Annotated in this window: 105 protein-coding genes, 4 tRNA genes and 2 pseudogenes (1 of these 111 cut by a window edge); 74 read left to right on the top strand and 37 right to left on the bottom strand. The window is 58.8% G+C overall.

The genetic code is table 11. The annotated features are described in order from the left end of the window. Positions 1-22: 22 nt before the first annotated feature. Positions 23-544 carry a ferredoxin-type protein NapF gene (locus ACTG2W_RS12110; RefSeq protein WP_005339657.1) on the bottom strand — a complete coding sequence of 174 codons (522 nt, stop codon included), beginning with the start codon at positions 542-544 and terminating at the stop codon, positions 23-25. A gap of 140 nt (positions 545-684) precedes the next feature. On the opposite strand from ACTG2W_RS12110, the gene ACTG2W_RS12105 reads away from it, so the two are divergent. Further along, a complete protein-coding gene (locus tag ACTG2W_RS12105; RefSeq protein WP_005339659.1) occupies positions 685-900 on the top strand; it encodes a hypothetical protein in 216 nt (71 codons plus the stop codon). Beyond that, entirely contained in the window at positions 897-2,237 is a 1,341-nt protein-coding gene (rmuC, locus tag ACTG2W_RS12100; RefSeq protein WP_106844309.1) for a DNA recombination protein RmuC, read from the top strand. The genes ACTG2W_RS12105 and rmuC overlap by 4 nt, the downstream gene beginning before the upstream one ends. A gap of 150 nt (positions 2,238-2,387) precedes the next feature. Here the strand turns inward: rmuC and add are convergent, their stop codons facing one another. The 5 genes from add to glnA form a co-directional block, all read right to left on the bottom strand. Beyond that, positions 2,388-3,389 carry an adenosine deaminase gene (gene add / locus ACTG2W_RS12095; protein WP_128834720.1) on the bottom strand — a complete coding sequence of 334 codons (1,002 nt, stop codon included), beginning with the start codon at positions 3,387-3,389 and terminating at the stop codon, positions 2,388-2,390. Between the two features lie 141 nt (positions 3,390-3,530). Continuing rightward, positions 3,531-4,949, bottom strand: coding sequence for a nitrogen regulation protein NR(I) (glnG, locus tag ACTG2W_RS12090; protein ID WP_128834722.1), 1,419 nt, complete (start codon positions 4,947-4,949; stop codon positions 3,531-3,533). 9 nt (positions 4,950-4,958) lie between these two features. Further along, complete coding sequence (glnL, locus tag ACTG2W_RS12085; protein WP_005356202.1) at positions 4,959-6,014, bottom strand: nitrogen regulation protein NR(II); 1,056 nt, start codon at positions 6,012-6,014, stop codon at positions 4,959-4,961. Between the two features lie 86 nt (positions 6,015-6,100). Beyond that, complete coding sequence (locus tag ACTG2W_RS12080) at positions 6,101-6,679, bottom strand: DUF4124 domain-containing protein (protein ID WP_128834725.1); 579 nt, start codon at positions 6,677-6,679, stop codon at positions 6,101-6,103. 115 nt (positions 6,680-6,794) lie between these two features. Beyond that, complete coding sequence (gene glnA / locus ACTG2W_RS12075) at positions 6,795-8,204, bottom strand: glutamate--ammonia ligase (protein ID WP_005339672.1); 1,410 nt, start codon at positions 8,202-8,204, stop codon at positions 6,795-6,797. Between the two features lie 351 nt (positions 8,205-8,555). Here glnA and typA point away from each other — a divergent pair, with 351 nt between their 5' ends. Continuing rightward, on the top strand, positions 8,556-10,367 hold the full coding sequence (gene typA, locus ACTG2W_RS12070; RefSeq protein ID WP_005339679.1) for a translational GTPase TypA: 1,812 nt from the start codon (positions 8,556-8,558) through the stop codon (positions 10,365-10,367). 241 nt (positions 10,368-10,608) lie between these two features. Here the strand turns inward: typA and ACTG2W_RS12065 are convergent, their stop codons facing one another. The 5 genes from ACTG2W_RS12065 to def all read right to left on the bottom strand — a co-directional run bounded on the left by ACTG2W_RS12065 (position 10,609) and on the right by def (position 16,434). Beyond that, positions 10,609-12,051, bottom strand: a complete 1,443-nt coding sequence (locus tag ACTG2W_RS12065; protein WP_005341967.1) for a TrkH family potassium uptake protein — start codon at positions 12,049-12,051, stop codon at positions 10,609-10,611. Between the two features lie 96 nt (positions 12,052-12,147). Continuing rightward, positions 12,148-13,524 carry a Trk system potassium transporter TrkA gene (gene trkA, locus ACTG2W_RS12060; RefSeq protein ID WP_346197682.1) on the bottom strand — a complete coding sequence of 459 codons (1,377 nt, stop codon included), beginning with the start codon at positions 13,522-13,524 and terminating at the stop codon, positions 12,148-12,150. Positions 13,525-13,611: 87 nt separating this feature from the next. Then, positions 13,612-14,904, bottom strand: coding sequence for a 16S rRNA (cytosine(967)-C(5))-methyltransferase RsmB (gene rsmB, locus ACTG2W_RS12055; RefSeq protein WP_440016232.1), 1,293 nt, complete (start codon positions 14,902-14,904; stop codon positions 13,612-13,614). Positions 14,905-14,964: 60 nt separating this feature from the next. Beyond that, positions 14,965-15,909 carry a methionyl-tRNA formyltransferase gene (fmt, locus tag ACTG2W_RS12050; RefSeq protein WP_106844303.1) on the bottom strand — a complete coding sequence of 315 codons (945 nt, stop codon included), beginning with the start codon at positions 15,907-15,909 and terminating at the stop codon, positions 14,965-14,967. A 12-nt stretch (positions 15,910-15,921) separates the two neighbouring features. Then, complete coding sequence (gene def, locus ACTG2W_RS12045; RefSeq protein ID WP_005339694.1) at positions 15,922-16,434, bottom strand: peptide deformylase; 513 nt, start codon at positions 16,432-16,434, stop codon at positions 15,922-15,924. A gap of 108 nt (positions 16,435-16,542) precedes the next feature. On the opposite strand from def, the gene ACTG2W_RS12040 reads away from it, so the two are divergent. From ACTG2W_RS12040 to ACTG2W_RS12000, 9 genes are all read left to right on the top strand, one after another. Then, positions 16,543-17,634, top strand: a complete 1,092-nt coding sequence (locus ACTG2W_RS12040; RefSeq protein WP_005339696.1) for a LysM peptidoglycan-binding domain-containing protein — start codon at positions 16,543-16,545, stop codon at positions 17,632-17,634. A 1-nt stretch (position 17,635) separates the two neighbouring features. After that, the gene (gene dprA / locus ACTG2W_RS12035; protein ID WP_106844302.1) at positions 17,636-18,751 is read left to right on the top strand and encodes a DNA-processing protein DprA; all 1,116 of its coding nucleotides are present in this window, start codon (positions 17,636-17,638) and stop codon (positions 18,749-18,751) included. Beyond that, entirely contained in the window at positions 18,744-19,217 is a 474-nt protein-coding gene (locus ACTG2W_RS12030; RefSeq protein ID WP_106844301.1) for a DUF494 family protein, read from the top strand. The genes dprA and ACTG2W_RS12030 overlap by 8 nt, the downstream gene beginning before the upstream one ends. A gap of 55 nt (positions 19,218-19,272) precedes the next feature. Then, entirely contained in the window at positions 19,273-19,830 is a 558-nt protein-coding gene (locus ACTG2W_RS12025; protein WP_005339702.1) for a DNA topoisomerase family protein, read from the top strand. 74 nt (positions 19,831-19,904) lie between these two features. After that, complete coding sequence (gene purE, locus ACTG2W_RS12020; RefSeq protein ID WP_005339704.1) at positions 19,905-20,408, top strand: 5-(carboxyamino)imidazole ribonucleotide mutase; 504 nt, start codon at positions 19,905-19,907, stop codon at positions 20,406-20,408. Between the two features lie 135 nt (positions 20,409-20,543). Next, positions 20,544-21,104, top strand: coding sequence for a Sua5/YciO/YrdC/YwlC family protein (locus ACTG2W_RS12015; protein WP_106844300.1), 561 nt, complete (start codon positions 20,544-20,546; stop codon positions 21,102-21,104). Between the two features lie 112 nt (positions 21,105-21,216). Continuing rightward, positions 21,217-22,125 (top strand): oxygen-dependent coproporphyrinogen oxidase, encoded by a 909-nt coding sequence (gene hemF, locus ACTG2W_RS12010; protein ID WP_106844299.1) that lies wholly within the window; start codon positions 21,217-21,219, stop codon positions 22,123-22,125. A 103-nt stretch (positions 22,126-22,228) separates the two neighbouring features. Further along, complete coding sequence (aroE, locus tag ACTG2W_RS12005) at positions 22,229-23,050, top strand: shikimate dehydrogenase (RefSeq protein WP_106844298.1); 822 nt, start codon at positions 22,229-22,231, stop codon at positions 23,048-23,050. Continuing rightward, positions 23,047-23,307, top strand: a complete 261-nt coding sequence (locus tag ACTG2W_RS12000) for a DUF1488 domain-containing protein (RefSeq protein ID WP_106844297.1) — start codon at positions 23,047-23,049, stop codon at positions 23,305-23,307. Before aroE ends, ACTG2W_RS12000 begins: the two co-directional genes overlap by 4 nt. Before the next feature lie 776 nt (positions 23,308-24,083). Here the strand turns inward: ACTG2W_RS12000 and yihA are convergent. Beyond that, on the bottom strand, positions 24,084-24,740 hold the full coding sequence (gene yihA, locus ACTG2W_RS11995) for a ribosome biogenesis GTP-binding protein YihA/YsxC (protein ID WP_042063756.1): 657 nt from the start codon (positions 24,738-24,740) through the stop codon (positions 24,084-24,086). Between the two features lie 142 nt (positions 24,741-24,882). On the opposite strand from yihA, the gene ACTG2W_RS11990 reads away from it, so the two are divergent. The 4 genes from ACTG2W_RS11990 to hemN all read left to right on the top strand — a co-directional run bounded on the left by ACTG2W_RS11990 (position 24,883) and on the right by hemN (position 28,782). Beyond that, a complete protein-coding gene (locus ACTG2W_RS11990; RefSeq protein WP_005339710.1) occupies positions 24,883-25,500 on the top strand; it encodes a c-type cytochrome in 618 nt (205 codons plus the stop codon). 837 nt (positions 25,501-26,337) lie between these two features. Beyond that, positions 26,338-26,925, top strand: a complete 588-nt coding sequence (yihI, locus tag ACTG2W_RS11985; RefSeq protein WP_106844296.1) for a Der GTPase-activating protein YihI — start codon at positions 26,338-26,340, stop codon at positions 26,923-26,925. Positions 26,926-26,936: 11 nt separating this feature from the next. Continuing rightward, positions 26,937-27,377, top strand: coding sequence for a DUF2489 domain-containing protein (locus ACTG2W_RS11980; protein ID WP_106844295.1), 441 nt, complete (start codon positions 26,937-26,939; stop codon positions 27,375-27,377). 31 nt (positions 27,378-27,408) lie between these two features. Continuing rightward, positions 27,409-28,782: an oxygen-independent coproporphyrinogen III oxidase gene (hemN, locus tag ACTG2W_RS11975; RefSeq protein WP_064338956.1), complete on the top strand. Its 1,374-nt coding sequence runs from the start codon at positions 27,409-27,411 to the stop codon at positions 28,780-28,782. Positions 28,783-29,519: 737 nt separating this feature from the next. Here hemN and ACTG2W_RS11970 read toward each other — a convergent pair. The 3 genes from ACTG2W_RS11970 to ACTG2W_RS11960 form a co-directional block, all read right to left on the bottom strand. Continuing rightward, positions 29,520-29,888: a hypothetical protein gene (locus ACTG2W_RS11970; protein WP_005339715.1), complete on the bottom strand. Its 369-nt coding sequence runs from the start codon at positions 29,886-29,888 to the stop codon at positions 29,520-29,522. A 1-nt stretch (position 29,889) separates the two neighbouring features. Then, positions 29,890-30,537: an AAA family ATPase gene (locus tag ACTG2W_RS11965; protein WP_005339716.1), complete on the bottom strand. Its 648-nt coding sequence runs from the start codon at positions 30,535-30,537 to the stop codon at positions 29,890-29,892. A 97-nt stretch (positions 30,538-30,634) separates the two neighbouring features. Beyond that, positions 30,635-30,811, bottom strand: a complete 177-nt coding sequence (locus ACTG2W_RS11960; protein ID WP_181281680.1) for a hypothetical protein — start codon at positions 30,809-30,811, stop codon at positions 30,635-30,637. Positions 30,812-31,558: 747 nt separating this feature from the next. On the opposite strand from ACTG2W_RS11960, the gene arcA reads away from it, so the two are divergent. The 4 genes from arcA (at position 31,559) to ACTG2W_RS11940 (ending at position 36,382) form a co-directional block, all read left to right on the top strand. Beyond that, positions 31,559-32,779, top strand: a complete 1,221-nt coding sequence (gene arcA / locus ACTG2W_RS11955; RefSeq protein ID WP_005339718.1) for an arginine deiminase — start codon at positions 31,559-31,561, stop codon at positions 32,777-32,779. Positions 32,780-32,841: 62 nt separating this feature from the next. Next, positions 32,842-33,768, top strand: a complete 927-nt coding sequence (gene arcC / locus ACTG2W_RS11950; RefSeq protein WP_005339719.1) for a carbamate kinase — start codon at positions 32,842-32,844, stop codon at positions 33,766-33,768. 79 nt (positions 33,769-33,847) lie between these two features. Beyond that, the gene (gene argF / locus ACTG2W_RS11945; protein ID WP_005339721.1) at positions 33,848-34,852 is read left to right on the top strand and encodes an ornithine carbamoyltransferase; all 1,005 of its coding nucleotides are present in this window, start codon (positions 33,848-33,850) and stop codon (positions 34,850-34,852) included. A gap of 123 nt (positions 34,853-34,975) precedes the next feature. Continuing rightward, positions 34,976-36,382 (top strand): YfcC family protein, encoded by a 1,407-nt coding sequence (locus ACTG2W_RS11940; RefSeq protein WP_005339725.1) that lies wholly within the window; start codon positions 34,976-34,978, stop codon positions 36,380-36,382. Positions 36,383-36,514: 132 nt separating this feature from the next. Here the strand turns inward: ACTG2W_RS11940 and ACTG2W_RS11935 are convergent, their stop codons facing one another. The 5 genes from ACTG2W_RS11935 to ACTG2W_RS11915 form a co-directional block, all read right to left on the bottom strand. After that, a complete protein-coding gene (locus tag ACTG2W_RS11935) occupies positions 36,515-37,006 on the bottom strand; it encodes an arginine repressor (protein ID WP_005339728.1) in 492 nt (163 codons plus the stop codon). A 200-nt stretch (positions 37,007-37,206) separates the two neighbouring features. Beyond that, on the bottom strand, positions 37,207-37,671 hold the full coding sequence (gene pyrI, locus ACTG2W_RS11930) for an aspartate carbamoyltransferase regulatory subunit (RefSeq protein WP_005339730.1): 465 nt from the start codon (positions 37,669-37,671) through the stop codon (positions 37,207-37,209). A 15-nt stretch (positions 37,672-37,686) separates the two neighbouring features. Beyond that, a complete protein-coding gene (pyrB, locus tag ACTG2W_RS11925) occupies positions 37,687-38,607 on the bottom strand; it encodes an aspartate carbamoyltransferase (RefSeq protein WP_005339735.1) in 921 nt (306 codons plus the stop codon). Beyond that, a complete protein-coding gene (locus ACTG2W_RS11920; RefSeq protein WP_013724188.1) occupies positions 38,588-38,782 on the bottom strand; it encodes a hypothetical protein in 195 nt (64 codons plus the stop codon). The genes pyrB and ACTG2W_RS11920 overlap by 20 nt, the downstream gene beginning before the upstream one ends. Positions 38,783-38,881: 99 nt before the next feature. Further along, positions 38,882-39,424 (bottom strand): hypothetical protein, encoded by a 543-nt coding sequence (locus ACTG2W_RS11915; RefSeq protein WP_106844294.1) that lies wholly within the window; start codon positions 39,422-39,424, stop codon positions 38,882-38,884. A 201-nt stretch (positions 39,425-39,625) separates the two neighbouring features. Between ACTG2W_RS11915 and ACTG2W_RS11910 the strand changes: the two genes are divergently transcribed. Beyond that, positions 39,626-39,702: transfer RNA gene (locus ACTG2W_RS11910), tRNA-Trp, on the top strand. A 144-nt stretch (positions 39,703-39,846) separates the two neighbouring features. On the opposite strand, the gene ACTG2W_RS11905 is transcribed toward ACTG2W_RS11910, so the two are convergent. Continuing rightward, complete coding sequence (locus tag ACTG2W_RS11905) at positions 39,847-40,719, bottom strand: LysR family transcriptional regulator (RefSeq protein WP_106844293.1); 873 nt, start codon at positions 40,717-40,719, stop codon at positions 39,847-39,849. Between the two features lie 100 nt (positions 40,720-40,819). Here ACTG2W_RS11905 and ACTG2W_RS11900 point away from each other — a divergent pair, with 100 nt between their 5' ends. Beyond that, on the top strand, positions 40,820-41,317 hold the full coding sequence (locus ACTG2W_RS11900) for a lactoylglutathione lyase family protein (RefSeq protein ID WP_106844292.1): 498 nt from the start codon (positions 40,820-40,822) through the stop codon (positions 41,315-41,317). A gap of 207 nt (positions 41,318-41,524) precedes the next feature. Then, positions 41,525-43,417, top strand: a complete 1,893-nt coding sequence (locus ACTG2W_RS11895) for a methyl-accepting chemotaxis protein (RefSeq protein WP_106844291.1) — start codon at positions 41,525-41,527, stop codon at positions 43,415-43,417. A gap of 65 nt (positions 43,418-43,482) precedes the next feature. Here ACTG2W_RS11895 and ACTG2W_RS11890 read toward each other — a convergent pair whose 3' ends face one another. Then, positions 43,483-43,995, bottom strand: coding sequence for a lipocalin family protein (locus ACTG2W_RS11890; protein ID WP_005356301.1), 513 nt, complete (start codon positions 43,993-43,995; stop codon positions 43,483-43,485). Positions 43,996-44,012: 17 nt separating this feature from the next. After that, complete coding sequence (locus tag ACTG2W_RS11885) at positions 44,013-44,915, bottom strand: AraC family transcriptional regulator (RefSeq protein ID WP_106844290.1); 903 nt, start codon at positions 44,913-44,915, stop codon at positions 44,013-44,015. Positions 44,916-45,072: 157 nt separating this feature from the next. Between ACTG2W_RS11885 and yqhD the strand changes: the two genes are divergently transcribed. The 8 genes from yqhD (at position 45,073) to ACTG2W_RS11845 (ending at position 55,744) form a co-directional block, all read left to right on the top strand. Beyond that, entirely contained in the window at positions 45,073-46,236 is a 1,164-nt protein-coding gene (yqhD, locus tag ACTG2W_RS11880) for an alcohol dehydrogenase (protein ID WP_005356302.1), read from the top strand. A gap of 507 nt (positions 46,237-46,743) precedes the next feature. Further along, complete coding sequence (pntA, locus tag ACTG2W_RS11875) at positions 46,744-48,270, top strand: Re/Si-specific NAD(P)(+) transhydrogenase subunit alpha (protein ID WP_040070064.1); 1,527 nt, start codon at positions 46,744-46,746, stop codon at positions 48,268-48,270. 11 nt (positions 48,271-48,281) lie between these two features. Next, the gene (gene pntB / locus ACTG2W_RS11870; protein ID WP_005339759.1) at positions 48,282-49,766 is read left to right on the top strand and encodes a Re/Si-specific NAD(P)(+) transhydrogenase subunit beta; all 1,485 of its coding nucleotides are present in this window, start codon (positions 48,282-48,284) and stop codon (positions 49,764-49,766) included. Between the two features lie 98 nt (positions 49,767-49,864). Then, entirely contained in the window at positions 49,865-50,644 is a 780-nt protein-coding gene (locus tag ACTG2W_RS11865) for a substrate-binding periplasmic protein (protein WP_106844289.1), read from the top strand. Between the two features lie 147 nt (positions 50,645-50,791). Then, positions 50,792-51,460 (top strand): helix-turn-helix transcriptional regulator, encoded by a 669-nt coding sequence (locus tag ACTG2W_RS11860; RefSeq protein ID WP_106844288.1) that lies wholly within the window; start codon positions 50,792-50,794, stop codon positions 51,458-51,460. 21 nt (positions 51,461-51,481) lie between these two features. Then, a complete protein-coding gene (locus tag ACTG2W_RS11855) occupies positions 51,482-52,783 on the top strand; it encodes an L-cysteine desulfidase family protein (protein WP_181281678.1) in 1,302 nt (433 codons plus the stop codon). 133 nt (positions 52,784-52,916) lie between these two features. Continuing rightward, the gene (locus ACTG2W_RS11850) at positions 52,917-54,317 is read left to right on the top strand and encodes an L-cystine transporter (RefSeq protein WP_005341918.1); all 1,401 of its coding nucleotides are present in this window, start codon (positions 52,917-52,919) and stop codon (positions 54,315-54,317) included. Positions 54,318-54,415: 98 nt separating this feature from the next. After that, positions 54,416-55,744 (top strand): CoA-disulfide reductase, encoded by a 1,329-nt coding sequence (locus ACTG2W_RS11845; RefSeq protein ID WP_106844286.1) that lies wholly within the window; start codon positions 54,416-54,418, stop codon positions 55,742-55,744. A gap of 147 nt (positions 55,745-55,891) precedes the next feature. Here the strand turns inward: ACTG2W_RS11845 and ACTG2W_RS11840 are convergent, their stop codons facing one another. Beyond that, complete coding sequence (locus ACTG2W_RS11840; protein ID WP_019446583.1) at positions 55,892-56,647, bottom strand: outer membrane protein assembly factor BamD; 756 nt, start codon at positions 56,645-56,647, stop codon at positions 55,892-55,894. A gap of 117 nt (positions 56,648-56,764) precedes the next feature. Here ACTG2W_RS11840 and rluD point away from each other — a divergent pair, with 117 nt between their 5' ends. The 3 genes from rluD (at position 56,765) to clpB (ending at position 61,371) form a co-directional block, all read left to right on the top strand. Continuing rightward, a complete protein-coding gene (gene rluD / locus ACTG2W_RS11835; protein WP_106844285.1) occupies positions 56,765-57,745 on the top strand; it encodes a 23S rRNA pseudouridine(1911/1915/1917) synthase RluD in 981 nt (326 codons plus the stop codon). A 112-nt stretch (positions 57,746-57,857) separates the two neighbouring features. After that, positions 57,858-58,595 (top strand): peptidoglycan editing factor PgeF, encoded by a 738-nt coding sequence (gene pgeF / locus ACTG2W_RS11830; RefSeq protein WP_106844284.1) that lies wholly within the window; start codon positions 57,858-57,860, stop codon positions 58,593-58,595. Between the two features lie 202 nt (positions 58,596-58,797). Continuing rightward, positions 58,798-61,371 (top strand): ATP-dependent chaperone ClpB, encoded by a 2,574-nt coding sequence (gene clpB, locus ACTG2W_RS11825; protein WP_106844283.1) that lies wholly within the window; start codon positions 58,798-58,800, stop codon positions 61,369-61,371. A 299-nt stretch (positions 61,372-61,670) separates the two neighbouring features. Here clpB and asnA read toward each other — a convergent pair whose 3' ends face one another. After that, positions 61,671-62,663, bottom strand: coding sequence for an aspartate--ammonia ligase (asnA, locus tag ACTG2W_RS11820; protein ID WP_101530914.1), 993 nt, complete (start codon positions 62,661-62,663; stop codon positions 61,671-61,673). Positions 62,664-62,817: 154 nt separating this feature from the next. On the opposite strand from asnA, the gene asnC reads away from it, so the two are divergent. Next, entirely contained in the window at positions 62,818-63,279 is a 462-nt protein-coding gene (gene asnC, locus ACTG2W_RS11815) for a transcriptional regulator AsnC (RefSeq protein WP_005339783.1), read from the top strand. 7 nt (positions 63,280-63,286) lie between these two features. Here asnC and ACTG2W_RS11810 read toward each other — a convergent pair whose 3' ends face one another. Further along, entirely contained in the window at positions 63,287-64,051 is a 765-nt protein-coding gene (locus ACTG2W_RS11810) for a substrate-binding periplasmic protein (RefSeq protein ID WP_106844282.1), read from the bottom strand. A gap of 87 nt (positions 64,052-64,138) precedes the next feature. Between ACTG2W_RS11810 and ACTG2W_RS11805 the strand changes: the two genes are divergently transcribed. Next, the gene (locus ACTG2W_RS11805; protein WP_106844281.1) at positions 64,139-64,675 is read left to right on the top strand and encodes a DUF2301 domain-containing membrane protein; all 537 of its coding nucleotides are present in this window, start codon (positions 64,139-64,141) and stop codon (positions 64,673-64,675) included. Here the strand turns inward: ACTG2W_RS11805 and ACTG2W_RS11800 are convergent. Continuing rightward, on the bottom strand, positions 64,672-65,076 hold the full coding sequence (locus ACTG2W_RS11800) for a CBS domain-containing protein (protein WP_106844280.1): 405 nt from the start codon (positions 65,074-65,076) through the stop codon (positions 64,672-64,674). The genes ACTG2W_RS11805 and ACTG2W_RS11800 overlap by 4 nt on opposite strands. A 162-nt stretch (positions 65,077-65,238) precedes the next feature. Between ACTG2W_RS11800 and ACTG2W_RS11795 the strand changes: the two genes are divergently transcribed. Beyond that, positions 65,239-65,943: an SDR family oxidoreductase gene (locus ACTG2W_RS11795; protein WP_088870349.1), complete on the top strand. Its 705-nt coding sequence runs from the start codon at positions 65,239-65,241 to the stop codon at positions 65,941-65,943. On the opposite strand, the gene ACTG2W_RS11790 is transcribed toward ACTG2W_RS11795, so the two are convergent. Then, positions 65,869-66,444: a 2-amino-4-hydroxy-6-hydroxymethyldihydropteridine diphosphokinase gene (locus tag ACTG2W_RS11790; RefSeq protein ID WP_106844279.1), complete on the bottom strand. Its 576-nt coding sequence runs from the start codon at positions 66,442-66,444 to the stop codon at positions 65,869-65,871. The two genes, ACTG2W_RS11795 and ACTG2W_RS11790, sit on opposite strands and share 75 nt — an antisense overlap. A gap of 124 nt (positions 66,445-66,568) precedes the next feature. Here ACTG2W_RS11790 and cydH point away from each other — a divergent pair, with 124 nt between their 5' ends. The 4 genes and pseudogenes from cydH (at position 66,569) to ACTG2W_RS11770 (ending at position 69,967) form a co-directional block, all read left to right on the top strand. Next, the gene (gene cydH / locus ACTG2W_RS11785) at positions 66,569-66,661 is read left to right on the top strand and encodes a cytochrome bd-I oxidase subunit CydH (RefSeq protein WP_005339800.1); all 93 of its coding nucleotides are present in this window, start codon (positions 66,569-66,571) and stop codon (positions 66,659-66,661) included. Positions 66,662-66,764: 103 nt separating this feature from the next. Continuing rightward, a complete protein-coding gene (locus ACTG2W_RS11780) occupies positions 66,765-68,165 on the top strand; it encodes a sensor histidine kinase (protein WP_106844337.1) in 1,401 nt (466 codons plus the stop codon). Next, entirely contained in the window at positions 68,162-68,689 is a 528-nt protein-coding gene (locus tag ACTG2W_RS11775; protein WP_374884394.1) for a hypothetical protein, read from the top strand. Before ACTG2W_RS11780 ends, ACTG2W_RS11775 begins: the two co-directional genes overlap by 4 nt. Next, positions 68,686-69,967 (top strand): annotated as a pseudogene (locus ACTG2W_RS11770) (sigma 54-interacting transcriptional regulator). Before ACTG2W_RS11775 ends, ACTG2W_RS11770 begins: the two are co-directional and overlap by 4 nt. A gap of 1 nt (position 69,968) precedes the next feature. Here ACTG2W_RS11770 and ACTG2W_RS11765 read toward each other — a convergent pair. After that, complete coding sequence (locus ACTG2W_RS11765; RefSeq protein WP_106844277.1) at positions 69,969-70,451, bottom strand: DUF1097 domain-containing protein; 483 nt, start codon at positions 70,449-70,451, stop codon at positions 69,969-69,971. A 368-nt stretch (positions 70,452-70,819) separates the two neighbouring features. Between ACTG2W_RS11765 and msrP the strand changes: the two genes are divergently transcribed. Together msrP and msrQ are read left to right on the top strand one after the other, a co-directional pair. Then, a complete protein-coding gene (msrP, locus tag ACTG2W_RS11760) occupies positions 70,820-71,821 on the top strand; it encodes a protein-methionine-sulfoxide reductase catalytic subunit MsrP (RefSeq protein WP_106844276.1) in 1,002 nt (333 codons plus the stop codon). Beyond that, positions 71,812-72,438: a protein-methionine-sulfoxide reductase heme-binding subunit MsrQ gene (msrQ, locus tag ACTG2W_RS11755; protein ID WP_106844275.1), complete on the top strand. Its 627-nt coding sequence runs from the start codon at positions 71,812-71,814 to the stop codon at positions 72,436-72,438. Before msrP ends, msrQ begins: the two co-directional genes overlap by 10 nt. Here msrQ and ACTG2W_RS11750 read toward each other — a convergent pair. After that, positions 72,435-72,683 (bottom strand): PepSY domain-containing protein, encoded by a 249-nt coding sequence (locus tag ACTG2W_RS11750; RefSeq protein ID WP_106844274.1) that lies wholly within the window; start codon positions 72,681-72,683, stop codon positions 72,435-72,437. The two genes, msrQ and ACTG2W_RS11750, sit on opposite strands and share 4 nt — an antisense overlap. Positions 72,684-72,746: 63 nt before the next feature. On the opposite strand from ACTG2W_RS11750, the gene ACTG2W_RS11745 reads away from it, so the two are divergent. Genes ACTG2W_RS11745 through ACTG2W_RS11730 form a run of 4 tightly spaced genes read left to right on the top strand, consistent with a single transcriptional unit; the run spans position 72,747 to position 75,612 of the window. Next, positions 72,747-73,085 (top strand): PepSY domain-containing protein, encoded by a 339-nt coding sequence (locus ACTG2W_RS11745; protein WP_005341875.1) that lies wholly within the window; start codon positions 72,747-72,749, stop codon positions 73,083-73,085. Between the two features lie 21 nt (positions 73,086-73,106). Beyond that, positions 73,107-73,763 (top strand): response regulator transcription factor, encoded by a 657-nt coding sequence (locus ACTG2W_RS11740; RefSeq protein ID WP_005339826.1) that lies wholly within the window; start codon positions 73,107-73,109, stop codon positions 73,761-73,763. Then, a complete protein-coding gene (locus tag ACTG2W_RS11735) occupies positions 73,760-75,109 on the top strand; it encodes a sensor histidine kinase (RefSeq protein WP_106844273.1) in 1,350 nt (449 codons plus the stop codon). The genes ACTG2W_RS11740 and ACTG2W_RS11735 overlap by 4 nt, the downstream gene beginning before the upstream one ends. Before the next feature lie 41 nt (positions 75,110-75,150). Continuing rightward, entirely contained in the window at positions 75,151-75,612 is a 462-nt protein-coding gene (locus ACTG2W_RS11730) for a hypothetical protein (protein WP_005339830.1), read from the top strand. Between the two features lie 85 nt (positions 75,613-75,697). On the opposite strand, the gene torA is transcribed toward ACTG2W_RS11730, so the two are convergent. Then, on the bottom strand, positions 75,698-78,178 hold the full coding sequence (torA, locus tag ACTG2W_RS11725) for a trimethylamine-N-oxide reductase TorA (RefSeq protein ID WP_106844272.1): 2,481 nt from the start codon (positions 78,176-78,178) through the stop codon (positions 75,698-75,700). A 23-nt stretch (positions 78,179-78,201) separates the two neighbouring features. Continuing rightward, positions 78,202-79,329, bottom strand: a pseudogene (locus ACTG2W_RS11720) (NapC/NirT family cytochrome c). 276 nt (positions 79,330-79,605) lie between these two features. Here ACTG2W_RS11720 and ACTG2W_RS11715 point away from each other — a divergent pair. The 3 genes from ACTG2W_RS11715 to ACTG2W_RS11705 all read left to right on the top strand — a co-directional run bounded on the left by ACTG2W_RS11715 (position 79,606) and on the right by ACTG2W_RS11705 (position 84,167). Continuing rightward, positions 79,606-81,573, top strand: a complete 1,968-nt coding sequence (locus ACTG2W_RS11715) for an ATP-binding protein (RefSeq protein ID WP_106844270.1) — start codon at positions 79,606-79,608, stop codon at positions 81,571-81,573. Positions 81,574-81,628: 55 nt separating this feature from the next. Beyond that, positions 81,629-82,126 carry a response regulator gene (locus tag ACTG2W_RS11710; RefSeq protein ID WP_005341867.1) on the top strand — a complete coding sequence of 166 codons (498 nt, stop codon included), beginning with the start codon at positions 81,629-81,631 and terminating at the stop codon, positions 82,124-82,126. Between the two features lie 67 nt (positions 82,127-82,193). Next, a complete protein-coding gene (locus ACTG2W_RS11705; RefSeq protein WP_021231452.1) occupies positions 82,194-84,167 on the top strand; it encodes a DNA topoisomerase III in 1,974 nt (657 codons plus the stop codon). Positions 84,168-84,207: 40 nt separating this feature from the next. On the opposite strand, the gene ACTG2W_RS11700 is transcribed toward ACTG2W_RS11705, so the two are convergent. Together ACTG2W_RS11700 and ACTG2W_RS11695 are read right to left on the bottom strand one after the other, a co-directional pair. Beyond that, on the bottom strand, positions 84,208-84,648 hold the full coding sequence (locus ACTG2W_RS11700) for a DUF417 family protein (protein ID WP_005341854.1): 441 nt from the start codon (positions 84,646-84,648) through the stop codon (positions 84,208-84,210). Between the two features lie 15 nt (positions 84,649-84,663). After that, the gene (locus tag ACTG2W_RS11695) at positions 84,664-85,197 is read right to left on the bottom strand and encodes a carboxymuconolactone decarboxylase family protein (RefSeq protein ID WP_201958778.1); all 534 of its coding nucleotides are present in this window, start codon (positions 85,195-85,197) and stop codon (positions 84,664-84,666) included. A gap of 101 nt (positions 85,198-85,298) precedes the next feature. On the opposite strand from ACTG2W_RS11695, the gene ACTG2W_RS11690 reads away from it, so the two are divergent. Further along, entirely contained in the window at positions 85,299-86,129 is an 831-nt protein-coding gene (locus ACTG2W_RS11690) for an AraC family transcriptional regulator (protein ID WP_201958780.1), read from the top strand. A 40-nt stretch (positions 86,130-86,169) separates the two neighbouring features. Here the strand turns inward: ACTG2W_RS11690 and ACTG2W_RS11685 are convergent, their stop codons facing one another. After that, positions 86,170-87,525, bottom strand: coding sequence for a TrkH family potassium uptake protein (locus ACTG2W_RS11685; protein ID WP_429186379.1), 1,356 nt, complete (start codon positions 87,523-87,525; stop codon positions 86,170-86,172). Next, positions 87,522-88,175 carry a potassium channel family protein gene (locus ACTG2W_RS11680; protein ID WP_005339863.1) on the bottom strand — a complete coding sequence of 218 codons (654 nt, stop codon included), beginning with the start codon at positions 88,173-88,175 and terminating at the stop codon, positions 87,522-87,524. The genes ACTG2W_RS11685 and ACTG2W_RS11680 overlap by 4 nt, the downstream gene beginning before the upstream one ends. Positions 88,176-88,302: 127 nt before the next feature. Between ACTG2W_RS11680 and murB the strand changes: the two genes are divergently transcribed. Together murB and birA are read left to right on the top strand one after the other, a co-directional pair. Further along, entirely contained in the window at positions 88,303-89,340 is a 1,038-nt protein-coding gene (murB, locus tag ACTG2W_RS11675; RefSeq protein WP_106844266.1) for a UDP-N-acetylmuramate dehydrogenase, read from the top strand. After that, positions 89,337-90,302 (top strand): bifunctional biotin--[acetyl-CoA-carboxylase] ligase/biotin operon repressor BirA, encoded by a 966-nt coding sequence (gene birA, locus ACTG2W_RS11670; protein ID WP_021231448.1) that lies wholly within the window; start codon positions 89,337-89,339, stop codon positions 90,300-90,302. Before murB ends, birA begins: the two co-directional genes overlap by 4 nt. A gap of 80 nt (positions 90,303-90,382) precedes the next feature. On the opposite strand, the gene coaA is transcribed toward birA, so the two are convergent. Next, a complete protein-coding gene (gene coaA, locus ACTG2W_RS11665; protein WP_005339877.1) occupies positions 90,383-91,321 on the bottom strand; it encodes a type I pantothenate kinase in 939 nt (312 codons plus the stop codon). 263 nt (positions 91,322-91,584) lie between these two features. On the opposite strand from coaA, the gene ACTG2W_RS11660 reads away from it, so the two are divergent. The 21 genes from ACTG2W_RS11660 to tuf (ACTG2W_RS11560) form a co-directional block, all read left to right on the top strand. Next, a tRNA-Tyr gene (locus ACTG2W_RS11660) sits at positions 91,585-91,669 on the top strand. Positions 91,670-91,707: 38 nt separating this feature from the next. Further along, positions 91,708-91,782, top strand: a tRNA-Gly gene (locus tag ACTG2W_RS11655). 168 nt (positions 91,783-91,950) lie between these two features. Beyond that, positions 91,951-93,135, top strand: coding sequence for an elongation factor Tu (gene tuf / locus ACTG2W_RS11650; protein ID WP_005339879.1), 1,185 nt, complete (start codon positions 91,951-91,953; stop codon positions 93,133-93,135). 53 nt (positions 93,136-93,188) lie between these two features. Continuing rightward, a tRNA-Trp gene (locus ACTG2W_RS11645) sits at positions 93,189-93,265 on the top strand. 60 nt (positions 93,266-93,325) lie between these two features. After that, positions 93,326-93,697, top strand: a complete 372-nt coding sequence (gene secE / locus ACTG2W_RS11640; protein WP_005306322.1) for a preprotein translocase subunit SecE — start codon at positions 93,326-93,328, stop codon at positions 93,695-93,697. Positions 93,698-93,706: 9 nt separating this feature from the next. Then, positions 93,707-94,258: a transcription termination/antitermination protein NusG gene (nusG, locus tag ACTG2W_RS11635; RefSeq protein ID WP_005306318.1), complete on the top strand. Its 552-nt coding sequence runs from the start codon at positions 93,707-93,709 to the stop codon at positions 94,256-94,258. A gap of 134 nt (positions 94,259-94,392) precedes the next feature. After that, complete coding sequence (gene rplK / locus ACTG2W_RS11630) at positions 94,393-94,821, top strand: 50S ribosomal protein L11 (RefSeq protein WP_005339887.1); 429 nt, start codon at positions 94,393-94,395, stop codon at positions 94,819-94,821. 4 nt (positions 94,822-94,825) lie between these two features. Further along, the gene (gene rplA, locus ACTG2W_RS11625) at positions 94,826-95,527 is read left to right on the top strand and encodes a 50S ribosomal protein L1 (RefSeq protein WP_005339888.1); all 702 of its coding nucleotides are present in this window, start codon (positions 94,826-94,828) and stop codon (positions 95,525-95,527) included. A gap of 256 nt (positions 95,528-95,783) precedes the next feature. Then, positions 95,784-96,284 (top strand): 50S ribosomal protein L10, encoded by a 501-nt coding sequence (rplJ, locus tag ACTG2W_RS11620; protein WP_005339895.1) that lies wholly within the window; start codon positions 95,784-95,786, stop codon positions 96,282-96,284. Between the two features lie 51 nt (positions 96,285-96,335). Beyond that, complete coding sequence (rplL, locus tag ACTG2W_RS11615) at positions 96,336-96,701, top strand: 50S ribosomal protein L7/L12 (RefSeq protein WP_005306304.1); 366 nt, start codon at positions 96,336-96,338, stop codon at positions 96,699-96,701. Between the two features lie 224 nt (positions 96,702-96,925). Beyond that, complete coding sequence (gene rpoB / locus ACTG2W_RS11610) at positions 96,926-100,954, top strand: DNA-directed RNA polymerase subunit beta (protein ID WP_005339897.1); 4,029 nt, start codon at positions 96,926-96,928, stop codon at positions 100,952-100,954. A gap of 91 nt (positions 100,955-101,045) precedes the next feature. After that, positions 101,046-105,350: a DNA-directed RNA polymerase subunit beta' gene (rpoC, locus tag ACTG2W_RS11605; RefSeq protein ID WP_005339899.1), complete on the top strand. Its 4,305-nt coding sequence runs from the start codon at positions 101,046-101,048 to the stop codon at positions 105,348-105,350. Positions 105,351-105,544: 194 nt separating this feature from the next. Continuing rightward, entirely contained in the window at positions 105,545-106,261 is a 717-nt protein-coding gene (locus tag ACTG2W_RS11600; protein WP_005339902.1) for a helix-turn-helix transcriptional regulator, read from the top strand. 24 nt (positions 106,262-106,285) lie between these two features. Then, positions 106,286-106,666 carry a RidA family protein gene (locus ACTG2W_RS11595; protein ID WP_005339904.1) on the top strand — a complete coding sequence of 127 codons (381 nt, stop codon included), beginning with the start codon at positions 106,286-106,288 and terminating at the stop codon, positions 106,664-106,666. 84 nt (positions 106,667-106,750) lie between these two features. Beyond that, the gene (gene tusD / locus ACTG2W_RS11590; RefSeq protein ID WP_106844609.1) at positions 106,751-107,143 is read left to right on the top strand and encodes a sulfurtransferase complex subunit TusD; all 393 of its coding nucleotides are present in this window, start codon (positions 106,751-106,753) and stop codon (positions 107,141-107,143) included. Positions 107,144-107,151: 8 nt separating this feature from the next. Then, positions 107,152-107,511, top strand: a complete 360-nt coding sequence (gene tusC, locus ACTG2W_RS11585) for a sulfurtransferase complex subunit TusC (RefSeq protein WP_005341830.1) — start codon at positions 107,152-107,154, stop codon at positions 107,509-107,511. 7 nt (positions 107,512-107,518) lie between these two features. Continuing rightward, positions 107,519-107,797: a sulfurtransferase complex subunit TusB gene (gene tusB / locus ACTG2W_RS11580; protein WP_005339909.1), complete on the top strand. Its 279-nt coding sequence runs from the start codon at positions 107,519-107,521 to the stop codon at positions 107,795-107,797. A 182-nt stretch (positions 107,798-107,979) separates the two neighbouring features. After that, positions 107,980-108,354: a 30S ribosomal protein S12 gene (gene rpsL / locus ACTG2W_RS11575; RefSeq protein WP_005306278.1), complete on the top strand. Its 375-nt coding sequence runs from the start codon at positions 107,980-107,982 to the stop codon at positions 108,352-108,354. A 93-nt stretch (positions 108,355-108,447) separates the two neighbouring features. Continuing rightward, positions 108,448-108,918 (top strand): 30S ribosomal protein S7, encoded by a 471-nt coding sequence (gene rpsG / locus ACTG2W_RS11570; RefSeq protein ID WP_005339911.1) that lies wholly within the window; start codon positions 108,448-108,450, stop codon positions 108,916-108,918. Between the two features lie 75 nt (positions 108,919-108,993). Then, a complete protein-coding gene (fusA, locus tag ACTG2W_RS11565) occupies positions 108,994-111,099 on the top strand; it encodes an elongation factor G (RefSeq protein ID WP_021229318.1) in 2,106 nt (701 codons plus the stop codon). 54 nt (positions 111,100-111,153) lie between these two features. Further along, on the top strand, positions 111,154-112,309 hold the 5' portion of the coding sequence (tuf, locus tag ACTG2W_RS11560) for an elongation factor Tu (RefSeq protein WP_005339879.1). It continues 29 nt past the right edge of the window; only the first 1,156 of its 1,185 coding nucleotides appear in the window; the start codon lies at positions 111,154-111,156; the stop codon falls past the right edge of the window.

Raw genomic sequence — 112,309 nt, 5'->3', positions numbered from 1 at the left:
TTGCTTTTGTACGCGGGTGGTTTTAGCGACTGCCCGGCTGGCGGATCAGGGTGATGGCGCCGTGCAGGCAGGCGAGGCCGCAGGCACCGCAGCCATTGCAGGCATCCATATTGACGTTGATGCCGTCGGCTGTGGCCTTGATCGCCTGTTGCGGGCAGGCATCTTCACAGAGCAGGCAGTAGAAGCCCTGCCGTGCTTGGCAGCTCTCTTCAATCTGCACCCGGGTCTGCACCTGACGGCCCAGTTGCAGGTCGAGGGCGCCGGTGGGACAGGCTCTGGCGCAGCTGCCGCAGTAGCTGCACTGGCCGCAGGCGAGATCGAGTACCGGGGTACCGGCGATGGGGCTCCCCTCGTACTCCTCCTGGGTGGCCGGTTTGAGCAGACCGCGCGGGCAGGCCTTGAAACACTCGCCACAGCGGGTGCAGAGGGAGAGGTACTGGGACTCCTCAATGGCCCATGGCGGGCGCGCTTCATGGCAAACCACGGCGGGCTTGCGGGAAGCTTGCCAACCTTGTGTCAGCCAACGGAGGAAATAGTGAGTCATGCTCGCCCCTGATACCTATTAGGGGTTAATTTTATCGAAGTTTCGGGAAGCAGGCCAGAGAATAGCGGCCGTCAGGATCGCAAGCGCAGTTGCCCTTGTGTAAGCTAGGCGGGTCTTTTTACGTGGTTGAATGAAAACATATGTGGCTATTTCTCTGGCGTGCGTCCCTGCTCTATGTCTTTCCCCTGCTGATGTGGGCCTACTGCCGCATCAAGGATATCGAGTTCGCCGAGCTCGATACCGGCGTCAACACCCACAAGTGGGTGGTGCTGGCCGCCTACCTTATCTACGTGGTGCTCTGGATCCTGGTTAACCGCTATCTCGAACTCTTCCTGCGTCAGCGGAGCCGCAAATGATCGACCCCGGGCTCTGGGGGATCTTGCTGCCTGCCGCCGTGCTGGCCCTCGGACTGGGCTGGCTGATCGGGCGGCGGGCCGCCACGGCGCAGGCTCAGGAGCTGATGCTGGCGCAGGAGCGTTATCAGGTGCTGCAGGATCGCTTCGACGAGTTGCAGGATGAGCGGATGCAGGGCCAGCAGAAGCTGGATCAGCAGCAGACCCTGCTGATCAAGCTCACCGCCCGCCTCAAGGATGCGGAAGCGACCCTGCGCAGCGAACGGTTGGCCGCCGCCGAGAAGCTGCAACTGCAACAGGAGGCGGAGCAGCGCCTCAGTCAGCAGTTCGAGAATCTCGCCAACCGGATCTTCGAGCAAAACTCCGGCAACTTCCGCGAACTGAACCAGAACAGTCTCGATCTGCTGTTGAGTCCGCTCAAAGAGCAGCTGGAGGGTTTTCGTCGTCAGGTAGGCGAGACCCACGCCCAGGAGACGGCCCAGCGCCACAGCCTCAAGTTCGAGCTGGAGCGCCTCGCCGAGCTCAATGCCCGCATGACCGAGGAGGCGGCAGCGCTAACCCGCGCCCTCAAGGGCGACAGCAAGCAGCAGGGCAACTGGGGGGAAGTGGTGCTGGCACGGATCCTCAGCGAGTGCGGTCTGCGCGAAGGTCACGAGTACCACACCCAGGTCAATATCGAGGTGGAGAAGGGCAAGCGCTACCAGCCCGACGTGATCGTCCACCTGCCGCAGGAGAAGGACATCATCATCGATGCCAAGGTGTCGCTGACCGCCTACGAACGCTGGTACAACGCCGATGACGAGCTGGAGAAGGCGGTGGCGCTCAAGGAGCATGTCGCCTCGGTGCGCAACCATATCCGCGAGCTGGGCCGCAAGGATTACCAGCAACTGCCCGGGGTGCGCACCCTCGACTATGTGCTGATGTTCGTGGCGGTGGAGCCCGCCTTCCTCACTGCCATGGAAGCCGATCCCTCGCTGGTGCGTTACGGTCTCGACAACAACATCCTGTTGGTGAGCCCCACCAACCTGATGGTAGCGCTGCGCACCATCGAGAACCTGTGGCGCTACGAGCGGCAGAACCAGAATGCCCGCCAGATTGCCGAGCGGGCCGGTCGCCTCTACGAAAAGCTGCGGCTGTTTGTCGAGGAGATGCAGCAAATGGGCGGCAGCCTGCACAAGGCGCAGGAGAGCTACGACAAGGCGATGGGACGGCTGGTCAACGGCCGTGGCAACCTGATTGCCCAGGTCGAGCATTTCCGCGAGCTGGGGGTGGAGGTGACCAAGAGCCTGCCAGAGCCGCTGGTGGAGCGGGCGCTGGAACGCGACAAGGAGCAGGAGTAGTTTTTACCTGCACCGTCATCAGCCAAGGCCCAAACCCGGTTTGGGCCTTTTGCTATCTGTCAGCTGGCCAAGTGCTTACCCATCATCAGAAATCCGCAAAGCAAACGGCCCACCGAAGTGGGCCGTTTTTATTTGCAGTGCCGGTGTGTATCAGCGGCTGGCTGCGCGGGCGCTCAGTTCGGCTTTCTCGCTATCGCTCAGGAAGGCCAGGGTCAGGCCGTTCTGCTGGGCGGTGCGGATTTCGCTGGCGGTCATGCCAGCGGCCGGAGCAGCCACCTCATATTCGTGGGGCAGGTCGATGCCTTCCACCGCCGGGTCATCGGTGTTGAGGCAGGCCAGCACGCCGGCAGCCAGGAACTGGCGGATCGGGTGCTCGGTCAGGCTCGCTACCGTGGTGGTCTGGACGTTGGAGGTGAGGCAGGATTCGATGCCGATGCGGTGTTCGGCCAGATAGGCCATCAGGGCCGGATCCTGAATCGCTTTGACGCCGTGGCCGATACGCTCGGCGCCCAGCTCGCGAATGGCTTGCCACATGCTCTCGGGGCCAGCGGCTTCACCGGCGTGTACGGTGACGCGCATGCCTGCATCGCGCACCTTGCGGAAGTGGTCGACAAAGAGTTCGCCCGGGAAGCCCAGCTCGTCACCGGCCAGATCGATGGCGACCAGCTTGTCGCGGTGAGCCAAGCAGGCGGCCAGCTCCTGATTGCACTGCTCGGTGCCGAAGGTGCGGCTCATGATGCCGATCAGGTTGGTCTTGATACCGAAATCGCGGCTGCCCGCGACCACGCCGTCGATAATGGCTTCCACCACGCCCTGCGGGTGCAGCTTGTGGGCCATGGCCATATAGGCCGGGCTGAAGCGCAGTTCGGCATAGTCGATACCTGCGCGCAGCAGATCTTCCACGTTCTCGTAGGCGACCCGGCGGCAGGCGTCATAGTCAGCCAGCACGGCCACACCCCAGTCCAGTTTCTTCAGGAAGGCAACCAGACTCGGCTCGTTTTCGACGATCTGTACATGGGGGCGCAGCGCCTCCAGCTCGAAGGCGGGCAGCTGGATATTGTGTTGGCGACCCAGCTCGAGGATGGTTTGCGGGCGGATGTTGCCGTCCAGATGGCGGTGCAGGTCGGTCAGGGGGAGAGATCTGTCAATCATGGGGGCGCCCTCGTCGAGTCAGGTTTGAAAGCCTGCCATTCTAGGCGGGGCTTTCAAAAAAGATACCCCGTTTATGGTTAAACGGGGTTCTGGCGGGCGGTGATTTGTCAGGGCGTGATGGGAATCGTTTTTCCCCGGGACTCAGAAGAGATCGAGTTCCTTCAGCTTGCGGGTCAGGGTGTTGCGACCCCAGCCAAGCAGGCGCGCCGCCTCCTGCTTGTGGCCGTGGGTGTGTTCCAGCGCGGTTTCCAGCATGATCCGCTCGAACTGGGGCATGGCATCGGCCAGGATGTCTGTCTCTCCCAGCGCCAACTTGCTGGCCACCCACTCCTGCAACTGTTGCTGCCAGCAACCGGGCAATGCCGGTTGGCCCGGTTCGGCGTTGTGGGTGATGGGGGTGAGCAGCTCGGCAGGCAGATCGCCCACCAGAACTTCCTGCCCCGAGGCCATCACGGTAAGCCAGCGGCAGACGTTCTCCAGCTGGCGCACGTTGCCCGGCCAGGGCAGTCGGCTGATATAGGCCTGGGTATCCGGGTGCAGGCTCTTGGCCTCGACATTCAGCTCTTTGGCGGCGCGCAGCAGGAAGTGGCGGGCCAGCTGGGGGATATCCTCACGGCGCTCCTTGAGAGCGGGAATATGAATGCGGATGACGTTGAGGCGATGGAACAGATCCTCGCGAAACTCGCCATCGGCGACCCGCTTCTCCAGATTCTGGTGGGTGGCAGCGATGATCCGTACATCCACCTGCACCGGCTGATGGCCGCCGACCCGGTAGAACTGGCCATCGGCCAGCACCCGCAGCAGTCGGGTCTGCACATCCAGCGGCATATCGCCGATCTCGTCGAGAAACAGGGTGCCGCCGTCGGCCTGCTCGAAGCGGCCGTGGCGGATGTTGTTGGCGCCGGTAAAGGCCCCCTTCTCGTGACCGAACAGCTCGGATTCGATGAGATCTTTGGGGATGGCCGCCATGTTGAGGGCGATAAAGTTCTTGTGAGCACGCGGGCTGTGCTTGTGCAGGGCGTGGGCGACCAGCTCCTTGCCGGTACCGCTCTGACCGTTGATCAGCACCGAGATGCTGGAGCGTGACAGGCGACCGATGGCGCGGAACACCTCCTGCATCGCCGGTGCCTCACCGATGATTTCGGGAGTGGCGGTGGCTTCTTGCTGGCGAGACTTCCGCTTGGTCCGCTGCTCCTTGAGATGATTCTCGGCGCGGCGTACCAAGGTCACGGCTTCGTCGATGTCGAACGGTTTGGGCAGGTATTCGAAGGCGCCGCGCTGGTAGGCGTTGACCGCGCTGTCGAGATCCGAGTGGGCGGTCATGATGATGATGGGCAGATCGGCCTGACGGCGGTGGATCTGCTCCAGCAGGCTCAAACCATCGATGCCGGGCATCCGGATATCGGAGAGGATCACATCGGGCGAGCGCAGCTCAAGGGCGTGCAGCAGGGCTTCGCCATCGGCAAAGCTCTCGCAGTTGAAGCCTTCGCTGCCGAGAGTGCGCTCCAGCACCCAGCGGATAGAACTGTCGTCATCGACGATCCACACTTTGGCGGTCATGGGGTTCCCTTACTTGCGAAGCGGTAGAAAAATGGTGAATTCGGTGTGGCCCGGCCAGCTGATGCAGTCAATCCGCCCCTTGTGCTGGTCGATCAGGTTCTGGGCGATGGAGAGGCCGAGCCCGGTGCCCCCCTCCTTGCCGGTGATCATCGGGTAGAACAGGGTGTCGCGAATGGCATCGGGAATGCCGGGGCCGTTGTCGATGATCTTGATCTCCGCTGCCAGCCGGTAACGCTGGCCGTGGATGGTGATCTGGAACGCGGTGCGGGTCTTGATGCGGATAAGCCCGGTCTGATCCCCCAGCGCTTCGGCGGCGTTGCGCACTATGTTGAGAAACGCCTGCTGCAGCTGATCCGGCTCCATCTCGAATTCGGGGATGCTGGGGTCGTAATCCCGCTCGATGCGAACAGAGGGAGGGAGTTCGAGCTCCACCAGTCGGCGTACCTGCTCCAGCACCGAATGGACATTGTGCATCTGGTGACGGCCGGGGCGCTGGGGGCCGAGCAGCCGATCGACCAGTACCCGCAGCCTGTCAGCCTGTTCGATGATGATGCCGGTATATTCGCGCAGCGCCGGGTCCGGCAGCTCCTTTTGCAGCAGCTGGGCCGCGCCGCGCAGGCCGCCGAGGGGATTCTTGATTTCGTGGGCCAGCCCGCGCACCAGCTCCTTGGCCGCCAGCTGCTGGGCATGTTGCTGCTGCTCCTGACTGATCTTCTTCTGCTGGTCGATCTTGCGCAGCTCCACCACCAGTAGACGCTGTTCGTGGTCGGCCATCGGGGTCGCGCTCAGCTCCACCAGTCGCGGTTCTCCTTCCACCACCAGAGTCACTTCGCTGTCGGTAAAGCCCTGCCCTGAAACGAGGCACTGCTTGAGTCGCTGCAAATCGAGGGAGATATGTTCCAGCAGATGGGGCAGTTCGATGCCGATCAGCCGGCGTTCACTGAGGGAGAGCAGCTGTTCAGCCGCCGGGTTGACGAATTGGATGCAGAGCCGCTCATCCATCAGGATCACGGCGGTCAGCAAATTATCCAAGAGTGTTTTGGCGTTGTCCGAGCGGGTTGGCACAGGTTTCTCCCTAAAACGGTGCTACACACCTGTTATGCACCGATATGGTGCATAGAGTTTACCCGCATCGGTGCGCTATATCACCCCTAGTCGGCTTTGGGGGTGGGTTTGGGAGCTGGCGTCACGCTCGCTCTATGCAGGTAAAAGGTGACTGCACTGGATTTAGCAAGGATCGTACCGTCTTTGGCGAGCAGCTCGAGCTGAGCCTCGTGGGCGCCGCGATCGACGTTTTCGACCCGGACAGAGAGGCTGTTGCTGACGATGGGGGCGGCTTTGCCATCCAGGGTCAGGCGCACATCATACTGGGTCGGAGGTTTGGGGCTGATGGTGCCCTGAAAGACAATGTTGCCTGTGTTGTCGCGCAGGGTGCTGCCCTGTTCCGGGGAGAGCAGTTCGATGGTCAGCTTGGCTGCCTCTTTTTCTTTCTTGGCATCGGCGCCGGTCAGGCTGTTGAAGTTATCCACCTGCACCGATCTGGGCGCGTTGCTGCCCAGCAGCGGGGCGACCCGCAGATCGACCTCTTTGGCGTTTTTGCCGGGTGGTGGCGCATCCGAGTAGTGGGTGATGCCATTGCCATCGACCCAGGAGTAGACCTTGGCCGCATCCGCAGCGAACGAGGTCAGCAACAGGAGGCCGAGCACCCCTATGCCATGCTTGTTGTTCATCCATCTCTCCTTGACGGTATTTTGCTTAATCCTATCAGAGAAAAAACCCGCCAGATGGCGGGTTTTGTCACGATTAAGCAAGCTGACCAGATTTAAACGGCCAGTCTGCTGAGCCTTAGACGGAGTAGTACAGTTCGAACTCCAGCGGGTGCGGAGTCATGCGCACACGGTCAACATCCTGCTGTTTCAGTTCCAGATAGGAGTTGATGAAGTCATCGCTGAACACGCCGCCACGGGTCAGGAACTCGCGGTCAGCATCCAGAGCAGCCAGGGCTTCGTCCAGAGAGCCGGCAACGGTCGGTACTTCTGCGGCTTCTTCCGGCGGCAGGTCATACAAGTTCTTGTCCATGGCATCGCCCGGATGGATCTTGTTGATGATACCGTCCAGACCGGCCATCAGCTGGGCTGCGAAGGCCAGGTACGGGTTGGCAGCCGGATCCGGGAAGCGCACTTCGATACGACGGGCTTTCGGGCTCGGTACCACCGGGATACGGATGGAGGCAGAGCGGTTGCGGGCAGAGTAGGCCAGCATGACCGGTGCTTCATAACCCGGAACCAGACGCTTGTAGGAGTTGGTGGTCGGGTTGGCGAAGGCGTTGATGGCCTTGGCGTGCTTGATGATACCGCCGATGTAGTGCAGAGCCATCTCGGACAGACCGCCGTACAGGTCACCAGCGAACAGGTTGACGCCGTTCTTGGCCAGAGACTGGTGGCAGTGCATGCCGGAGCCGTTGTCACCGAACATGGGTTTCGGCATGAAGGTGACGGTCTTGTTGTAGGCGTGAGCCACGTTGTGGATCACGTACTTCAGTACCTGTACTTCGTCAGCTTTCAGCGTAAGAGTGTTGAAGCGGGTAGCGATCTCGTTCTGACCGGCAGTGGCCACTTCGTGGTGGTGAGCTTCAACGACCTGGCCCATCTCTTCCAGCACCAGACACATGGCGGCGCGGATATCCTGGGAAGAGTCGACCGGTGCAACCGGGAAGTAACCGCCTTTCACGAACGGACGGTGACCCTTGTTGCCATGCTCATAGGCAGTGCCGGAGTTCCATGCGGCTTCTTCAGATTCGATTTTCACGAAGCTGTGGCCCATGGTGTTGGAGAAAGTAATGTTGTCGAACATGAAGAATTCCGGCTCCGGCCCGAACAGCACGGTGTCAGCGATGCCGCTGGACTTCAGGAAATCTTCTGCACGTTTGGCGATGGAGCGCGGATCGCGATCGTAGCCCTGCATGGTGGCAGGCTCCAGCACGTCACAAACGATGTTCAGGGTGGTCTCTTCGGTGAACGGGTCCAGCTTGGCGGAGGCTGCGTCCGGCATCAGTACCATGTCGGATTCGTTGATGCCCTTCCAGCCGCCGATGGAGGAACCATCGAACATCTTGCCGTCTTCGAAGAAATCTTCATCAACCTGGTGAGCAGGGATGGATACATGCTGCTCTTTACCCTTGGTGTCGGTAAAGCGCAGATCAACAAACTTGACTTCGTGTTCCTGGATCAGGGCCAAAACGTTCTGGGCTGACATGCTAAGTAACCTCCGGTGTTAAAACTCTCTGGGTGAATGCGTCGTCGTATTCACATAAGCCAGTATCGTGCCAAGTTTGTGACAGCTTGATTTCAGGGCAATCTCGCTGAAGAGGCTCCCCAAAATCAGGCGATCTCGACTCGCGTTGCATCAATTTAGTGCGATGGTGGATCGTTTTGGTGCACTGTAATGGTGCGCGAAATACGGTCACTGCCCATCTAAGCAGGGTTTGTCAGAGAGGTCTATGATCCAGATCTGTTGTTATGCGCGAATGTACTGCAATTCTGCTAGGCAGATCACAAAGGCAAGAGTACAATTAGCGCCCAATTTTACCCGGTGATTGAGGCGAGAATGTTAGAGAATTTACGCAATATTGCGATTATTGCGCACGTTGACCACGGCAAAACGACTCTGGTTGATAAGCTGCTGCAGCAGTCCGGCACCCTGGACCGCTCCACGGAAGGCCAGGAACGGATCATGGACTCCAATGATCTGGAACGGGAACGTGGCATCACCATTCTCGCCAAGAACACTGCGATCCGCTGGAATGACTACCGCATCAACATCGTTGATACCCCGGGTCACGCCGACTTCGGTGGTGAAGTAGAGCGCGTACTGTCCATGGTTGACTCCGTGCTGCTGCTGGTTGACGCCGTAGACGGCCCGATGCCGCAAACCCGTTTCGTGACCCAGAAAGCTTTCGCTCAGGGTCTGAAGCCGATCGTGGTCATCAACAAGGTTGACCGTCCGGGTGCTCGTCCTGACTGGGTAATGGATCAGGTATTCGACCTGTTCGACAACCTGGGCGCGACTGACGAACAGCTGGATTTCAAAGTTGTTTACGCCTCTGCACTGAACGGTTGGGCCACCATGGATCAGGACGTCGAGTCCGAGAACATGGAGCCGCTGTTCCAGGCTATCGTTGACAACGTTGAAGCGCCGAAGGCTGATGCCGAAGGTGGTTTCCAGATGCAGATCTCCCAGCTGGACTACAACTCCTACGTGGGCGTTATCGGTATCGGCCGTATCACTCGTGGTCGCGTCAAGACCAACCAGCAAGTCACTATCGTTGGTGCCGACGGCAAGACCCGTAACGGTAAAGTCGGTCAGGTGCTGGGTTACCTGGGTCTGTCCCGTACTGAAGTTACCGACGCGCAAGCGGGTGACATCATCGCTATTACCGGTCTGGGCGAGCTGAAAATCTCCGACACCATCTGTGATAACGGTGCCGTTGAAGCCCTGCCGCCGCTCTCCGTTGACGAGCCGACCGTGAACATGACCTTCCAGGTCAACACCTCACCGTTCGCCGGTAAAGAGGGCAAGTTCGTGACCTCCCGTAACATTCTGGAGCGTCTGAACCAGGAGCTGGTCCACAACGTGGCCCTGCGCGTGGAAGAGACCGATGATCCGGACAAGTTCCGTGTATCCGGTCGTGGTGAGCTGCACCTCTCCATCCTGATCGAAAACATGCGTCGCGAAGGTTACGAACTGGCTGTGTCCCGTCCGGAAGTAATCCTGCGTACCGTTGATGGCGTTCTGCAAGAACCGTTCGAAACCGTAACTGTGGACGTTGAAGAAGCGCACCAGGGTTCCGTGATGGAGCAACTGGGTCTGCGTAAAGGCGAAATGACCAACATGACCCCGGATGGCAAGGGTCGTGTCCGTCTGGACTTCATGATCCCGAGCCGTGGCCTGATCGGTTTCCAGACCGAGTTCATGACCATGACCTCAGGTACCGGTCTGCTGTACCACACCTTCGACCACTACGGTCCGCACAAGGGTGGCAGCATCGGCGAGCGTCAGAATGGCGTGCTGATCTCCAACGCTACCGGTAAAGCACTGACTTACGCCCTGTTCGGTCTGCAAGACCGCGGTCGTCTGTTCATCGGTCACGCGACCGAAGTGTACGAAGGCCAGGTGATCGGTATCCACTCCCGTTCCAACGACCTGACTGTTAACTGCCTGAAAGGCAAACAGCTGACCAACATGCGTGCCTCCGGTACCGACGAAGCTCAAGTGCTGACTCCGCCGATCCGCATGACTCTGGAACAGGCTCTCGAGTTCATCGATAACGACGAACTGGTAGAAGTGACTCCGAAGAACATCCGTATCCGCAAGAAATTGCTGACCGAGCTGGATCGCAAGCGCTCTGGCCGTGGTTAATGCCATGTGCTGAGTCTCGGCAGCCCTTGCGGCCGCTGACGGTTCACTGATAAACGGACCCAAACTTCTGGTTTGGGTCCGTTTTTTTATGCTTGTGATCCGCTCTGGCCATCCTGATGAGCTCGTTCAGGCTATCCGGTAATGGGGCTGATGAGCGTTGAGCGAAGGTCGTGGGGATGGGTGAGATAAAAAAGCCGCAGCGGATGAACGCTGCGGCTTTTTGCTGGCTTGCAGTGAGGGATTACTGGCGCCAGAAGGAGGGGAAGAAGAGCACGGCGACCGTCAGGATCTCCAGCCGTCCCAGCAGCATGCCGAATGACAGCAGCCATTTGGCCGATTCCGGCAGGCTGGCAAAGTTGGTGCTGGGGCCGACCACCGGGCCCATGCCCGGGCCGACGTTGGCAACGGCGGTGATGGAGCTGGATATGGCCGTCAGAGGGTCAAGCCCGATGGCGCCCAACAGTGCAGCTATCACCAGAATGATGGCGAAGTAGGCCAGCACGAATGAGATCATCGAGCGGATGATGGCGTCATTGACCGTCCGGCCGTTGTACTTCTGGGGGAATACGGCAGAGGGGTGCATCAGCTGGCGCATCTGCTTTCTGAACAGGGCGAATGCCACCTGTACCCGGAAGATCTTGAGGCCGCCCGCAGTGGAGCCTGAACAGGCCCCAAGAGCCAGCAGCACGATGAAGACGATGCTGGCGAGCGGCCCCCAGGTGCCGAAGTCACCAAGGCCGTAGCCGGTGGTGGTGAGCACCGAGACGATGTTGAAGCAGCTGATGCGCAGGGCATCCCAGAAGCCGAACAGGTCTCTCTCCCACAGATAGAAGGTCATGATGACGGTGACCCAGACCACCAGCCAGAAGAAGCCGCGCACCTGGGCATCCTTGAACAGGCTGTTGTCCCTGTGGTTGAGGCTCTGCACATAGAGCAGGAAGGGCAGGCCGCCGAGGAACATGAATAGAGTGCCAATCCAGTGTGCCGAGTTGGAGAAGTGGGACATGGATTGATCGGAGGTGGAGTAGCCGCCGGTACTGAGAGTGGTCATGGCGTGGTTGATCGCCTCGAACATGTTCATGCCGCTGGCCCAGTAGGCCATGAAGCAGAGCATGGAGAGCACCAGATAGACCACGACGATGTTGTTGGCGACCGTCTTGGCACGCGGGGCGCTTTTGTCCGACCAGTCCGAGCTCTCGGTCTGGAACAGCTTCATACCGCCGACGTTGAGGTAGGGCAGCACGGCTACCGCCATCACGATAAAGCCGACCCCGCCCAGCCACTGCAGGATGGAACGCCACAACAGGATGCTGTGGGCCATGTTGTCGAGGCCGGAGAGCACGGTAGAGCCCGTGGTGGTCACCCCCGACATGGTCTCGAAGTAGGCGTCGGTGAAGTTGATGTGGGTGATGAAGACAAAGGGCAGGGCGCCGAAGGCGCAGGCCACCACCCAGACTGAGGTGGTGAGCAGGAACATCTCCCGCACCCCCAGATGAAACTCCGCCTTGCGACCATAGTGGAGGCAGAGCAGGGCGGCGCCGTGGGTGATCAGCACGGACTTGAGAAACTCGACAAATCCCTCTGACCCGGTGAGCAGTGCCAGCAAGGTGGGCAGCCACATGAAGAGCGCCAGCTTGGAGAGCACCAGTCCGAGGGTAAAGATAATGGGACGCAGCTTGATCATGTTCGATAACCTGGTCGTTGATTAACAAAAGACCCGGACCATCCCCTTGGGGGAGCTGAGCCGGGTCTGGTTTGACAGCCTGTGCGCATGAAGACGTTACAGGAAGAAGGGGCTTGGCTGGAACAGCCGCTCCACTTCCGGGATGTACTTCTTGTCCACCAGGAACATGACCACGTGGTCATCCTGCTGGATCTTGGTGCGATCGTGAGCGATCAGCACCTCATCTCCTCGCACTACGGCACCGATGGTGGTACCCGGCGGCAGCTTGAGCTCGCCTACCGTCTTGCCGACCACCTTGGAGGTGTTCTCATCACCGTGGGCAATCGCCTCGATCGCCTCGGCCGCGCCGCGGCGCAGGCTGTAGACGTTGGCGATATCGGCCCGACGCACGTGGGTCAGCAGGGCCGAGATGGTGGCCTGCTGGGGCGAGATGGCGATATCGATAGAGCCACCCTGCACCAGATCGACGTAGGCGCCGCGCTGGATCAGCACCATGGTCTTCTTGGCGCCCATCTTCTTGGCGAGCAGCGCCGACATGATGTTGGCCTCATCCTCGTTGGTCACGGCGATGAAGACGTCGATCTGGTCGATGTGCTCCTCGGCCAGCAGCTCCTGATCCGCCGCATCGCCACAGAAGACGATGGTGTTCTCCAGCAGTTCGGAGAGCTGCTCCGCCCGCTTCTGGTTGCGCTCGATAAGCTTGACGCTGTAGCGCTTCTCCAGCTGGCGGGCGAGACCGGCGCCGATGTTGCCACCGCCGACGATCATGATGCGGCGGTAGGGGCTCTCGAGGCGCTGCAGCTCCGACATCACGGCGCGGATATGGCCCGCCGCCGCCACAAAGAACACCTCGTCATCTGCTTCGATGATGGTGGTCCCTTGCGGACGGATCGGGCGGCCCTGACGGAAGATGGCTGCTACGCGAGTTTCGATGTTGGGCATGTGCTCGCGCAGGGTGGAGAGGGCATTGCCGACCAGCGGGCCGCCGTAGTAGGCCTTGACCGCCACCAGACCGACGCGGCCACCTGCGAAATCAACCACTTGCAGGGCACCCGGATACTCGATCAGGCGACGCACATAGTCGGTCACCAGCTGCTCAGGCGCGATCAGGTGATCCACCGGCACCGATTCCGGCAGGAACAGGCGATCCCGTTCGGTCAGATAGGCTGGTGAGCGGATCCGCGCCACTTTGTTCGGGGTGTTGAACAGGGAGTAGGCAACCTGACAGGCGATCATGTTGGTCTCGTCACTGTTGGTGACGGCGACCAGCATGTCGGCATCCTGAGCCCCCGCTTCGCGCAGCACTTTGGGGTGGGCGCCGTGCCCGTTGACTACCCGCAGGTCAAACTTGTCCTGCAGTTCGCGCAGGCGATCGCTGTCGGTGTCGACGATGGTGATGTCGTTGTTCTCCCCGGCCAGGTTCTCGGCCAGGGTGCCGCCGACTTGGCCGGCTCCCAAAATGATGATCTTCATAGGGAACGTCTACTCACGTTGAGGCTGTAAAGGGGAGCTCCAGAGCGGAGCTGGTGGCTCTCCCGAATGAGGTTTGTCATGCCAGGCTCAGAGCTTGACCAGTTTGGCGTAGTAGAAGCCATCCATCTCGGCTTCACCCGGCAGGAACTGGCGACCCGGGCAATCCGGGGTGTCCTGTTCGTGCAACGGTACCAATTTGGCATCTTTGGTCGCGGCAAGGAAGGTGCGGATCTGTTCGCGGTTCTCTTCCGGCAGGACAGAGCAGGTGGCGTAGAGCAGGGTGCCGCCGCTCTTCAGCTTGCCCCAGAGGGCATTGAGAATACGGCGTTGCAGCTCGGCCAGCTCGCGAATGTCCTGATCGCGGCGCAGCCACTTGATGTCGGGATGGCGGCGGATCACGCCGGTGGCAGAGCAGGGGGCATCCAGCAGAATGCGGTCGAACTGGCCCTCCGGCCACCACTGTTCCGGCGCCGCCGCATCGCCATGGATCACCTTGGCGGTGAGGCCGATACGGTTCAGGTTCTCCTGCACCCGCTTGAGGCGGTTTTCGTCGGCATCGACTGCAACCACGCCAGCCAGCTTGGGCTGACGCTCCAGCAGGTGGGCAGTCTTGCCTCCGGGGGCGGCGCAGGCATCCAGCACCCACTCGCCCGGTTGCGGGTCGAGCAGTGCCGCGGCCTGTTGTGCTGCACCATCCTGTACCGAGCAGTCACCGACCTCGAAGCCGGGCAGCTTGGTCACATCACAAGGACGTTCCAGCAGGATGCAATCCTCACCCTCTTCACCGGCCACGGCATTGATGCCGACTTCAGCCATGCGAGCCAGCATGGCATCGCGGCTCTGGCGCTGGCTGTTGTTGCGGATCCACATGGGGGGACGCTGGTTGTTCGCCTCCATGATGAATTCCCACTCATCGTGATAGGCCTGACGCAGGCGCTTGGTGAGCCACTCCGGATGACCGAGGCGAATGCTGGGAACACGGTCGATACGCAGCAGAATGACTTCGGCGCTGCGCTGGAAGTTGCGCAGCACGCCGTTGATGAGGCCACGCAGGGAGGTGCCCTTGAGCAGTTTGACGGCGTTGACGGTCTCGGCCACCGCGGCGTGAGCCGGAATGCGGGTGTAGATGAGCTGATAGAGACCGACCAAGATGAGGTAGTGGAAAATGCGGCTCTTGTTCTTGAGCGGCTTGTCCATCATCTCGTTAACTGCCGCATCGAGGCGGGGCAGCCAGCGCAGGGTGCCGTAGCAGAGTTCTTGCAGGAGAGCGCGATCGCGAGGTGCAACCTTCTCCTGGGCAGCAGGCAGAACAGCGGAGAGGGATTGACCCTGATCCAGCACCTGTTGAATAACGAGAGCGGCCTGTGCACGTGTTTTCATAGAGTTACCTTAGATGCGCAAGTCGGGGCCTGGGCCCCGCTTGTGTCAATTCAATCCAGTTCAATTCAATTGCGTGCCGGGTTCAAACCAGTCGCGGCGAGAGTTGAGCAGATCCGAAACGGACATCGCCTTCTTGCCGGGCGGTTGCAGGGTCAGCAGGCGCAGCACCCCTTTGCCGGTAGCGATATCGATCCCCTGCTTGTCGGCCTTGAGCAGGGTGCCGGCGGGTTGGCCGTGGTCGCTGTCAATGACTGAGGCTTGCCATACCTTGACGGTCTGATCAGCCACTTCAAACCAGCTGATGGGCCAGGGGTTGAACGAGCGGATGCAGCGTTCGATGGCAACAGCCTCCATCGACCAGTCGATGCGGGCCTCTTCCTTGGAGAGCTTTTCGGCATAGTTTGCCTGCGCATCATCTTGTGCCTCGGCAGCGGTTTCACCGGCGGCCATGGCATTGATGGTGTCGACCAGTGCCTGCGGGCCCAGCTCGGCCAGCTTGTCATAGAGGCTGGCGGAGGTCTCGTCGGCGGCGATGGGGCAGCTAACCTTGCGGATCATGGCGCCGGTATCCAGTCCCACATCCATCTGCATGATGGTGACGCCGGTTTCGGCATCGCCCGCCCAGATGGAGCGCTGGATCGGTGCCGCGCCGCGCCAGCGGGGCAGCAGGGAGCCATGGACGTTGATGCAGCCCAGACGCGGGGTATCGAGCACCACCTTGGGCAGGATCAGGCCATAGGCCACCACCACCATCAGGTCGGCGCCAAGGGCGGCCAGTTCGGCTTGCGCCTCTTCCTTGCGCAGAGAGGCAGGTTGGTAAACCGGCAGGTTATGGGCCAGTGCCAGCTCTTTGACCGGGCTGGCGGTGAGCTTCTGGCCACGGCCAGCAGGCTTGTCAGGCTGGGTATAAACGGCAACGACCTCGTGGTCGGAAGACAACAACGCCGCCAGGTGACGGGCGGCGAAGTCGGGAGTACCGGCAAAAATCAGTTTCAGCTTATTCAATGGGGCAGATCCTCAGAGGACTTTGCGATCTTCACGGGCCATCTTTTCCAGCTTCTGGCGAATGCGCTGGCGCTTGAGCGGGGACAAGTAATCCACAAACAGCTTGCCGACCAGATGATCCATCTCATGCTGGATGCAGATGGCGAGCAGATCATCGGCTTCCAGCTCGAACGGCTTGCCGTGGCGATCCAGGGCGCGGATTTTGATCTGTTCGGCGCGAGGCACCAGAGCACGGCTGCCGGGCACGGAGAGGCAACCCTCTTCAATGCCGGTGCTGCCGCACTGCTCGATGACCTCCGGATTGATCAATACCAGAGGATCTTCACGGTTTTCAGAGACATCGATCACTATGATGCGCTGGTGAATGTCGACCTGAGTCGCGGCCAGGCCAATGCCTTCCTCCGCGTACATGGTTTCGAACATATCATCTACAATCTGTTGTAACTCGGGTGTAAAGGTCTCGACAGGGGCTGCAACGGTGCGCAGGCGCTCATCGGGAAAACGCAATACATCTAGAATGGCCATAGTTTTTTCTTTAGTTTCGTATAAATGCAGTCAATATTGGCGTAATTCTAGTCATTTACGCCGACAAAAAACAGCAACACTTTGCGTACAGAAGTAACAGGGAGTGTTATGTATCTGAAGCAAACCATCCTCGCCTGCCTGCTGGTGACCGTGAGTCAGGCAGCACTGGCCGATCAGCTGAGGCTGAAAGCGGGTTACCCCGAAAGCTATGTAGTGCAAAAAGGCGACACCCTGTGGGATATCTCCGGCAAGTATCTTTCCGAACCCTGGCTCTGGCCCCGTCTCTGGAACATCAATCCGCAGATAGCCAATCCTCACTGGATCTACCCCGGTGATGTACTGCATCTGAGCTGGGTCAATGGTGAACCCCGGCTTGGCAAGGCGATGCAGGGTGGCAAGCAAGTTATCCGTCTCGGCCCGAAAACCCGTTACGAGAACAAAGCCAACCCCATTCCGACCCTGCCTATCAGCGAGATCGGCCCCTTCCTGCAAACTGACCATATTCTGGCAGACAGCCAGCAGCAGAAAACCTTGCCCTATCTGCTGGGGTCGGATCAGAAACATATCGGCATGCTGGAGGGGGACACCCTCTATGTACAGGGCTCCCTGACGCCGGGGCAGGTTTATGGCATTTATCACCCCGGAGTGGTCTACAAGGATCGCGAAACCGGTGAACTGCTGGGACAGGAGGCGATCTTTGCCGGTGTGGTGCGGGCCGTGGCGCGTCTTGATGGCGATCGGACTGAGGTGACTCTGACTCATAACCAGCGCGAAGTGCTGCAGGGCGACAAGGTGATGCCGCTGCCGGCTCAGGAAAACATGCCCGCCGTCTTCACACCGAAAGCGGCACCTGCCATCACGCCGGGCTATATCATCGATTTGCCGAACAAGACCCGGGGCGGTGGCAAGTTTGATGTGGTGCTGATCAATCGGGGTGGCCGTGATCAACTGGTCGCCGGGGATGTGTTGGATGTCAGACGGCCCGGTGCTGCTCTGGTCACCAAGAATGGCGATGTACAGTACAAGGAGCTCTCGTCGGTTTTTAACCGGGTGTTTTACAGCAGCAACAAGAAGGCACCATTGCCCTCTGAAGCGATTGCCCGTGTCATGTTGTTCAAGGTGTATGACAAGCTGAGTTACGGTCTCATCATGCAGAGTAACGACATGGTGAGTGCGGGCTATCAGGTCACTCACTTCTGACGTGAACTACCCCGACGCGCGTCTAGCGCTCTGGCTAACTCTCGATGCGGTCACCGGTATCGGTCCGGTGACCGCTGCACGTCTGTTGGAACGGGCTGGGGGAAGTATTGAGGCCCTGTTTCAGAGCGATGAAGCGCAACTGCATGGTATGGGGTTGTCGTCAGAGCAGATCAAACAACTGCGCTGGCCCTCGCCTGTGGTTGAGCAGAGCCTGGCTTGGACCGCTTTGCCTGACAATCTCCTTATTCCCCAAGATCACCCGATTTATCCACCCTTGTTGCGGGAGATTCCCGCGGCCCCCCTGTTGCTCTACTGTCGTGGCGATCTTGCTGCGCTGTCGTTACCCCAGCTGGCAATGGTGGGGACACGCCATCCTACCTATGCAGGTAAAGATAATGCGTCCCGCCTCTGTAGCGAGCTGGTTGGATGCGGGTTAGCCATCACCTCGGGCCTTGCGCTCGGTATCGATGGTGTTTGCCATCAGCAGGCGCTGGCTTGTGGCGGTATCACCCTTGCCGTGTTGGGTTCCGGGTTGGATTGCCTCTACCCCAAACGCCATCAGGGGCTGGCAGGCCAGATTCTGGAGAGCGGCGGCTTGCTTATCTCCGAGCTGGCGCCGGATAAAGGGCCGCTGGCTGAACATTTTCCTCGTCGCAACCGTATTATCAGTGGTCTGTCGTTGGGAACCCTGGTGGTGGAGGCGACCGAGCAGAGCGGTTCGCTGATCACCGCTCGCTATGCACTGGAGCAGGGGCGCGAAGTCTTTGCGGTACCCGGCGCCCCGCAAAACGCCCAGGCGATAGGGTGTAACAGATTAATTCAGCAGGGGGCCAAACTTGTGCTGAGTGCGGCCGATATAGTGGAAGAGCTGCCAGAGTGGGTCGCACGGCCAGATCCATCGGTCACACCATCTGAGCAACCGCATAATAGCGAATTGCCTTATGCCGATTTGTTGGATAACGTAGATTATGAGACCACGAGCGTGGATACCGTTGCCGAGCGGGCCCAGCTTCCTGTCGAAGTGGTATTGGGCAGGTTGGTAGAGCTGGAGCTGGCCGGTGCAGTGATGGCGGTAGCCGGTGGATACGTCAGAGCGAGGAGGGCGAATCATGTTTGATGTATTGATGTACCTTTTCGAGACCTACATCCACAGCGATGCAGATGTGATGGTCGAGCAGGATGAGCTCACCGACGAGTTGAGCCGGGCCGGTTTCGATAAAGAAGAGATCGACAAGGCACTCGACTGGCTGGAGCGATTGGCCAATCTGCACGATAGCGAGCGGGAGGTCTATGTCACCGCCAGTGCGCAAGGCTCGATGCGTATCTATGCTCCGCAAGAGCTGGCACGCCTGGGCACCGAGTGCCGCGGCTTCCTGCTCTTTCTGGAACAGGCCCAGGTGCTGAATGCCGAAACCCGCGAGATCTGTATCGAGCGCCTGCTCGAGCTGGACAAGCCGGATATCGAGCTGGGTGACCTGAAGTGGGTCGTCATGATGGTGCTGTTCAACGTACCGGGCAGTGAAAATGCCTACCAGCAGATGGAAGAGCTGGTGTTTGATGAGTCAGACGGCGTCATTCACTGACAGTCCGGTGCCGCGCTGGTAGAATTCAGGCCATCTGGATTTCAAGGCGCGGCCCATGTCAAAAATCGATCATCACCTCTTTTCAGCCCACGAACATGCCTTCGAGCGCGAGCCGTGCCCGCAGTGCGGGGCCGAGCTGGTGATCCGCCAGGGCAAACATGGCCCCTTTCTTGGCTGTTCTGCCTATCCTGCCTGTGATTACATACGCTCCCTGACGCCATCCGGCCGCGACATCGAAAAGGTGCTCGAAGGCTCTGCTTGTCCCGATTGCGGAGAGCCGCTGGCGATCAAGAAGGGGCGTTACGGTCTGTTTGTCGGTTGTACCCAGTATCCGGCCTGTCAGCACATCGAATCCCTGCAGGAGAGCGATGATACCCAGATCCTCTGCCCCGAGTGCGGCAAGGGTCATCTGGTGAGCCGCACCTCCCGCTACGGCAAGCAGTTTTACTCCTGTGATGGTTATCCACACTGCAAATATGTGGTGAACGACAAACCGATCCCTATGCCTTGTCCCGCGTGTGGTTGGGGCATCATGGTAGAGAAAAAAGTGAGAGGAACTCTGCGTTGGGTCTGTCCGCAAAAGAAATGCGGCCACCAAAGTGAGCAGGTATAATCCCGCCGCCGCAACCGGATTGAAACGTTTTCGGTGAACTTCAACCCCCCACTTGGAGTAAGGAAATTCCCACCATGAATAAACCCTTTGTTGCCGTATTGATGGGCTCTGATTCTGATTTCCCCGTGATGCAGACTACCCTCGAGGTGCTCAAGTCATTTGATATCGCAGTGGAAGTCAAAGTCACCTCCGCGCACCGCACGCCGGCTGCGACCCATCAGTATGTGACCGATGCCGAGGCCCGTGGCTGCAAGGTCTTTATCTGTGCTGCCGGTCTGGCGGCGCATCTGGCGGGTGCCGTAGCCGGCATCACGACTCGTCCCGTGATCGGGGTGCCCATCGATGGCGGCCCACTCAAAGGGCTGGATGCGTTGCTTTCCACCGTGCAGATGCCGGGTGGTGTACCGGTGGCGACCGTGGCGATCGGCAAAGCCGGTGCCAAGAATGCAGGTTATCTGGCAGCCCAGATGCTGGCAGTAGCCGATGATGAACTGGCGGCCAAGGTTCGGGCCGAACGCCAGAAGAATGCCGAAGAGGTGATGGCCAAGGATGCCGCCCTGCAGGCTCAACTCAAGTAAGTGAACGGGTGGCGATCCGGATGTGTCGTATTTTTCCTGTGCTACAGCAAAACGTCACTTTGTTGTGGTCGCCGCCGTATGGATTCAACTTGCTACTAAGTGACGAGGCGGCAGCCAGGCTGCCGCATTTTTCCTATGCCAAATGAATTTGAACAGGCAGTTGCCGCCCTCCAGCAGGAAGGGGTGATTGCTTATGCAACCGAGGCCGTGTTTGGTCTGGGTTGTGATCCCGACTCCGAAGTGGCGGTGCAGCGACTGCTGGCCATCAAACAGCGTCCGGTAGAGAAGGGGTTGATCCTGATTGCTGCCGATTTGGCGCAATTGCAGGACTACATCGATCTGAGCCAACTTAGCGGTGAGCAAATGGCTCGGGTTGAAGCCAGCTGGCCCGGCCCCTTTACCTGGATCATGCCTGCCCGTGCAACGACGCCGGCCTGGCTGACCGGGCAGTTCGAGACCCTCGCGGTGCGCGTGACGGCTCATCCTCAGGTGCAGGCGTTGTGTCGCGCCTTTGGCAAGCCGCTGGTTTCTACCAGCGCCAACCTGACCGGTGAGGAGCCTGCCCGTCGGGTGGCCGATATTGGTGAGCTGCTGGCAAGCAAGCTGGCTTATATCCTGCCCGGTGAAGTGGGTGGCCAAGCTAACCCCTCCGAGATCAAGGACGCCCGAACCGGCGCCATTATTCGCCCCTCCTGAGCTGGCGGATACGTCATGATTTGCTATCAATCCGCTGAGTGGTGAGTTCACCGGATTGATTTAACTATAAAAATGGACAGGGCGTTCACGATCCTGCCTGACTGGAGACAAGATGAGCAAACCGGATGTGGCCCAGGTCAAGGCCTTCCTGTTGCAGTTGCAGGACGAGATCTGCCGTGGTCTGGAAATGGCCGACGGTGCCGGACACTTTGTGGAAGATGCCTGGAGCCGTGAAGGCGGTGGCGGTGGTCGCACCCGTGTGCTGCGCCACGGCGCGGTGATCGAGCAGGGGGGCGTCAACTTCTCCCATGTCTATGGCGATGCCATGCCGGCCTCTGCTACAGCACATCGGCCAGAGTTGGCCGGTCGCAAGTTCGAGGCGATGGGCGTGTCGCTGGTGATCCATCCGCACAACCCCTATGTGCCGACCAGCCACGCCAATGTCCGTTTCTTCATTGCCGAGAAGGAAGGCGAAGATCCCATTTGGTGGTTTGGCGGTGGCTTCGATTTGACGCCCTTCTACCCGTTTGCCGAGGATGTCCAGCATTGGCATCAGGTCTCCCGTGATCTCTGCCAGCCCTTTGGTGATGAGGTCTACCCCGAGTTCAAATCCTGGTGCGATCGCTACTTCTTCCTCAAGCACCGCAACGAGACGCGAGGGGTGGGCGGTCTCTTCTTCGACGATCTTAATCGTTGGCCTTTTGCCGACTGCTTTGCCTTTATGCAAGCGGTAGGTCGGGGATATCTCGATGCTTACCTGCCGATCATTGAACGACGCAAGGTTCTACCCTATGGCGAGCGGGAGCGGGAGTTCCAGCTCTATCGTCGCGGCCGTTATGTGGAGTTCAATCTGGTGTATGACCGTGGCACCCTGTTCGGGTTGCAGACAGGCGGACGTACCGAGTCGATCCTGATGTCGATGCCACCGCTGGCACGTTGGGAGTATGACTGGCAGCCGGAGGCGGGCACTCCTGAAGCCTTGCTCTACACCGACTATCTCGCGCCGCGAGAATGGCTGTGACCCGAGGGACCATGATGGTCCCTTTTTACTGGCCGTTATTCGGCTTGTTCCCGAGAGTGAAAACCCGTTAAATCGGAATATTGCCCTCTGATGGAACTCTTTGATGGATCGTTATCTGGTTTTTGGCCACCCGGTGCGCCACAGCAAGTCCCCCTTCATTCACACCCTGTTTGCCAGACAAACCCAGCAAGAGCTGGAGTATGGGCTGGCTGAACCCGCCGTCGACGAGTTTGCCCAAGCCCTGCGCACCTTCTTTGACCAAGGGGGCAAGGGATGCAATGTCACCGTTCCCTTCAAGGAGCAGGCATTTACTCTGGTCGAACGCTTGAGCCCAAGGGCCAAGCGGGCGGGTGCGGTCAATACCATCAAGCTGACTGATGATGGCGTGTTGTTGGGGGATAATACCGATGGCGCCGGTCTGGTCGCCGATCTCAAGTCCCATGGTGTGACGCTGGCGGATAGCCGGATCTTGCTGCTGGGGGCCGGTGGCGCGGCTCGTGGTGCATTGGCGCCGCTGCTGGCAGAGCTGCCGAGCGAGCTGGTGATCGCCAACCGCACGCACACCAAAGCGCAGCAGCTGGCTGCTGAATTCCACGATCTGGGGCCCGTGACCGCCCAGACCTATGAGCAGCTGGCAGGGCCGTTCGATCTCGTCATCAATTCGACTTCTGCCAGCCTGCAAGGAGAGCTACCGCCGTTGGCTCCCGCCCTGATCCACACTGATATTGCCATCTACGACATGATGTATGGCGCCTCGGATACGGCCTTTATCAGTTGGGCCAAACAGCATGGGGCCCGTCAAACCATGGATGGACTCGGCATGCTGGTGGAACAGGCCGCCGAAGCGTTTACCGTGTGGCGCGGAATTCGTCCCGGGACTAAACAGGTATTGAGAGAGTTGAAGCGTAACTTGGGGGTGATATGAACCAGGGTATTCTGTTTCCCGACCTGATGGAGTGGCAGGCTGACCAACAGCGGGTGCATTTTCCTGCCCAGCAGATGGGGGCGCTGATAGATTGTTACATTAGCCAGCGGCGACTGGAGAGAATGACAGGTCTGGCGCTGACGAGAGAGGATGACATCGTCAGAGCCTTCGAAAGTGTACGTTTTGATATTGAAGACATGGCTGAAAAACTCATTGAAGAACAAGAGTTTGCTGAGGATGGCGCTATCTACCTCTGATTTTTCAAAGTTTTTTTGTTTTGTAGCGGAACTACTTTGAAATGGCGCTGACTAACTAGATAGTTGAGGAAGTGCTAGCTAGTCACCTTTATAACTCCCCGGTATTCGTACTGGGGATTTTTTTATCTGCATGAAAATAAAAGATTTTTTCTTAATCTGTAAGTTGTGAAACTAAATTACATAAATTACTTTCACTTTCTGCTGCTTTGCTGTACAGTTGTCTGCGTAGGGTACAGAGGTAAGATGTTCTATCTTTCAGACCTTTTATTTCACGTAATTGAATGTGGCTGAATAGCTGCCCCGATGAGGTTCTCGTCGGGGTGTTTTTTTATGCGTGCCATTTAGAGTAAATGCTTTAAATTGGTGATGCATTTGATAGAATGAGGCTGCTTCTTGAGGAATACCTGTCGTCTGGTACTCAAGATTCAGCTTCTTCCCAATTTTTTGAATTTATTATTTCAGGCTGGATGGCATCACTGTCGTCCGGCCTCATTTTTATCCCTTTCGGTTAGATCTTGTAATTAAATTTCATTTTTGTCTCTTTTGGTAATTATTGTTCGTTTTGAAAGAACGAATTTGAAAACGCTATCAACGCCTACTTAAGTTAATTATTTTTGTGAATTAACTACCTATCTATATGAACTGTAAGCAGTATTGGATATAGCAGGGGAGGCGAATGCGGGGCGTTTGTCGTGAGGCAGGTGAAAGCAGTAATCTGAAACCCTTTCAATCAGCGGAGGAGTGCTCCGCCAATTGCAAGGAGAGCGAGGAGTCGATTACTCCTCGGCAGGTTGCTGTTCATCAGCGTTCAGCAGGTCGGTATCGTCACCACTGACGTACCATTCGGTCAGGGTTTGCGCCAGCTTCTCCACACCGATATGGGTGAGGGAGGAGAATGCTTCGACCTGGATCTGGGAACCGAGGTTGGCAACGGCCTGGCGCACCTTGATCACCTGGTTGTTGCGCGGGCCGGGGCTCAGTTTGTCAGCCTTGGTCAGCAGCAGCATGACGGGCAGCTGACGGTGTGAGCTCCATTCCAGCATGTTCATGTCGGTATCTTTGAGCGGGTGGCGGATGTCCATCAGGATCACCAGACCTTTCAATGACTCACGGCGCTGCAGATACTCTGCCAGTGACTTTTGCCACTTGAGCTTCATTTCCAGCGGAACTTGCGCATAACCATAACCCGGCAAGTCGACCAGACGCTTGCCCGGTTCCAGCTCAAACAGGTTGATCAGCTGGGTGCGACCGGGTGTCTTACTGGTGCGCGCCAGGTTCTTGTGTTTGGTTAAGGTGTTCAATGCAGATGACTTACCGGCGTTGGAACGGCCGGCAAACGCGATCTCGACACCCCCATCATTTGGCAGGTGACGGATGTCGGGTGCGCTGGTCACAAAATGCACCTTATTGAAATTCAGAGTTTGTGTATCCAACGTAAATTCCCCATGGAGATAGAGGGTTATAGAGTTACTTTTTTGTAAAATGGTGTAAAATAGCGTCGCTTAAACGCGTTTATTTTAACATGCCTTCAGCGGCATGGGATCTGGAAGCCTAATAACGAAAAGTTGGAACGCCATGAAGAACCTAGTCATTACTCTTGCTCTGATGGTTGGCGTAACGGGGATGGCACAAGCCAAGGGCGATGCCGCTGCGGGACAGACCAAGGCTGCCGTTTGTGCGGCTTGTCATGGACCGGACGGAAACAGCCTGGTTGATATGTACCCCAAAATTGCTGGTCAGCACGCATCATATATCAAAAAGCAGTTAGTTGAACTGAAGGCTGCCGCTTCTGGTCAAATTGGCCGGGTTGCGCCAGTGATGGGGCCGATGGCGTTACCTTTGTCGGAACAGGACATGGATGACCTAGCGGCTTATTTCTCCAGCCTGAAGGTTACCCCTATCGCTGTCCCTGACGACGTGGTCGAAGCGGGCAAGGCACTCTATATGGGTGGTGACATGAGTCGCGGTCTGGCAGCTTGTACGGCTTGCCATGGTCCCCGTGGCTCGGGTGTCGAACAGGCGAAGTATCCAAACCTGTCCGGCCAGCATCCTGCCTATATCAAGGCTCAGCTCACCGCATTCCGTGCCGGCACGCGTGACAACGATCCGAATGGCATGATGCGGGATGTTGCCAAGAAACTGACTGATCAGGATATCGAAGCCCTCTCCAAATATGTGGCGGGTCTGCACTGATATAGTCGATACGGTCGATTTGAGTTGAAACGGGGAGCCTGGGCTCCCCGTTGTTTTTATGGCTTTCAGATAATTCTCGGTTTAATCCCCCCGTTCTGTAAGAGATCTCCCATTCTCAAGGCAGGCCAAGGCTCATAAAATTGCATAAAATATTAAATAATCATTATTTATCAACAAATTATATGAATATTGATATCTTTCGACATGTTGAGAATGTTTTGAGTGGATTGAGCCGCTTTATAGAGTTGGTACAGTAGGCTTAATGGATTCACCCACGGATTGGGTGGCGGTTTCACGACAGGGTGTTGTGAGCAGAGGATGGCTGGCGTGGCGGGATGCCATGGGCTCGGATGAGCTGGCAAAGGATTGAAGGATCAGGATGGTGACCATCTCCGGAGCGGGATGGGGTTGCGGGATGCAGACTCCCCGGCACGATGGCAGGATGCGGTCGAGACGGGTCAAACAGGCACACGCACATTCAGGAACGACCAATATAAGGTCAGGATGACCACACAACGATATGATGCGGCGACAAGTTGTCACGGAGAGGACGAAACAGATTGTTTTGCCATTCAGGATGGCGCCCGCATGAACATATCAAGGCAGCTTCGGCTGCCTTTTTTCTTTTGGGTCATTAACCCGATTAGCCATTCTGTGTCAAAATACCAGCAACATGCCCAGAGGATACCGATCCTGCGGTGTTCAGTGCCCTGATTGGGCCGGATTGGTGCGGGATCCTGCTCTTGTTCCAGCCTTACTGTTCCTCGCATCGTATCCCACCGGGTGAGATCATCCCGGGTACGGGTCAAACCAGTTATTTTTCGGAGTTAGCCATTCATGTCTGCCAAACAACCCACTCGCAAGCCTACTGGCAAGCGCAAAGAATCTGATGTCAGTGCTCAGGAAGGCCGTGAGCGTAAACGGGCTGCCAAGCGCAAGGGCCTGAAGGCTGGTTCTCGTCAGCAAGTTGAACAGCCGAAGAGCAAGTCTGGCAACAGCCAGTCCAAAGATCCGCGTATCGGTTCCCGCAAGCCGGTAGTACTGGTGCTGGATGACAAGCAGAAGAAGCCGGCAGCACCCAAGGTGGTGAAAGAGAAGAAGCTGGTGATGACGCCCGAGCAGGAGCTGGCTTCCATCGAAAACGATGACCGCTTGAATGATCTGCTGGATCGTCTGGATGCCGGTGAAACCCTGGAAGCGGCCGAGCAGGCCTGGGTTGATCAGCGCGTCGACCGTTATCAGGAGCTGATGGATGAGCTGGGCATCATCGACAACGACGATGATGAAGATGATGAGCTGCCGTTTGATGATGGCGATGACGCCGAGTTCGACGAGCAAAAACCGGCCTCCGAAGAGGAGTTGTGGGATCGTTTCAACCAGGTCGATTTCAAGCCGGAACCCAAGCCTGAGCCGAAGAAAAAGTGATGAGTGGATGGATGCTGGCCGCCCTGTTGGGCGGCCTGATTTTGTCAGGATTGGCCATCTATGCAGGCATGCTGCTGGCCAGACTGAGACGACAGCAAGCGATGCAGTGGCATGCGATCACCGCTCGCAATGAACGAATTCTGGAGAGCGTGCGGGTCATTGCCCATGCGGTGCAGGAGGGGCAGTGCGATTACTCCGAAGGCGCCATTCGGCTGACCAATCTGCTGGATGCGTTGCAGATCAAGGGGGGGCGGGCGTTCGTTGCCGAGTTCCCGGGTCTGTACGGGTTGTATGAGAAGGTGAAAGATATGCCGACTCATGAGGCCAGACGTGCCCTCAAGCGCAATGAAGTGATGAAGATGGATCTCGAACGCAGCGGCTACGAGGCCGAGCTGGAGGCCCAGATCCTCAAGGATGTGGCCCAGCTGAAGGATTTTCAGTTAGGTCGGTGAGCCAACAATAACAACAAGAGAGGAAGCGAGCGTGCAAGCAGAACAGATTGTGTGGGATCAGGCCCTGATCGAAAAATATAACTACAGTGGCCCGCGATACACCTCTTATCCCACTGCGCTGGAGTTCAACGAGAGCTTCGGCTATCCGGATTTTGTCCGCGCTGCCGGCCAGTATCCCGAGCGCAATCTGTCGCTCTACGTGCATATCCCTTTCTGTCACAAGCTCTGCTACTACTGCGGCTGCAACAAGGTCATTACCCGTCATCAGCACAAGGCTGACGAGTACCTCGACTACCTGGAGCAGGAGATCAAGGCGCAAGCCCCGCTCTTCAAGCATCGTCTGGTTACCCAGCTGCACTGGGGGGGCGGTACTCCCACCTATCTGGATGAAGCGCAAACGCGCCGTCTGATGGCCATGCTGCGTGAGCACTTCCATTTCGCCGAAGAGGGGGAGTTCAGCATCGAGGTCGATCCGCGCGAGATTGCCATTACCATGCTGGATGTGCTGCGAGACGTCGGCTTCAACCGCATCAGCCTTGGGGTGCAGGACTTTAACAAGGATGTACAGGTCGCAGTCAACCGCGAGCAGGACAACGACTTTATTAAAGCGATGCTGGAACGCGCCCGTGAACTTGGCTTCCGCTCGACCAACCTCGACCTTATCTATGGCCTGCCGCATCAGGATCGTGCCAGCTTCCACCATACGCTGGAAGAGGTGCTCAAGACGGATCCGGCGCGCCTCTCCATCTTCAACTATGCCCATCTGCCGAGCCGCTTTGCCGCCCAGCGCAAGTTGAAAGAGGTGGATATGCCTGCGCCGCAGGAGAAACTGGCCATGCTGCAGGACACCATCGCCTTCCTCACCGGTCAGGGTTACCAGTTCATCGGCATGGACCATTTTGCCAAACCCGATGACGAACTGGCGGTCGCGCAGCGCGAGGGCAAGCTGCACCGCAACTTCCAGGGCTATACCACTCAAGGTGATTGCGATCTGCTGGGGCTGGGGGTCTCCTCCATCAGCATGATCGGTGATGCCTACTCCCAGAACCAGAAAGAGCTCAAGACCTATTACGCACAGGTTGCAGAGCTGGGTCATGCCCAGTGGAAAGGCTGCTCGCTCAATCAGGATGACCTGATCCGCCGTGAGGTGATCAAGCGGCTCATCTGTGATTTCCGTCTGAACTTTGCCGCTGTCGAACAGGCGCACGGGCTCAATTTCAGAGAGTATTTTGCCGACGATCTCAAGCTGCTGCAGACCTTCATCAACGATGGACTGGTGCGTATGACGGAGGATGGTCTGGAGGTCTCCTCCACGGGGCAGCTGCTGATCCGCAATATCTGCATGTGTTTCGACGTGTACTTGCGCAACAAGGCGCGCCAGCAACAGTTTTCTCGCGTGATATAAGCTTGTTTGCCGACAGAAAACAGAGAAGGGCGCCATCGTGGCGCCCCTTTCATATGTATTTTTGCTTAAGCAGCGGGTCGGGAAGGTTCTGGTAAGAAGTCTCTGCGCTGAGGCAAGCAATTGGGAATCAAGCAATGATCGCGGTGAAACGCAGATAAAAAGATGGGGGCGACTTGCGTCGCCCCCGGTAGTCGTATCGCTCAGATCCTTGAACGAAGTTGCTCCCTGCAATCCCTGACTGTTTACCTCTTCCTTTAGGTTTCCCCTTCCCAATCCTTTGGGGTGTCCTTTAGCCATCTTGGCCTGACGAGTCATCCTGTCCCGTCGCACTTTCTCCGTCCTGGGAGGTGTCCTTTACCACATCCTGTGGTGAGTCCATTTGCCCAACCCTGGCAGCCAGTCTTCCTGACCGACTTCATTGCGTCCGTGCATGAGTAACTATAAGGATTTTCTAACCGGCTACAACGCCAGATTGGAAAACGTTTTTGTCATTAGCTATTTCGAAAGTGGTGAGTTTCGATTTATTCATTTATAAACAACTGGTTAAGTTTATCCTCTTCATGTTTTAAGATCTTATCTTCCGATTATCTCGGGGATCTTTTCGGCCGTTGGCTTACATATAGAATGGCAGATCTCTTACAGCGCGTTTTGGTTGCTTCAGAAACAGATGTTGCAGTCTGATGATGGTCATTCGGGGTGAGTTGGTGAGGCACACAAAGAGCGGTTGAATGGAGAAATTATGAGCGCTGGTTGAGCCGCTCATAGATGGTCTGGCGCTCTTCCGGGGTGAGCGAAGAGAAGTAGTGGGTAAAAAGGCGCAGCAACAGGGACTTGTTCATGCCGTCTTGCTGGGTCAGGTTACCCAGCTCGTCGATGGCCACCGTGCTCATGGAGAAGGTGGCCTTTTTGTAGCTGGGCTTTAGGTGCTCACCACTCTCGATAAAGGCCAGCGCCGACAAGGCTTCATCACGATGCAGGCCCAGTTCAAGGCTGACCACCTTGGGTTTGCCCTTGGCGTAGAACTCCGCATCTTCGATAAATTCGTCGACGGTGAACTTCTTCTGGTGATGCAGCTGGTGCTTTTTCTTCAGATCGGCCAGACCCATCTCACACCCCCACTTGCAGGAACTCTTTGGCGATGGCCCGGATCTCTTCGGCGGATTTGCCATCCGGCTCGATCTCCATCACCGACAGTCCCTTCTCTTCGCTGTCGTCATAGACGTTGCGGCCATAGGTGATGGCGTTCAGGACGTCGACACCGAACGAGGAGCAAACCTCTTTCGCTTCGAGAATGCGTTTTACCTGATTGGGTAGGGCGGGGCACTGGGTCAGCACTACGGCTGCATTGAGGGTCGGATTGACCATCTTGCAGGTAGTGATGAGATCTTCCATGTGGGGCAGGGTCTTGAGGTCGCGACGTTTCGGGCGCAAGGGGATCAGGGCGTGGGTGGCGACAGCCATGGTGGAGCGCAGAGCCCGGTTGTCTTGCCCGCCACAATCGACGATGACGTAGTCGTAGCGGTTTTTCAGGCTGAGCAGGTCGTTGCGAATATTGCCATAGAGCTGCACGCAGTTGATTTGTGGTAGCTCCGGGTTGTCATTGCGCTCCTGAATCCAGTCAGAGGTGGTGCGCTGCGGGTCGCAGTCGACCAGTAACACCTCCCCCTGAAATTGGGATCTGAGGTAGACCGCCAGATTTTGTGCCAGGCAGCTCTTGCCACTCCCCCCCTTCTCTCCACCGACCAACAAGATCATGACGTTCCCCTATCCATGAGAAAACCGCTGATTTCAGTATAGGAGGGGCCTGTCTCATCACAAGGCGAGAGGAGTGATGCTCCTCTCGTTGTTTCGACTAGTAATGAACGCTGCCTCCCTGCCAGCGGCAGACATAGTCAGGCACCAGCATTTGAGGGGCCTGGTCGACATGGCATACCACCATGGGCATGGCAGGGGCTCCTTCAGCCTGACTGAGGGTGGGGAGCGCAGAGAGCAGCAAAGTCGCGAGCAACAGCATGGGTTTCATCTTCATAACAACTCCTTGGTAGTGCCATTCCTGTGTGATCTGGATCACTTTCTGAGTTAAGTCGAGGTTGGCGCCAGCGCAAGGTGAGGCGAATAAATTCAATTAATGAAAAAAGTATCAAAAGGCGTTGTGATGACCGACGAGGATGGCTGCCCACCTTGATGCGGACTTTGTGCATATTAAGTTGAGCCACACATAGAGGTGGTGACTTATGAGGCCGAGCCTGATGGGGTTGGCACCAATGCCATGATCTGGAACAAGAAAAGATTTATGCAGTGAATGTGGTCGATGTGAGTATTTATTTCTCCTGCGTTCCTCCCGTCACGGCGATGTATTCAATACCTAGGGAGTAATATTCAAATTCTATTTGTAAAGTTATTTACAGTAATGATTTTTAACGGTTTTTGTTATTTGCATTTAATCACTCCAGTGAACTGGCATGAATAAAAAATGAATCAACCTGAAATATAGCGGGGTGGTTTTGCATGGTTATTCGGTGTGCTTTGTGTGGAAAATGCGCAATTTGCTACCGGTGTCATAGATTGGATGGTGAATATATTCAGTTCTGAGTGAATGTGATCAATGTCTAAGTTTGTCGTGATTCGCAGGGCTAACCTCGGTCTCGAAAGGCAAGGGCAGGATAGAACATAAGCCGATTACCCTACATAAAGAATATCCCGCCTTAGCCACGAGCATGAATAGAAGGAATCTATTCAATCACTCGCAGGGACCACTGCTAGACGGAATATAATCATGAGCAAATTTTATGTAGGTTCTGAAGTTGGCCAATTGCGCCGTGTCATGTTGCACCGCCCCAACCTCAGTCTGAAGCGTCTGACTCCTTCCAACTGCCAGGATCTGCTGTTCGATGACGTCCTGTCAGTTGAACGCGCCGGTCAGGAGCACGACAAATTCGCTCAGGTACTGCGCGATCAGAATGTCGAAGTTTTCCTGCTGACCAATCTGCTGGCCGAAACCCTGGATGTGCCGGAAGCCAAAACCTGGCTGCTGCAACATCAGGTCTCCGACTATCGCCTCGGCTCTTCTTTTGCCAACGACGTGCGCTGCTTCCTGGCTGACATGCCGCACCGCGAACTGGCCCGCATTCTCTCCGGTGGCCTGACTTACTCCGAGATGCCCTACAGCGGCGTCAATATGGTCGTAGGCATGCACGCTCCGACCGATTTCATCATCGAGCCGCTGCCCAACCACCTCTTCACTCGTGACACCTCCTGCTGGGTTTACGGTGGCGTATCCATCAACCCGATGGCCAAGCCTGCTCGTCGCCGCGAAACCAACCATGTGAAGGCCATCTACCGCTGGCACCCGATGTTTGCCGGTCAGGACTTCATCAAGTACTTCGGTGACGAGGAGCGTGACTACGACAACTCCACCATCGAGGGTGGCGACGTACTGGTTATCGGCCGCGGCGCCGTGCTGATCGGCATGTCCGAGCGCACCACCCCGCAAGGTGTCGAGCATCTGGCTCGCAGCCTGTTCAAACACGGTCAGGCCAAGCAGGTCATCGCCATGGAGCTGCCGAAACACCGCAGCTGCATGCACCTGGATACCGTGATGACCCACATGGATATCGACACCTTCTCCGTCTATCCGGAAGTGATCCGCAAGGATGTGCAGTGCTGGAGCCTGACTCCGGGCGGCGCCACCGGCATGAACATCAAGGAAGAGGGTTACTTCGTCACCGCTATCGAGAAAGCATTGGGCGTGGATCAGCTGAAGATCATCACCACTGGTGGTGACAGCTTCGAAGCCGAGCGCGAGCAGTGGAACGACGCCAACAACGTGCTGACCGTACGTCCCGGCGTGGTGGTGGGTTACGAGCGCAATACCTACACCAACGAGAAGTATGACAAAGCCGGTATCACAGTCCTCTCCATCCCGGGTGATGAACTGGGCCGTGGCCGCGGCGGCGCCCGCTGCATGAGCTGCCCGATGGAACGCGACAGCATCTGATGAGACGGCGTGGCGCCGGCAGAAGCTGGCGCCACACAGAACCAAACTCGAGATTAACCACTATGAAAAAACCAACTGTCGTCGTCGCTCTGGGTGGCAATGCACTGCTCCGTCGTGGTGAGCCACTGGAAGCGGATATCCAGCGCAAGAACATCGCAACTGCCGCCAAGACCATCGCCCTGATCGCTCAGGAGTACAACGTGGTGCTGGTGCATGGCAACGGCCCGCAAGTCGGCCTGCTGGCCCTGCAAAACAGCGCCTACACCAAGGTATCCCCCTATCCGCTGGATGTGCTGGGTGCCGAGTCCCAGGGCATGATCGGCTACATGCTGATCCAGGAACTGAAAAACCTGATGCCGAGCCGCAACGTCACCGCGCTGCTGACTCAGGTGCAGGTCGATCCCAAGGATCCGGCATTTGCCAACCCGACCAAATTTATCGGCCCCGTCTACGAAGAGGCTGAAGCCCGCACCCTGGCAGAAGAGAAGCACTGGGTGGTCAAGGCTGACGGCAAGTTCTTCCGCCGCGTAGTGCCATCCCCGCTGCCCCAGCGCATCGTCGAAGGCGACGCTATCGAGACTCTGATTGCCCAGGGCCATCTCATCATCTGTACCGGTGGTGGCGGTATCCCGGTGACTTGGGATGGCCAGAGCCTGACCGGTATCGAAGCCGTCATCGACAAAGACATGTCTGCCGCCTACCTGGCCAAGCAGATCAAGGCCGACGCCCTGCTGATCCTGACCGATGCCGATGCCGTCTATCTGGATTGGGGCAAGCCGACCCAGCGTCCGCTGCGAGTCACCAGCCCGGACGAGCTGGCCGGGGTCAAGTTCGACGCAGGTTCCATGGGGCCGAAAGTCGAAGCCTCTTGTGAATTTGTCAAAGCGACCGGCGGCATGGTCGGCATCGGCTCGCTGGAAGATGGCCTCGCCATCCTCAAAGGGGAAGCCGGCACCAATATCGTCGCCACCCGCACCGTACATGCGTAATTACCGACATCTGTACTGAGAATGCGTAGTCAACACTACTGCCCGAACTGGTCTGAAACTTATATAGAGAGAACTCATCATGGCTTTTAATCTGCGTAACCGTAACTTCCTGAAACTGCTGGACTTCACCCCGCGCGAAATCCAATACATGATCGACCTGGCCATCGACCTGAAGAAAGCCAAATACGGTGGCTACGAGCGCAAGCATCTGGTCGGCAAGAACATCGCCCTGATTTTCGAGAAGACCTCCACCCGTACCCGCTGTGCGTTTGAAGTAGCGGCCTTCGACCAGGGCGCGCAAGTCTCCTACCTTGGCCCAAGCGGTTCCCAAATCGGTCACAAGGAGTCCATGAAGGACACCGCCCGTGTACTGGGTCGCATGTATGACGGTATCGAATACCGCGGCTACGGTCAGGAGATCGTGGAAGAGCTGGGCGCCTACGCCGGTGTCCCGGTCTGGAACGGCCTGACCAACGAATTCCACCCGACCCAGATCCTGGCCGACTTCATGACCATGCTGGAGCACGGCAAGGGCAAGCGTCTGGATCAAATCAAGTTCGCCTACCTGGGTGATGCCCGCAACAACATGGGTAACTCCCTGATGGTCGGTGCCGCCAAAATGGGTATGGACATCCGTCTGGTCGCGCCGAAAGCCTTCTGGCCGGAAGAGGAGCTGGTTGCCAAGTGCCGCCTGATCGCCGAAGAGACCGGCGCACGCATCACCCTGACCGAAGATGTGAAAGAGGGTGTGCTGGGTGCTGATTTCCTCTACACCGACGTCTGGGTATCCATGGGTGAAGCAAAAGAAGCCTGGGATCAGCGCGTCAAACTGATGACCCCGTATCAGGTCAACATGGATGTCATCAACGCCACCAAGAACCCGGATGTGAAGTTCATGCACTGCCTGCCGGCGTTCCACAACGACGAGACCACCATGGGCAAGGAAGTGGCTGACAAATATGGCATGAAAGGCCTGGAAGTGACCGAGGACGTGTTCGAATCCGAGCACAGCATCGTGTTCGACGAGGCCGAAAACCGGATGCACACCATCAAGGCAGTGATGGTTGCTACGCTGGGCGACTAAGGTCGCAGTAGTGGTGCCGGGGGGCGACCCCCGGCTTTTCGACCATGTGACAGCGGCATAATACCTCTAACCCTACAACCCGCAGCCTGCATGGATACCACACCCACAGAAGGAAGCTGGACCATGACCAAATTCAAGTTCCCGTCAGCCTACACGATACTGTTTGTGCTGATCGCCCTGGTGGCCGCCCTGAGCTGGATAGTGCCGGCCGGCAAATATGAGATGACCATGAACGAAGCCCTCGGCAAAGAAGTGCCGGTGGCGGGTACCTACAAACTGGTGGAGGGAAATCCCCAGGGGATCGTCGACGTGCTGCTGGCACCTATCGATGGCCTCTACAACCACGACACCTATGAGGCAGGCGCCATCGACGTCTCCCTCTTTATCCTGATCATCGGTGGTTTTCTTGGCATTGTGACCAAGACAGGTGCCATCGATGCCGGTATTGAACGTGTGACCGACCGCCTGCGCGGCCGGGAAGAGTGGATGATCCCGATCCTGATGGCGCTGTTCGCCGCAGGGGGCACCATCTACGGGATGGCCGAAGAGTCGCTGCCGTTCTACACCCTGCTGGTGCCGGTGATGATGGCCGCCCGCTTCGACCCTGTGGTCGCCGCGGCAACCGTATTGCTGGGTGCCGGTATCGGTACTCTGGGTTCCACCATCAACCCGTTTGCGACTGTTATTGCCGCCAACGCCGCCGGTATCTCCTTCACCGATGGTATCTGGCTGCGCGTTGCCATGCTGGTCGCCGGTTGGCTGCTCTGTGTTGCCTACGTCATGCGTTACGCCAAGATGGTGCGCAGCGATCCGAGCAAATCTCTGGTGGCTGACAAGTGGGAAGAGAACCGTGCCCACTTCCTTGGCAACAAGAGCGACCAGATGCTGGAGTTCACCCTGACCCGTAAAATCGTGCTGGGTATCTTCGTCGCCGCCTTTGCCGTGATGATCTATGGTGTGGCCGTGCTGGGCTGGTGGATGGCGCAGATCTCCGGTGTGTTCCTGGCTGCCGCTATCATCGTTGGTCTCATCTCCCGCATGAGCGAGGAGGAGTTGACCTCCAACTTTATCGACGGTGCCCGCGACCTGCTGGGTGTGGCGCTGATCATCGGTATCGCCCGCGGTATCGTGGTGGTAATGGATAACGGCATGATCACTCACACCATTTTGCACAGTGCAGAAGGGATCGTGACTGGCCTCTCCACCATCGTCTTTATCAACGTGATGTTCGTGCTGGAAGTGGTGCTCTCCTTCCTGGTGCCGTCCTCCTCCGGTCTGGCTGTACTGACCATGCCGATCATGGCTCCGCTGGCCGACTTCGCCAACGTGGGCCGCGATCTGGTGGTGACTGCCTACCAGTCTGCCTCCGGTCTGGTGAACCTGGTGACCCCGACCTCTGCCGTGGTCATGGGCGGTCTGGCCATCGCCAAGGTGCCTTATGTGCGCTGGCTGAAGTGGGTGGCTCCGCTGCTCGGCATCCTGACCGTGCTGATCGTGGTCTGCCTGAGCCTGGGCGCCGTGCTCTCCTGAGGGATAACAAACAAGATAAAACGGGAGCCTGCGGGCTCCCGTTTTTTATGAGCGCAAGAAGTGATGGGTACAACATAGCAGGCAACAAAAAGGCGACCCACGGGTCGCCTCGATGTATTTAGGGGAAATGGCTTAGCGGGCCTGCGCCAGCGTGCGCACCACGGCGGCATGGGCCTGTCGGGTGCGGCTGATATGGCGCGGCGCGACCAGCACCACGTCATTGCCTGCGACGGCGCCCATGATCTCGGGATTGGCGTTGCGATCCAGCAGGCGAGCCACTACGGTGGCGGCCCCCGGAGTGGTGTGGATCAGCACCATCTGCTGGTTGTGTACCACTTCGCGCACCATGTCGTGGATAGAGCGGGTACTGCCGGCGGGTTCCAGCTGCTCATCGACCAGGGTGTAGACCTTCTTGCCGTTGGCATTCTGCGCCTTGGCGACGCCGAGGCGGCGCAGCAGGCGGGAGATGGTGGATTGGCTGATGTCGGCAAAGCCACGCTCCGACAGCTCGCGGCGGATCTCTTCCTGGGTGCTGTAGCAGTGCTGACCGATGATCTGGCGACAGGCATCCAGCTGGGCCAGATCGGGCTCTTGGGCAACGGGACGACTGAGGGTTTTGACCACGGCGAATTCCTTTGATGATGACCGGAGGTAAACGCGCGATATCTGCCATAGCAGTCAGTTATCAGCCAAAAACACTGATAATCCATCTATATGCAGGGAATGAGCGGGCATTACCATCTTGCGATGGCAAATTATAGCTGACTGGAAATTCGGTGATGTGACAGGGTTCAAAAATGGGCCCCGCAGGGCCCAATCAGATATCAGTAACGCTCGCTGACGATGTCCTGAGTGAAGGACTTCTCGCAGTATTTGCACTTCATCCGTACCACGCCTTTCACTTCGCGCACCCGGAAGTAGCTGTCCACCGGCTCGTTGTGAGAGATGCAGTTGGAGTTGGGGCAGTGGAACACCCCGGCGATGAACTCCGGCAGCTCCAGCTGGTGCTTCTTCACCACATTGAAGTCTTCGATGATGTTGACGGTCGCTTTCGGGGCGAACAGCGCCAGCTGGTTGGCCTGCTGTTCGGTCAGACGGGTGTTCTCAATCTTGATGAGATCCTTCTTGCCCAGCGCACCGGATTTCAGGTTGAAGCCGACGGTGATCCGCTCCTGGGTTTCAACCAGCTGGAACAGCTTGAGGATCTTGATGCCCTGGCCAGCGGGGATGTGATCGATGACGGAGCCGTGACGGATGGCTTCGACTTGCAGTTGGTTCTTGTCAGACATGATATTCCCCTAAGCTCAGACAGTTTCGTTCAGTACCAGTGCCAGCAGCGCCTGGCGTGCATAGACCCCGTTCTCCGCCTGCTGGAAGTAGCAAGCGTGGGGAGTCTTGTCGACCGCTACATCGATCTCGTCGACGCGGGGCAGGGGATGCAGGATCTTCATGGTGGGCTTGGCCCCTTCCAGAGTCGCCAGTTCCAGAATGAACTTGGCGGCCATGTGCTTGTATTCAGTCTCGTCGAAGCGCTCTTTCTGGACGCGGGTCATGTAGAGGATGTCCAGCTCCGGCATCACCTCTTCCATGGTCTGGTGGACGCTGAACTGGATGCCCTTCTCTTCCAGCTCTTCGCAGATGTAGTCCGGCATCGCCAGCGCTTCCGGGGAGATGAAGAAGAAGCGGCAGTTGAACAGGCTGAGGGCCTGGGCCAGCGAGTGCACGGTGCGGCCATATTTCAGGTCACCGACGAAGGCGACGTTGAGGTTGTCCAGACGACCCTGGGTCTCATGGATGGTGAACAGGTCGAGCAGGGTCTGGCTCGGATGCTGGTTGGAGCCGTCGCCGCCGTTGATGACCGGCACGCGGGAGAACTCGGAGGCCAGACGGGCAGCCCCCTCTTTCGGGTGGCGCATCACCACCGCATCCGAGTAGGAGCCGATGATCTTGATGGAGTCAGCCAGCGTCTCGCCCTTCTTGGCGCTGGTGTTGCCACCGTCGGCGAAGCCGATGATGTTGCCGCCAAGGCGCTGTACCGCGGTCTCGAACGAGAGGCGGGTGCGGGTGGAGGCTTCGAAGAAGCAGCTGGCAACCAGCTTGTCTTTCAACAGGCTGGTGTCAGGTTCAGCCTTCAACCGTTGTGCGGTTGAGACTACCAGTTCCATTTCTGACCGGGTCAGGTCCGAAATGGAGATGACATGTTTCTTATAGAGTGGATTGGTCATCGTCTGCATTCCCTTTGACATCATTGGAGGTTTTTCGGGCACAAAAAAAAGCCCCTGAAACAGGGGCTTTTTTTAAAAATAACTGGGGATCGTTGGGGTGGGAACCGGAAACAACGGGGCCGCTCTGGTGCGCACCACCCGTCTGCAAGGCTGTTTTCTGAATCAAAAACTGCATCGTTTCGTCCCGACCTTTTTCAAAACCGGACAGATTATAGGGCCGCTTTTTTAATTGTCAAAATTTTATTTCCGATGCCAATTTCAGCATGAAAAACGTTTAAATGGCGGAAACATGACGACAAATCCACACCTTGTGCGTCTCTTGCAGCGATTCCCCATCGCGGGCCATGGCGCGCAAATAACCGAGTCTGTGGTGTCCTTCCAGCAGGCAGTAGGGTTGCGGTAACGGTTGCCCATTCGGGTAGCTGGCTCCCTCCTCCGGCACCAGCACGATGACAGGTTCGGGCCAGGTGCCGTCGCTCAGCATCTTCTCGCCGAGCCAGGAGCGGCGGACATAACGGTTGCTGCGCAGCATCTCGCCCCAGCGCTCGATCACCTCCATATGGTGGGAGTCCACCTGCTCTACCAGTTGCGCGGTGGGCCAGCTTTCACAGGTGAACTGATGGCTGGCGAGATCGATAAAGCTCCAGTTGGACTCAAAACCGCGCCAATGGCGGTAAATCCACTGGGAAAGCACATTTTCAGGAATAAAGGGCACCAGCGGCGCGACCCGTTCAAGATAGGCGGGCAGGGCCTCTGTCTTGCGTTCATCCCTGAAATTGAGGGGCGCCAGTTGTTGGAGCAGTCGGTAATTGAGCATAAGTGGCCTCCCGGTACCTGATTTCACCCTACCCCCATTTATGTCCCATTCCTACCCCGGCAGGGCTGCAAATACAGCAAGTTATCCCGCTTTGCTGCACAAACAAGCGCGACTTGTTCGGGATTTGTGCAATCGCATCGAAAGCGTAAAAAAAGCCTTTACCTTTGATCTCCACTTTGTATACTACGCCTCGTTTGTTGCAGGGGCGTAGTTCCAATTGGTAGAACAGCGGTCTCCAAAACCGATGGTTGCGGGTTCGAGTCCTGCCGCCCCTGCCATTTTCAGAAAGGCCAGCTCATTGAGCTGGCCTTTCGCATTTCCGGCGTTCGCCAATTTATCCCTCTCTCCTTTCTCTTCTCCTTCTTGCCGCTAGCCCTCGGTAACTGTGGTCACATTGATCTCGATGTCTGCCGCAAGAGCGTTCAATGTGCAGCAACCCGCTGTTTCAGGACGGTGACCAGCCGCTGGTGGCGGGCGGGGAGCGGCCACTCGGCGCGGTAGATCAGCCAGAGGGTGTCGATCACTTCAATGCTGCTCTGGATCACCCGGATCTTCTCCTGCTGGGCAAAGGCGGTGACGGCGAAGCGGGGTAGCACGGTAAAGCCGAGGCCGCGGGCGACCGGCTCCAGGATCAGGCCGATCTGGTTGGTAAAGCCGCGCAGGGGGATCTCGTCAACGCGCTGGCCGGGGTAGCGTCGTCCCAACAGGCGTTGTGCCATGCTGCGGCCATCCGGGTGGTCGATAAAGCCGAGCTGACAGAGGTGCTGCCAGCTCTGCTCCTCGCCGTCGTTGGGTACCACCAGACAGAGGGGTTCGCGGGCGAAGGGCTCGGCGGCGATGCTGGGGTGCTCCGGCGGTTGATCCACCAGTCCCAGATCGCTGCGCCCTGCCAGTATCGCCTGCACTATGTCGGGGGTGGGGGCAAAGCGGTGCTGGATGGAGAGTCCGGGGTGCTCCTGTTGCTGGTCGAGCAGCAGGGGATAGAGCAGCAGACCAATGCTGCCCGGGGTGGTGAGGGTGATGGTGCCGCGGTGAGGGTCATCGTCCGAGAGGCGCGCCCGCAGCTGTTCGGCGGCCTGCGCCTGTTGGCGGGCGAAGTCGAGCAGCACCAGCCCGCGCGGAGTGAGCTCCAGCTGACGGGGCTTGCGCAGCAGCAGGGGGCCAAATTCGGCTTCGAGGCGCGAGATATGCTGACTGACGGCGGCCTGAGTGAGATCCAGCCGCTCGGCGGCGCGGGTAAAACTGCCGGTTTCATGCACCACCACCAGGGTGTGGAGCCAGAGCGGATTAACCATAAATTTAATTTATGCCTTCCATTAGTTTGACCTTATTTTTCATTATGTCGCCCCTTCCTATCATGTCACCTGTTTCCCACACACAATTTCAAGGTGACTTATGACTTACCCGCGCAACTTTTCCCACATCGGCATCACGGTGACTGACCTCGACAAAGCGGTCGAGTTCTATACCAAGGTGATGGGCTGGTATCTCATCATGCCGGCGACCACCATCATCGAGGATGACTCTGCCATCGGCGTGATGTGCAACGACGTGTTTGGCCCGGGCTGGGGCTCCTTCCGTATCGCTCATCTCTCCACCGGCGACAAGATCGGCATCGAGCTGTTCGAGTTTCCCAACAGCGAGCGCCGTGAGAACAACTTCGAATTCTGGAAGAGCGGGGTGTTCCACTTCAGCGTGCAGGATCCGGATGTCGAGGGGCTGGCGGCGCGCATCGTCGAGGCGGGCGGCAAGCAGCGGATGCCGGTACGCGAGTACTACCCGGGCGAGAAGCCTTACCGCATGGTTTACATGGAAGATCCCTTCGGCAATATCGTCGAGATTTACAGCCACAGCTATGAGCTGACCTACTCCGCCGGTGCATATCAGGGGTAAGTGACAGGCCGCCTTCGGGCGGCCTGCTGCTTTGTTGTTACAAGAGTCAGTAGCATGGAATAGCGATCTGCTTCACACGAATAGCGCGTTCTGTTGTTGATAGATGGGAAAATATACAGATTCACTAAAGTCTGTCCATATTGCGGCCGATAGCCTTTGATACATCAGGGTTTTCCCTGCCTGACACAACAACAAGGATTCGTCGTCATGACCCTCTCTCTGCGCGGCAAGCTGCTGGCCACCAGTCTTGGCGTAGTGCTGCTGATGGCATCACTGCTCGGCATCGTTGCCTTTCACACCCTAAAATCCCGCACCATGAGCGCCATCCAGAGCGAGGCGGTCAACTATGGCCACGCCTACTCGGTCGCCATCGGCGAATGGATGACGGATCGCAAGAACACCGTCCATGCGCTGGTCAACCTGATCAGCGATAACCCCCAAGCCGAGCTGGTGCCGCACCTGAAGCAGGCCTACACCTCCGGTGGGTTCGGCCTCACCTATTTTGGCTCCGCGCAGGGGGTGATGACCCGGCAGGATCCCTCCCTCAACACCGGCAACTATGACCCGCGCGAGCGCCCCTGGTATCAGGATGCGGTGAAGGCGGGGCAGCTCATCGTCACCGCCCCCTATGTCAGCGTCACCATGCAGAAGCTGGTGGTCACCCTCTCCGAGCCGGTACGCCATCAGGGGGAGCTGGTCGGTGCCGTGGGGGCCAACCTGGCGCTCGACAAGCTGATCGACGAAGTGCTGGCGATGAAGGTGCAGGGTGAAGGCTATGCCATGCTGCTCGACAGCAGCGGCCTCATCGTCGGCCATCCGCAGAAGGATCTGGCGCTCAAGCCCATCGCCGAGCTGGCGCCGGGACTCTCGGCCGCCACCTTCCAGCAGTGGGGCCGCGAAAACAGCGAGCTGCACGCCGCCACCCTCGACGGGCGGGATGTGCTGCTGGCAGTACAACCGGTACCGGGCACCGACTGGCTGCTGGCCATGGTGATGTATCGCGATGTGCTGGAGGCGCCGCTCAGCAGTCTGCTGTGGGAGCTGGTGGGGCTGACCCTGGTGCTGATGCTGGTGTTCAGCGCCCTGCTCACCGCCACCTTCAAATACCTGTTCGCCGATCTCGGTCGGGTCGCGCACGCCCTGCACGACATTGCCCACGGCGAGGGGGATCTCACCGTTCACATCAACACCCACAGCAAGGATGAGGTGGGTCAGCTGGCCCAGAACTTCAACCAGTTCGTGGCGCGGCTGCACGGTATCGTCAGCCGGTTGCGGGATGTGACCGTCGAGCTGGCGGCACAGTCCCGTGCCCAGGCGGCCGGGGCGCAGGCCCGTAGTCAGCGGGTACGCCAGCAGCAGGACGAGATCGTGATGGTGGCGACCGCGGTGACCGAGATGGCTTCCGCTACCCAGGAGATCGCCGGCAACGCCGAGTTTGCCGCCACTACCGCCACCGATGCGGTCGCACTGGCGGTCGCTGGTCAATCCCAGGTTGGCCAGAGTCAGCGCAGCATTACCGGTCTGGCGGACGAAGTGGCCGATGCCAGCCAGATCATCAACGAGCTCGACAGCCATGCCCAGAAGATCAGCGGCATTCTGGCGACCATCAGCGGCATCGCCGAGCAGACCAACCTGCTGGCGCTCAACGCCGCCATCGAGGCGGCGCGGGCCGGAGAGCAGGGGCGCGGCTTCGCGGTGGTGGCGGACGAGGTGCGGGTGCTGTCGCGTCGCACCCACGACTCCACCGACGAGATCCAGCAGATGATCGAGACCCTGCAGCAGACCACCCGTCGCGCCGTGGGTGGCATGGAGACCAGCCGTCAGCTGGCGGGTACCAGCGTCGAGGATGCGGAAGCGGCCAACCAGAGCCTTGCCCGGATCAACGAGGCGATCGGCTCTATCTGCGACATGGCGACCCAGATCGCGGCGGCGGCCGAGGAGCAGACTTCGGTGACCGGCGAAATCAGCCGCAATACCGAGAATATCCGCCACGTCTCGCAAGAGCTGGCCGAGCAGGCGGGCAACGAGGCGGCGCAGGCGGCCGAACTCAAGTCGCTGACCGAGCGGCTGGAGCAGGAGATCGGCCGCTTCCGGCTCTGACATCCCGCCACGCCAGCAACAGAAAGGGCAGCCCGCGGGCTGCCCTTTGTTATTTCACGACTGGCTTAAGGGGTCTGCTTGACCCAAATCAGCTGGTCGGTGGCAAAGCCTAGCGACTTCGCTTTGGCGACCAGCGCATCCACCTTCGCCTTGGGCGGGTTGGGTGAGCGGGAGAGGATCCAGAGGTAGTCGTGGTTGTAGCTGGTCACCAGCGAGAGCTGATAATCGGGGTCGAGGTCGATGACGTTGTAGCCGCCGTAGAAGGGGCCGAAGAAGCTCACCTTGAGCCGCGCCTCGTCCGGGTTGCCGACGAAGTAGGCTTTGCCCTCGGCTTCGCGCCAGCTGCCATCGCTCTGCTTGCCGCGGTTGAGCACCTTGACGCCGCCATCATCCCGCAGGCTGTAGGTGGCGCTCACCTGCTCCAGCCCCCGCTCGAAGCTGTGGTCGAGGCGGGCGATTTCGTACCAGGTGCCAAGATAACGATCGAGCTGGAAGCCGGTAACGGGGCGAATGCCATCGGCAATCCCGGTACAGGCCGTCAGCAGCAAAGCGGTGAACAGGCAAAGCAGTGAACGCATAAGTAATCCCTCTCTTGTTATCCCTCGATGATGCGCAGCTGGCCATCCCGGAAGCGGGAGGCCTGATCTGTCGGCGTGCTGCCGAAGAAGCGCTTGTACTCCCGGCTGAACTGGGAGTTGCTCTCGTAACCGACTCTGGCCGCCGCGGTGCCCGCCTTGATGCCATCGTGCAGCATCATCATCCGCGCCTTGTGGAGGCGAAACGACTTGATGTACTGCAGCGGCGAGGTGGCAGTGACCGCCTTGAAGTGGTGGTGAAAGGCGGAGACGCTCATGTTCACCTCCCGCGCCAGCTCCTCCATGGTGAGGTTGTCGGCATAACGGGACTCTATCATACGCAGCACCCGGGCGATCTGGCCCACATGGTTGTGGCGATTGGCGAGCGCCTGCAGCGCCGGGCCGCCCCCCTCGGTGAGGGCGTGAAATAGCATCTCGCGCACCGTCTGCGGTCCCAGCACCCTGGCGTGCAGCGGGTTGTCCATCAGCTCGATCAGTCGCTCGGCGGCGCAAAACATGGTTTCGGACAGGGGGACCGAGTGGACGCCGCTCTTTTGCGGCGCGGGGGCGGGCAGGGCATCGCCCAGCTCCAGCAGCAGCTCTTGCAGGGTGACCAGATCGATCTCGATGGTAAAACCGATAAGCGGCTGCTCGGGGGAGGCGAAGCACTCGCACTCGCAGGGCAGCGGCAGGGTCATCAGCAGATAGTGGTTGGGGTCGTAGCGAAACACTTGATCCGCCAGATAACCCACCTTGTGTCCCTGCAGGATAACGATCATCCGCGGTTGGTAGAGCACCGGGGTGCGGCCATGGTGTTCGGTGGTATAGATGAGGTTGACCTGTTTCACCGGTGATGGGGTGATGCCGGGGGTGGTGACGTGGCGGGTCAATCTGGTTGCGAGGTCGCTGTAACGGTTTTGCATGGGGGCTCTTTGATTCGACAGTTCCGGTTTTCGCTGCTTTGTAGAAATAGGCAAGAATCAAGCAGGATGTTGTCTTGATGGTAGGGTGGTTCTGGAGAAAAATGCAATCACGATTTCGCGGCCTGGCCGCCCTGACTATCAGAAGAAGGCAATGTCGATGAACAACTTTACTCTCCATACCCCGACCAAAATCCTGTTCGGCCAAGGGCAGATCGCCCAGCTGCGCGAGCAGCTTCCGAGCGATGCCCGCGTCATGATCACCTACGGTGGCGGCAGCGTGGTACGCAGCGGCCTGCTGGAACAGATCCGCAACGAGCTGGCTGGCATGACCCTGTTTGAATTTGGCGGCATCGAACCGAACCCGGCCTACGAGACCCTGATGGGCGCCGTGGAGCTGGCCCGTGCCGAGCGGGTCGACTTCCTGCTCGCCGTTGGTGGTGGTTCCGTGCTCGATGGCACCAAGTTTATCGCTGCTGCCGCGCACTACGATCTGGCCAAGGATCCCTGGCACATTCTCGAGACCGTCGGCAGCGAAGTGCGCTCCGCCATCCCGCTCGGCTCAGTGCTGACCCTGCCGGCAACCGGTTCCGAAATGAACATGGGGGCCGTCATCACCCGTCGCAGCAGTGGCGACAAGGTGCACTTCTTCTCGCCGTTCGTGATGCCGCGCTTCGCCGTGCTGGATCCGGTGCTCACCTACACCCTGCCCGAGCGTCAGGTGGCGAACGGGGTGGTGGATGCTTTCGTTCACATAGTGGAGCAGTACCTCACCTATCCGGTCAATGCCAAGGTGCAGGATCGCTTCGCCGAAGGCTTGCTGCTGACCCTGATCGAAGAGGGCCCCAAGGCGCTGGCCGAGCCGCACAACTACGAGGTACGCGCCAACATCATGTGGAGCGCCACCATGGCGTTGAACGGCCTGATCGGTGCCGGTGTGCCGCAGGATTGGGCCACCCACATGCTGGGTCACGAGCTGACTGCCCTGCACGGCCTCGACCACGCCCAGACTCTGGCAGTGGTGCTGCCCGCCCTGCTGCAGGCCAAGCGCAAACAGAAACATGCCAAGCTGCTGCAATACGCAGAGCGGGTGTGGGGTCTGAACAGCGGCAGCGAAGCGGAGCGCATCGACGATGCCATCGCCGCGACCCGCGACTTCTTCGAACGGATGGGGGTCAAGACCCGACTGCGCGACTACGGTCTGAAAGATCTGGGTATCGACACCCTGATCGGCAAGCTGGGTGAGCACGGCATGACCCGTCTGGGCGAGCACAGCGATATCGATCTGGTGCAGAGCCAGCATATTTATGAAGCGGCCTGGTAAGGGCCGCCAATCGGTGCCAAACGGGCGAAACGATTGAATTGCCGGGGCCTTCTCCCGCCTTCTGGCGGCTGAGTGGCCCCGCTTTTGTTGGGAAAATGTTACTTTTCGGCGTTTCGCTGCGAGAAGTGAGACGAAAGCGGATTTCGTAAGAACAAAAAACGCTAAGATAGAGGGCCGGTAAAACATTTTTTTTGACTGGTTGGATCACTTTTTTCAGCCGTTTTTACTGGTATAAGCCTCTAATTTGGTTTGTTTTTTTTAATCGTAGCCAGGGATGGGCTGAATTCTGTACGAGTGCCGTCGGGACTGCGGTTGTAATAAAACTCCAAAATTTGATACTAATCACCTTCGCGCCTGAAAAGCGGGGGCCTGACCATGACAGGAGGTTGAGGTAAAGCCTACTGATTTTCATAACAAAGAGCCCTGGACCTGCACTTTGGTCATGTCTTGTTTCGTCAGAAGTGAGACACTGGGCAGCGATTGTTTATTAACCATCAGGGAATAGTCATGCAGATTGGAATACCGAGAGAGAGTCTCGCCGGTGAGACCCGGGTCGCAGCGACCCCGGCTACCGTCGAGCAGCTGAAAAAGCTCGGCTTCGAGGTCGCCATCGAGACCGGCGCAGGCCTGTCGGCCAGCTTCGATGATGCCGCCTTCGAGGCTGCCGGTGCCAGCGTGGTGCCGAATGTCTGGCAAGCCGACCTTATCTTCAAGGTCAATGCGCCGACCGATGCCGAGATCGCACAAATTAAAGATGGCGCCACTCTGGTGAGCTTCATCTGGCCTGCCCAGAACCCTGAGCTGGTCAAGAAGCTGTCCGAGCGCAACATCAATGTGATGGCGATGGATATGGTGCCGCGGATCTCCCGTGCCCAGTCCCTCGATGCCCTCTCCTCCATGGCCAACATCGGTGGCTATCGCGCCGTGGTTGAAGCTGCGCACCAGTTCGGTCGCTTCTTCACCGGTCAAATCACCGCAGCCGGTAAAGTGCCGCCTGCCAAGGTACTGGTGATCGGTGCCGGTGTTGCCGGTCTGGCTGCCATCGGTACGGCCGGTTCCCTCGGCGCCATCGTGCGTGCCTTCGATACCCGTCTGGAAGTGGCCGAGCAGATCGAATCCATGGGTGGGGAATTCCTCAAGCTGGACTTCGGTGGCGAAGACGGCGCATCCAGCGATGGTTACGCCAAAGTGATGTCCGATGAGTTCATCAAGGCCGAGATGGAGCTGTTTGCCCAGCAGGCCAAAGAGGTGGATATCATCATCACCACCGCCCTGATCCCGGGCAAGCCGGCTCCCAAGCTGATCACCAAAGAGATGGTCGACAGCATGAAGCCGGGCTCCGTCATTGTGGACATGGCCGCTCAGGCTGGCGGTAACTGTGAATACACAGTGCCGGGCGAACTGCATGTCACCGCCAACGGCGTCAAGGTGATCGGTTACACCGATTTGCCGGGTCGTCTGCCTGCCCAATCCTCCCAGCTCTACGGTACCAATCTGGTCAACCTGATGAAGCTGATGTGCAAGGAGAAGGACGGCAACGTTGCCATCGACTTCGAAGACGTGGTTCAGCGCAACATGACGGTGATCCAGGCCGGTGAAGTGACCTTCCCGCCGCCCGCCATCTCCGTCTCTGCTGCCCCGCAGAAACCGGCCGCCGCCAAACCGGCCGCCAAGAAGGAAGAGGCCAAGCCCTCCAACAAGAAGTTCGTGTTCGGTGCCCTCGGTATCGCCGCCTTCGGCTGGATCGCCTCCGTTGCCCCGGCAGCCTTCCTCTCCCACTTCACCGTATTCATCCTGGCCTGTGTGGTCGGTTACTACGTGGTGTGGAACGTCTCTCACGCCCTGCACACGCCGCTGATGTCGGTCACCAATGCCATCTCCGGCATTATCGTGGTCGGTGCCCTGCTGCAGATCGGGCAAGGGTCGACCCTGGTCACCGCGCTGGCGTTCATCGCCGTGCTGATTGCCAGTATCAACATCTTCGGCGGCTTCACCGTCACTCAGCGCATGCTGAAGATGTTCCGTAAGGATTAAGGGGGTTTAACGTGTCTCAAGGACTGGTAACAGCATCCTATATCGTTGCCGCCGTGCTCTTCATCCTCAGTCTCGCGGGACTGTCGAAGCAAGAAACGGCCAAGCATGGCAACCTGTTCGGTATCGCGGGTATGGCTATCGCCCTGCTCGCCACCGTATTCAACCCGGAGACCAGTGGTGTTCACTGGATCATCCTGGCCATGGTGATCGGCGGAGCCATCGGCGTGCGTCTGGCGCTCAAGGTCGAAATGACCGAGATGCCCGAGCTGGTGGCCGTGCTGCACAGCTTCGTGGGTATGGCGGCAGTACTGGTGGGCTTCAACAGCTTCATCGATCTGCACCCTTCTGCACCTGCTGAGGTCGTCGTCTCCGTCGGTTCCAACCTGGATGCCACCCTGGCAGCCGCCCGTGCGGCGTTCGAGCAGGCCAACAGCGTTGCTCAGGTCGAGCACCTGACCGGCGCCATGCTGAACATCCACCTGGTCGAGATCTTCCTGGGCGTCTTCATCGGTGCCGTAACCTTTACCGGTTCCGTGGTTGCCTTCGGCAAACTGCGCGGTCTGATCTCCTCCAAGCCACTGATGCTGCCGCACCGCCACAAGCTGAACCTGCTGGCCGTGGTCGCTTCTCTGGCGCTGATGGTCTACTTCGTCAACGCGGGCGGCTCTACCTTCGCCCTGCTGGTGATGACCCTGATCGCCTTCGCCTTCGGCTGGCATCTGGTTGCCTCCATCGGTGGCGCAGACATGCCGGTGGTAGTCTCCATGCTGAACTCCTACTCCGGTTGGGCAGCGGCGGCGGCGGGCTTCATGCTCTCCAACGACCTGCTGATCGTCACCGGTGCCCTGGTGGGTTCCTCCGGTGCGATCCTCTCTTACATCATGTGCAAGGCGATGAACCGCTCTTTCATCTCCGTGATCGCCGGTGGCTTCGGCTCCGATGGCGTGGCCTCCACGGCTGATCAGGAGATGGGCGAATACCGCGAAACCAGCGCCGAGGAAGTGGCTGACCTGCTGAAGAACTCCAGCTCCGTCATCATCACCCCGGGCTACGGCATGGCGGTGGCGCAGGCCCAGTATCCGGTGGCTGAAATCACCCAGAAGCTGCGTGATCGCGGCGTCAAGGTGCGCTTCGGTATCCACCCGGTTGCCGGTCGTCTGCCTGGCCACATGAACGTGCTGCTGGCGGAAGCGAAAGTCCCGTATGACATCGTGCTGGAAATGGACGAGATCAACGACGACTTCGCCGATACCGATACCGTGCTGGTGATCGGTGCCAACGACACCGTCAACCCGGCCGCGATGGAAGATCCGGGCAGCCCGATCGCCGGTATGCCGGTGCTGGAAGTGTGGAAAGCGCAGAACGTCATCGGCTTCAAGCGTTCCATGAACACTGGCTACGCCGGTGTCCAGAACCCGCTGTTCTTCAAGGAAAATACCCAGATGCTGTTTGGCGATGCCAAGGCCAGCGTCGAGGCAATCCTGAAAGCACTGTAAGTGCCCGTCAGGGACTGGATATCAAGGAGGCTTCGGCCTCCTTTTTTATTGCTCATCCCTTGTATATCCTCAATCCATACGGACCATGAGGGATCTCCATGATGTGGTGTCAGGGTTGGCGAAGGATCGGGTTGTACGGCTGGCTGCTGGCCTTCCTGTTTGGTGCTGGTTCGGCCGTAGCAGCGGACGAGCCGCCGACTCTGACGCTGCTGACCGAGCTGTGGCCCCCTTATGTGATGCGTGGTGACAATGGCGAGCTGGCCGGCGCCGATCTCGATCTGGCCTGTACCGTGTTGCGCCAGATGGGTTATCGCACCGAAATCAGGGTGCTGCCCTGGAAGCGGGTTCTGCAGCAGGCCCGTCTCAGGCAGGGGGATGCGGTAGTCGACGTCTTCTTTGAACCTTCCCGCCAGCACTGGCTCCACTACCCCGAAGAGCCGCTCTCTTACAGCGGCGAGGTGCTCTTCTATCCGACGGCTCGTCCGGTGGATTTCAAGCAGCTCTCCGACCTCAAGGGTCTGCGGATAGGTATTCAGGAAGATTATGCCTACAGCCCCGATTTTCTGACCGATCCCGGGGTGATCCGGATGCCGATGACGGGGGAGGGGAATGCCATCAAACAGCTGCATCTGATGATGGCCGGTCGGCTGGACGGGGTGGTGCTCAACGAGCGGGTCGGTCGCTACTTGCTGCACACTCAGGGGCTGCAGGATCAGGTGAACCACGGCTCGCGCCTGCTGACCGACGACAACCGCAACTTCCTCGCGTTTACCCACAAGCCCGGCCACGACCAGCTGGCTATCCGCTTCTCCTCTGCCCTCAAGGCATTCAAACAGACTTCCGCCTACAAGCAGCTGCTGGCCCGCTATCACCTCTGAGTTGCCGCCCTGCTGTGCGCCGCTTCACAATTTGTCGCACTTTGTTAAAAGGTGGGCATAATGGCGAACAAAAAGGGGATGCCGCTCAACATTAGTTGATCTTGTTGATAGTAGAATCAACTGCGGTTTACTCAAAGTTACTCATATATGTCCACAGCAGCCACCACTGACCAGATCAATTCGTTAACGGATGAAGAACGTCATCTGATCGCCAGTTTCGAGCCCGCGGTCGAGGCGCTGGCCGCGCTGTTTGGCGCAGGGTGCGAGGTGGTGTTGCATGCGTTCGATACGCTGGATGCATCGGTCATCAAGATTGCCAACGGCCATGTCACCGGTCGTCGGGAGGGGGCGCCGGTCACCGACTTTGCCCTCAACCGCTTGCAGGGGGAGGCGGGCAGCCAGTGGAGCAGCTACTTCAGCCGTACCCGCGACGGGACGCTGATGAAGTCCTCCTCCATCACTATCAGCAACCGGCAGGGCAAGCCCATCGGCATGCTCTGCGTGAACTTCAGTCTGGATATCTCCCTTGGCAGCCTGCTCGATACTTTTGCGCTGCCCGCGGCACCGGTACCGCTCAATAACGAGACTTTTGCCAGCTCGGTGGACGATCTGGTGACTCAGGTGATTGAGAAGGTGGATCGGGACGATTCGCTCTCCTGCACGGTGCGCAACAAGGAGATAGTGACCCGGCTCTTCGACATGGGGATCTTCGAGATCAAGGAGGCGGCCCAGCTGGTTGCCCGGATGCTCGGCATCTCCCGTCATACTGTTTATCTGCATATCCGCAACCACAAGGCGGATCTGAACAAGCAATAACTGCCTGCGGGCACCCTGAACATGAGAAACACTGCGATGAAAGCACAATGGACCGACTTTATTACCCTGCTCAAGCGTGAAGTGGTGCCGGCCCTGGGCTGTACCGAGCCGATGTCGGTGGCGCTGGCGGCGGCCAACTGCCGCAAGCTGCTGGGGGAGACTCCGACCCGCATCAGCGTCTGGGTCAGTGGCAATCTGTTCAAGAACGGCATGGGGGTCGGAGTGCCGGGCACCGGCATGATCGGTCTTCCGGTGGCCGCTGCGGTCGGCATCACAGGGGGCAACCCGGATGCCGGGCTGGAGGTGCTCAAGACCCTTACACCAGAACAGGTGGAAGCGGCCAAGACGTTGCTGCCGGTCATCAAGGTGGATGTGAAGGATGTGCCGGACGTGCTCTATGCCGAGGTGCTGGCCGAAGTTGAAGGGCACAGTGCCCGGGTGGTGATCTGTACCGACCACACCCGCATCATCCTGATGGAGAAGGATGGCGAGGTGCTGATGGAGCAGGCCAGCGCCCCCGGCGTGCAGATCCAGCCAGCCAAATCCGCCAAACCGGCCATGACCCTGCGGGAGATCGTCGATTTTGCATTGGAAGTGCCGCTGGCGGAGATCGACTTTATCCGCGAGGCCGCCACTATGAATCAGGCGCTGGCAGATGAAGGGTTGCAGGGTTACGGTCTGAAGATCGGCAAGATCCTCACCGAACAGGTGGAGCGCAAGCTGCTCTCCGATGACCTGATGACGCTGACGATGCGACTCTCCTCCGCTGCCTCCGATGCACGGATGGATGGCGCCATGCTGCCCGCCATGTCCAACTCCGGTTCCGGCAATCAGGGCATTGCCGCTACCATGCCGGTGGTCGCGGCTGCCCGTTTCCTCAAGGCGAGCGACGAGCAGCTGACCCGGGCACTGGTGATGAGCCATCTGGTGGCCATCTACATCAAGACCTATCAGAACAAGCTGTCGGCCCTCTGCGCCGCCAGTACCGCCGCCATGGGGGCCGGTGCCGCCATCACCTGGCTGCTGGGCGGCCAGTATCAGCAGATCAGCCACTGCATCAACAACATGATTGGCGATGTCTCCGGCATCATCTGCGACGGCGCGGGCAGCGCCTGCTCCATGAAGGTCTCCACCTCCACCTCGGCGGCGGTTAAGTCTTCGCTGATGGCTATCAACAACCTGCATGTCCCCCAGAGCGAGGGGATCGTTTCCGACGATGTGGACCAGACCATCGCCAATCTGGGACGACTCTCCAAAGAGGGAATGCTGGATACCGACATCGAAATCATCAATATCATGCGAGCGAAACAGCAGAAGCAGTGAATCTGTGACAAGGGGGCGATAGACCCCCTTGTTCTTGTCACGACGGCGCAGACCGTCTGACACGGTTGCCAGGGCAAGCATGGCGCTTGCTCTTGTTTCTCGGGCGCAAGCCCGCTTTTTGGGGAGTCATACCATGACATTTAGCGTTATCGGCAATCTGGCCATCGCCGCCATCTTGCTGTTCTTTCTCTACCGGTTACAGGAAAAACATGTGAGCTTCACCCGCCGGGTATTTGCCGGTCTGGGGCTCGGTATTCTGTTCGGCGCCGCGTTGCAACTGCTTTACGGTGCAGGTTCGCCCGTCATTGTTCAGACCATCGACTATCTGGATATCGTGGGTAGCGGCTATGTGAAGCTGCTGCAGATGATCATCATCCCGCTGATCATGGTCTCCATCATCAGCGCTATCTTGAAGCTCAATGGCGGCACCGCGCTGGGCAAGATCAGCGCCATGACCATAGGCGTGCTGATCTTCACCACCGCCATCGCCGCCGGGGCGGGCATCCTGATGTCCAACCTGTTTGGCCTGACCGCTGAAGGGCTCACATCCGGGGCTGCCGAGAGCGCCCGGGGCGCCGCGCTGCAGACCACCCTCGGCAGCGTCGAGAGCATGTCTTTCGCCAAGATGATGCTGGAGTTCATTCCCGCCAATCCCTTCCTCGACATGACCGGGGCGCGCAAGACCTCTACCATCGCCGTGGTGATCTTCTCCATCTTCATCGGCCTCTCTGCCACCGGCATCGCCCGCAAGAAGCCGGAGATCTTCGCCAGCTTCAGCCACTTCGTAGCCGTGGCTCATGCCATCGTAATGCGAATGGTGACTCTGGTGCTGCGCCTGACCCCGTTCGGCGTACTGGCGCTGATGACCAAGGTGGTCTCCGGCTCCAACTATGCGGATATTCTCAACCTGCTCAGCTTTGTGATGGCCTCTTACGGCGCCATTGCCATCATGTTTGTCGTGCACTTGCTGCTGGTGAGCATGGTCGGCATCAACCCGCTGCGCTTCCTCAAGAAGATCACGCCGGTGCTGGCGTTTGCCTTCACCTCGCGCACCAGTGCGGGCTCCATCCCGATGAACGTGCAGACCCAGACCAAGTCGCTGGGTATTCCGGAGGGGATCGCCAACTTCGCCGCCTCCTTCGGTTCCACCATCGGTCAGAACGGCTGTGCCGGTATCTATCCGGCCATGCTGGCCGTGATGATTGCCCCGACCGTCGGGGTTAACCCGATGGATCCCGGCTTCATCATGACCCTGATCGCCATCATCACCGTCAGCTCCTTCGGGGTGGCCGGGATTGGCGGTGGCGCCACCTTTGCCGCGCTGATCGTGCTCTCCGCGCTGGACTTCCCGGTGGCGCTGGCCGGTCTGCTCATTTCCATCGAGCCGCTGATCGATATGGGCCGTACCGCGCTGAACGTCTCCGGCTCCATCACCGCAGGGACGGTCACCAGCCGCCTGATGGGCGAGACCGACATGCATGTGTTCAACAGCGATCACGAAGTGAGTCTGGACGGCGAAGAGTCCACCGTCTGATTTGCTGTCGGTTGATCTGCTCGTGGAAAGGGGTGACTCTTTCCCGTCATAGACCGCAGGGAGGGCATGCCCTCCCTGCGCCATTGAGAGGAAAAACAATGAGAATTCTGATCATCGGTGGCGAAGCCGCCGGTATGAGTGCGGCCGCCAAGGCGCGCCGTCTGGCCAAAGATGCCGAAATCGTTGTGTATGAGGCCTCCGAGGTGATCTCTTTCGGTGCCTGCGGCCTGCCTTACTTTGTCGGCGACGAGTTTCAGGAGCCCGGCTACATGGCCGAGTTCACCCCCGAGCAGTTCGCCGCCAAGGGGATCGAGGTCAAGATTGGCCATCGGGTATTGAGCGTCGACGCGGCGGCCCAGACTCTGGTGGTGGAGCACAACGGCGACACCTTCACCGACCGCTACGATCGGCTGATGATCGCCACCGGTGCCCGCGAAGTGATGCCCCCCATCCCCGGTTTGCAGCAGCAAGGGGTATTCGGTCTGCGCCGGATGGCCGACGGACTGGCGCTGAAGGCGGCGGTACAGGACAAGAACAATCGCCGCGCCGTGGTGATTGGCTCCGGCTTTATCGGGCTGGAAGTGGTCGAGGCGCTGGTCCATCAGGGCAAGGAGGTGCGTCTCATCGAGCTGGCGGATCGAGTCATCCCCGATGCGTTTGATGGCGAGATCACCCAGCACATCGAAACCGAACTGCGCGAGCAGGGGGTCTCTCTCCATCTGGGTGAGCGAGTTGAAGCGCTGCTGGGGGATGGCCGGGTGACCGGCGTGCGCACCAGCCAGGGCAAGTACGAGGCCGATATCGTGGTGGTCTGCACCGGGGTCAAGCCCAACACCGAGTTTCTGGCCGACACCGGCATCGAGCGGCTCGGCAACGGCGCCATCAAGGTGGACCGTCAGGGGCGCAGCTCGCTGGCTAATGTCTGGTCGGCCGGTGATTGTGCCAGCGTTTGGCATAGCGTGAAGCAGCAGCAGGTCTATGTGCCGCTCGCCACCATCGCCAACAAGCTGGGGCGCATGGTAGGCGAGAACCTGGCGGGTGCCGAGCAGGAGTTCCCGGGTACCCTCGGTTCTGCGGCGCTCAAGGTGCTGGGGCTGGAGGCGGGCCGTACCGGCCTCTCCGAGCAGGAAGCCAAGGCGATGGGCATCGACTATCGCACCGTGGTGATCAAGGACAAGTGCCATACCAACTACTGCCCGGGTCAGTCCGACATTCACGTCAAGCTGGTCTATGAGGCGGGCAGCAAGCGGCTGCTGGGTGGCCAGATCCTCGGTCGCAAGGGGGCGGTCCACCGCATCGACGCGCTGGCGGTGGCCATCACCATGGGGGTGACCACCGAGCAGCTCGGCATGCTGGACTTTGCCTACGCGCCTCCCTTCTCACGCACCTGGGATGCCCTGAACGTGGCGGGTAATGTCGCGAAGTAAGCGTTGCGATGACGGCGTTGGGAAGGCGCCGTTACGTTGCCCCAGCTCTGCAGAGCAATCTGCGGGTAATATCTGAGGGTAAATTGCAGCGATAAAAAAACCGATGCCTTGGCATCGGTTTTTTTATTACCGGTTGTTCCGTATCACTCAGCCACGGCCGAGGCGGTTCTCCGGGTAGTTCTTGGCCAGCACTTCGCGGGCATGCTTGGCCAGCTGCGGCATCTTCAGAGCGTCGTAAGACTCGACCATGATCTCCAATGCCTTCTCGGTTTCGGCTGTGTCGGGGTAGGTTTCGACAATCAGCTTGGCCCGGTTGGCGGCTGCGACCAGTGCATCACGCTTCACGTAATACTCGGCCACGCTCAGGTCATATCGGGCCAGACGATTCTTCAGGCCAATCATGCGGGCACGGGCATCGGCGGCATAGACACTGTTGGGGTAGTTCTGCAACAGGGTCTTGAAATCCTGGAATGCCTGACGGGCATAAGCCGGGTCTTTGTCGTCACGATCGATACCGAACAGGCTCTGGAAGAAATTGTAATCCGCCGCCATGTTGGTCAGGCCGCGCATATAGAAGACGTAATCGATATTTTTATGCGCCGGATTGAGGCGGATAAAACGGTCGATATTGGCGATCGCCTGAGCGGTATCATCCTGCTTGTAGTAGGCATAGATGAGGTCAAGCTGCACCTGGTTGGAGTAGGCGCCGAACGGGTAGCGAGAGTCCAAAGCCTCCAGCAATTCAGTGGCTTGCACGTAATTGCCAACGTCCAGTTTGAGGCGTGCTTTCTGGTACAGGGTCTCCGGCGGTTCGTCGGGTACCTTGGGTTTGGTGCTGGAACAGCCTGTGATCAAGGTAGCGACCAAGGCGAGCGACATCAGCAGGTGAGACTTCTTTCCCATCAACAACATCCGGTCCATTTCCACGAAATTGGCAAAGTATCCGTTATGCTTGGCTAAAAGAAAAGCTAGAATACCCGGATTATTTCGAATTGATACCCCCCGCTCAAGAGACCATACATGAGCCAGCATATTGAACTGACAGGCGAATTCCAGGATCACCAATTCGGGCAGCGACTCGACCAGGCCCTGGCCGAATTGTTTCCAGACTACTCCCGCACCCGCATCAAGGAGTGGATTTTACAGGACAGAGTGACCCTGGACGGTCAGGTTGCCAACACCCCGCGCGAGAAGATTCTGGCCGGGCAGCAGGTGCATGTGGATGTAGAGCTGGAAGATGACACCCGCTTCGATGCGCAGGATATCGAGCTCAACATCGTTTACGAAGACGAACACATTCTGGTGATCGACAAACCGGCCGGTCTGGTGGTTCACCCGGGCGCAGGTACGCCGGATGGCACCATCCTCAACGCCCTGCTGCACCGCTACCCCGGCATTGCCGAGGTACCTCGCGCCGGTATCGTGCACCGTCTGGATAAAGACACCACAGGTTTGATGGTGGTTGCCAAAACCGTACCCGCCCAGACCCATCTGGTGGAAGCGTTGCAGGCGCGCCAGATCACCCGTGAGTACGAAGCAATCGCCATCGGTCACATGACCGCAGGTGGTACCGTCGATGCGCCCATCGGCCGTCACCCGACCCAGCGTACCCATATGGCCGTGGTGCCCAATGGTCGTCCTTCCGTAACTCACTACCGGGTTCACGAGAAGTTCCGTGGCCACACCCGTCTGCGTCTGCGTCTGGAGACCGGCCGTACCCACCAGATCCGTGTCCACATGGCGCACATCAAACACCCGCTGGTGGGCGATCCCGCTTACGGTGGCCGTCTGCGCCCGCTGCGCAACGCGACCCCCGAGCTGACCCAGGCACTGCGCAACTTCAACCGTCAGGCGCTGCATGCCACCATGCTGCAACTGGCTCACCCCATCACGGGTGAAGTGATGCAGTGGCATTCAGCTACACCGCAAGACATGGTGGAGCTGATGGAAGTGCTGCGCGCGGATACGCTCGCCAATCCGGATGATCTGGTCTGGAACTGATGTGATAGGGCCTGCTGCGTCGGTTTCTGGCGTCATCCGGCCCGAACAGATGCCAATCGGGGTTCCCTTGCAGGAGCCCCGTTTTTATATCGGTGAATTGAAGGAGTCACAGATGAAATGGATCGAACCCGACTGGCCAGCCCCGGCGTGTGTCAGGGCGTTGTCGACCACCCGGGATGGCGGCGTCAGTGAAGGGGTCTTTGCCGGTCTCAATCTGGGGGCCCACGTGGGTGACGAACCGGCGCGAGTCGAGTCTAACCGCGCCCGCTTGCAGCAGGCGGCCGCCATCCCGGGGCCCCTCAACTGGCTTAATCAGGTGCATGGCACCGTGGTTCATCCGGTCAGCAGCCATTATGAGCGGGCGCCGGATGCCGATGCTGCCTGCGCCCATGAGGCGGATCAGGCCTGCATCGTGATGACTGCTGACTGTCTGCCGGTGCTGTTTTGCGATCGGGCAGGTACCGTGGTGGCCGCCGCCCATGCTGGCTGGCGTGGACTGAAAGAGGGCGTGCTGGAGGCGAGTATCGCCGCCATGGGCTGCGAGCCGGGCGAGATCCTGGCCTGGCTGGGCCCGGCCATTGGCCCCACTGCATTTGAAGTGGGGGGAGAGGTGCGCGAGGCTTTTATGGCGGAGCAGGTTGAAGCAGAAACGGCGTTCGTCCCTTCGTCCAATGAGGGGAAATGGTTGGCAGATATCTACCAGCTGGCGCGGCTGCGCCTCGCCCGCGCTGGCGTTACCGCCGTCTATGGTGGCGAATACTGCACCTTCAGCGATAGCGAGCAGTTCTACTCCTATCGTCGCAACGGCCAGACCGGCCGGATGGCCTCCCTCATCTGGTTGGCCCGCTAAGCAATCACCCACCAACTAATACCCCGTCTCTCTCAAGAACAGATCCGTATGAGAGAGGCGGGGATCCTGCCCTCTCCCCGCTTTGCAGAAAAAATAACCAGCCCATGCCCTTGAAATAGCCCGTACGGGCCTCATCTTTCATCTCAGAAAGTTATGTTGTTTGCCGTGCAAGCGGCGTCTGCCTGTTTGAAGGGGGAGTGCAATGCGCCTCGATCGCCTTACCAGCAAATTCCAGATTGCTATTTCTGATGCCCAGTCTTTGGCACTGGGTCGTGACCACCAATTTATCGAACCCGTTCACCTGATGACCGCACTGGTCAATCAGGATGGCGGCTCCATCCGTCCGTTGCTCACTCTGACCGGGATGGATATCAATGCCCTGCGCTCCCGCCTTGGCGAGGAGCTGGATCGCCTGCCGCGCGTGAGCGGTGTGGAAGGGGACGTGCAGCTCTCCAACGGCCTCGGCCGCCTGCTCAACGTCTGCGACAAACTGGCCCAGCAGCGCAAGGATCAGTTCATCTCCTCCGAACTGTTCGTGCTGGCTTCCCTCGACGACAAGGGAACGCTGGGTGAGCTGCTGCGCGCCCAAGGGCTGACCAAGGAGAAACTGGAAGCGGCCATCGACAAGGTGCGTGGCGGCAAGAAGGTGGAGGATGCCAACGCCGAGGAGAACCGCCAGGCGCTGGAGAAGTACACCATCGATCTGACCGAGCGGGCCGAAATCGGCAAGCTCGACCCGGTGATCGGCCGTGATGACGAGATCCGCCGCACCATTCAGGTGCTGCAACGCCGTACCAAGAACAACCCTGTGCTGATCGGTGCTCCCGGTGTCGGTAAAACCGCCATCGTCGAGGGGCTGGCCCAGCGCATCATAAACGGCGAAGTGCCGGAAGGGCTCAAAAACAAGCGGGTGCTGTCGCTGGACATGGGGGCGCTGGTGGCCGGTGCCAAGTATCGCGGTGAGTTTGAAGAGCGGCTCAAGGCCGTGCTGACCGATCTCGCCAAGGAGGAGGGCAACGTCATCCTCTTTATCGACGAGTTGCACACCATGGTCGGCGCCGGCAAGGGCGAAGGGGCCATGGACGCGGGCAACATGCTCAAGCCTGCGCTGGCACGGGGCGAGCTGCACTGCGTCGGTGCCACCACCCTGGACGAGTATCGCCAGTTCATCGAGAAGGATGCAGCGCTTGAGCGTCGCTTCCAGAAGGTGCTGGTGGAAGAGCCGAGCGTGGAGGATACCATCGCCATCCTGCGTGGCCTGAAAGAGCGTTACGAGCTGCACCACCATGTGCAGATCACCGACCCCGCGATTGTGGCGGCGGCCCAGCTGTCGCACCGCTATATCGCGGATCGCCAGCTGCCAGACAAGGCCATCGACCTCATCGACGAGGCGGCGGCCAGCATCCGGCTGCAGATCGACTCCAAGCCGGAGGCGCTCGATCGTCTCGAGCGGCGCATCATCCAGCTCAAACTGGAGCAGCAAGCGCTGATGAAGGAGGACGATGACGCCAGCCGCAAGCGGCTGGAGCTGATTAATCAGGAGATTGGCGAAAAAGATCGGGAATACAACGAGCTGGACGAAGTGTGGAAGGCCGAGAAGGCCGCCCTCGCCGGTACCCAGCATATCAAGGCGGCGCTTGAGCAGGCTCGTCAGGATCTCGATGTCGCCCGCCGCGCAGGCGACCTGGGTCGGATGTCCGAGCTGCAATATGGCCGCATCCCCGAGCTGGAGAAACAGCTGGATCTCGCCACCCAGGCCGAGATGCAGGAGACCAGCCTGCTGCGCAACCGGGTCACCGATGTGGAGATAGCCGACGTGCTGGCCCGCTGGACCGGTATTCCGGTCGCCCGCATGTTGGAAGGGGAGCGCGACAAGCTGCTGCGGATGGAAGAGCAGCTGCACAGCCGGGTGATTGGCCAGGAGGAGGCGGTCGATGCGGTCTCCAACGCCATTCGCCGCTCCCGTGCCGGACTCTCCGATCCGAATCGCCCCATCGGCTCCTTCCTGTTCCTGGGGCCCACCGGGGTGGGCAAGACCGAGCTGTGCAAGGCGCTGGCCGAGTTCCTGTTCGATACCCAGGACGCCATGGTGCGGATCGACATGTCGGAGTTCATGGAGAAACACAGCGTGGCCCGTCTGGTGGGGGCGCCTCCGGGATACGTGGGTTACGAGGAGGGCGGTTATCTGACCGAGGCGGTACGCCGTCGCCCCTACTCGGTGATCCTGCTGGATGAAGTGGAGAAGGCACACCCGGACGTGTTCAACATCCTGCTGCAGGTGCTTGATGATGGCCGCCTGACCGATGGTCAGGGTCGTACCGTCGATTTTCGCAACTCGGTGGTGATCATGACCTCCAACCTCGGGTCGGATCTGATTCAGGAGCACCACTCCGAGAAGGATTACGACGAGATGAAGGCCATGCTGATGGATGTGCTGACCCGCAGCTTCCGGCCGGAATTTATCAACCGGATCGACGAGACGGTGGTGTTCCATCCGCTTGGCGAGGATCACATCAAGTCCATCGCCCGGATCCAGCTCAAGAGCCTGATGGGCCGTCTCGAGGGTCAGGGTTACGAGGTGGAGGTGAGCGAAGCGCTGCTCGAGAAGCTGGTGCATGCCGGGTTCGACCCCGTCTACGGGGCGCGGCCTCTCAAACGGGCGATCCAGCAGAAGGTGGAGAACCCGCTGGCGCAGGCGCTACTCTCCGGCCGCATCGTCCCCGGCAAGAAACTGCTGCTGGGGGCCGACAGCAACGGCTTGACCATGACCCAGTAACCGATTCTGTATCGATGTTTGCAACGCCAGCCCTCGGGCTGGCGTTGTCATATCTGGTGGCGGGGATTCGGGCGCAAAAAAACGGCAATCCGAAGATTGCCGGGAGGAATGTAGTGACGCGACCTTGCGTGGGTTGAGCGGGTCGCAGGGGCAAGCCCCGGTTTCGCCGTGGGCCATCAGGGATGACCACGCGACTTACAGCATGTTCGGACTGCGCTCGTTCAGTCCGCACCGCCACACACCTTCAGGGCTGACCCGCGAGCCACTGCGCGCAGGCCAGACCGATGAAATCAACGCGTTTACAGCATGCCCGGGATGGCGGCTTTCATCTCGGCTGGCCACACACCGACCTGCACCTGACCGATGTGCTCTTTTTGCAGCAGCAACATGGCCAGACGGGATTGGCCTATGCCGCCGCCTATGGTCTGCGGCATCCGTGCGGCCAGCAGATCCTGGTGCCAGTCGTACTGCAGGCGATCCTCATCGCCTGTGATAGCCAGCTGGCGGCGCAGCGCCTCGGCATCGACCCGGATCCCCATGGAGGAGATCTCGAAGCTGTCTTGCAGCACCGGGTTCCACACCAGAATGTCCCCGTTCAGACCGGCCAGACCCAGCTCGCTGTGGCTGCTCCAGTCGTCGTAGTCCGGGGCACGCACATCGTGACGCTCACCGTGGGAGAGGGCACCGCCGATGCCGATCAGGAACACGGCCCCCAGCTCTTTGGCGATGGCACGCTCGCGCCCCTTGGCATCGAGATCCGGGTAACGGGCCAGCAGCTCTTCGCTGTGCAGGAACTGGATCTCGGCTGGCAGGAAGGGGGTCAGCTCGTGCTCGGCACAGACCGCGCGCTCGGTGGCTTTGATAGCGGCCCAGATACCGCGCACAGTTTCCTGCAGATAGGCGAGATCGCGGCGCTCGCTCGGCATCACCTTCTCCCAGTCCCACTGATCCACGTAGACGGAGTGGATGGGGGTGAGCTTGTCTTCATCCGGACGCAGCGCCTTCATGTGGGTGTAGATCCCTTCGCCCGGGCCGAAGCCGAAGCGACCCAGGGTCTGGCGCTTCCATTTGGCCAGTGAATGAACCACTTCGTAGCTGTGCTCCGGCAGGGTTTTTACTTTGACCTGCACTGCATTCTCGTGGCCAGAGAGGTTGTCTTGAGTGCCATCACCGACTCGGCTCAGAATGGGGGCTTGCACCTCCATCAGACCCAGTTGTTGGGCGAGTTGGCGGGAGAACATCTCTTTGACGAAGCTGATCTGCTGTTGGCTGCGAATGTAGTGCTGTTTCATGCTGAATTCCTGTTTCAAACCCCGTTGGATGTGGTGATTCTTCAACGGAATGCCAACTAAATTCAATATTCGATAATAGAAATAGGCTTCGTGTATTTTTTTCTTCAAAATAAGCCGTTTTTTAATGAGATATCGTCAACGGGAGTGCAAAAAAATGCCGGAAAATTACCGGATCGATAATCTCGATCAGGCCATCCTCACCGCTCTGATGGAGAATGCGCGGATCCCGTACGCCGAACTTGCGAAACAACTGGCGGTCAGCCCGGGCACCATCCATGTGCGGGTGGAGAAGATGAAACAGGCGGGGATCATCGAGGGGACAAGGGTGCAGGTTAACCCCAAGAAGCTGGGTTACGACGTCTGCTGCTTTATCGGGATCAATCTGAAGAGTGCCAAGGATTACCCCTCGGCACTGGCCAAGCTGCAGGCGCTGGACGAGGTGGTGGAGGCCTACTACACCACCGGCCACTACAGCATCTTCATGAAGGTGATGACCCGCTCCATCGACGAGCTGCAGATAGTGCTGATCAACAAGATCCAGACCATCGACGAGATCCAGTCCACTGAAACCCTGATTTCGCTGCAAAACCCTATCCTGCGGGATGTGAAACCCTGACCCCTGATCAGGGGTCGATATAGGGGATGGCGTATTTGTCGTAGAGGGCCTTGAGGCTGCCGTTTCGCTTCATGTGCAGCAGTTCGGCATCGTAGGCCGCCATCAGGGCGGGGGTCTGTGCATCCGCTCGTGCGCGGGCCCAGGTGTTGAAGTAGGGGCTGCTCTTGAGCGGTTTGGGCAGGTAATCGACCTTGCCTGTCAGCCCCTCCTCCTTGATTTGGGTGAAGGCGGTGACCAGCGGCATGGGCACGGTATCGATGCGTCCGGCCAGCAGTTTGCGCAGTTGCAGCTGGTTCATGGTGATCTCCTGAAACTGATAGGCCGGGTCAGTCATGGCCGCTGCCAGTTCTGGGGTGTAGGAGAAATCCTTGGTCACGCCGATGCGCCAGGGTTTGAGATCGGCCAGCGTCTCGTAACGGATCTTCAGCAGGTCGGTCTTGCGCACGAAGAAGTGCCAGCTGTGGCGAAGATGGGCCTGCTGGGGATAGATGAGATAACTCTCCCGCTCCGCCTTGTAGGAGTGGGTCATCACCAGGTCACAGGCGCCGGTTTCGGCATTGCGGGTGAGGCGGGCGCCGGAGTCGGCCAGCTCGATCCGAAAGGGCGTCTCCAGCTTGTCGAAGATGGCGGTGACGATGTCTATATCGAGCCCACGGGGTTTCTGATCGACATCGAGAAACTTGAGCGGGGGCTCCATGGTGCCGCAGATCACCAGCTCTTTGGCGGGCAATCCGAGTGGAAACAGCAACCAAAACAGGGGGATCACACGCAAACAACGTCTCCTGAGCCCGTTTGAAGATATTCCAAGACCTGATTCCAGTATATTGGATGGCACCTGATCCGTTAGAAGCGACTGTTTATGGCAAATCCTGAAATCGAGAGCCCGCTGGACGGGGTCGACAAGTTGACCGTCTCGCTCTACCGCCTTGGCTTGAGTGCGGCAGCTCTGTTGCTGCTTTGCCGCGGTGCGGCGCTGCTGAGCGGAATGGCACTGCTTCCGTCGGCACAATGGTTGATGTCGCTGGCAGTGGCAAGCGCAATCTGCGGCTTCTCGCTGCATATCTACGACAAGCGGATTCGCCTGATTCTGCAGGGATTTGGTTGGGGCGCGCTGGCCCTGGCTGCGGTAGGAGCACCGGATGCGCTGGTGCTGGGAGCGGCCTTGGCGACCCTCTCCGGGCTGGCGTTCAAGGAGCAGTTTTGTTTTGCCATTCCCGGCATCAAGCTGGTGCCCGTATTGCTGCCGGCGTTATGGCTGCTGGAGTGGTTGCGGGTGGAGTGGGCCGCCGCACTGGTGGCGCTGGTCTGCGGCGCCCTGTTGACCTTGCTGGCGCTGGCCAAGTGGCGGATGCCCCTGCACTTCGATATCGGTGACAAGGGGCGTTACCAGATCTAGGTCTGCTGGCACACCTTCATCTGCTGGTTGAGGACCTGCATCACCTGACGGCGGCTGATGATGCCGATCACCTTGCCCTGTTGCAGCACTGGGTAGATCTTGGGCTTGGCGTCGGCCATCTGGCGAGCCAGATCCAGAATGCTCTCATCCGGCCCTACCGAGAGGGGCGAGCGGTTCATCAGATCCTCCACCCGGGTGCGGGTATCGCAGTGGTAGCTGCCGGTGAGCAGGCTGGGGATGCAATCTTGTTCGGAAAGAAAGCCGATAAGCCGTTTCTGCTCATCCAGCACCGGCAGGCCGCCAAGACCCGATTGATGCAGGCGATCCAGCGCCTCGGCCAGGCCGAGTCCGGCAGTGAGGGAGTGGGTCAGGCGACCCATGTGGTGGTGTACTTTCAGCATGGTGGTGACTCCGCAAGAGGGGGATGCCGCCACTATGACGCGGGTGGGTGGCCCGCGACCAATGGCTTGTGCCGCAGGGATTGATAGGCACAAGCCATCGGCGGTGATCCGCTGGCAGGCGGGCTTCGTTCATGCAAGACCATGAAAGGGAAAGGAGATCGTATGCGTGCATTGGTTACGGGCTGCGGCCGTCGACTCGGATTTTATCTCTGTGAACAGCTGGTGGCAGCGGGCTGGCAGGTAACGGGCAGTTATCGCAGCGAGCGGCCGGAGCTGGCCACGCTGGCGGCACTGGGGGTCGAGCTCGTGCAGGCGGATTTTGGTCGGGAAGAGGACGTTGGCAAGCTGATCGATGTGCTGGCGACCCATCAGGATCTGACGCTGGTGATCCACAACGCCTCGGCCTTCGAGCCGCAGGCAACTGATCCGGCGGCGCAACTGGCCCAGTTCGAGCAGTTCTACCGGGTACATATGGCGGCTCCCTTCCAGCTAAACCGGGCGCTGGCCCCCCGGCTGGCCAGCAATCCCAACGCCAGCATCATTCACATCACCGATATCTATATCCATGCCCCGGCCCCCCGTTTTGCCAGCTATGTGGCGACCAAGGCAGGGGCCCATTCGCTGGCCATGAGCTTTGCCCGCGAGCTGGCGCCTGCGGTGCGGGTCAACACCATAGAGCCGGGGCCGATCCTGTTTCTCGACGAGCATGACGAGGCATGGCGCCAGCAGGTGTTGGCGAAAACACCGCTGGCGCGGGAGGGGGGACTGGAGCCCATCTGGCAGGCGGTGCAGTTACTGATGGGGAACAGTTATATGACGGGGGCCAGCATCAAGGTAGATGGCGGACGCGCGCTGGCCACTCTCTGAAGATTTGCCAAGCACCAACGGCTCCAGCCCGACCTGCCGTGTCAGCAAGCCTTTGCCGGGTTTGAGCTTGCCCGACGGGGCGGGGAGCGTCACTTGCAGCGCTACCTTGGGGTCATGCACCTCGCCATGGCCATAGAGCTCGGCCAGCAGCTCCGCAAGATAGGAATCGACCTCTGTCGAGGCAAAGTCACCGCTCCTGTTGCTGGCCAGAATATCGATGTCGAGCGGCCGGTCGTGCACCTTGCAGAGCGGATCGCTGCGATCCCGGCCGTGAGCCACTTCGAGGGCGACAAAGTACTGCTTGAGGCGGGCGGCATCGAGCGGGCTCTCCACCACCAGCAGGCAGTTGAGAAAGTCGTGGCTGGAGTGCATTCCCACCGGCTTGGTGCGGATCACCGAACTCAGCCGCAGGGGGCCGACGTTCGCAAGCAGCTCGGCCAGCACCCGGCTGACATGGATATGCGGGTCAAGATTGGAACCAATGCTACACAGATAGAACATGCTCACCTTCCCTGGGTTGGGCTCATCTGAAATGTATACGCAGCTCACGGTTATCGGATTAACTATGGCTTAACATTGTCTTATCTATTGTGATCCGGCACTGATTGGCAGAAAGGAGGTTTGCATGAGTGTGGAGCTGAAATGGGCGCTGTTGACCGCCTCGGGCGCGCTGGCGATGATCATGATTATCTGTCTGGCCTCTGTCGCGTTGGCGTGAATCACCACAATCCAGATAATACAAACCGGCCTGTTGGCCGGTTTTGTTTTTTGGGGCGGTGCGGCTATGCTGGCGCACCGGTGAGAATGCAAGAGAAGAGATGATGACCAAGGTTCGCCCACGCTCCCTGCTGCAGGTGGTATTGATGGGATTTGTGCTGGTATTGATGCCGCTGGGCGGCATGATCTGGCACAACAGCACCTCCCTTGCCCACCTCAGTCAGCTCACCAGCGACGAGATGGAGCGGGCGGTCAAAGATACCCGCCGCGCCACCCTGCTGACGGCGCAAGCCATCGATATCGAACGCACCTTGCGCCGCTTCGCGGTGTTGGGGGATCGCCGCAGTCTCACCAGCTACCAGCAGCAACTCGACGGGTATCGGGTGTTGCTGGCGGAACATCGCAACTCCATCACCGACGGCCAGCTCTACAGCGGGCTCGATCAGGGGCTGGCCTGGCTCGACAGCCTGCAGGATGCCGCGTTGGCCCGGGCGGCGGTAGCGGGAGACAAGCTCGAGCAGTTCAACGATGCCAACAAGCAGCTCGAAATAGTCACCCGCAGCCGGGTTGACGAACACATGGATCGGGTGCAGCTCACCATCGCCGGACTGACCAGCGAGCTCTGGTGGGTGAGTGGAGCGGTGGCGGCGCTCAGCCTGCTGATGGTCTTTATCTTCACCTACCTTATCATCCACCCGGTACGACAGATTGAGTCGCGCATCTTGAGTCTGGGGGCCGGGGTCGAACCCGATCCCAAGCCGGTTGACGGCCCTGCCGAGCTGGTATTGCTGGGGGAGCGGATCGTCTGGCTGCACGACAAACTCAAGGTGCTGGAGCTGCAGAAATACCAGTTCCTGCGCCATGTATCCCACGAGCTCAAGACCCCGCTGGCGGTGCTGCGGGAAGGGACGGATCTGCTCTGCGAGCAGCTGGTCGGGCCTTTGACGCCGGATCAGCTGGAGATCTGCCAGATGCTCGACGAGAACAGTCGGCGTTTGCAGACCCTGATCGAGCGGCTGCTCGACTTCAACCGGCTCAGTCAGCAGGAGGCCTTCGAACTGGAGCCCGTCCCCCTGCTGCCGATGTTGTCGGAACTTTCTGCAGAGTACCGGCTGGCATTGGAGTCCAAGCAGATCCGTGTACACTTGCCGACCGTGCCGGTTACCCTGTGGGCGGAGCCCTACCGGCTACGACTGATCCTCGATAACCTCTTCTCCAACGCCGTCAGTTACGGCGCCAGCGGAGGCAATATCTGGATCAGGGCAGGGCAGGATGAACAGATAAGCTGGCTGGAAGTGGCCAACGAGGGGCCCAAGATCCCCGTGGCCGATCAGCAACGCATTTTTGAACCCTTCGAGCAAGGCAGCACAGTGCGGCAAGGCCTCCTGAAAGGCTCGGGCATGGGCCTCTCCATCGCCCGTGAGTCTGCCAACAGCCTGGGGGGAGAACTGGTTCTGGTAGAGGATGAACAGGCGGATGTCTGTTTCAGGTTGACGTTGAAATGAGGACTATGAAGATACAACGCGTATTTCCAGCTCTGATGGCAGGGCTGCTCGCGGGTTGCTCCTTGCTGCCGCAACAGGCAGAGCGGGAGTCCTCCGATATCGCTTTTGCCAAGCGGATGGAGTTTGCCAACAAGGAGATGCAGGTGCGTCTGCAATACTCCGACTGGCTGCTGGCCAGTCACCCCCAGCAACGGGTGCAGGAGCGTCAGCGTCTGAAAGGGGCCGACGATCTGGAGAGCCGGGTCAGTCTGGCCATGGTGGACTCCCACCCCGCCGAATCTGTGGCCAATCGCACCGTCGGTCTGGCGCGCCTGAAGCAGATGCTGCCCGAACTGGGTCTCGATGCGCAGGCCTTTTTACGTAGCTGGATCGCCCTCGGCGAACAGCTGCTAGCTCGTGACAGCCGTCGCGATGACCAGAGTCAGGAGATCCAGCGGCTGCGCCGCCAGATCGAGCAGCTGACCGCCATCGACGACCAGCTCAACCAGCGCAAGCTGAACGAGAATCGTGAGGTAATACCATGAGCCGGATCCTGTTGGTGGATGACGACGTCAGCCTGCTCAAATTGATGAGCATGCGGCTGCGCAGTCAGGGTTATGAAGTGGATACCGCCGACAGTGCGGAAGGGGGCTCTCGACCGGTTGCGTCAGCAACGGGCCGATCTGGTGCTGAGCGATCTGCGGATGGCCGGCATGGACGGTCTGGCGCTGTTCGAGCGGATCCAGGCCCAGTGGCTGGGTTTGCCGGTGATCATCATGACCGCCCACGGCACCATCCCGGACGCCATTCAGGCGACCCGCTCCGGGGTCTTCAGCTTTCTGACCAAACCCATCAACAAGGATGAGCTGTTCGCCACCATCGAACATGCGCTGAGTCTGACGCGGCCGAAACAGCAGCAGGAGTGGCAGTCGCTGATCCTGACCCGTAATCCCCAGCTGGAACAGCTGCTGATCCAGGCCCATAGCATTGCGACCATGGAGGTGCCGGTGCTGATCATGGGGCCGTCAGGCTCCGGCAAGGGGGCGATGGCGCAGGCGCTGCATCAGGCCAGCCAGCGGCGCGACAAGCCGCTTCATACCATCAACTGCGCCGCCATTCCGTGGGCGTCACTCGACTTGCAGCTGTTTGGTGAAGATGGCCAGTCCGGTCTGTTCGAGCAGGCCAAGGGGGCGACCCTGTTTCTCGACGAGATTGGCAGCCTCTCCGAATCCCTGCAGGCCAAGCTGCTGCAGGTGATGGAGGAGTATGGTCAGGGTACGCCGGAGGTGCGGGTGCTCAGCTCCAGCCATCAGGATCTGGTCAAGGCGATGGAGGAGGGGCGCTTTCGGGAAGATCTCTTCTACCGTCTCAACGTTGCCAATATCACCTTGCCGTCTCTCAGTGCCCGCAGCGAGGATATCCCCTTGCTGGCCCGTCAGGCGCTCGACGATTACCGTAGCCGCCACAGCGACTGCGCCGCCATGGGTTTTTCGCCCGAGTCGCTGGCGATGCTGGCGGCCGCTGCCTGGCCCGGCAACGTGCGCCAGCTCTGCAACGTGGTGGAGCAGCTCGCCAGCCTCTGTTGCAGCCCGGTGATCGGGGTCTCCATGGTGGAGTCCGCCCTGAGTGGCGGCGGCGGCGGCATCCCCTCGTTCAACGAGGCGCGGGCCGAATTCGAGAAGGAGTATCTGATCCGCTTGCTGCGCACCACCGAGGGCAACGTGACCCTGGCGGCCAACATGGCGGGCAGAAACCGTACCGATTTTTACAAGTTATTGAATCGGCACGGTATCGAAGCAGCAAACTTCAAATCGAAGGGATAAATCAGGCGGGATCAACCACAGTCGGAGCGGCATCGGCTTTTTGAGTTTTATGGGAGAGCCAGAGGCCGCTCGCCTTCATCAGGTAACCGAACAAGGCGCCAATGATGAGGGAGGGCAGGATCAGCCGCCACTCGCCAGCTGCCCCGAAGGTGGCACAGCAACCGGCAAAGGTGCCGGGAATGTAGCCGAGCCACTGCTGCTTGGCCTGTACGCACATCAGGGTTGCGACCACCCCCGTCATCACATAACCCGCCACACCCGCTCCCCACAGACTGTCGCCATGGATCAGCAGCAGTGCCCACAGCATGCCGCTGGTGTTGCAGAAGATGGTCTGCAGCAGCGCCTTGTAGCCACCGCTTGACGCGAAATAGCTGGTGCAGCCGAGAAAGCCGACCCAGGAGATAAGGCCGAACGCGACGGCAATCCAGCCCCAGACGGCGGAGAGAATTCCAGTGGTGATGGCGATGGCGATCAGTGGGCTCATGGGGCGACTCTTCAGTTGGCTTCGCAAAATGGGCAGCCTACCCCCGGCAATCGGGGCGGCAAGCGGGGGCCGAATTGTGTGTGATCTTCATCACCCTTTTCAACTCAGGAATACGCTTGCGCTCGCGAAAAAAATTCATTGGTGACCGGCCTGACAGTCGGCCATAGTTAGAGGCCCTGTCCTGCTCATGGAGTGAGTCTGATGGCGCCAAATGTGATCGTTCCCCTGCTGGTGTTCGTAGTCCTGTTTCTGGTCGGCACCATGGCCAAGGCACTGCCCCTGCACCACATGATGTAAATTTGTGTGAAATAAAAATCTGCCGGGGCGGGTCTTATCCATACTGCCTCACTCAGCCCCGGGAGTTTTTCATGTTGATCAAGCGTCGTACCGCCCACCCCCTCACCGAACAGGATGTCACCCCGGAAGCCGTCTATCAGGACCGCCGCCTTATTCTCAAAGGGCTGGGTCTGGGCGCAGCCACCCTGGCGTTTCCCACTCAGGCCGGTGTACTCGATCTGCTGCGCGGTAAAGAGGATGCTCCCCAATTAGCCACCAAACCGCTCAACAGCAAGCCTGCTGAGCGCCCGGCCAATCTGGTGCTGACACCGGAAGAGAAGGCTACCAGTTACAACAACTTCTATGAGCTCGGTACCGACAAGTCCGACCCGGCTCGCAACGGCCATTACCTCAAGCCCGAACCCTGGACCCTCAAGGTGGAGGGGGAGGTGGCCAAGCCTTTTACACTCGATGTGTGGGATCTCATCAACAAGAGCGAGCTGGAGGAGCGGATCTACCGGCTGCGCTGCGTCGAAGCCTGGTCCATGGTACTGCCCTGGAATGGCATCTCGCTGGCGGAGATCATCCGCCGTGCCGAGCCCACCAGTCGTGCCAAGTTTGTCGCCTTCGAAACCTTGTTTGATCCGAAACAGCTGCCGGGTCAGGCCTCCAGTCTGGGGGGCGGAATCGAGTATCCCTACGTTGAGGGGTTGCGTATCGACGAGGCGATGCACCCTCTCTCTTTCCTTGCGATGGGGCTCTATGGCAAGACCCTGCCCGCCCAGAATGGCGCGCCGATCCGCTTGGTGGTGCCGTGGAAGTACGGCTTCAAGAGCATCAAGAGCATCGTCTCGATCCGGCTGGTAGAGGAGATGCCGCCGACCACCTGGAACCTGCTGGCTCCCAACGAATATGGCTTCTACGCCAACGTCAACCCGCAGGTAGATCACCCGCGCTGGAGTCAGGCAAGCGAGCGTTTCATCGGCGAGGGCGGAGTGTTTGGCGCCAAGCGTCAGCCGACCTTGATATTCAACGGCTATGGTGACGAAGTCGCCTCGCTCTATCAGGGGATGGATCTGCGCCAATGGTACTGAGATTGAAACCGGCCCATATCAACGGCTTGCGGGCACTGGTGCATCTGGGCGCTCTCGGCTTCCTGCTCTGGCTGGGGTTTGCCATTCCGGCAGGTCTGCTGGGGGGCGATCCGGTGCCAGAGCTTATCCACTACCTCGGCAAGGGGGCGCTCAACCTGATGCTGCTAACCCTGCTGGTGTCGCCGCTGGCCAAGCGCTGGCGGCAGGGGCAGCTCATCAAGCTGCGCCGCCCCCTCGGGCTCTGGTGTTTTGCTTGGGCGATGCTCCACTTTATGGCGTGGCTGGGGCTGGATCTGCAGTTTGACTGGGGCCTGATTGGCGGCGAGCTGGTCAAGCGCAGCTACATAGTGGTGGGGACGGTGGCATTGCTGCTGCTGGCCGCCCTCAGCATCACCTCGCTGCCCGCATTGCAGAGCCGCATGGGTGCCGCATGGCAGAAGCTGCACAACTGGGTCTATGCCATCGCCCTGCTGGTGCCGGTGCATTACTGGTGGTCGCTCAAGAGCGGTTGGGGGGAGCCTCTCATTTACCTGCTGCTGGCCTGCACCCTGCTCTGGCCGAGGCGGGAGAAGCTGCTGCGCCCCATGCGGGGACGCTGGAATGCAAAAGAGGCCTAATCGGCCTCTTGTTGTTTGATCTCGCCAGTGTAGGCATCGACGATGAGATGCACCTTCTGATCCTGGCGATTGAGGGTTTTGACCTCGAATTTGTCCCCTTCCAGCTCCACTTCCCGAATGTCGTGATACCCTTGCGCCAGCAACAGTTTGACCAGCCCGGCCATGTCGAGACGGCTCTGGGCCGCCCAGCTTGTAGCACTCAACAGGTAAAGGATCAGCAGGAAACTGCGCGGGATCATATTCATTCCGGATTCATGGCTGGCAGACTATAAACGCCATTATGTTAGGTTTTTGGAGATGAATCATCCATGAATAGAGCGCTCCCTCTGCTTGGGTTATTGCTGCCGTTGCTGGCACAGGCGGTCACGCCTGATGAAGCCCAGCTGCAGCAAGCTGTCCATGAGGGACGGGTTCGGCCCTTCCATGAAATGATGGAGGTGGCGGCCAGATTGCCGGTGCGGGTGTTGCGGGTGGATCTGGGGGAAGAGGATGGTATCTGGCTCTATGAACTGCGAGTCATCGATCGGGAAAACAGCGTGATCAAGGTAGCCTATCGGGCCGACAACCTTGAGCTGGTGTGGGCCAAGGGCCACCATCTGGAGCGGCTGTTCGAACCGCCAAAGCCCCCGGTCGAGGATGATGAATAACCCCTGTGTGGAAGCCTGTTCATGCGAATTCTGATTGTTGAAGACGAAAAAATTCTGGCTGGCCAGCTGGCCGAACAGCTGCGCCTCTCCGGCTTTGTCACCGACCTCTGCCACGATGGCAACGAGGCCGGTTTCCTCGGCGAGACCGAACCTTACGATGCCATCATTCTCGACCTCGGCCTGCCGGGGCGCGATGGCCTGAGCGTGCTGAAAGAGTGGCGCAGCAAGGGGATCGATACCCCTGTGCTGGTGCTGACCGCCCGTGGTCAGCTGCACGAGAAGATCGAGGGGCTCAACGCCGGTGCCGATGACTACCTGACCAAGCCGTTCCAGGTGGCCGAGCTGGTGGCGCGGGTCCATGCGCTGGTGCGCCGGGCAGCGGGCAACGCCAGCTCCATTCTGGAGATCGGCGGGGTGCGGCTCGACATGGCTGCGTCGCAGGTGTGGTATGAAGGGACCCCCATCAAGCTGACTGCCCACGAGTTCCGGGTGCTGGGTTACCTGATGCAGCATCGGGGCAAGGTGGTGTCGCGCAGCGAGCTGATCGACCACATCTATGCTCAGGATTTCGACCGCGACTCCAACACGGTGGAGGTGTTCATCGGCCGGATCCGCAAGAAAACCAATCCAGACCTGATTGAAACAGTGCGCGGCCTCGGGTACCGGATCAACGAATGAGGCTGGTCAGAACCCTGCGGGGGCGACTGGTCGCCATCGCGCTGGTGTGGTGCGGGCTGTTTCTGTTCGCCACTGGCTTCAGCCTGCAGACCATGATGCGCAACTATTGGCAGGAGGCGGAGGCCGACGGCCTTCGCCTGCAGCTCTATGATCTGCTCTCTCGGCTGGAAGTGGCCAAAACCGGCCTGCCGGTGGTCACCGGCTCCCTCTCCGATCCCCGCTTCAATCAACCCTACTCCGGCTACTACTGGCAGCTGGAGCTGGGGCGCGATGTGGTGGGGCGCTCCCGCTCCCTGTGGGATACCAACCTGAAGAGCGACGGCCTCAAGTCGGCGTTTGGAGATCCCGACCTCTTTGTCGGCAAGGGGCCCAACAAGGAGCCGCTGCTGATCATGACCCGCACCGTGCTGCTGCCCGGTTCGGATCGGGTCTTCACTCTGGTGATGGCCAAGGACAGCAGCGCCCTGACCCAGACCCTCAACAAGACCCGCATCAGCCTGTTCCTCGGTCTCGGCTTTGCCGCCGCCGGTCTGGTGCTCGGCTTCATGTTCCAGATCGTCTACGGCTTGCGGCCGCTGCACCTGCTGCGCCGCGAATTGGGGCGGGTTCACGAGGGTCATCAGGAGGGGTTCCGGCTGCGCTATCCGCTGGAGATCCAGCCGCTGGTGGAGGATATCAACCGGCTGCTGCACCACTACGGCGAGCTGCTGCAGCGGGCGCGATCCCACACCGGCAATCTGGCCCACGCTCTCAAGACGCCGCTCAGTATCATGCGCAATCAGGTGGCTCAATTGCCGCCGGAGGATCAGGCCGCCATCGGCGAGCAGCTCGACCAGATCCAGCGCCATATCGATTACCACCTCGGCAAGGCGCGGGTGACCGGCGCCGCCAAGATCCTCGGGGTCTCGACCCCGGTGCGGGCGCGGGTGGAGTATATCTGCCGCGCCTTCTCCCGCCTCTATCCGGGCAAGACGGTGGATCTGCAGGTGCCCGCCAATCTGGCGGTCGGGGTGGAAGAGCAGGACTTCGACGAGATGGTGGGCAATTTGCTGGAGAACGCCTTCAAGTGGTCTACCAGCGAGCTGCGCATCTCCAGCGCCGAGCTGGGGGGCTGGATCACCTTGCGTATCGAGGATGACGGCCCCGGCATGAGCGAGGATCAGATCGCCAAGGCGGTGCTGCGCGGGGTGCGGCTCGACGAAAAGGTGCCGGGCTCGGGCCTGGGTCTCAACATCGTCTCCGATCTGGCGGAAGCCTATCGGGGCAGTTTCATCATGGGCCGCGCCGAACTGGGCGGTCTGGCCGCCTCCCTCTCGTTGCCCAAGGTGGCAAGAGTCGAGAGCTAGGCATAACATATGGCATTTGTTTAAGCCTGAGGAAGAGAAGCATGACCGACGATCCGTGGGCACTGTGTCACCTTGACGATTCGTTTGATGCCTCTGTGCTGGGGGTCAAGGGCGCCCAGATCCAGTGGTTTGAAGACAGGGATGGCCTGATCGCGTTCCTTCTGGAAGATTTTGTCGACTTGCTGGCCGATGTGGGCGAGCTGGACGAGGAGCAGACCGAGCAGGCGCGCGAGCGCTTCACCCTGCTGGTGGAGCAGAGCTTCGACGATCGCACCCTGATGGATGCCATCAACGATCTCGCCTCCGGCCTGCGTCGCATCGCCTGGTTGGGGCCGCTCTCGGAGCTGGCCGAGATCAGCGACGAGTTTGCCTCCGGCCTGCGCCGCTATTTCTGGAGCCAGTACGACGGGGACGAAGATGACCCGGACGCCTGGGTGCCGGAAGAGCTGTGGCCACAACTGGTGGAGTGCGCGCAGGAGTATATGGAGGAAGGGGAGTTCTAAACCCGTCCCGACCATGCCTGAGCTTTGGCAGACAGATAAAGAAACGGCGCCTTGATGGCGCCGTTTTTATTGGGTGGCAATCGCCTTAGCCGTTGGCCGGTACCGCGTGGGCGGTATTGGCCAGCACAGGGCCTGTGTACTTCTCAATCTGCAGCTGGGCCATGTGGCCGCAGTTGCCTTGCGCCAGACTGGACGAGCCTTCGTCGAAGGTGAGGCAGTTGACGTTGCCGTTTTTGCAGATGCTGCCCGCTTCGCCCGGCTTGGCCGGGTCATACCAGGCCCCTTCGCAGATCCGCACCACCCCTTGGCGCACATCCTCGGAGAGCAGGGCGCCCACCAAAATCTGGCCGCGCTCGTTGAAGGCGCGCACCAGATCCCCCTGGGCGATGCCGCGAGCCTTGGCGTCGGCGGGATGGATCATGATTGCTTCGCGGTCGGCGATGGCGAACTTGTCCCGCAGCGGGGTGTTGTCGAGCTGGGAGTGCAGCCGCTGGGTCGGGTGGGAGGTGTTTAGCGAGAGCGGATAGCGCGCTGCCACCTCGCTCTTCACCCACTCCTTGGGCTCATACCATTTGGGATGGCCGGCACAGTCGGTGTAACCCATCCCCGCCACCGTGTTGGAGAAGATCTCGATCTTGCCGGACGGGGTGCCGAGCGGGTTGAGCAGCGGGTTCTCGCGAAAATCGGCGTGACGGATCCACTGGCGGTTGGCCTCGGGGATCGGGAAGCGGATGTAGTTGTTGGACTCCCAGAACATGTTGAACGGCGGCAGCGCGACGCGGGCGCCGCGGGCCTGCGCCGCCATGCCGTCGTACATCTGCTTGAGCCACAGCATCTCGTCCTTCCCTTCTGTGTACTGCTCCTGCACCCCCAGCTTGGCGGCGATGGCGCTGAAGATATCGAAGTCGTTGCGGGCTTCAAACTGGGGCGGCACGCACTGGTGCATCGGGAACACATAGCGCTGGGAGTAGTCGCCACCCATCTCCAGGTCGTTGCGCTCGTAGCTGGTGGTGACCGGCAGCACGATGTCGGCGTGCTTGGCAGTCGCCGTCCAGTAAGGCTCGTGAACGATCACGGTCTGCGGCTTACGCCACGCCTGCAGCAGGTTGTTGGTGTCCTGATGGTGGTGGAAGGGGTTGCCGCCCGCCACGTAGACCAGCTTGATGTCCGGATAGGTCACCTTACGGCCGTTGAAGTCGATGGTCTTGCCCGGGTTGGCGAGACAGTCGGCGATGCGGGCCACCGGGATCGGAGCCGGGCTGTTCTTCGGTGCGTTGCCGGCGGAGATACCGGCCAGAATGCCACCCTTGGCGGTGGGGCTGCCACCGGAGGAGTAGTGGTAGCTGAAGCCGTAGCCGCCGCCCGGCAGGCCGATCTGGCCCAGCATGGAGGCCAGAGTGACCAGCATCCAGTTCGGCTGTTCGCCATGCTGCTGACGCTGCATGCCCCAACCGGCCATGATCATGGTGCGCTTGGTGGCCATGTCGAGAGCCAGCTGGCGGATCACCTTGGCATCGACGCCACAAACGGTGCTCGCCCATTCGGCGCTCTTCGGTTGACCGTCATCCTTGCCGAGCAGGTAGTTCAGGAACTTGTCGAAGCCGACGGTATAGCGATCGAGGAAGGCTTGATCGTGCTTCTTCTCGCTGTAGAGGGTGTGGGCCACACCCAGCATCATGGCCACGTCGGTGTAGGCGTTCGGGGCAATCCACTCGGCGCCGACCAGCTTGGCGGTCTCGTTGTAGATGGGATCGATGCTGATGACGCGGGTGCCCTTCTCTTTCAGCGCCATGAAACCGGCCTGACCTTCGTGGTCCGGTATGTTCCAGCTGTTCTTCAGGGTGACCTGAGCGTTGACCCCCCACAGCACCACCAATTCGGCGTTCTCCACCACGTTGGGCCAGGCGGTCTGCTGCTCGTACACCTCGATGGAGCCCATCACATGGGACATGATCACCTGAGCCGCACCGGTGGAGTAGTCACCGGCATAACCGGTGAAACCGCCGGAGAGGTTCATCAGGCGGTGCAGCAGGGTACGGCTGTTGTGGAACATGCCGACGCTCTTCCAGCCATAGGAACCGGCGTGGATCGCCTGCGGACCAAAGTCACTCTGCACGCGCTGGATCTCGCCGGCCACCAGTTCGATCGCCTTGTCCCAGCTCACTCGCACCCACTCGTCGGCACCGCGTAGCTCGGGTTTGGCGCCCGGGCCGTGCTCCAGCCAACTCTTGCGTACCATGGGGTATTTGATGCGGTTCTTGGCGTGGACCTGGAACGGCGCCATGTCGATGAGAGCGTTTGGCGCCGGATCATCGGCCACCGGCTGGACGCGCACCATGCGGCCATCTTCGACGATCGCCTCGAAAGCACCCCAGTGGGCGCCAGTCAGAATGCCCTTCTGGGCGGGCACCAGGGTCGGGAACTGACTCAATGCGGTGCTGATGGCTTGCGCCAGCGCACTCTTGGGAAAAATGCCGCCGAGCAGGGGCAGGGCTGCGCAGGCGCCGAGCCCCTTGAGCAGGTTGCGGCGGGACAGATTGGTCTTCTTGTCATTGAAAAAAGTCATAACGGTTTTCCTCTGTGCCAGCCTTAGTGGGCCGCGCTCATGTCACTGGCGTGTTTCTGGACATACTGGGTCAACATGCGAGCCTGTTCCGGGGTCAGGGAGGTACGAGATTCATCCCCTTGATGACGCCGATCCACTGGTTGGCATTGAAGTGATCCAGCGCGGTGAGGCCGTGGCAGCCGGTACAGTTGTTGGACATCAGGGTGGAGGCGTATTGCCACAGCTTGCCCTGATCGCCGATGAGCTGGCTTTGGTCGACCCAGGCGGTCAGCTTGACCTGATGCCAGGTGAGGTTGGTGGCGCTGTCGGTTTCGCTCTGGCCGGTGACCAGTGCTTTCTTGGCGGCATCGCCGACCAGTACGCTGAGGATCCGTTTGCCCGGTGCGGCGTAGAACACTTCGCTCACACCATCCTGTTGCCAGCCTTCGATCTGCACCTTGGCGCGGCCGTTTTCGTTGGCCAGCACTTCCACCTTGGTCGAAGGCATCAGGGTACCTTCGTCGGTCTTGGCGGCGGCATCGAGGAACAGCGGGGTGGTGGCGATGGCGTAGCGGGTGGTGACGTTGGCCGGAGTCTGGGCCGCAGCCTGCGCCAGCTCGCTGGCACCGGCGGCAGCCAGGCCGCTCATGTCAGGCATGATGTGGGCGACACCGCGGTGGCAGTCGATACAGGTCTGGCTCTCCTTGATGGCGACCGGGTGCTCGGCACGGGCATTGGGGCGCTGGGCCAGAATGTCCATCGCCTCGTAGCTGTGGCAGCTGCGGCAGGTGGCGGAGTCGTTGGCTTTCAGCTCGTCCCAGACGGACTGGGCCATCCGCAGCTTGTGGGCTTCATACTTTTCCGGGGTATCCAGGGTGCCGATCGCCTCGTGATAGATATCCTTCACGGCGCGGATCTTGGTCCACAGGTAGGAGGTGGGGTCGCCCGGGATGTGGCAGTCGGCGCACTCGGCGCGGATCCCCTTGGTGTTCTGGAAGTGGACACTGCCCTGATACTCGGCGAGCGGAGTCTGCATGGAGTGGCAGGAGACGCAGAATTCGGTGGAGCTGGTCTTGTGCAGCACGGTCACGGTGACACCCAGTGCCGCGACACCCAGCAGGGCCCCGAGCAGCGAGCCAGAACCAGGTTTTTCTTATCAGTTTTCCAATCATGGCGGCGTTTTCCTACGGTCAATAATTACCTACATAGTACTAGTCCAATAGTAGTAGTAATGACAGGGATAAGGCGTTGACCTCCATCATGGTTTATATTTTTGATTGTTGTCACATTTTGTCTTTTGTTTTGTTATTGATTTAATTGTCGAATTAAATTCAGTTGTTTTCTGTTTTATCTATTTGTGCACTTTCCGCGACAGCTGTTAGCCCCCTCGCAAAACCCCACAAGATTCGCTGATATAGTGAGCAGTGAGCCTCAACGGAGTGTCGCTGATGAGCCCTTTCTCGCTGCTGTGTGTCGCCGCCAACGTGCAACTGCTGGCCGAATTCGAACAGGAGTTGGCTCCGCTGCTCGGCCATTTCGCGCTGGTGGTGGTGGTCGGTCAGGGGTCGGCGGAGCTGGCCTTGGACGAGCTGGATCGCAAGGGGCAGCCACCCGCCGTGGTGGTGTGTGACAGCGAGCTGGGGGATGGGCGAGGGGCTGATTTTCTGATCCGCCTCGGCAGCCGTCACGAGGCGTGCCGCAAGATCCTGCTCGGCAGCCAGCCGGAGATGAAATCGATCATCGAGGCGGTGAACCTAGGTCGTCTCGACTACTACCTGCAACGCCCCTGGCGCGATGGCAGCCTGCGCCGGGCGGTGATCGAGCAGGCGAGCCACTTTGTATTGCAGCGTCCCGAGGCGGACCTGCTGAGCTATGCTGCCGTGCTCGACAACCAGAAGCTGCTGCGAGCCCACGTCGATCGCCAGTTGGCAGCCTATCGGCAGGGCTTTATGGATTACACCCACTGCAGCGATGAAGAGCTGTCGCGGGTGGTGATCGACGGCCTCTACCAGTTTTTCGAGGGCAATGACGAGGGGCGGGTCTGCCGCCACTACAGTCCGGGCCATGTGCTGACCCGCGAGGGGGAGCCCAACAGCTTCCTCTGGTTTATCGCCAAGGGGGAGGTGGTGCTGCGCAAGCGGGATGAGCAGGGGATCGATCTGGAGGTGGTGCACTACCGTACCGGCTCGCTGGTGGGGGGCATGTCCTTCGTCACCGGCGAACCCGCCTTCACCACCGGCGTGACCCTAACCGGCGCCGAGGTGATCAAGCTCGACAAGCTGCAATTCTCCCGGGTGATGCAGGCGCGCAGCGAACTGCTCCCCTCCTTTACCAACCTGCTGCTGCGCCACTTCAACCGTCGCCTGCAAAACAGCATCCGCACCGAGATGCGGCTGCAACAGACCCTCAACTCCCTCGACGCCGCTCACGCCCAGCTGGTGGAGAGCGAAAAAATGGCGATGCTGGGTCAGCTGGTGGCCGGTGTCGCCCACGAGCTGAACAACCCGGTGGCGGCCATTATCCGTGGCAGCGAGACCCTGCGGGCCGCCATCCCCGATCTGGTCAATCTCGAGCTGCCTGCCCCCATCAAGGGGCTGGGCAACCAGACCCTCTGTCAGGCGCTCTCCTCCCAGCCGGTCTCGACCAGCGAGACCCGTGACAAGACTCGGCAGGCAGAGGGGCGCTTTGGTGATCGCCAGCAGGCGCGGCTGGCGGTGCAGATGAATCTGGATGACGAGCTGAACTGGCAGCGCTGGTTTGCCAGCCGCACTGCCGACGAGCGGGAGGCGCTGCTCTCCCGGCTGGAGCTGTTCCAGCAGACCGGCAGCTTCCTGCGCAATATCGAAGTGTGTGCCCGTCGCATCGGCGATCTGGTCAAGAGCCTCAAGCAGTATGCCCGGCAGGATCGGGCCGAGCCCTCGCTGGTAGACCTGCACGAGGGGCTGGAAGATACCCTGATGATTTTCGAAAATCGCCTCAAACATCATGAGCTCTGCAAGGAGTACCAGCCGCTGCCGCTGGTACGCTGTCACCCCATCGCCCTGCAGCAGGTGTGGACCAACCTGATCGCCAACAGTCTGGATGCCATGAGCAGCCCGGGGCGACTCACCATCCGCACCGGGTTGCTGGATCCCGAGTGGGTCATGGTGGAGATCGAGGATAGCGGTTGCGGCATCGAGCCCGAGCTGTGGCAGCGGATCTTCGATCTCAACTTCACCACCAAGCGGGAGGGACATTTCGGCCTCGGGATTGGTCTGAGCGTCTCACTGCAGATAGTTCAGCAGCACCACGGCCGGATCGAGGTGACCTCCGAACCGGGCCGTTACACCCGGATGCGGGTCTGTCTGCCGCTGGATGGCATGGGGCAGGCCGGTTACGGGGGCGAACCTCAGCACAACAAGGAGCATGCGGCCTGAGCCGTCGTCAGCATCAATCGCGCGGCGTGCCAAACTATGTCGCCAAGGAGGAGCAATGAACAAACACTATCTGATCCTTTGTGTGGACGATGAGCGGGAGGTGCTGGATGCGGTGATCCACGATCTCGCCCCGTTCCGTTCCCACTTCGAGCTGGAAGCCGCCGAGAGCGTTGATGAGGCGCGTGCGGTGGTCGAGGAGTGGGAGCGCGACGGCAACAAGCTGGCGCTTATCCTCTGTGACCACATCATGCCGGGAACCCTGGGGGTCGATTTCCTGGTAGAGCTGAACCGGCGAGCCTCCACCCGTGCCAGCCGCAAATTGCTGCTGACCGGACAAGCGGGGCTGGAGGCCACCGTCGAAGCGGTCAATCGCGGCGGGTTGCACTACTACCTCGCCAAGCCGTGGAAGCTGGAGACCCTGCAAGAGGCGGTGCGCGAACAGCTTACCGACTATCTGCTGGCGGAAGATGGCGAAAATGCCTTCCACTATGCGCCGCTGCTCAATCAGGCGCGGCTGTTTGCCGCCATCCACGATCACCCGTTCGACGAATAGGGGCAGTTGGGCTTTCGCGGTGGCAGTTGTATACTGTCTGCATATACAGTATTGCAGGTAGCCACCGATGCGACTCTTTATCGCCGAGAAGCCCACGCTAGGCCGTGCCATTGCCGATGCCCTGCCCAAGCCCCACAAGAAGGGCGACGGTTTTATCGAAACAGCCCAGGGGGATGTGGTCACCTGGTGTATCGGCCATCTGCTGGAGCAGGCCGAGCCCGATGCCTATGACGCCGCCTTCAAGCAGTGGCGGATGGAGCATCTCCCCATCATCCCCGCCCAGTGGCAGCTGGTGGCCAAGCCCAAGACCAAAACCCAGCTCACCGTCATCAAGCGACTGATCAAGCAGGCGGACTGCGTGGTCAACGCCGGTGACCCGGACCGGGAAGGGCAACTGCTGGTGGATGAGGTGATCGACTTTCTCGGCTACCCGAAATCCAAGCCGGTGCAGCGCTGCCTCATCAGCGATCTCAACCCGCCTGCGGTGCGCCGCGCCCTCGACAAACTGAGGGACAACAAGGAATTCGTACCGCTGGCGGTCTCGGCGCTGGCCCGCAGTCGGGCCGACTGGCTCTACGGCATCAACATGACCCGCGCCTATACCCTGCTCGGGCGCAAGGCGGGTTGCAGCGAGCTGCTCTCGGTTGGCCGGGTGCAGACCCCGCTGCTGGGGCTGGTGGTGCGGCGGGATCTCGAGATCGAGGCCTTCGTGCCCAAACCCTTCTACGAGGTGCTGGCCCATCTGCTGACCGATAGCAACGAGCGCTTCACCGCCAAGTGGCTGCCATCGGAAGCCTGCCTGCCGTGGCAGGATGAGGAGGGGCGGGTGCTCAATCGGGCGCTGGCCGACAAGGTGGTGAGCCGGATCAATGGCCAACCCGCACAGGTTGAATCGGTGGAGGAGCAGGCCCGCAAGCAGGCGGCGCCGCTGCCCTATAACCTCTCCAGCCTGCAGATCGATGCCGCCAAGCGCTTCGGCATGGATGCCAAGCGGGTGCTCGACATCTGCCAGAGCCTCTACGAGCGCCACAAGCTCATCACCTATCCGCGCTCCGACAGCCGCTATCTGCCGACCGACCACTTCAAGCGGGCCGAACAGGTGCGCAGCGCCATCGCCGCCACGGCGCCCACGCTGGCCAAGGCGGTCGCCGAGGCGGACGGCAAGATCCGCAGCAAGGCGTGGAACGACAGCAAGGTGGATGCCCACCACGCCATCATCCCCACCGAGAAGCAGGGCAACCCCGCCACGTTGGGGGCCGACGAGGCGAAGCTTTATGGCCTGATTGCCCGCCAGTACCTGCTGCAGTTCTATCCCCCGTTCGAATACAACGACAGCAAGGTGCTGCTGCGCATCGCCGGTGGCCTGTTTCAGGCCAAGGCGCGGCGCATTCTCAAGGCGGGCTGGAAGGCGCTGCTCGGGGTGGAGGAGGATGACGACGAAGAGAAGGCGGGCACCCTGCCTGCCCTGAAAGAGGGGGAGCAGCTGCTCTGCGAGCGGGGCGAACTGCTGGAGAAGATGACCCAGCCGCCCAAGTCATTTACCGATGCCACCCTGCTGGCAGCCATGACCGGCATCGCCCGTTATGTGCAGGATCCCGAGATCCGCAAGACCCTGCGCGACACCGATGGCCTCGGCACAGAAGCGACCCGAGCAGGCATTATCGACCTGTTGTTCAAGCGCCGCTTTCTGGTGCGTCAGGGCAAGAGCATCAAGGCGACCCCGACCGGGCGGGCGCTGGTTCAGGCGTTGCCAGCCACCGCTACCACGCCGGATATGACTGCGCTGTGGGAGCAGAGCCTTGGCCAGATCGCCGAGCGCCACGGCAGCTACCAGCAGTTTATGGGGCCGCTCACCGAGCAGCTTAACGGCCTGATTGAAGGGGCGCGGCAGGACTCCGGCGCCAGCTTCAGCGCCCTGCCCAAGGAGGCGCCGGGTGCCGGCAAGCGGCGTTTTAGCAGGCGCAAGAGTCCGGCGGCCAGCACGACTGGCGGGCCCCGACCGCGCAAGACGGCCAGCAAGCGCCAGACCAGGGCGGCATAACGAAAAAAGGCGCCCATCCTGGGCGCCAAAGGCATTGTTGTCAGGCTGCCTGAGTGGACAAGCTGGCACGGATCCTGTGCTGGTAGTGCAGCACCACACCGAGAAACACCAGATCCTTGAACAGGAAGAACTCGGTGACTGGCACGCCATCAACCACTTTCCAGACACCTGTCAGGGTCAGCAGGAAGCTCAGCGTCGCCAGGAAGGTGACGATAGCCCCCATGCTGCACCAGTAACCGATGCGAGGTTGCCACAGACCCACGACCAGTCCGATGGCGATCACTATCTCGACCACCCCGATCAGGTTCGATACGCTCTGTTCCGACAGGGGGCCATAGAGCCAGCTCATCAAGGGGTGGCTGGCTACCAGTGGTTTGATGGCGGCTGCCTCTGTCGGGGTAAACTTGAAGACGCCGATCCAGAGCAGGGTCAATACCACGCCCGCCAGGGCGACCAGAAAGCCTTTGTCATGTTGCTGCATGGGGGGGCTCCTTGTTTAAGGGGTCAGAGTGACGGGCGGGAAGTCGATCTCGGTCGCTGCCAGGTGGTTGCCATAGTTGGTCAGGGTATTGACGACCACCTGGCCGAGCACCTCCAGCAGCAGCTCGTCATCTACGCCTGCGGCACGGGCGCTAGCAAGCTGCTCGTCACTGATCACCCCGCGCTGACTGACCAGTGCCGTTGCCAGTTGCAGCAGGGCGTGATCAAGGGGAGCCGAGGCCTGGCCGAGCCGGGCAGCCCGGATCTCCTGAGCCGAGAATCCGGCCTTGCTCGCCAGTAGTGTGTGGGCAGACAAACAGTATTGGCAGGCGTTGGCTTGACCGATGGCCAGTGCCAGCAATTCCCGTTGTGGGGCAGTGAGGCGCCCCTTGCCAAGCGCCTCGGCAAAGCCCAGGAAGCCATTGAGCAGGGCTGGCGAGTGGGCCAGGGTGGCGTAGAGGTTGGGCACCATACCCAGATTGCGTTGCAGGGTGGCCAGGGTCTGGGCGGCTGCGGGTTGCGGTTGGGATACGGGTTGGATACGGCTCATGATCTTCTCCTGTGGTAGTGAAGGTACGGGAGACAGTGTGCCGTTATTCGTGATACGGTTTATCACTCACCGTCTGCAAATAAATACTATTCGTCTCAAATATGGATCCGCTCTCTGCCCTGTTGGTTCATGCCTCCCCCGAAGCCAAGATCTTCTTCGCCGGCAACCTGTGCCAGAACTCCTCCAGTGATGATTATCCTAGTGGCGGACATCTTCATCTGCTGCGCAGCGGCGCCGTCGTGCTGCGTGAAGAGGGGGGCGCCAGCTTGCTGCTCGAGGAGCCGACCCTGATCCTGTTCCCCCGGGGACGTCCTCACAAGCTTGAACCCAGAACGCTGGGGGGTTGTGATTTGGTGTGCGCCAATGTCGCATTCGGCAAGGGGGGAGCATCGCCGTTGCAACTGGCATTACCGGGCTCGCTGGTGCTGCCGCTACGTGAGTTGCCTGCCCTGACGCCGGTGCTGAGTCAGCTGTTTGACGAGGCGTTTCACCCCCGCTACGGGCAGGATCCGCTGATCTCCCGCTTGTTGGAGGTACTGTTGATCCTGCTGCTGCGTCATCTGGTCGAGCAAGGAGTGTGTCAGCAGGGGATGCTGGCAGGTATTTCCGATCCCCAGTTGGCCAAGGCGATCTCGGTGATGCATCAGCGTGGGGATGAACCCTGGACGGTGGCCACGCTGGCGCGGGAGGCCGGCATGTCGCGGGCCCGCTTTGCTGCGAGGTTTCAGGAGCGGGTTGGTCAAGCGCCGCTGGGTTATCTGACCCACTGGCGCATGGCCCGAGCCTGCCAGCAACTGCTGGCGGGGGAGCCCATGGTACAGGTGGCGCTGGGGGCGGGGTACAGCAGCAGTGTCGCCTTTGGTCGGGCATTCGAGCGGGAGCTGGGGGTGAGCCCGGGGCGCTGGCTTAAGACGCAACAACAAGCCGAATAAAAAATGGGGCAGCCAGTGGCTGCCCCGAGTTCATAACCGGTCAGCCGGTATAGACGTTCTCTTCCGGATAGCGGATGCGGGTCTCGACCGGGCGGGCCAGCATAAAGGCCAGGGTGAGGGGGCCGAGACGGCCGCAGATCATCACCAGCACCAGGATCAGCTTGCCCGGCTCGCTCAGGGAGGTGGTGATGCCGGTGGAGAGGCCGACGGTGGCAAATGCCGAGATGGTCTCGAACATGATTTTGTCGAACGGCAGATCCTCGGTCACCATCAGTAGGAACATCGCCAGCATCAGCACCATGGTGCTGACGATGATGATGGCCAGCGAACGGGTCACGATCTGGGGCGACAGGGTGCGGCCAAAAGCGGTGACATGGGGCCGTTTGGTCAGAAACGCCTTGGTTGCCAGCAGCACGACTGCGAAGGTGGTGACTTTGATACCGCCACCGGTCGAGGTGGCACCGGCACCGATAAACATCAGCATCATCAGGAACAGCAACGCCGCCGGGGTCATCAGCCCGATATCTATGGTATTGAAACCGGCGGTACGGGCACTGGCAGATTGGAAAAAGGCCGCCAGCAGCTGGCCACCGATACCTGCCGTGCCGAGGGTGCCGGGGTTGTTGTGTTCCAGCAGCCAGAACATCAGGGTACCGGCCAGCAGCAGCGCCGGGGTCATCAGCAACATCAGCTTGCTGTGCAGCTTCAGCTTGCGCCAGCGGCGGTTGCGCACCAGATCGACGATGACGGTAAAGCCGATCCCCCCGAGGATCAGCAGACCGGCGATGGTCAGGCTGATGATGGGGTCGTCCCTATAGTCCATCAGGTTGTTGGCAAAGAGCGAAAACCCGGCGTTGTTGAAGGCCGATACTGCGTGGAAGAAGCTGACATAGAGGCCGTGCACCCACCCCATCTCGGGCACCCAGCGGATCGCCATGATGCCGGTACCGATCAGTTGGGCGATAAAGGCGAACAGCACGATCCGTTTGACCAGCTGAATGATGTTGACCGAGCCCTCCTGTCCCAGCGCCTCCTTGGCCAGAACCTGCTGGCGCAGACCGACCCGCTTGCTGAAGATGGCGATCAGCAGCAGGGTCATGGTCATCTGGCCCAGACCGCCGATCTCCATCAGCATCAGCAGGAAAATCTGCCCCTGCAGGGTGAAGGCGGTGCCGGTATCCACCACGCCAAGACCTGTCACGCTGATGGCCGAGGTGGCGGTAAACAGGGCGTTGACGAAGGTGACCTCGCCATTGTGGCTGGAGGGTTGCACCAGAAAGATGGTGCCAATCAGCAGAATGATCAGAAAGCTGCCGAGGATCAGCCGGGCTTCGCTCCAGCGAGAGTCCTGCTCCCGATGGAGGGCGAAGGCGTAGCTGCTGCGCCAGTTGATCATAGGGTTTCGAGCCAGTGGTCGATGGCGTGCTTGTTGCCCGCCAGGATCAGGATGTCGCCCAGTTGCAGCTCCATCTTGCCGGTCAGCACGTTGTGCAGCACATCACCACGCTTGATGGCGAGCAGCTGGAAATCGCTCTGTTGCAGCAGGTGGAAGTCGCCCAGTTCCCGGCCGTTCTGTTGCAGGCCGATCACGAACTCGGTCAGCACCATGTCGTGGCCCAGCTCCAGATAGTCGAACAGCCGGTTGTCCAGCATGCTCTGAGCGACCCGGCGACCCATGTCCCACTCCGGGTTGATCACCTTGTCGGCGCCCACTTTCTGCAGGATCTTGGCGTGGAACTTGTCGCGCGCCTTGACCCACACCTTCTTCACGCCTGCCTCTTTCAAGACGAGGGTGGTGAGGATGCTGGTCTCCAGGTTGTCACCGATGGCAACGAAGACGATATCGAAATTGGCCAGTCCCAGCTCGGCTACGGTGGCCTCGTCGGTAGCATCCGCCACGATAACGTGATTGCAGAGGGCGGCGATTTGCCGGGTCTTGCTCTCGTCGATATCGATGGCCAGTACTTCGGCATCTTGCCGTTGCAGCTCTTCGCACAGCGCGCTGCCAAACAGGCCCAGGCCGATGACGGCAAACTGGTTGTTCATGAGTTATTCCTCAGCAGTTGAAGTCGCCTACTCTAAACCACTGCTATTCCCCCGAAAAGGGCTCGGGTTTTTCGTCATGGGGTAACTTGAGGTAGACTGCGCCCTTGCACCAAGCCGGGATAGACCGATGAAACTGAATGCCAACGCCTCCTTGTTGAAGCTCAACACCCTTGCCCTCGATGCGTATTGCCTCTGGCTGGCCGAGGTGGAGCAGGTTGCCGATCTGGCGACCCTGCGTGCCGATCCGCAGCTCAACCAGCTGCCGCGCCTCAATCTGGGCGGCGGCAGCAACATGCTCTTCACCACGGATTTTCTCGGTCTGGTGGTGCTCAACCGGCTCAAGGGGATTACCGCCGAAGATGGTGGCGATCACTGGTTGCTCCATGTGGCGGCCGGTGAAGATTGGCATCAGCTGGTGCGCCATACCTTGCAACAGGGCTGGTGCGGGCTGGAGAATCTGGCGCTCATTCCCGGCACGGTCGGTGCGGCGCCGGTACAGAACATCGGTGCGTATGGCGTTGAGCTGGCCGACTTCTGCGCCTATGTCGAGGCGTTCAACTGGCAGAGTGGCGAAATTGAACGGATCGCGGCGGCAGAGTGCCGCTTCGGTTATCGCGACAGCATCTTCAAACACGAGTATCAGGATTCCCACCTGATCACCGCCGTCGGACTCAAACTGCCCAAGGGGTGGCAACCGGTGCTGGGCTATGGCCCGCTGGCGGCGCTCGGTGACGCGCCTTCGGCGCAGACCATCTTCGATACCGTCTGTGCCACCCGCATGGCCAAACTGCCGGATCCTGCGGTGCTCGGCAATGCGGGCAGCTTCTTCAAGAATCCGGTGGTGCCTGCCGCGCTGGCGGAGAATCTCAAGGCGCGCTACCCGCAGATGCCCTGCTATCCGGCCGGAGAAGGGCAGGCCAAGCTGGCGGCAGGCTGGCTCATCGATCAGTGCGGGCTGAAAGGTTTCGCCATCGGCCGCGCCGCCGTTCATCAGGAGCAGGCGCTGGTGCTGGTCAATCTGGGGGGCGCCAGTGCCATGGAGCTGATCGCGCTGGCGGCTCATGTCCGCGATAGCGTGGAGCAGACGTTTGGCGTGCTGCTGGAGCATGAGGTGCGCTTTATGGGTGCGCACGGTGAAACCTGGCTCGACGAGGTGCTCTCATGACGTTGACTCCCATCAGGCAGACTCTGATCACCCTGCTTAGCGACGGCCAGTTTCACTCCGGCGAACAGCTGGGTGAGCAGCTCGGCATCAGCCGGGCGGCGGTGAGCAAACACATGGCGGCGCTCAAGGAGCTGGGGCTGGATCTCTTTAGCCTGACCGGCAAGGGCTACCGGCTGGCGGTGCCGATGGCGCTCTATGATCAGGCCACCTTGCAGGCACTGGCCCCGATGGCGCCGGTGCACTGTTTTCCGGTCATCGGCTCGACCAACCAACACCTGCTGGATCGGGTCAATGAGCTGCGCTCTGGCGAGAGCTGTCTGGCCGAGTGTCAGACCGCCGGGCGCGGTCGTCGTGGCAAACCCTGGATTTCGCCGTTTGGTTGCCAGCTGATCCTCAGCATGTACTGGCGACTCGAACAAGGCATGGCGGCGGCCATGGGGCTGAGTCTGGCGGTGGGCGTGGCAGTGGTTGAAGCGCTGGAGTCCCTTGGTTATCAGGGGGTCGAGCTCAAGTGGCCGAATGACCTCTACTATCAGGGCCGCAAGCTGGCGGGCATTCTGGTAGAGATGAGCGGTAGCGCCGGTGCCAGCTGTCATCTGGTGATCGGCATCGGTCTCAATCTGGCGATGCCTGCCCGCGAAGGTGAGAAGATCGATCAGGCCTGGGCCGAGCTGCGCCACATCAATCCCGAGCTGGTCGATCGCAATCAGTTGGCGGCCCGGATGATCGTCCATTTGCAGCGGGCGCTGCACACCTTTGAGCAGCAGGGGTTGGCAAGCTTTGTCGATGAGTGGAACCGGCTCGATCACTTTGCCGGTCGTCCGGTGCGCCTGCTGATGGGGGATCAGGAGATCCGTGGCATCGCTCGTGGCATCGACGATCGCGGCGCCCTGCGACTGGAGACAGGCGAAGGGATCAAATTCTATCTGGGGGGCGAGCTCTCCCTGCGCCGGGGCGACTGAGGGTCAGCAAGGCCGCTCATTATGCCAAATAGAAGAGGGGGCCTGCGGGCCCCCTCTTCGTTATCCGGCAACCGCCGTCATCATTTGCGCAGCTTGATCTGCTCGATGGCGTGCTCATGGCCCTTGGTCATGATCAGGTTGGCTCGCTCACGTGTTGGCAGGATATTTTCTTGTAAATTCAGATAGTTGATATCTTGCCAGATGTTGCTGGCGATCTGGGTCGCCTCACTCTCCGCCAGCTTGGCGTAGTTATGGAAGTAGGAGTCGGGATCCGAGAAGGCACCGCTGCGGAATTTGAGGAAGCGCTCGATATACCAGGTGCGCAGCAGTTCGGCATCGGCATCCACATAGATGGAGAAGTCGACGAAGTCCGACACGAAGACCCGATGGGGCTCCTGAGGGTAATCCATGCCGCTTTGCAGCACATTGAGCCCTTCCAGGATCAGGATGTCAGGCTGCTCCACCACCTTCTTCTCATCGGGAATGATGTCGTAGATAAGGTGGGAGTAAACCGGCGCTTCGACCTTCTCGTGACCAGCGCGGATGTTGGCGACAAACTCCACCAGATGGCGGATGTCGTAGGATTCCGGGAACCCCTTGCGGCGCATCAGGCCGCGCTCTTCCAGTACCTTGTTGGGATAGAGGAAGCCGTCGGTGGTGACCAGTTCTACCCGCGGGTGTTCCGGCCAGCGCTCCAGCAGGGCCTGCAGAATACGGGCCGTGGTGCTTTTACCCCCCGCCACGCTGCCGGCAATGCTGATGATATAGGTGCCCTTGCCGCGAGACTGGCCGAGAAACTGCTCCAGCACCCGGCTGCGACGCTGTTTGGCTTTGACATAGAGATTGAGCAGGCGGGAGAGAGGCAGATATATCTCTTCCACTTCCCGCAATGACACCTTCTCGTTGATCCCGCGCAGGGTCTGCAGATCGTGTTCGGTCAGGGTCAGGGGGACCGAATCGCGCAATAACGCCCATTGTTCGCGGGTGAATTGCAGATAGGGGTTATGCTCTGTCGTCATGGTGTCATCACTGTTTCTTGGGCACGGCGACCATACACCAAGGGTGGGGGAGCGACAAGGGACGCAGCAGGATTGGCTTGTTTGCCCCCGCTTTTTTGCAAACTTCCCAGCAATAAAGCATATTTTGCCGGGTTCAATGGTTGCATCCCCCAAAACCTTACAATAAAATGCGCGACGCTTGACTGTCTGTCGTCTATTTGCCGTGCAAAAGCGATAAACACAACGGGTGCAAGCAGAATTACCGTTGTGACAATCTGGCATCTGGAGGGGTTCCCGAGCGGCCAAAGGGATCAGACTGTAAATCTGACGGCTCTGCCTTCGAAGGTTCGAATCCTTCTCCCTCCACCATATTTCTCTGCGGTTTGAGTTCTTTGGGTTAGAGAAATGCGGGCATCGTATAATGGCTATTACCTCAGCCTTCCAAGCTGATGATGCGGGTTCGATTCCCGCTGCCCGCTCCAAGATGCTGATATGGCTCAGGCGTTAGCAGAGCCGCACCCTAGGGTGAGTTCGGCAAGCGAACCAGCCATCAGTACCTCTCTCTTTCCCACCAGATTCAAATCCATCATATAAACTGTTCTGTGGTTAGCTTGCCACCGCGTACTCAGCGTTAGTTTAGAGGGACGATCATGTCTAAAGAAAAATTTGAGCGTAATAAACCGCACGTTAACGTGGGTACCATCGGCCACGTTGACCACGGTAAAACCACCCTGACTGCAGCTATCACCAACGTGCTGGCCAAGCACTTCGGTGGTAAAGCTTTCGCCTTCGACCAGATCGACAAGGCACCGGAAGAGCGTGAGCGTGGTATCACCATCAACACCTCCCACGTAGAATACGACACCGCTACCCGTCACTACGCCCACGTAGATTGCCCGGGTCACGCCGACTACGTTAAAAACATGATCACCGGTGCTGCCCAGATGGACGGCGCGATCCTGGTAGTAGCAGCGACTGACGGCCCGATGCCGCAGACTCGTGAGCACATCCTGCTGGGTCGTCAGGTTGGTATCCCGTACATGATCGTGTTCATGAACAAGTGTGACATGGTTGATGACGAAGAGCTGCTCGAACTGGTTGAGATGGAAGTTCGTGAACTGCTGACCGAGTACGACTTCCCGGGTGATGACCTGCCGGTAGTTCGTGGTTCCGCGCTGAAAGCGCTGGAAGGCGACGCTCAGTGGGAAGAGAAGATCATCGAGCTGGCTGGCCACCTGGATACCTACATCCCGGAGCCGGAGCGCGCGATTGACCAGCCGTTCCTGATGCCTATCGAAGACGTATTCTCTATCGCTGGCCGTGGTACCGTAGTAACCGGTCGTGTAGAGCGCGGTATCGTTAAAGTAGGTGAGACCGTAGAAATCGTTGGTATCAAAGATACCGTTTCTACCACCTGTACCGGTGTTGAAATGTTCCGCAAACTGCTGGACGAAGGTCGTGCTGGCGAGAACATCGGCGCGCTGCTGCGTGGTGTTAAGCGTGAAGACGTAGAGCGTGGTCAGGTACTGGCCAAGCCGGGTTCTATCAAGCCGCACACCAAGTTCGAATCTGAAGTGTACGTACTGTCCAAAGAAGAAGGTGGTCGTCATACCCCGTTCTTTAAAGGCTACCGTCCGCAGTTCTACTTCCGTACTACCGACGTGACCGGTACCATCGAACTGCCGGAAGGCGTAGAGATGGTAATGCCGGGCGACAACATCAAGATGGTTGTTACCCTGATTGCTCCGATCGCAATGGACGACGGCCTGCGTTTCGCTATCCGTGAAGGTGGCCGTACCGTAGGTGCCGGTGTTGTAGCCAGCGTAATCGCTTAATCTTTGGCTTACATAAATAAAGCAAAGCCCCTATAATAGGGGCTTTCTTGTGTAGGGGCGTAGTTCGAATTGGTAGAACAGCGGTCTCCAAAACCGATGGTTGCGGGTTCGAGTCCTGCCGCCCCTGCCATATACCTCGTCTCGTACGGGGCTTTTGTGTCTTTGGTTACGTCAGATACAGGTGGGTTGTATGAGTGTTAGTTCTGAGAGCCAGGGCGGAAGCAAGGATACCCTGCTTTGGGGCCTGGTTTTCATTATCCTGGCGGCCGCTGTAGTGGGTAATTACCTGCTCAACGATGTTGTCGCTGCCGTCCGCGCCCTGGGTGTGGTCGTTGTCATTGCTGCTGCTGGTGCAGTAGCCCTGCAAACCACCAAGGGAAAGGCAACACTGGCATTCGCCCGTGAGTCTCGCCTGGAAGTCCGCAAGGTCGTATGGCCGACCCGTCAGGAAGCCATTCAGACAACCCTGATTGTGCTGGCGGTGACCGCCGTGATGGGGCTGCTGCTGTTCGTTCTGGACGGTGCCTTGGTCTGGTTGGTCAACCTGATTACCGGTGTGTAAGGATAAGCCATGACTGAACAACGTGAACAACGTATGAGATGGTATGTCGTGCAGGCTTTTTCCGGCTATGAAGGCCGTGTAGCCAAGTCCCTGCGTGAACATATCAAGATGCATGGCATGGAAGACATGTTCGGTGAAGTACTGGTCCCGACCGAAGAAGTGGTCGAGATGCGTGCTGGCCAGAAGCGCAAGAGTGAGCGCAAGTTTTTCCCGGGTTATGTCCTGGTCCAGATGATCATGGATGAAACCACATGGCACCTGGTGCGTAACGTACCGCGTGTAATGGGTTTCATCGGCGGTACTTCCGACCGTCCGGCACCGATCTCCGACAAAGAGGCCGATGCTATCCTGAACCGTCTGCAGGATGCCCACGACAAGCCGCGTCCGAAAACCCTGTTTGAACCGGGTGAAATGGTGCGGGTTGCTGATGGTCCGTTTGCCGACTTCAACGGTACCGTTGAAGAGGTCGATTATGAGAAGAGCCGCGTGAAGGTCTCTGTACTGATCTTCGGTCGTTCTACTCCTGTTGAACTGGATTTTGGTCAGGTCGAAAAAGGCTGATTGAATTCTGTACGTTTAACGGTTGTCAGGGGCAGCGAATATCTCTATAATTCTCTGCCCCTTTATTAGTTGGGGAGCCGTTTGCAGGAGCAAGTCTCCGAGGCGCTAGAACCCATTTTTGAGGTATTTTCCTAATGGCTAAGAAAGTCACAGCTTATATCAAGCTGCAGGTTGCTGCTGGTGCAGCCAACCCGTCTCCTCCCGTTGGTCCTGCACTGGGTCAACACGGTGTTAACATCATGGAATTCTGTAAGGCGTTCAACGCTCGTACAGAGAAGCTGGAAAAAGGTTCACCGACTCCGGTCGTGATCACCGTTTACAGCGACCGTTCCTTCACCTTCGAAACCAAGACTCCGCCTGCTTCCTTCCTGCTGAAGAAAGCTGCTGGCATCAAGTCTGGTTCTTCCAAGCCGAACAAAGACAAGGTTGGTAAGGTGACCGTTGCCCAGCTGCAAGAAATCGCCAAGACCAAAGAGCCGGATATGACTGGTGCCGATCTGGATGCAAAAGTACGTTGCATCGCAGGCTCCGCTCGTTCCATGGGTCTGGTAGTGGAGGATTAAGACAATGGCTAAACTTTCCAAGCGTATGCGCGTTATTCGCGAAAAAGTTGACGGTACCAAAGAGTACTCCATCAACGAAGCCATTGCCCTGCTGAAAGAACTGGCTACCGCCAAGTTCGTTGAAAGCGTTGACGTTGCTGTCAACCTGGGTATCGACGCTCGTAAATCTGACCAGAACGTACGTGGTGCTACTGTACTGCCGCACGGTACCGGTCGTGATGTACGCGTTGCCGTATTTACCCAAGGTGCCAACGCCGAAGCAGCTAAAGCTGCCGGTGCTGACCTGGTAGGTATGGATGACCTGGCCGATCTGGTTAAGAAAGGCGAGATGAACTTCGACGTAGTTATCGCATCCCCGGATGCCATGCGCGTTGTTGGTCAACTGGGTCAAATCCTGGGCCCGCGCGGCCTGATGCCGAACCCGAAAGTTGGTACTGTAACTCCTAACGTTGCCGAAGCTGTCAAGAACGCCAAGGCTGGTCAGGTTCGTTACCGTAACGACAAGAATGGTATCATCCATACCACTCTGGGTAAGGTTTCTTTCAACGAAGTTCAGCTGAAAGAAAACTTGGAAGCTCTGCTGGTTGCCCTGAAAAAAGGCAAGCCCTCTTCCGCCAAAGGTCAATTCATCAAGAAAGTCAGCATCTCCACCACCATGGGTGCCGGTGTTGCTGTAGACCAAGCTTCTCTGGAAGCTCAGGCCTAATTGATGGGTTTTACAAGGCGCAAAATTTAATCTATAATTTTGCGCCTTGATTGGTTGGGGGTTTCGACCTCCGTCCAAGACCGCAGGAGGCTGCAAAGCCTTAATGTTTCCTGCGTAGACGGTGCCGGAAACCCAGCGAGAAAGATTCTTTCTCTTCTGGAATCCTGCTACCGCATCGTTCCCCTCTGTTGTAAAAGTAGGGGGGATGTGTCAGTACTGGGTCAATAGACCCGGATTCAATCCAGGAGTTAAGCCAATGGCATTGGGACTCGAAGACAAAAAGGCAATTGTTGCTGAAGTCAACGAAGCTGCCAAAGGCGCTCTTTCTGCAGTTGTTGCCGATTCTCGCGGTGTAACTGTAGACAAGATGACCGTCCTGCGTAAAACCGCTCGTGAAGCCGGTGTGTACATGCGCGTTGTGCGTAACACCCTGCTGCGTCGCGCGGTAGAAGGTACCGAATACGAGTGCCTGAACGACGCATTTACCGGTCCTACCTTGATTGCTTTCTCTAACGAACACCCGGGCGCTGCTGCTCGTCTGTTCAAAGAGTTTGCCAAAGCGAACCAAAAGTTCGAAATCAAGGCTGGCGCTTTTAACGGTGAGTTTATCGCCGCAGCACAAATTGATCGTCTGGCCACGCTGCCGACTTACGAAGAAGCAATTGCGAAGTTGATGGCGACTATGAAAGAAGCCTCTGCTGGCAAGCTGGTTCGTACTATCGCTGCTGTTCGCGACCAGAAACAAGCTGCTGCTTGATTCTCACCTATTTAGGCTGTTTGAGTTTATTCAACATCAGGAATTTTTGTCATGTCTATCACTAAAGACCAAATCATCGAAGCCGTTGCTTCCATGTCCGTAATGGAAGTTGTTGAGCTGATCGAAGCTATGGAAGAGAAGTTCGGTGTTTCTGCCGCTGCTGCCGTAATGGCTGGCCCGGCTGCTGCTGAAGCAGTAGAAGAGAAGACCGAGTTCGACGTAGTTCTGACTGCTGCTGGCGCCAACAAAGTTGCCGTTATCAAAGCCGTTCGTGGCGCTACCGGTCTGGGCCTGAAAGAAGCCAAAGATCTGGTAGAAGCTGCTCCGGCTAACCTGAAGGAAGGCGTGTCCAAGGACGAAGCTGAAGCTCTGAAGAAAGAGCTGGAAGCTGCCGGTGCTTCTGTTGAGATCAAATAATCTGCATTTATGTAGATTAGCCTGATAAAACAGGCTAGGGCTGGTGAATTTTTGTTCACCAGCCTTTTTGCGCTGTAGACTGAGAGCATTTCACACCGTTTACGACTCTCGGTGCACCAGCAATCCGGACTGTCTTCTTTCGTCCGGGCCAACACAAAACGGTGTTGAGACAGAGCTGTCCCGCGGGACAGAGTGGGTCACTTATCAGCGAGCTGAGGAACCCTATGGTTTACTCTTATACCGAAAAAAAACGCATTCGTAAGGACTTCGGTAAGCGAGACCAAGTACTGGACACGCCTTATCTGTTGTCCATTCAGCTGGACTCCTTCAAGCAGTTCATCGAGGCTGACCCGGAAGGTGAATATGGCCTAGAGGCCGCTTTCCGTAGCGTTTTCCCGATCACCAGTTACTCCGGTAGTGCTGAGCTTCAGTATGTCAGCTATCGCCTGGGTGAGCCGGTATTTGACGTAAAAGAATGCCAGATCCGTGGAGTGACCTACTCCGCGCCGCTGCGTGTCAAGCTTCGTATGGTTCTGTACGACCGTGAAGCAGCTGCCGGCACCGTCAAAGACATCAAGGAACAAGAAGTATACATGGGCGAAATTCCGCTCATGACCGAGAACGGCACCTTTGTTATCAATGGTACCGAGCGGGTTATCGTCTCCCAGCTGCATCGCAGCCCGGGCGTCTTCTTCGACCACGATAAAGGCAAAACTCATTCATCCGGTAAGGTACTGTATAACGCTCGCGTTATCCCCTACCGTGGCTCCTGGCTGGACTTCGAGTTCGATGCGAAAGACAACCTGTTTGTCCGTATCGACCGTCGTCGCAAACTGCCAGCATCCATTATTCTGCGCGCCCTGGACTTCACTTCCGAACAAATCCTGGCCACCTTCTTCGAGACCATCGGTTTTGAAGTAAAAGATGGCAAGTTGATGATGGATCTGGTGCCGGAGCGTCTGCGTGGTGAAACTGCGACCTTTGACATCGTGGCCAATGGCGCCGTGGTGGTTGAGACCGGTCGTCGTGTGACTGCGCGTCACATCCGTCAGTTGGAAAAAGACGCCGTTACCCAAATTGAGGTACCGGTTGAGTATGTTGTTGGCAAAGTTGCTGCCAAGGACTACGCACATCCGCAAACTGGCGAGATGGTCGTGACCGCCAACCAGGCGCTGAGCCTGGAAGCGATCGCCAACCTGTCCCAAGCCGGCTTCAAGCATTTCGAGGTTCTGTTCACCAACGAACTGGATCACGGTGCTTACATGTCCGAGACCCTGCGTGTCGACTCCAGCTCCAACCGTTTGGAAGCGCTGGTCGAGATCTATCGCATGATGCGTCCGGGCGAGCCGCCTACTCGCGAAGCTGCAGAACAGCTGTTCGAAAACCTGTTCTTCTCCGCCGAGCGTTACGACCTGTCTACCGTAGGTCGGATGAAGTTCAACCGCCGTCTGGGTCGTGAAGACGAGACTGGCGCTGGTGTACTGACCAAAGACGACATCGTCGATGTGATGAAGCGCCTGATCGACATCCGCAACGGTAACGACGAAGTGGACGATATCGACCACTTGGGTAACCGTCGTATCCGTTCTGTCGGTGAAATGGCTGAAAACCAGTTCCGCGTCGGTCTGGTGCGTGTCGAGCGTGCGGTCAAGGAGCGTCTCTCCCTGGGCGACCTGGACACCCTCATGCCGCAGGATCTGATCAACGCCAAGCCGATCTCCGCCGCAGTCAAAGAGTTTTTTGGTTCCAGCCAGCTGTCCCAGTTTATGGACCAGAACAACCCGCTCTCCGAAGTGACCCACAAGCGTCGTATTTCCGCGCTGGGCCCGGGCGGTTTGACTCGTGAGCGTGCCGGCTTTGAAGTCCGAGACGTACACCCGACTCACTACGGTCGTCTGTGCCCTATCGAGACTCCTGAAGGTCCGAACATCGGTCTGATCAACTCTCTGTCCGTGTACTCTCGTACCAACGAGTACGGTTTCCTCGAGACCCCGTACCGTAAGGTCATTGACGGTGTGATCACCGACGAAGTGGACTACCTGTCTGCTATTGAAGAAGGCAAGTACGTGATCGCACAGGCTAACGCCGCGACCACCGAAGATGGCCGTCTGAAAGATGAATTGATCCCGTGCCGTCACAAAGGTGAATCCACCTTTATGAACGCCGACCAGATCCAGTATATGGACGTGAGCCCGCAGCAGATCGTATCTGTGGCAGCCGCTCTGATCCCGTTCCTGGAACACGATGACGCGAACCGCGCATTGATGGGTTCAAACATGCAACGTCAGGCTGTACCGACTCTGCGTGCTGACAAGCCGCTGGTAGGTACCGGTATGGAACGCGCTGTGGCCGTTGACTCCGGTGTAACCGTAGTGGCCAAGCGTGGCGGCGTAATCGACTATGTCGATGCCTCCCGTATCGTCCTGAAGGTCAATGAAGATGAGCTGATGCCAGGCGAAGCCGGTATCGACATCTACAACCTGACCAAATACACCCGTTCCAACCAGAACACCTGTATCAACCAGCGTCCTTGCGTGATGTTGGGTGAGCCGGTCATGGCTGGCGACGTACTGGCTGACGGCCCGTCCACCGACCTGGGTGAACTGGCGCTGGGTCAGAACATGCGCGTAGCGTTCATGCCGTGGAACGGTTACAACTTCGAAGACTCGATCCTGGTGAACGAGCGTGTTGTTCAGGAAGATCGCCTGACCACCATCCATATCCAGGAACTGGCCTGTATCTCCCGTGACACCAAGCTGGGTCCGGAAGAGATCACTGCTGACATCCCGAACGTGGGTGAAGCCGCTCTGTCCAAGCTGGACGAGTCCGGTATCGTCTACGTGGGTGCTGAAGTGAAGGGCGGCGATATTCTGGTCGGTAAGGTAACCCCGAAAGGTGAAACCCAGCTGACGCCGGAAGAGAAGCTGCTGCGCGCCATCTTCGGTGAGAAGGCGTCCGACGTGAAGGACTCCTCCCTGCGTGTACCGAACGGTGTGTACGGTACCGTGGTTGACGTGCAAGTCTTTACCCGCGATGGCGTGGAAAAAGACAAGCGCGCCAAAGAAATCGAAGAGATGCAGCTGAAGGAAGCGAAGAAGGACTTGACCGAAGAGTTCAAGATCCTGGAAGACGGCATTTTCGGCCGCTCCCGCAACCTGCTGCTGGCCGCCGGTTACAGCGAAGATCGTCTGAACAAGCTCGATCGCTCCAAGTGGTTTGAACTGGCCATCGAAGACGAAGGCAAGCAGACCGAACTGGAACAGATCGCTGAACAGCACGTTGAGCTGAAAGCCGAGTTCGACAAGAAATTCGAGAACAAGCGTCGCAAGATTATCCAGGGTGATGATCTGGCGCCGGGCGTACTGAAAATCGTCAAGGTTTATCTGGCAGTCAAGCGTCGCATCCAGCCGGGTGACAAGATGGCGGGCCGTCACGGTAACAAGGGTGTTATCTCCAAGATCTGTCCGGTCGAGGATATGCCTCATGACGAGTTCGGCCGTCCGGTCGACATCGTACTGAACCCGTTGGGCGTACCATCCCGTATGAACATCGGTCAGATCCTCGAAGTGCACCTGGGCCTTGCGGCCAAGGGTATCGGCGAGAAGATCGATCGCATGGTCAAAGAGCAGCGCGAGCTGCACGAGATGCGCAACTTCCTGCAACAGGTCTATGACCTGGGCGAGAAGGACACCCAGCAAGTGAACATCGCCGAACTGTCTGATGACGACGTACGTACCCTGGTGGGTAACCTGCGTAAGGGTCTGCCGGTTGCTACTCCGGTCTTTGATGGTGCCAAAGAGCGCGAAATCAAAGCCCTGCTGAAGCTGGCCGATCTGCCGGAATCCGGTCAGATTGATCTGTTCGATGGCCGTACCGGTAACCGCTTCGAGCGTAAAGTAACCGTTGGTTACATGTACATGCTCAAGCTGAACCACTTGGTCGACGACAAGATGCACGCGCGTTCTACCGGTTCTTACAGCCTGGTTACCCAGCAGCCGCTGGGTGGTAAGGCTCAGTTCGGTGGTCAGCGTTTCGGTGAGATGGAAGTGTGGGCCCTGGAGGCTTACGGTGCGGCATATACCCTGCAGGAAATGCTGACCGTCAAGTCTGACGATGTGAATGGCCGTACCAAGATGTATAAGAACATCGTGGATGGCGACCACCGTATGGAGCCGGGCATGCCCGAATCCTTCAACGTATTGCTGAAGGAAATCCGCTCTCTGGGTATCAACATCGAGCTGGACGAAGAGTAAGAGCTCGCTCTTATTGTTCGAGAATTGACGTGGGCGCCCCGCTGTTTTGGCAGCCGGGGCGCCGAGGTTAGACTCCTGACAGGGGAAACACGTGAAAGACTTACTCAAGTTTTTGAAGGCTCAGACCAAGACCGAAGAGTTTGACAGTATCAAGATCGGTCTGGCCTCTCCTGACATGATCCGCTCCTGGTCATTCGGTGAGGTCAAAAAGCCTGAGACCATCAACTACCGGACTTTCAAGCCGGAGCGTGATGGTCTGTTCTGCGCCCGCATCTTCGGACCGGTGAAGGACTACGAGTGTCTGTGCGGCAAGTACAAGCGCCTGAAACACCGTGGTGTGATCTGTGAGAAGTGCGGCGTTGAAGTGACCCAGACCAAGGTCCGTCGTGAGCGTATGGGCCACATCGAGCTGGCCAGCCCGACTGCCCACATCTGGTTCCTGAAGTCCCTGCCGTCCCGTATCGGTCTGCTGCTGGACATGACCCTGCGCGACATCGAGCGCGTGCTCTACTTCGAATCTTTCGTCGTAATCGAGCCGGGTATGACCAACCTCGAACGCAGCCAGATGCTCTCTGAAGAGCAGTACCTGGATGCGCTGGAAGAGTGGGGCGACGAATTTGACGCCAAGATGGGTGCCGAAGCAATCCTGGCATTGCTGCGCGCTATCGACCTGGAAGGTGAAGTCAAAACCATGCGTGAGGAGCTGGATCAAACCAACTCCGAGACCAAGCGCAAGAAGACCACCAAGCGTCTGAAGCTGATGGAAGCTTTCCTGCAGTCCGGCAACAAGCCGGAGTGGATGATCATGACAGTGCTGCCTGTGCTGCCGCCGGACCTGCGTCCGCTGGTACCGCTGGACGGCGGCCGTTTCGCGACTTCCGATCTGAACGATCTGTACCGTCGCGTGATCAACCGTAACAACCGCTTGAAGCGTCTGCTGGATCTGGCTGCTCCGGACATCATCGTGCGCAACGAAAAGCGTATGCTGCAAGAGTCCGTCGATGCGCTGCTGGATAACGGCCGTCGCGGTCGTGCCATCACCGGTTCCAACAAGCGCCCGCTGAAATCCCTGGCCGACATGATCAAGGGTAAACAGGGTCGTTTCCGTCAGAACCTGCTCGGTAAGCGTGTCGACTACTCCGGTCGTTCCGTTATCACCGTAGGCCCGACTCTGCGTCTGCATCAGTGCGGTCTGCCGAAGAAGATGGCGCTGGAACTGTTCAAGCCGTTCATCTATGGCAAGCTGGAAACCCGCGGTCTGGCGACCACTATCAAGGCCGCCAAGAAGATGGTGGAGCGCGAGGAAGCTGTCGTTTGGGATATCCTGGACGAAGTGATCCGCGAACACCCGGTTCTGCTGAACCGTGCACCGACTCTGCACCGTCTGGGTATCCAGGCATTCGAACCGACTCTGGTAGAAGGCAAGGCAATCCAGCTGCACCCGCTGGTTTGTGCTGCGTATAACGCGGACTTCGATGGTGACCAGATGGCGGTCCACGTACCGCTGACCCTGGAAGCCCAGCTGGAAGCGCGTGCGCTGATGATGTCTACCAACAACATCCTGTCGCCTGCCTCCGGTGAGCCGATCATCGTTCCTTCTCAGGACGTGGTCTTGGGTCTGTACTACATGACCCGTGCCCGTATCAACGCCAAAGGCGAAGGTATGGTGCTGGCCGGCCCGAAAGAAGCCGAGAAAGTATATCGCGCCGGTCTGGCCGATCTGCATGCTCGTGTGAAAGTACGCATTACCGAATACCTGCGTCAGGAAGACGGTTCTCTGCGTGAACACACCGAGATGAAGAACACCACCGTTGGTCGTGCGATCCTGAGCCTGATCCTGCCGAAAGGTATGGAATACGCCCTGATCGACGAGCCGAAGGTGCTGACTGCTGCAGAACAGGCTGATCTGGATGCCAATCCGCAGAACTGGATCAAGTGCGTATCCAACAAGGCGCTGGGCAAAAAGCTCATCTCCCGTCTGCTGAACACCTGCTATCGCAAGCAGGGCCTGAAGGACACCGTTATCTTCGCTGACCAGCTGATGTATACCGGTTTCCACTACGCGGCCCTGTCCGGTGCTTCCGTTGGTATCGATGACATGGTCATCCCGGATGCCAAGAAAGACATCATCGCAGCAGCCGAAGCCGAAGTTGCCGAGATCCAGGACCAGTTCCTGTCAGGTTTGGTAACTGCGGGCGAGCGTTACAACAAGGTTATCGATATCTGGGCCAGCGCCAACGAGCGCGTCTCCAAGGCCATGATGGAGAACTTGTCCAAAGAGCGTAACGTCAACTCGCTGGGTGAAGAAGAAGAGCAGGCCTCGTTCAACAGCATCTTTATGATGGCCGACTCTGGTGCGCGTGGTTCCGCCGCCCAGATCCGTCAGCTGGCCGGTATGCGTGGCCTGATGGCCAAGCCGGATGGCTCCATCATCGAGACCCCGATCATCGCGAACTTCCGCGAAGGTCTGAACGTACTGCAGTACTTTATCTCTACCCACGGTGCTCGTAAGGGTCTGGCGGATACCGCACTGAAGACTGCGAACTCCGGTTACCTGACTCGTCGTCTGGTAGACGTGGCGCAAGATATGGTGATCACCGAGGACGATTGCGGCACTACCGACGGTCTGTGGATGACTCCGCTGATCGAGGGTGGCGACGTGGTCGAGCCGCTGCGTGAGCGCGTGCTGGGTCGTGTGGTGGCAGAAGATGTCATCAAGCCGGGTACCGAGGACGAGATCCTGGTTGCTCGCAACACCCTGCTCGACGAGCAGCTGTGTGACCTGCTGGAACGCAACTCCGTTGACCGTGTGAAGGTACGTTCTGCCATCACCTGTGAAACTGACTTCGGTAACTGTGCTCACTGCTACGGCCGTGATCTGGCCCGTGGTCACCTGGTTAACAAGGGTGAGGCTGTCGGTGTTATCGCCGCCCAGTCCATCGGTGAACCGGGTACCCAGCTGACGATGCGTACTTTCCACATCGGTGGTGCTGCATCTCGTGCCGCTGCTGAAAGCAGCATCCAGGTCAAGAACACCGGTACCATCAAGCTGCAGAACGCCAAGTTCGTTCACAACAGCGATGACAAACTGGTTATCACCTCACGTTCTACCGAATTGACCATCATGGACGACATGGGCCGTACCAAGGAAAGCCACAAGCTGCCTTACGGTTCCGTGCTGGAAGTGAAGGACGGCCAGGCCGTGAGCGCTGGCGAGACCGTTGCCAACTGGGATCCGCACACCCACCCGATCATCACCGAAGTGGCAGGTCGCCTGCAGTTCGAACACATGATCGATGGTGTGACCATCACTCGTCAGACCGACGAGCTGACCGGTCTCTCTTCTATCGTTGTTCTGGACGTCAACGAGCGTCCGAGCGCCGGTAAAGAGATGCGTCCGACCGTTAAACTGGTCGACCTGAACGGCAAAGACGTGATGATCCCGGGTACCGATGTAGCCGCCCAGTACTTCCTGCCGGGCAAGGCGATCGTGAACCTGGAAGATGGTGCCAACGTGGGCGTGGGTGACGCGGTAGCGCGTATCCCGCAAGAGTCCGGCGGTACCAAGGACATCACCGGTGGTCTGCCGCGCGTTGCGGATCTGTTCGAAGCACGTCAACCGAAGGAACCGGCAATTCTGGCCGAGATCTCCGGTACCATCTCCTTCGGGAAAGAGACCAAGGGCAAACGCCGTCTGGTCATCACCCCGACCGATGGTGGCAACGTCTACGAAGAGATGATTCCGAAGTGGCGTAACCTGAACGTGTTCGAAGGTGAAAAAGTTGAGAAGGGTGAAGTGCTGGCGGACGGTCCTGAGTCTGCTCACGACATCCTGCGTCTGCGCGGTATCAGCCCGGTCGCCAACTACATCGCCAACGAAGTGCAGGACGTTTACCGTCTGCAAGGCGTTAAGATCAACGACAAGCACATCGAAGTCATCGTTCGTCAGATGCTGCGCAAGTGCGAGATCCTGAGCGCTGGCGATACCGATCTGATCGAAGGCGAACAGGTTGAAGTGGCTCGTGTGAAGATTGCCAACCGTAAGCTGGTTGCCGAGGGCAAGACCCCTGCTACCTACCGTCATGTACTGATGGGTATTACCAAGGCATCTCTGAGCACCGAGTCCTTCATCTCCGCGGCTTCCTTCCAGGAAACCACTCGCGTTCTGACCGAAGCCGCCGTAGGTGGCAAGCGTGATGAACTGCGTGGTCTGAAAGAGAACGTCATCGTGGGTCGTCTGATCCCGGCTGGTACCGGCTTTGCCTACCACCATAGCCGGATCAACCAGCGTGCTGCCGCAGCTCGTGCTGTTGGTACCCCGCAGGTGACCGCTGATGAAGCGGAGCAGAACCTGGCGGATCTGCTGAACGCAGCCGGTAGCTTCGACGAAGAGTAACTCGTCATCCGTGATTGAAAAGGGCTCCTTCAAGGAGCCCTTTTTGTTGGCCAATTCCTCGGCAAAGGTAGACGCAGCGCGGGTTTCAGGATGATCCAGAGCAAAGTTGTAGAGTAAAAAATCAAAAAAAGTTGACTTTACTCCCCTGCAATTTAAAACTCGGGAAAGTTGAATGGTTATTACAGGGGTAGAACATGACTGTCGGTATCGAGGAAGCCATGCTTCCCGAAGAACAGCTGATCAGCCGCACTTTTACAGATGAAGACAGGGAATTGTTGCGCTCATACGATGGGCTCATCGATGGTTTGGCCGAGCTGTTCGGCAAGCATTGTGAAGTGGTACTCCACTCCCTGGAAAATCTGCACGAGTCGGTGATCAAGATCGCCAACGGCTTCAATACCGGACGCACCCTCGGGGCGCCCATCACCGATCTCGCCCTGCGCATGCTCAAGGATATCGAGAGCACCGGCCAGGATTACACCCAGAGCTATTTCGCTCGCAGCCGTACCGGCGCGCTGATGAAGTCGAGCACCATCGCCATTCGCAACAGCGAGCGGCAAGTAGTGGGGCTTATCTGCATCAACCTGCACATCAATGCGCCTTTCCACGAGTTCGTGGCCGAATTTTTCCCGACGCCCCAGCAGGCGGCGCGTCAGTCACCAGAGACCTTCGCCAATAGCGTGGAAGAGTTGGTTGCCCAGACGGTGGATAACACCATCGACGAGATCAACCGCGATCCCACCGTGGCCAACAATGCCAAGAATCGCTTCATCGTGACCCAGCTGTTCGAGAAGGGCATTTTCGACATCAAGGATTCGATCAATCTGGTGGCGGACAAACTCAATATTTCAAAACATACCGTTTATCTTTACATCCGACAGCGCAAGCAGGGTGAAGACGAGAACGAGTAACTCATTCCAGAAGGGGATAGATGAATGGCTAAAGAAGTGATTGCAACCGACAAGGCGCCTGCCGCGATTGGTCCGTATGTTCAGGCTACCAAGGTTGGCGAGATGATCTTCACCTCCGGGCAGATCCCGCTCGATCCTGCCACCATGGAAATCGTGGCTGGCGGCATTGAAGAGCAGGCCGAACGGGTGATGAAGAACCTGGTTGCCGTGTTGCACGCTGCCGGTGCCGATGCCAGCAAAGTGGTCAAAACCACCTGCTTCCTGAGCGACATGAACAACTTCGTTGCCTTCAACCAGGTCTATGCCCGCTACTTTGGCGATGCGGCGCCAGCCCGCTCCTGCGTGGAGGTGGCTCGTCTGCCGAAAGATGTGCTGGTCGAGGTCGAGGCGATTGCCCATCTCTGATCAACAGATTGAATCAAGCCCCTCCTGGCAGGGGCTTTTTTGTTTTTGGCGTAAAATGGACCGGGTCAGCACAGGAGCCCTGCTATGAGTCTGAGTTTTGCCATCCTGGTCACGGGGCCTGCCTATGGCACCCAATCGGCCAGCACCGCCTATCGTTTTGCCCGCACCCTGTTGGCACAGGGGCATACCTTGTCCCACCTGTTCTTCTATCAGGACGGGGTCTGCAACGGCAACGGTTTGCATCTGCCTGCATCCGATGAGACTGACTTGGTGCGTCTGTGGCGAGAGCTGGCGGAAGAGCAGGGGATCGGTATCGACGTCTGTGTCGCCGCCGCCATGCGGCGCGGTGTGCTCGATGAACAGGAAGCCAAGGGGGCAGGGCAGGCGCACTTCAATCTGCAAGCGCCATTTTGCCTGAGCGGTCTGGGCCAGTTGGCCGAGGCGGCGCTCACCGCCGATCGGCTGGTTCAGTTCTAGGGGGAGTCATGAGCAAGAAAATCGCCTTTATCTGCAGTCGTGGTCCCCATGGCCATGCCGCCGGCCGGGAAGGACTGGATGCCTTGCTGGCCACCTCGGCCATGACCGATGAGCTGGCCCTCTTCCTGATTGGGGACGGTGTGTTGCAACTGCTCAAGGAACAGCAGCCTGCCGCCATTTTGCAGCGCCACTACGCGCCCACCTTCAAGATGCTGGAACTCTACGACATCGAAGAGGTCTATGTTTGTGCTGACTCGCTGGCAGAGCGTGGCGTGACAGTGGATGATCTGCTGATCCCCGTCGAGAGTCTGCCGCGCCAGGAACTGGCTCGGCGCTGGGCACAATGTTCGACTCACATCAGCTTTTGAGGTCTCCATGTTGCATCTGATATTGAACTCCCCCTTTCAGAGTCAGGCTCTGGCAGAGGCGCTCTCATACCTTCAGCCCGAGGATGAGCTGGTACTGATGCAGGATGCCGTAATTGCGGCATCGGCTCCCCAGTGGAGCGCGCGGCTGGCGGGTATCCCGCTTTATGTGATGCAGGAAGATCTGCAAGCTCGCGGTTTGCAGCATCGGGTGGGCAATGTGCTCGATATGGCGGGGCTGGTGGCACTGATTGCGCAAAAAGGTTCCCCGCGCACCTGGGGTGGCTGAGAAGCACATTTCCAAGAAAATTCAAGGTGATGTCGTGAAATCAAACGGATCCGAATTGCCCTTTTGTGACGCAAATTGTATAAATCTTGACTCCCCAGACAACAGGGCATAAAATTTCGCGTCCCCGTGTCTGCGGGGAGGATTTTCCACACGTTTATGAAGTCATTATCAGGAGCCTTTTGATGGCAACTATTAACCAGTTGGTTCGCAAGCCACGCATCAAGCTCGTTGTGAAAAGCAACGTGCCGGCGCTGGAAGCGTGCCCTCAGAAGCGTGGCGTATGCACTCGTGTATATACCACCACCCCGAAGAAGCCTAACTCTGCACTGCGTAAAGTGTGCCGTGTACGTCTGACCAACGGCTTCGAAGTCACCTCCTACATCGGTGGTGAAGGTCACAACCTGCAAGAGCACTCTGTTGTTCTGATCCGTGGCGGTCGTGTAAAAGACTTGCCAGGTGTTCGTTATCACACCGTTCGTGGTGCGTTGGACTGTGCCGGTGTTAAAGACCGTAAGCAGGCTCGCTCCAAGTATGGCGTGAAGCGTCCTAAAGCTTAATGGTTCTCCGTTAAGTAAGGCCAAACGTTAATTCGTTTCTAGTTAGATAGCTTTCTAGTTTTGGGTAATCCCTGAAGTTACGGAGAATTTGAAATGCCAAGACGTCGTGTTGTTGGTCAGCGTAAAATCCTGCCAGATCCCAAGTTCGGATCAGAGCTGCTGGCTAAATTTGTCAACGTAGTAATGGTTGACGGTAAGAAATCTGTTGCAGAAGCCATTGTTTATGGCGCCCTGGACATCATTGCCACCAAATCTGGCAAAGAGCACCTGGCCGTATTCGAAGAAGCTCTGGATAACATTCGTCCGGCGGTCGAGGTTAAATCTCGTCGCGTCGGTGGTGCAACCTATCAGGTGCCGGTAGAAGTTCGTCCGGTACGTCGCAATGCCCTGGCAATGCGCTGGTTGGTTGATGCCGCTCGTAAACGTGGTGAAAAATCAATGGCTCAGCGTCTGGCTGGCGAGCTGCTGGATGCCGCTGACAATAAGGGTTCGTCTGTCAAGAAACGTGAAGACGTTCACCGTATGGCTGAAGCGAACAAAGCCTTCGCTCACTTCCGCTGGTAATCCGCTTGCGCAGGGTCTTTTGACTCTGCGCACCTTTAATTATCTAGGGACAAGCGCCTTAGTAAGAGGATGACAATGGCTCGTACAACCCCCATTGAGCGTTATCGTAACATCGGTATCTCCGCTCACATTGACGCCGGTAAGACTACTACTACCGAGCGTGTACTGTTTTACACCGGTGTAAGTCACAAGATCGGTGAAGTTCACGATGGCGCTGCCACCATGGACTGGATGGAACAGGAACAAGAGCGTGGTATCACCATCACCTCCGCCGCGACCACCGCTTTCTGGTCCGGTATGGGTAAACAGTTCCAACCGCACCGTATCAACATCATCGATACCCCGGGCCACGTTGACTTTACTATCGAAGTAGAGCGTTCAATGCGTGTTCTGGACGGTGCCGTGATGGTGTACTGTGCCGTAGGTGGCGTACAGCCACAGTCTGAAACCGTATGGCGTCAGGCTAACAAGTACAAGGTTCCCCGTATCGCGTTCGTCAACAAGATGGACCGTACTGGCGCCAACTTCCTGCGCTGCGTTGAGCACATCAAGACCCGTCTGAAAGGTACTCCGGTTCCCCTTCAGCTGAACATCGGCTCTGAAGAGAACTTCAAGGGCGTTGTTGACCTGGTCAAGATGAAAGCCATCAACTGGAATGAAGCTGATCAGGGCGTATCCTTCGATTACGAAGACGTCCCGGCCGAGTTGCTGGAACAGGCGCAAGAAATGCGCATGAATCTGGTTGAAGCCGCTGCTGAAGCGTCTGAAGACCTGATGGAAAAATACCTGGGCGGCGAAGAGCTGACCGAGGAAGAGATCAAGGGTGCTCTGCGTCAGCGCGTGCTGAACAACGAAATCATCCTGGTAACCTGTGGCTCCGCGTTCAAGAACAAGGGCGTACAGGCCATGCTGGATGCCGTGATCGAGTACCTGCCGGCTCCGACCGACGTTGCTGCTATCGACGGCCTGAAAATGGACGGCGAGACCAAAGACGAGCGTCACGCTTCTGATGACGAGCCGTTCTCTGCTCTGGCGTTCAAGATCGCTACCGACCCGTTCGTTGGTAACCTGACCTTCTTCCGTGTCTACTCTGGCGTGATCAACTCCGGTGACACCGTGCTGAACTCCGTCAAGGACAAGCGCGAGCGTTTTGGCCGTATCGTTCAGATGCATGCCAACAAGCGTGAAGAGATCAAAGAAGTACGCGCTGGTGACATCGCTGCTGCCATCGGTCTGAAAGACGTGACCACTGGTGACACCCTGTGTGACCCGAACGCACCGATCATCCTCGAGCGTATGGAATTCCCGGAGCCGGTAATTTCTATCGCGGTTGAGCCGAAAACCAAGGCTGACCAGGAGAAGATGGGTCTGGCTCTGGGCCGTCTGGCTCAGGAAGATCCGTCCTTCCGCGTATGGACTGACGAAGAGTCAGGTCAAACCATCATCGCTGGTATGGGTGAGCTGCACCTGGACATCATCGTTGACCGTATGCGTCGCGAGTTCAAGGTTGAAGCCAACGTAGGTAAGCCGCAGGTTGCCTACCGTGAAACCATCCGTACCACCGTTAAAGACATCGAAGGCAAGCATGCCAAGCAGTCTGGTGGTCGCGGTCAGTACGGTCATGTTGTTATCGACATGTACCCGCTGGAAGAAGGCAAAGCCTACGAATTCGTCAACGACATCAAAGGTGGTGTCATTCCTGGTGAATTCATCCCGGGTGTTGATAAAGGTATCCGTGAGCAGCTCAAATCTGGTCCGCTGGCTGGTTACCCGGTTATGGATCTGGGTGTGCGTCTGCACTTCGGTTCTTACCACGATGTTGACTCTTCCGAACTGGCGTTCAAAATCGCTGCTTCCATGGCCTTTAAGGCTGGCTTCATGAAAGCCAACCCGGTTCTGCTCGAACCGATCATGAAAGTAGAAGTTGAAACTCCGGAAGATTACATGGGCGACGTTATCGGTGACCTGAACCGTCGTCGTGGCCTGATCGAAGGTATGGAAGATGGCCCGTCCGGCAAGATCGTACGTGCTCTGGTGCCGCTGGCCGAAATGTTCGGTTATGCAACTGCACTGCGTTCCGCTACCCAGGGTCGTGCTTCCTACGCCATGGAATTCGCCAAGTATCACGATGCACCGACCAACGTTGCACAAGCCGTGATCGAAGAGCGCAAATCCAAGTAATTTAAGATTCCCCGCCTACGACGGTAGGCGGGTTTAACCTAGAAGGACTACGTCGTGTCTAAAGAAAAATTTGAGCGTAATAAACCGCACGTAAACGTCGGCACCATCGGCCACGTTGACCACGGTAAAACCACCCTGACTGCAGCTATCACCAACGTGCTGGCCAAGCACTTCGGTGGTAAAGCTTTCGCCTTCGACCAGATCGACAAGGCACCGGAAGAGCGTGAGCGTGGTATCACCATCAACACCTCCCACGTAGAATACGACACCGCTACCCGTCACTACGCCCACGTAGATTGCCCGGGTCACGCCGACTACGTTAAAAACATGATCACCGGTGCTGCCCAGATGGACGGCGCGATCCTGGTAGTAGCAGCGACTGACGGCCCGATGCCGCAGACTCGTGAGCACATCCTGCTGGGTCGTCAGGTTGGTATCCCGTACATGATCGTGTTCATGAACAAGTGTGACATGGTTGATGACGAAGAGCTGCTCGAACTGGTTGAAATGGAAGTTCGTGAACTGCTGACCGAGTACGACTTCCCGGGTGATGACCTGCCGGTAGTTCGTGGTTCCGCACTGAAAGCGTTGGAAGGCGACGCTCAGTGGGAAGAGAAGATCATCGAGCTGGCTGGCCACCTGGATACCTACATCCCGGAGCCGGAGCGCGCGATTGACCAGCCGTTCCTGATGCCTATCGAAGACGTATTCTCTATCGCTGGCCGTGGTACCGTAGTTACCGGTCGTGTAGAGCGCGGTATCGTTAAAGTAGGTGAGACCGTAGAAATCGTTGGTATCAAAGATACCGTTTCTACCACCTGTACCGGTGTTGAAATGTTCCGCAAGCTGCTGGACGAAGGTCGTGCAGGTGAGAACATCGGCGCGCTGCTGCGTGGTGTTAAGCGTGAAGACGTAGAGCGTGGTCAGGTACTGGCCAAGCCGGGTTCTATCAAGCCGCACACCAAGTTCGAATCTGAAGTGTACGTACTGTCCAAAGAAGAAGGTGGTCGTCATACCCCGTTCTTCAAAGGCTACCGTCCGCAGTTCTACTTCCGTACTACCGACGTGACCGGTACCATCGAACTGCCGGAAGGCGTAGAGATGGTAATGCCGGGCGACAACATCAAAATGGTTGTTACCCTGATTGCTCCGATCGCAATGGACGACGGCCTGCGTTTCGCTATCCGTGAAGGTGGCCGTACCGTAGGTG

It is taken from the genome of Aeromonas sp. 96A (genome assembly GCF_051919165.1).
Classification (GTDB): Bacteria; Pseudomonadota; Gammaproteobacteria; order Enterobacterales; family Aeromonadaceae; genus Aeromonas; species Aeromonas veronii.
This window is presented reverse-complemented; position numbering and strand designations above follow the sequence as displayed.

What these genes read in the sequence shown, in the direction of transcription:
- ACTG2W_RS12110 (WP_005339657.1), bottom strand. Translation starts at nt 544, where the DNA reads ATGACTCACTATTTCCTCCGTTGGCTGACACAAGGTTGGCAAGCTTCC.
- ACTG2W_RS12105 (WP_005339659.1), top strand. Translation starts at nt 685, where the DNA reads ATGTGGCTATTTCTCTGGCGTGCGTCCCTGCTCTATGTCTTTCCCCTG.
- rmuC (WP_106844309.1), top strand. Translation starts at nt 897, where the DNA reads ATGATCGACCCCGGGCTCTGGGGGATCTTGCTGCCTGCCGCCGTGCTG.
- add (WP_128834720.1), bottom strand. Translation starts at nt 3,389, where the DNA reads ATGATTGACAGATCTCTCCCCCTGACCGACCTGCACCGCCATCTGGAC.
- glnG (WP_128834722.1), bottom strand. Translation starts at nt 4,949, where the DNA reads ATGACCGCCAAAGTGTGGATCGTCGATGACGACAGTTCTATCCGCTGG.
- ACTG2W_RS12080 (WP_128834725.1), bottom strand. Translation starts at nt 6,679, where the DNA reads ATGAACAACAAGCATGGCATAGGGGTGCTCGGCCTCCTGTTGCTGACC.
- glnA (WP_005339672.1), bottom strand. Translation starts at nt 8,204, where the DNA reads ATGTCAGCCCAGAACGTTTTGGCCCTGATCCAGGAACACGAAGTCAAG.
- typA (WP_005339679.1), top strand. Translation starts at nt 8,556, where the DNA reads ATGTTAGAGAATTTACGCAATATTGCGATTATTGCGCACGTTGACCAC.
- ACTG2W_RS12065 (WP_005341967.1), bottom strand. Translation starts at nt 12,051, where the DNA reads ATGATCAAGCTGCGTCCCATTATCTTTACCCTCGGACTGGTGCTCTCC.
- trkA (WP_346197682.1), bottom strand. Translation starts at nt 13,524, where the DNA reads ATGAAGATCATCATTTTGGGAGCCGGCCAAGTCGGCGGCACCCTGGCC.
- rsmB (WP_440016232.1), bottom strand. Translation starts at nt 14,904, where the DNA reads ATGAAAACACGTGCACAGGCCGCTCTCGTTATTCAACAGGTGCTGGAT.
- def (WP_005339694.1), bottom strand. Translation starts at nt 16,434, where the DNA reads ATGGCCATTCTAGATGTATTGCGTTTTCCCGATGAGCGCCTGCGCACC.
- ACTG2W_RS12040 (WP_005339696.1), top strand. Translation starts at nt 16,543, where the DNA reads ATGTATCTGAAGCAAACCATCCTCGCCTGCCTGCTGGTGACCGTGAGT.
- ACTG2W_RS12030 (WP_106844301.1), top strand. Translation starts at nt 18,744, where the DNA reads ATGTTTGATGTATTGATGTACCTTTTCGAGACCTACATCCACAGCGAT.
- ACTG2W_RS12025 (WP_005339702.1), top strand. Translation starts at nt 19,273, where the DNA reads ATGTCAAAAATCGATCATCACCTCTTTTCAGCCCACGAACATGCCTTC.
- purE (WP_005339704.1), top strand. Translation starts at nt 19,905, where the DNA reads ATGAATAAACCCTTTGTTGCCGTATTGATGGGCTCTGATTCTGATTTC.
- ACTG2W_RS12015 (WP_106844300.1), top strand. Translation starts at nt 20,544, where the DNA reads ATGCCAAATGAATTTGAACAGGCAGTTGCCGCCCTCCAGCAGGAAGGG.
- hemF (WP_106844299.1), top strand. Translation starts at nt 21,217, where the DNA reads ATGAGCAAACCGGATGTGGCCCAGGTCAAGGCCTTCCTGTTGCAGTTG.
- aroE (WP_106844298.1), top strand. Translation starts at nt 22,229, where the DNA reads ATGGATCGTTATCTGGTTTTTGGCCACCCGGTGCGCCACAGCAAGTCC.
- ACTG2W_RS12000 (WP_106844297.1), top strand. Translation starts at nt 23,047, where the DNA reads ATGAACCAGGGTATTCTGTTTCCCGACCTGATGGAGTGGCAGGCTGAC.
- ACTG2W_RS11990 (WP_005339710.1), top strand. Translation starts at nt 24,883, where the DNA reads ATGAAGAACCTAGTCATTACTCTTGCTCTGATGGTTGGCGTAACGGGG.
- yihI (WP_106844296.1), top strand. Translation starts at nt 26,338, where the DNA reads ATGTCTGCCAAACAACCCACTCGCAAGCCTACTGGCAAGCGCAAAGAA.
- ACTG2W_RS11980 (WP_106844295.1), top strand. Translation starts at nt 26,937, where the DNA reads ATGCTGGCCGCCCTGTTGGGCGGCCTGATTTTGTCAGGATTGGCCATC.
- ACTG2W_RS11970 (WP_005339715.1), bottom strand. Translation starts at nt 29,888, where the DNA reads ATGGGTCTGGCCGATCTGAAGAAAAAGCACCAGCTGCATCACCAGAAG.
- ACTG2W_RS11965 (WP_005339716.1), bottom strand. Translation starts at nt 30,537, where the DNA reads ATGATCTTGTTGGTCGGTGGAGAGAAGGGGGGGAGTGGCAAGAGCTGC.
- ACTG2W_RS11960 (WP_181281680.1), bottom strand. Translation starts at nt 30,811, where the DNA reads ATGAAGATGAAACCCATGCTGTTGCTCGCGACTTTGCTGCTCTCTGCG.
- arcA (WP_005339718.1), top strand. Translation starts at nt 31,559, where the DNA reads ATGAGCAAATTTTATGTAGGTTCTGAAGTTGGCCAATTGCGCCGTGTC.
- arcC (WP_005339719.1), top strand. Translation starts at nt 32,842, where the DNA reads ATGAAAAAACCAACTGTCGTCGTCGCTCTGGGTGGCAATGCACTGCTC.
- argF (WP_005339721.1), top strand. Translation starts at nt 33,848, where the DNA reads ATGGCTTTTAATCTGCGTAACCGTAACTTCCTGAAACTGCTGGACTTC.
- ACTG2W_RS11940 (WP_005339725.1), top strand. Translation starts at nt 34,976, where the DNA reads ATGACCAAATTCAAGTTCCCGTCAGCCTACACGATACTGTTTGTGCTG.
- pyrI (WP_005339730.1), bottom strand. Translation starts at nt 37,671, where the DNA reads ATGTCTGACAAGAACCAACTGCAAGTCGAAGCCATCCGTCACGGCTCC.
- pyrB (WP_005339735.1), bottom strand. Translation starts at nt 38,607, where the DNA reads ATGACCAATCCACTCTATAAGAAACATGTCATCTCCATTTCGGACCTG.
- ACTG2W_RS11920 (WP_013724188.1), bottom strand. Translation starts at nt 38,782, where the DNA reads ATGCAGTTTTTGATTCAGAAAACAGCCTTGCAGACGGGTGGTGCGCAC.
- ACTG2W_RS11915 (WP_106844294.1), bottom strand. Translation starts at nt 39,424, where the DNA reads ATGCTCAATTACCGACTGCTCCAACAACTGGCGCCCCTCAATTTCAGG.
- ACTG2W_RS11905 (WP_106844293.1), bottom strand. Translation starts at nt 40,719, where the DNA reads ATGGTTAATCCGCTCTGGCTCCACACCCTGGTGGTGGTGCATGAAACC.
- ACTG2W_RS11900 (WP_106844292.1), top strand. Translation starts at nt 40,820, where the DNA reads ATGACTTACCCGCGCAACTTTTCCCACATCGGCATCACGGTGACTGAC.
- ACTG2W_RS11895 (WP_106844291.1), top strand. Translation starts at nt 41,525, where the DNA reads ATGACCCTCTCTCTGCGCGGCAAGCTGCTGGCCACCAGTCTTGGCGTA.
- ACTG2W_RS11890 (WP_005356301.1), bottom strand. Translation starts at nt 43,995, where the DNA reads ATGCGTTCACTGCTTTGCCTGTTCACCGCTTTGCTGCTGACGGCCTGT.
- ACTG2W_RS11885 (WP_106844290.1), bottom strand. Translation starts at nt 44,915, where the DNA reads ATGCAAAACCGTTACAGCGACCTCGCAACCAGATTGACCCGCCACGTC.
- yqhD (WP_005356302.1), top strand. Translation starts at nt 45,073, where the DNA reads ATGAACAACTTTACTCTCCATACCCCGACCAAAATCCTGTTCGGCCAA.
- pntA (WP_040070064.1), top strand. Translation starts at nt 46,744, where the DNA reads ATGCAGATTGGAATACCGAGAGAGAGTCTCGCCGGTGAGACCCGGGTC.
- ACTG2W_RS11865 (WP_106844289.1), top strand. Translation starts at nt 49,865, where the DNA reads ATGATGTGGTGTCAGGGTTGGCGAAGGATCGGGTTGTACGGCTGGCTG.
- ACTG2W_RS11860 (WP_106844288.1), top strand. Translation starts at nt 50,792, where the DNA reads ATGTCCACAGCAGCCACCACTGACCAGATCAATTCGTTAACGGATGAA.
- ACTG2W_RS11855 (WP_181281678.1), top strand. Translation starts at nt 51,482, where the DNA reads ATGAGAAACACTGCGATGAAAGCACAATGGACCGACTTTATTACCCTG.
- ACTG2W_RS11850 (WP_005341918.1), top strand. Translation starts at nt 52,917, where the DNA reads ATGACATTTAGCGTTATCGGCAATCTGGCCATCGCCGCCATCTTGCTG.
- ACTG2W_RS11845 (WP_106844286.1), top strand. Translation starts at nt 54,416, where the DNA reads ATGAGAATTCTGATCATCGGTGGCGAAGCCGCCGGTATGAGTGCGGCC.
- ACTG2W_RS11840 (WP_019446583.1), bottom strand. Translation starts at nt 56,647, where the DNA reads ATGGGAAAGAAGTCTCACCTGCTGATGTCGCTCGCCTTGGTCGCTACC.
- rluD (WP_106844285.1), top strand. Translation starts at nt 56,765, where the DNA reads ATGAGCCAGCATATTGAACTGACAGGCGAATTCCAGGATCACCAATTC.
- pgeF (WP_106844284.1), top strand. Translation starts at nt 57,858, where the DNA reads ATGAAATGGATCGAACCCGACTGGCCAGCCCCGGCGTGTGTCAGGGCG.
- clpB (WP_106844283.1), top strand. Translation starts at nt 58,798, where the DNA reads ATGCGCCTCGATCGCCTTACCAGCAAATTCCAGATTGCTATTTCTGAT.
- asnA (WP_101530914.1), bottom strand. Translation starts at nt 62,663, where the DNA reads ATGAAACAGCACTACATTCGCAGCCAACAGCAGATCAGCTTCGTCAAA.
- asnC (WP_005339783.1), top strand. Translation starts at nt 62,818, where the DNA reads ATGCCGGAAAATTACCGGATCGATAATCTCGATCAGGCCATCCTCACC.
- ACTG2W_RS11805 (WP_106844281.1), top strand. Translation starts at nt 64,139, where the DNA reads ATGGCAAATCCTGAAATCGAGAGCCCGCTGGACGGGGTCGACAAGTTG.
- ACTG2W_RS11800 (WP_106844280.1), bottom strand. Translation starts at nt 65,076, where the DNA reads ATGCTGAAAGTACACCACCACATGGGTCGCCTGACCCACTCCCTCACT.
- ACTG2W_RS11795 (WP_088870349.1), top strand. Translation starts at nt 65,239, where the DNA reads ATGCGTGCATTGGTTACGGGCTGCGGCCGTCGACTCGGATTTTATCTC.
- ACTG2W_RS11790 (WP_106844279.1), bottom strand. Translation starts at nt 66,444, where the DNA reads ATGTTCTATCTGTGTAGCATTGGTTCCAATCTTGACCCGCATATCCAT.
- cydH (WP_005339800.1), top strand. Translation starts at nt 66,569, where the DNA reads ATGAGTGTGGAGCTGAAATGGGCGCTGTTGACCGCCTCGGGCGCGCTG.
- ACTG2W_RS11780 (WP_106844337.1), top strand. Translation starts at nt 66,765, where the DNA reads ATGACCAAGGTTCGCCCACGCTCCCTGCTGCAGGTGGTATTGATGGGA.
- ACTG2W_RS11775 (WP_374884394.1), top strand. Translation starts at nt 68,162, where the DNA reads ATGAGGACTATGAAGATACAACGCGTATTTCCAGCTCTGATGGCAGGG.
- ACTG2W_RS11765 (WP_106844277.1), bottom strand. Translation starts at nt 70,451, where the DNA reads ATGAGCCCACTGATCGCCATCGCCATCACCACTGGAATTCTCTCCGCC.
- msrP (WP_106844276.1), top strand. Translation starts at nt 70,820, where the DNA reads ATGTTGATCAAGCGTCGTACCGCCCACCCCCTCACCGAACAGGATGTC.
- msrQ (WP_106844275.1), top strand. Translation starts at nt 71,812, where the DNA reads ATGGTACTGAGATTGAAACCGGCCCATATCAACGGCTTGCGGGCACTG.
- ACTG2W_RS11750 (WP_106844274.1), bottom strand. Translation starts at nt 72,683, where the DNA reads ATGAATATGATCCCGCGCAGTTTCCTGCTGATCCTTTACCTGTTGAGT.
- ACTG2W_RS11745 (WP_005341875.1), top strand. Translation starts at nt 72,747, where the DNA reads ATGAATAGAGCGCTCCCTCTGCTTGGGTTATTGCTGCCGTTGCTGGCA.
- ACTG2W_RS11740 (WP_005339826.1), top strand. Translation starts at nt 73,107, where the DNA reads ATGCGAATTCTGATTGTTGAAGACGAAAAAATTCTGGCTGGCCAGCTG.
- ACTG2W_RS11735 (WP_106844273.1), top strand. Translation starts at nt 73,760, where the DNA reads ATGAGGCTGGTCAGAACCCTGCGGGGGCGACTGGTCGCCATCGCGCTG.
- ACTG2W_RS11730 (WP_005339830.1), top strand. Translation starts at nt 75,151, where the DNA reads ATGACCGACGATCCGTGGGCACTGTGTCACCTTGACGATTCGTTTGAT.
- torA (WP_106844272.1), bottom strand. Translation starts at nt 78,178, where the DNA reads ATGACTTTTTTCAATGACAAGAAGACCAATCTGTCCCGCCGCAACCTG.
- ACTG2W_RS11715 (WP_106844270.1), top strand. Translation starts at nt 79,606, where the DNA reads ATGAGCCCTTTCTCGCTGCTGTGTGTCGCCGCCAACGTGCAACTGCTG.
- ACTG2W_RS11710 (WP_005341867.1), top strand. Translation starts at nt 81,629, where the DNA reads ATGAACAAACACTATCTGATCCTTTGTGTGGACGATGAGCGGGAGGTG.
- ACTG2W_RS11705 (WP_021231452.1), top strand. Translation starts at nt 82,194, where the DNA reads ATGCGACTCTTTATCGCCGAGAAGCCCACGCTAGGCCGTGCCATTGCC.
- ACTG2W_RS11700 (WP_005341854.1), bottom strand. Translation starts at nt 84,648, where the DNA reads ATGCAGCAACATGACAAAGGCTTTCTGGTCGCCCTGGCGGGCGTGGTA.
- ACTG2W_RS11695 (WP_201958778.1), bottom strand. Translation starts at nt 85,197, where the DNA reads ATGAGCCGTATCCAACCCGTATCCCAACCGCAACCCGCAGCCGCCCAG.
- ACTG2W_RS11690 (WP_201958780.1), top strand. Translation starts at nt 85,299, where the DNA reads ATGGATCCGCTCTCTGCCCTGTTGGTTCATGCCTCCCCCGAAGCCAAG.
- ACTG2W_RS11685 (WP_429186379.1), bottom strand. Translation starts at nt 87,525, where the DNA reads ATGATCAACTGGCGCAGCAGCTACGCCTTCGCCCTCCATCGGGAGCAG.
- ACTG2W_RS11680 (WP_005339863.1), bottom strand. Translation starts at nt 88,175, where the DNA reads ATGAACAACCAGTTTGCCGTCATCGGCCTGGGCCTGTTTGGCAGCGCG.
- murB (WP_106844266.1), top strand. Translation starts at nt 88,303, where the DNA reads ATGAAACTGAATGCCAACGCCTCCTTGTTGAAGCTCAACACCCTTGCC.
- birA (WP_021231448.1), top strand. Translation starts at nt 89,337, where the DNA reads ATGACGTTGACTCCCATCAGGCAGACTCTGATCACCCTGCTTAGCGAC.
- coaA (WP_005339877.1), bottom strand. Translation starts at nt 91,321, where the DNA reads ATGACGACAGAGCATAACCCCTATCTGCAATTCACCCGCGAACAATGG.
- tuf (WP_005339879.1), top strand. Translation starts at nt 91,951, where the DNA reads ATGTCTAAAGAAAAATTTGAGCGTAATAAACCGCACGTTAACGTGGGT.
- secE (WP_005306322.1), top strand. Translation starts at nt 93,326, where the DNA reads ATGAGTGTTAGTTCTGAGAGCCAGGGCGGAAGCAAGGATACCCTGCTT.
- nusG (WP_005306318.1), top strand. Translation starts at nt 93,707, where the DNA reads ATGACTGAACAACGTGAACAACGTATGAGATGGTATGTCGTGCAGGCT.
- rplK (WP_005339887.1), top strand. Translation starts at nt 94,393, where the DNA reads ATGGCTAAGAAAGTCACAGCTTATATCAAGCTGCAGGTTGCTGCTGGT.
- rplA (WP_005339888.1), top strand. Translation starts at nt 94,826, where the DNA reads ATGGCTAAACTTTCCAAGCGTATGCGCGTTATTCGCGAAAAAGTTGAC.
- rplJ (WP_005339895.1), top strand. Translation starts at nt 95,784, where the DNA reads ATGGCATTGGGACTCGAAGACAAAAAGGCAATTGTTGCTGAAGTCAAC.
- rplL (WP_005306304.1), top strand. Translation starts at nt 96,336, where the DNA reads ATGTCTATCACTAAAGACCAAATCATCGAAGCCGTTGCTTCCATGTCC.
- rpoB (WP_005339897.1), top strand. Translation starts at nt 96,926, where the DNA reads ATGGTTTACTCTTATACCGAAAAAAAACGCATTCGTAAGGACTTCGGT.
- ACTG2W_RS11600 (WP_005339902.1), top strand. Translation starts at nt 105,545, where the DNA reads ATGACTGTCGGTATCGAGGAAGCCATGCTTCCCGAAGAACAGCTGATC.
- ACTG2W_RS11595 (WP_005339904.1), top strand. Translation starts at nt 106,286, where the DNA reads ATGGCTAAAGAAGTGATTGCAACCGACAAGGCGCCTGCCGCGATTGGT.
- tusD (WP_106844609.1), top strand. Translation starts at nt 106,751, where the DNA reads ATGAGTCTGAGTTTTGCCATCCTGGTCACGGGGCCTGCCTATGGCACC.
- tusC (WP_005341830.1), top strand. Translation starts at nt 107,152, where the DNA reads ATGAGCAAGAAAATCGCCTTTATCTGCAGTCGTGGTCCCCATGGCCAT.
- tusB (WP_005339909.1), top strand. Translation starts at nt 107,519, where the DNA reads ATGTTGCATCTGATATTGAACTCCCCCTTTCAGAGTCAGGCTCTGGCA.
- rpsL (WP_005306278.1), top strand. Translation starts at nt 107,980, where the DNA reads ATGGCAACTATTAACCAGTTGGTTCGCAAGCCACGCATCAAGCTCGTT.
- rpsG (WP_005339911.1), top strand. Translation starts at nt 108,448, where the DNA reads ATGCCAAGACGTCGTGTTGTTGGTCAGCGTAAAATCCTGCCAGATCCC.
- fusA (WP_021229318.1), top strand. Translation starts at nt 108,994, where the DNA reads ATGGCTCGTACAACCCCCATTGAGCGTTATCGTAACATCGGTATCTCC.